The following is an 88,204-nucleotide window of genomic DNA, read 5'->3' on the forward strand; positions in this document are numbered from 1 at the left end:
TGATCCCCGGTTATCAGCCTAACCGCTTTCCCGAAGCCGAGGCGCTGGAACTGCCCTTTATGACCACCAAAAAAGGTGCCGAGGCGTCTGCCGCCGCATGGGATTTCACGCAAGAATTCCTGATGGATGATTTTGCCGATGTGCATCTGATCACGGCACATATGCACGGCCCCGGCATTGTGCATAAACGCGGCGATGCGGTCAGCACGGTCGAGGATTTCGCAGGTCTGAAACTGCGCGGTCCGTCCCGCCCTGCGACCCTGCTATTGGAAGAACTGGGCGCAACCCCAATCGGCATGCCCGTGCCGCAATTCCCCGAGGCCCTGTCAAAAGGCGTTGTCGATGGCGGCGTGATCACGTGGGAAATGTCGCCATCGCTCAAGCTGAACGAGCTGACCGACAGTCACACCGATGTGGCGGGGGATCGTGCACTTTATAACCTCTATTTCATCTGGGCGATGAACACCGATGTCTACAACGGCCTGCCCGATGACCTGCGGGCGGTGATCGACGCCAATTCCGGCAAGATGGCCGCGATCTGGGCAGGCGGCGCCCATGATACCGGCGACGTGGAAGGCCGTGACCTGATGTATGACGATGGAAACGAAATCGCCGTGATGTCAGAGGAAGAAACCGCACGGATCAAGGCGCTGGGTGACGTCGTGACCGCCAACTGGATCGCCGAAATGGACGCCAAGGGGTTCGACGGGGCCGCATTGGTCGCGGCAGCGCAAGAAGCGGTTGCTGCGAATATCGGTGCGGGCCAGTAGGCCCGCATTCAGAAAACAAGACCGCCACGCTCTCCCCTGTGGGGAGGGCGATTTTTTACGTAATCCGCGCGACCACATAATCGGCCAGGTCAACCAGCATGGCCTTGATCGGATGGTCGGGGATCACGTCCAGCGACGTCTTGGCCTTGTCCGCCCAGCCTATCGCATCAATCCGCGTGCTTTCCATCGTGCCATGCTTGGACAGTAGGCCCATCGCATGTTCCAGATCGCCCTCTTCCTGACGGCCCTTGGCGATCGCGCGTTCCCAAAATGCGCGTTCATCCGCATCAGCCGCTGCAACCGCCCGGATCACCGGCAGGGTCAGCTTGCGTTCGCGAAAATCATCGCCGGTGTTCTTGCCAATCGCTTTGGTGCCACCGTAATCCAGCAGGTCGTCCACGATCTGGAATGCAATACCCAGCGCGTCGCCGTAATCGAACAGCGCCTGAACGGTCGTATCGTCTTGCCCCGCGATCACACCGCCCACTTCCATCGCCGCCGAAAACAGCGCCGCCGTCTTGCCGCGCACGACCTTCAGATAGATGTCTTCCGTCGTGGCCAGATCGGCAGCGGCGGTCAGTTGCAGCACCTCGCCTTCGGCAATCGTGGCGGATGCATTGGCAAGGATATCCAGCACCCGCATCGAGCCGGTTTCGACCATCAACTGGAATGACCGGGCGAACAGATAGTCGCCGACAAGAACGCTGGATGTATTGTCCCACAACAGGTTCGCAGTGGGCCGCCCGCGCCGCTGTTTGCTTTCGTCCACCACATCATCATGCAGCAGGGTCGCAGTGTGAATAAATTCGACCGTTGCGGCCAGATGCACGTGATACGGCCCGTCATAGCCGCACATCCGTGCCGCAGCCAATGTCAGCATCGGTCGCAAACGCTTGCCGCCTGCCTCGATCAGATGTGCCGTTACCTCGGGAATGCGGGGGGCATGTTCTGACGCCATACGCGCGCGGATCATGTCGTTGACCGCGCTCAGGTCGTCGGCCAGTGCTGTGGCCAGCTGTTCATGCGGTTTGGTTGCGGCGGCATCAAGGCTCATGGTGTTTCCGTGTGAATGGACAAAGGCGACGCCCCGTCTTAGGTCTTGGATATGAAAGAGCTTTTGCGCACCAACGACCCGACCGTCATCGCCTTTGCAACCGCCCTGCTGGACAGCGAGGGTATAGACTGGTTCACCTTCGACGTAAACATGAGCGTCCTTGAAGGCAGCATAGGCATTATGCCGCGGCGACTGATGGTGCTGGACCGCGATCTGTTCATGGCCGAGGCCGTGATGCGCGATGGAAATATCGACCTTGGCCGTGACTGATGATGTAACTTGCGACGATTTTCTGGGCGGGCGTGTGCGCGTCTGGCAACCACGCCGGGGTTATCGGGCGGGGGTAGATCCGGTGGTGCTGGCGGCGGCTGTGATGGCAAGGCCTGGGCAATCCGTTCTGGAACTGGGCTGTGGAGTGGGCGTTGCGTCGTTGTGTCTGGCGGCGCGTGTACCGGAATTGACGCTGACCGGGGTGGAATTGCAGCCTGACTATGCCGATCTGGCACGGCGCAATGCGACCGAAAACGCAGCACTCTTTGATGTTGTGACAGCTGATTTGCGCGCCCTGCCCGCCGATTTGCGGCAGAAACGGTTTGATCATGTGATCATGAACCCACCCTATTTTGACCGCCGGACCGGCACCGCAGCCAGCGACCATGGGCGCGACACGGCATTGGGTGGTGACACACCGTTGACAGACTGGCTGGATATTGCGGCGCGACGGATTGGCCCAAGGGGCTATCTGACCCTGATTCAACGGATGGAACGGTTACCCGAGGTGTTGACGGCCTTGACCGGGCGGCTTGGGTCACTGGTGGTCTGCCCGATTGCGGGGCGCGCAAACCGCCCGCCAGAATTGTTCTTGCTGCAAGCGCGGCAAGAAGGCCGCGCCGCATTCCGTATGGTACCTGCGCAGGTCATGCACACCGGCGACGCGCATCAAGGCGACGTTGAAAGCTATACCCCCGCGATCGGAAAGGTTTTGCGAAACGGCGCATCTTTGGACATCTGGCCTTAACCATTTGGCAAGAATTTTCACCCAATCTGTTTTCACGATCATTTGCTGCCATGCAGCGTGACAGACGCGTGCGGATGTGTTGCAATACTTTTACAAACCAACCCCAGAGGAGGACGACCATGAGCTTGAGTTCGCATTTGCAGGAACTGAAGAAAAAGCACCAACACCTCTCTGAATCGGTCGAGATGATGCAGCGTAGTCCTGCAACAGACGACCTTGAAATCGCCAAGCTGAAAAAGAAAAAGCTTATGTTGAAAGAAGAAATCAACAAACTTAGCACGCACTGAGCGACCCTGGCACTGGTGGCGGCTGCAAATATTTTGTTGCGGCAGCCCCGTTGCTTAAGACAACACACCCTAAATGCCTGTCGGCACCAACCTTAATGCAACAGGGCCACGCTGATCCAGCGCGGCCCCTTTGTTTTGTCCGATCCTGACAGGGATCAAACCATATACTGCCCACCGTTGGCAGAGAGCGTGGACCCCGTGATAAAACCGGCATCATCGGATGCCAGAAACAGCACTGCACGCGCAATTTCTTCAGGCTCGCCCAGCCGCCCCACGGGGATCTGCGGCAGAATCACTTCGTTCATTACTTTTTCAGGGATCGTGCTCATCATCTCGGTGTTGATGTAACCGGGCGCCACGATGTTCACGGTAATACCCGCACGCGCACCTTCTTGGGCCAACGACTTGGTAAAGCCGATGTCGCCCGCCTTGGTCGCGGCATAGTTTGCCTGTGCAAACTGGCCTTTCTGGCCATTGATCGAACTGATCGTCACGATGCGGCCGAACTTGCGCTCGCGCATCCCGCCCCAGACGTTGTGCGTCATGTTGAAAACGCCGTTCAAGTTGGTATCGACAACCTCTTTCCACTGCTGCGGCGTCATCTTGTGGAAAGGTGCATCGCGAGTGATGCCGGCGTTATTCACCAACACCTCGACCGCGCCGAGCTCTGCCTCGATCTTGGCGATACCTTCCGCGCAGGCCTCATAGCTGCCCACATCCCATTTATAGGTCTTGATGCCGGTTTCAGCAGTAAATGTGGCAGCCTTTTCATCATTGCCGGCGTAGGTCGCGGCAACGGTATAGCCTGCATCCTTTAGCGCCTTTGAAATTGCTGCGCCAATTCCGCGCGAACCGCCCGTGACAAGTGCGACACGTCCCATGTAGTATCCTCCTCTTGAATTTATTTGGTTTTAGGCGGCGCAGTCACGCACCGCCTTGATCTGTATCAGGGGCGTTCAAGGCACATGGCAACGCCCATGCCACCGCCAATGCACAGCGTGGCCAGACCCTTTTTCGCGCCGCGCCGTTTCATTTCAAACAACAGCGTGTTCAGAACGCGCGCACCGGATGCACCGATCGGGTGACCAATCGCAATGGCACCACCGTTCACATTCACGATCGCCGGATCCCAGCCCATTTCCTTGTTCACCGCACAGGCTTGTGCGGCAAAGGCTTCGTTGGCTTCGACCAGATCAAGGTCGGCCACGCTCCATCCCGCCTTTTCCAGCGCCTTGCGACTGGCCATGACGGGGCCGACCCCCATGATCGACGGATCAAGGCCCGCTGTCGCATAGGATGCGATCCGCGCCAGCGGTTCGATCCCGCGCTTTTCCGCCTCATCCGCAGTCATCAGCAAGGCGCCAGCGGCACCGTCGTTCAGGCCCGATGCGTTCGCCGCCGTCACAGACCCATCCTTGCTAAAGGCAGGGCGCAATTTCTGCATCGCGTCCATTGTAGCGCCGTGGCGAATATATTCGTCCTGATCGACAACAATGTCACCCTTACGGGTTTTCACCGTAAAGGCCATGATTTCCTCGGCAAATTTGCCGGCCTTTTGCGCGGCTTCGGCCTTGTTCTGGCTGGCGACGGCGAATTCATCCTGTGTGTCGCGGGTGATCTGCCACTTGTCGGCCACGTTTTCAGCAGTCTGGCCCATGTGGTAATTGTTGAATGCATCCCACAGGCCATCACGGATCATCGTGTCGATATATTTCATATCGCCCATCTTGTGGCCGGCCCGCAGGTTGGCGGCATGGGGGCTGAGGGTCATGTTTTCCTGACCGCCCGCAGCGACGATGCTGGCATCGCCCAGTTGAATATGCTGGGCACCCAACGCCACGGCGCGCAAGCCAGAGCCACACACCTGATTGATACTCCAAGCCGCCGATTCAATCGGCAGGCCTGCGTTGATATGCGCCTGACGCGCCGGGTTCTGGCCCTGTGCCGCAGTCAAAACCTGTCCCAGGATCGTTTCACTGACATCCGCCTTGTCGATGCCTGCACGTGCAACCAGCTCCTCCAGAACAGCAGCCCCCAGATCATGGGCCGGGGTATTGGCAAAAGCGCCCCCAAAGCTGCCCACGGCAGTCCGGGCAGCAGATGCGATAACAACATTGGTCATGGATAGATCCCTTCAGGTTATTCCCTTGGCAGGACGAGGCCAGAAAACCCGATGGGTCCGCGCAGGCCCCCTGCCGCTCCATATGAATCCTATTGGGTTGGATGCCCTAGGGCAATGCGATTCCCCGCGCTTAGCTGGTGCTTTGACTTTAAAAATCGAATGTTGGCACACCGAAATGATAGCCTTGCAAACAATCTACACCGATCCCTCTCAGAAACGCGGCCTCTGCTGCGGTTTCCACCCCATCTGCGATAGCAAACATTTCAAACTGCTGCGCGACAGTGATCAATGCCTCTGCAAGCACCTGGTTGTCGGGGTCGGAATCGATCCCTCGCACAAAGCTTTTGTCGATCTTTACCAGATCGAAAAAGAAATCTTTCAGATGGCGGAACGCCGTGAACCCCGCCCCGAAACCATCCAGCGCAAAGGCCACCCCCTTGGGCTGCATTTCCGCCATGAACCGGATCACGATTTCAGGAAGCAACATCGCTGATATCTCGCTGATTTCGAAGATCAGCCGATCACCCAGTCCCGCCCTGTCCCGCAATCCACGATCCAGAATGCGCCGCCATTCCCCATCACCGATGGACCGCGCCGACAGGTTGACCGACAAACGTAACCCAGGTTTCTGTTTCAACAGCTTCAGCGCCAGTTCCAGCGTGACACAGTCGATCTGCCGGCCCATGCCGGTTTCTTCGACCAGCGGCATGAAATGCGCGGCCGGAATGATCCGCCCCGCGTCATCCATCAGGCGCACCAGCCCTTCGTAAAAGGCGACACGCGGCGGGTCATCCGCAGTGACAATCGGATGAAACGCCAGGCGCGCCCGTTCGGCCGCCAGCGCATCGCGTACCAGCGTCATCACATCGGCATCACGGCTGGCCATTGCGTAATGCAACGGATCCAAAAGGGCCTGTTCATCAATTTCGGCGCGGCTTAGCGTGGTGTTATGCATGGCACCTTTCCATACTGCCCCCGCAGATTGCCCCACGCGCTGCTAACAACAGATTAAGGAGACCCCAAATGATGGAACGTTGTGGTTGGGCCGGACCTGAACAGATATACATCGACTATCACGACACCGAATGGGGCGTGCCTGAATATGACAGCCGGGCCCTGTGGGAAAAGCTGATCCTTGATGGGTTTCAGGCAGGGTTAAGCTGGATCACCATCCTGAAAAAACGCGAGAACTTCCGCGCAGCCTTTGCCGGCTTCGATCCGCATGTCATCGCGGAATGGGGCGAAGATGACGTGCAGCGCCTGCTGGCCGATCCCGGCATCATCCGCCACAGGGGCAAGATAGAAGCGACGATCACAAATGCCCGCGCGTGGCATCAAATAGAAGCGGACCAAGGATTCGACCACTTTCTGTGGAATTATGTGGACGGCACACCCTTGCAGACCAACGCCAGCGACCGCGCCGATATTCCGACGCAATCACCGCTCAGCACGCAAATCTCGAAAGACCTGAAAAAGGCGGGGTTCAAATTCTGCGGCCCAACAATCGTCTATGCATTCATGGAGGCGACAGGCCTGTTCAACAACCACCTGACAAGTTGCCCCCGCCACGCGCCCTGCGCGGCACTGGGGCGATCACCAGCGGTTTAACGCATCTTCATCCGCATCCTTGGCCGCAACCCAATCGGCCCCCGTGTCGGTCACTTCCTTTTTCCAGAACGGCGCGCGGGATTTCAGGTAGTCCATCAGGAAATCCGCCGCCGCAAAGGCCGCCGCACGATGCGCGGCGGCGGTCGCCACCATCATGATCGGAGCACCAGGCTTCAACGGGCCATAGCGGTGGATCACCAAGGCATCGGCCAGATCCCAACGGCGCACCGCCTCTGCCACGATTGTTTCAATCGCGGATTGGGTCATGCCGGGGTAATGTTCAATTTGCATTTCCCGCAGGTCGCCCACCGTATCACGCACGACGCCGGTAAAGCTGACGACGGCCCCCACGTCCGTGCGGCCCTGGGCAAAACCGCTCAGCTCCGACCCCGCATCGAACGGCTCTGCCTGCACACGCACGCCCATATCAGCCACCCGTCATGGGCGGAAAAAACGCGATCTCGCGGACACCGGCAAGGGATGCGTCGAAATCCGACAACTCCTGATCAAGCGCAACGCGTAGCGCGCTGATATCAGCAAAAGCCGCGGCATAACGCTCTTCCCGGGCGGTCAGCTCCGCCACCAGATCGGCCACGGTGGCCGCATCGGTTTCGACGGTTTCCTGCGGAAGGCCGATCCGTTCACGGACCCAGGCGAAATACATCACATTCATCAGCGGGCGTCCTTCAGATAGGGCTGTGCCTTGCGGAAATAATCCCATCCGGTCACCAGAGTCAAAACCCCAGCCAGCCACAAAACGGTGATCCCGGCCCACCAGCTGATGATCATGCCCTGATATTTCCAGATCAGACCCAATTCATCGGGGATGCGGCGCGCCAGCACATCGGTCACGATCTGTTGGCTCATCCCGATGGATTGCATGCCAAAGTAATGTTCAAATGCGCCTGTCGCAAACAACAACGCAATCGCGACCATCTGCGCGGTTGTTTTCCACTTGGCTAGCGGGGTGACTTTCAGGGTGCCTGCCGTATCACCCAAAAATTCCCGCAATCCCGAAACGAATACCTCGCGGAACATGATCAGCGTGGCGGGCAGCAGGATCCACGGGTTCATGCCGGAAAAGCCGGTGATCACCAGCAGCGCAATCACCACCATCGCCTTGTCGGCAATCGGGTCCAGCATCGCGCCCAGCTTGCTTTCCTGTTTCCACGCCCGCGCCAGATAGCCATCCAGAAAATCCGTCAGCGCGGCGGTCACGAACAACACCAGTGCGAACCAGTCCGCCCAGGGACGGTTGAAATACAAAAACATGATCACCACGCCGGGCGCGGCCAACAGGCGCAAGATCGTCAGGATGTTCGGCAAATTCATATTCATGCCCTTGTCTACCCCGCTTGCAAGCGCCTGACCATATCCTGCTTCTTCCGAGTAAAAATATCCCCGCCGGAGGCAAGAATCTCTTAACCGTTTTCGTGAAAATAGTCATAGATTGTCTGGGCCATATTCCCCGACACGCCTTCCACCGCCCTCAGATCGGCAAGGTTGGCGCGCGCCACAGCCTTGGCCGACCCAAAGTGTGCAAGTAGCGCGCGTTTGCGCGCCGCCCCCACGCCGGGCACATCGTCCAGCGGGGTGGCGCCAATCGCCTTGGTGCGTTTTGCCCGATGGGTGCCGATGGCAAAGCGGTGCACTTCGTCGCGCATCCGCTGGATGAAATACAGCACCGGATCATTGTGTCGCAGCGCCATGACCGGTTTGCCGGTGCGATAAAACTCTTCCTTGCCCGCGTCGCGGTCCAGCCCCTTGGCGACACCCACCATGGGAATATCGGCCACACCCAATTCATCCATGATTTGCTGCACCGCACTGACCTGCCCCGCGCCGCCGTCGATCAGCAAAAGATCGGGCCAAGTGCCTTGGGTGCGGTCGGGGTCTTCCTTCAGCAGGCGTTGGAAACGGCGGGTCAGCACCTCTTTCATCATGCCGAAATCATCGCCGGGGGTCAGGTCGTCACCGCGGATGTTGAATTTGCGATACTGGTTCTTGTCGAAACCATCCGGCCCGGCCACCACCATCGCGCCGACCGCATGGGCACCCTGTATGTGGCTGTTGTCGTAAACCTCGATCCGCTGGGGCACGCGCGGCAGATCAAAGGCCTCGGCCAGCCCTTTTAACAAACGCCCCTGCGTCGCCGTTTCCGACATCTTGCGCGCAAGGCTTTCGCGGGCGTTGCGCAGCGCGTTCTGCACCAATTCGGCCTTTTCCCCCCGCTGGGGGATCACAATCTCGACCTTTCGCCCGGCCTTTTCCGCAAGCGCCTGCGCCATCAGGTCGTCATTGTCCACCCCATGAGACAGAATCAGCATGCGCGGCGGTTCGCGGGTGGCGTAGAATTGTCCGACAAAGGCCTCCATCACCTCGGAAGGGTCTTCGTCGCCGCTGACGCGCGGGTAATAATCGTGGTTGCCCCAGTTCTGGTTGGCGCGGATGAAAAATACCTGCACGCAGGCCTGTCCGCCGTCGGTATGCAGCGCGATCACATCCGCCTCGGCGGTGTTTTGCGGGTTGATGCCTTGGGCCGACTGCACCTGCGTCAACGCCTTGATCCGGTCGCGCAATGCCGCGGCGCGCTCAAATTCCATCGCTTCGCTGGCCGCCTGCATCTGTGCGGCAAGCGACTGTTGAATACCCTTTGTCCGGCCTTGCAGGAATTGTTCGGCATCGCGCACCGTGGCCGCGTAATCCTGTTCTGAAATCAAACCGCAGCACGGGCCGGAACAGCGCTTGATCTGGTATTGCAGACAGGGCCGCGTGCGGGTTTCAAAATCGCTGTCTGAACAGTTGCGCAGCAAAAACACGCGCTGCAACTGGTTCAGCGTGCGGTTGACCGCCCCTGCCCCCGCAAAGGGGCCATAATAATTGCCCTTTTGCTTTTTCGCGCCGCGATGTTTCTTGATCTGCGGATAGGCATGATCCTTTGTCACCAGAATGTTGGGAAAGGATTTGTCATCGCGCAGCAGCACGTTGTAGCGCGGTTTCAGCTGCTTGATCAGGTTCTGTTCCAGCAACAGCGCCTCGGTTTCCGTCCGCGTGGTCAGAAACATCATAGACGCGGTTTCGCTGATCATTCGGGCGATGCGCGGCGAATGGTGGCCGGGCCGGGCATAGTTGCTGACCCGCGCGCGCAGGTTCCGTGCCTTGCCGACATAAAGCACACGGCTATCCGCATCCAGCATCCGGTAAACGCCGGGCGACGCATCAAGCGTGCGCAAATATCCGTGAATCAAGTCGTATCCCGTCGCGGGTGAAGTGGTTGTCGGTTCAGTCATGTTCACGCGTCTGTGATTCTGTGCTGGCTGCAATGGTAACGCCGCAGGGACAAGAGGAAAGGCATCCACCGTTTCTGTGGATAAGTCGGTGGGTTAATCTGTGACACCCTGAAATTTTCGTTGTTTTCAGCAGGCTTCGTCAGTTTGCCTAAAAAAGAGGCGCAACAGCAATATGTTGAATTTGCTTGGTATTTTTATTTACATCACCTTAAAGCCTTGAAAAACCGTCAAATTGTAACGTCTGCGTGACGCTGGATTCAAAGGGGTGTACAACTTTTGCGCCGTATCACTCGACCCCCAGTACGTCGGGCGTTTCCCATGCAAGGTGCTGACCACCGTCAACGGCAAGCATTTGCCCGGTCAGCGCCGGTGCATCCAGAAAGTAGCCCAGCGCCGCTGTGATATCGGCGGGGTTGGCACCGCGTTTCAAAATCGTCGCCGCACGCTGGTTTTCAAAATGTGTTGTTGACTGCCGATGTCCCTGCAATGTCGGCCCCGGCCCAATCCCGTTTACGCGTATCTTGGGCGCCAACGCCTGCGCCGTTGTCCGCGTCATCGCCCAAAGCCCCATTTTGGCAATGGTATAGGTCATGAATTCGGGGGTCAGTTTGTGAATCCTCTGATCCAGCATGTTGATCACCAACGCCTGTGCCACCGGTTCACCATTCTCGTCCGTGACAGGATCAGGGGCCTGTGCCGCGAACGCTTGAGTCAGCACAAAAGGTGCGCGCAGGTTCGACCCGATATGCCTGTCCCAGCTTTCGCGACTGGCCGTTTCAACGTTGTCGTGTTCAAAGATGGACGCGTTGTTGATCAAACAGGTCAGCGGCCCGCCCAGCGCATCCACCGCACGCCCGACCAGCGCCTGTGCCGCGTCTTCGTCCAGCAGATCCGCCTGCAAGGCGCTGGCCTTGCGGCCCATCGTCTGCAATTGCGCAACAGTGTCGGCCGCCCCGGTCGCAGACCCGGCATAGTGCACCGCCACGTCATAGCCGCGCTGCCCCAGATACAGCGCCATCGCCTGTCCCAGCCGCGCACCGGCACCGGTCACCAACGCCTTCATGGGCGGCCCTTTTCACAGGCGCATGGGCCCTTGCCGATCCGGTATCGCTGGCATTTGGGGCATTTGGCATTCGCCAGCCGCTGCTGGCCGGGAAACCGCCATTTCCCGAAAATGCCCAGGACCGCGATAAAGGCCAGAAAAAGAAAGATGGATTTGATGATCACAGGCCGAACCTCGCGAATGCGGCGCGTTCTTCGGCTCCGCCGATCGCATCATCGACGATCCGCGCACCAAAGCGTGCCAGTAGCGGACGGCTTTGTTCATAGCGGCGGACTTTCACCTTGTCGCCGAAACGCTGTTTCATCACCGGAGCCAAATGGCCGATCCCGTCGGCCAGCCCCTGATCGATGCCCTTCTGGCCGATAAACACCTCGCCTGTGAACAGATCAGGATTATCCGCCAGTTTCGTGCCACGCCGCGATTTCACATAGTCAATGAAGGTTGCGTGCAGATCTTCCAGCCAGCCTGTCAGCTTCTTGATATCCGCAGGCTTTTCCGGCTTGAACGGGTCCAGCATGGATTTCGAGGTGCCAGATGTATGCACCCGGCGCTGCACGCCCAGTTTTTCAATCGCCTCATGTGCGCCGAAACCGGCGCTGATCACGCCGATCGACCCGGTGATCGAACAAGCGTCGATAAAAATTTCGTCCGCCGCACAAGCCAGCCAGTAACCGCCCGATGCCGCCACATCCTCGACAAAAGCGAAAACCGGGATTTTCTTTTCGTCAGCCAGCCTGCGAATACGCGCCGCAATCAGTGACGATTGCACCGGCGACCCGCCGGGGCAGTTGATTTCAAGCGCGACAGCTGCGGGTTTGCCCCGGCTGAACGCCTTTTCGATCACCGGCGCGAGGCCGGGGTTGTCCAGCCCCCGCGCGCCATTGGTGATCGCGCCCTGCAAGCGGATCACGGCGACGAAGGGATCGGATTTAACAAAAGGAATAAAGCGTTTCATTGTTCACCATCTAAGCTGCTTTGGACGCAGCGCAAGGTTATTGCCTGATCCGCCATCCCGTGCGGAAGATCCACCAGATCGCCGTCAGGCAGATCGCGGTGAAAAGTGCAATCGCCGCCAAAGATACCCCGATGCTGACATCCGCCGCGCCAAAGAACGACCAACGGAACCCGCTGATCAGGTAGACCACCGGGTTGAACAGGGTGATCGTCTGCCAGACGGGGGGCAACATGGTGATCGAATAGAAAGACCCGCCCAGAAAAACCAGCGGCGTGATGATCAACAGCGGGATCAGTTGCAATTGTTCGAAATTGCCCGCCCAGATCCCGATGATGAACCCCAGCAGGGAAAAGCTGATGCAGGTCAGCGTCAGAAACGCCAGCATCGCGATGGGGTGCGCGATATCGAGATCGACGAACAGATGTGCCGTGCCAAGGATGATCAGCCCGATGAACATGGCCTTGGTTGCCGCAGCACCCACATAGCCGGCCGTGATTTCAAGGAAATTCACAGGGGCCGACAGCAATTCATAGATCGTGCCGATGAATTTGGGGAAATAGATCCCGAAACTGGCGTTGGTCGTTGCCTGCGTCATGACCGACAGCATGATCAGCCCCGGCACGATGAACGCGCCATAGCCGACGCCTTCGACCTGATCGATCCGGCTGCCGATCGCCGCCCCGAACACCACGAAATAAAGCGAGGTGGACAAGACCGGCGACACGAGGCTTTGCATGATGGTGCGGAAAAACCGCGCCATTTCGAACATGTAGATGGATTTGACGGCGGTCAGGTTCATGCGTCTTCCTTTACGAGCCCGACAAAGATGTCCTCAAGGCTGCTTTGCCGAGTCTGGATGTCCTTGAACTTTAACCCTGCCTTCGCAAGGTCATTCAGTAATGTCGTGATGCCGGTCCGTTCGCCCCGCGTATCGTAAGTATAGGTCAGTGACAGCCCGTCATCGGACCGTTCCATCCCATAACCTGCCAACGCCGCCGGAATATCAGGCGTGGCTTCGGCCAGTTCGATCTGCAACTGCTTTTTGCCCATCTGGGCGACCATCTCGGCCTTATCCTGCAGCAACAGGATTTCACCCCTGTTGATGATACCGACACGGTCGGCAATCGCCTCGGCCTCTTCGATGTAGTGGGTCGTCAGGATGATCGTGACGCCCGATGCTTTCAGGTCGGCGACAACATCCCACATGTCCTTGCGCAGTTCCACATCGACGCCCGCGGTCGGTTCGTCCAGAAACAGCACGCGCGGTTCATGGCTCAGCGCCTTGGCGATCAGAACACGTCGCTTCATGCCGCCGGACAGTGTCATGATCTTGGCGTTCTTCTTGTCGCCCAGTGACAGCTGGTTCAGTATCTTCTCAATGTAGGCATCATTGCGCGGCTTACCGAACAGCCCGCGCGAAAACCGGACGGTGTTGAACACGGTCTCGAAAGGTTCAAGATTGATTTCCTGCGGCACCAGCCCGATCAGGTTGCGGGCGGCGCGAAAGTCGCTCTGGGTGTCGTGCCCCCCCACGAGCACATGCCCCGATGTCGGCACGGTGATCCCGCAGATCGTCGAAATCAAGGTGGTCTTGCCCGCGCCATTGGGGCCAAGCAGGGCAAGGATTTCACCCTCTTCAATCTCAAGGTTGACGCCTTTCAGCGCCTCAAAGCCACCGGCGTATGATTTGCGCAGGTTCTGGACAGATACGATCGCGGACATGACGTGGCCTGTTTGCTGGGTTCGGTCGGAACCTAGTGCGCGCAAAGCCAAAGGGAAAGAGCGCGTGACCCTTGGGCAGGATGCCGTTTCATTTACACATACGCCCTGCCACATCCAGCATCCGGCATGAAAACCCCCATTCGTTGTCATACCAGCCAAAAACCCGTACCAGACCGCCCGCTGTCACCCGGCATTCCGGCAGCGCGACGATCACGCTTTCCGGTCTGGCGCGCAGGTCCGACGACACAAGTGGTTTTTCCGTATGCCCGATGACGCCTTGTTGCTGGCGCAGCACATGGTGCAATTCCTCTGCCGTCGGCGTGTTGCGCAGGACCACGGTCAAATCAACCGCCGAGACAGAGGCAACGGGCACGCGCACAGCCGCCGCCTCGATCCGGCCGGCGATATCCGGCAGCACGGCCTCCAACAACCGCTGCGCCGATGTTGTGGTGGGCACCATCGACAGACCCGCAGCGCGGCTGCGCATCATGTCGCCGCGCGGTGCGTCGATTGTGGGCTGGCTGCCGGTGTAGCAGTGGATCGTGGTCATCCAGCCCGTTCGCAGCCCCCATGTCGTATCCAGCAGCCTCGCCAGTGGGGCGAGCGCGTTGGTTGTGCATGATGCGTTCGACACAATCGGCTGATCTGCCAGCAAGTCGTCATTCGCACCCAGAACGACGGTCAGGTCAGCCGCGTCGGATGGCCCGGAAATCAGCACTCTGCCGGCGCCGGCGCGCAGGCCGCGCATGGCGACATCCCGGCTGTCGGCCTTGCCGGTGCATTCCATCACAAGGTCGACGCCGGTCAGATCAAGTGTGTTGATATCATCCGTGCGGAACAGCGGGATCACCCTGCCATCAACAACAAGCGACCCATCTACCAGATCAGCGGTGCCGGGATAGGGGCCGAACACGCTGTCATAGGCAAAAAGATGCGCGCACAGATCGGGCGCTGCAATATCGTTGATTCCGACAATCTCCAACTCCGGCCAGCCGCCTTTGGCCCACGCGCGCAGCACCGTGCGCCCGATCCGTCCGAATCCGTTGATGAAGATACGCGCCATGCCTGCCCCCGGGTTTATTGATGCGATGCTGCACCGTTACGTGCCGGTGATACAAGATGGGGTTTCCGCCCGCGCCACAACCGCTTATCACCTGGATCAGGGTAAGAATCGGTTCACTGTTACCGCGAATATATCGGGGCTCGCGTGTGATTCTTTGTGTTATGTCCGCGAAACTATGATCTTTGCGGATCAGCAAAGCCTGTTTTGCAGATGCTTGATATCAGCATTGCGACATTCTGCATCACACACCACAGTTTTGTCACAAATGCAGCAGTTATCACTGGTAAACGTCTGGAATTCGCATTGCACTGTTTCAAATTCGGGGATCAATCTGACGAAATCATCCCGATTAACGGCCCGTAAACAACAAGTTGGCGTCACTTTTTGGCCCAAATTGAATGAGACTAAAAACTTAACGGTAGCCGGAATCTCCGTGCGACCTCTGCAAGTTGAAAGCTGGATTTGAGATGGGTAAAGCGCAGGCAAAAGATAACACGGACGACAAGGACAGCTTTGTCGACGAACTGAAGCCGGGCACAAAGCTGATGCACGGCCAGTACACGATCGAAAATTTCCTGAACGCAGGGGGTTTCGGGATCACCTATCTTGCGCGCGACAGCCTGGACCGCAAGATCGTGATCAAGGAATGCTTTCCCGGCGCGTTCTGCCGTCGCAGCCGCTATGTGGTGCAGGCGCGCTCGCGCGCCCATCAAAACGAGCTCAAGTCGATTGTCCGTCTTTTCGTCCAAGAGGCCCGAAGCCTTGCCAAACTGGATCACCCGAATATCGTCGGGGTGCATCAGGTTTTCGAAGACAACGAAACCGCCTACATGGCGCTTGATTTCATCGAAGGGCGCGATCTTCTCGACACGATCGATGATCCAAATCATGGCCTGACGCCTGCCCAGATCAAGGTCATCCTGAAAGAAGTGCTTGGCGCTGTCGGCTTTATCCACGAACAGGGCATCCTTCACCGTGATATTTCGCCCGACAACATTCTGATCAACTCCCAGTTTCATCCGGTGCTCATCGACTTTGGTGCCGCCCGCGAAGAGGCCACAAAGCAAAGCCGCGTTCTGTCGGCGTTGCGCGTGGTCAAGGACGGCTATTCCCCACAGGAATTTTATATTGCCGGCAGCGACCAAAGCCCCAGCAGCGACCTTTACGCGCTGGCCGCTTCATTTCACCACCTGATCGCCAAAGAAGTGCCCCCAAACAGCCAAGCCCGTCTTGCCGCCATCGCGTCCGGTGACCCGGACCCTTATGTGCGGCTGGCAGGGCGGCACCCGCAGTATGACGATGCCTTCCTTGCAGCAATCGACAAGGCGTTGGAGGTCCTGCCAAAGGATCGCCTGCAGTCGGCTAAGGAGTGGATCGACATGATGGAGGGCGCGCAGGGGAACGTGACGCCACTGAATGTCGCTACCGCACGCGATACCGCCCGCAGCCAGCAACCTGACACGGCCCCTCAAAAATCCAAGATGCCCCTGCTGCTGGGGTCGGCGGCGGTGCTGGCAATTATCGTTGGCGCCGGTGTCATGTTTATGTCCACCAGCGAAAATGCGCCCGCAACCACGACTTTCGCCGAACCTGTGCAGCAGGCCCCTGTCCAGATCGCAACGGCCCCGGCTGCGCCAGTGGTGGTGGAACGGCCAGCGACCACACCCAGACCTGCGGCGGATACCCCGGTTGCGGTTGTTGCACCCGCGCCGGTAGCCCCCCCTGCACCGCTTGAAACGCCTGCAACGCTCGCGCCCGCTCAATCTCCGGCCATCGCCGAAGAGGTGACCCCTGCTATCGTGCCGGAACAGGTGACACCGGTCATCGTCGAAGAAACCGCGACCGTCGCAACAGACACGGCCCCCGCGACAGCCCCCGCCGTCGTCGGTGGCCCGGTTATTGTCGGAGACGATAGCCCAACACCGGAAATCCGGCCTGCAACACGCCCTGAAAACCTCGAATTCGCGGCCCTGCCCGAAGTTGTCGAACCCCCGCTGCCAGAGCCTGTCGTCACACCGCGTCCTGCGAGCGCGGAACCGGTCACGACCGGCGCTTTCCCTGATCAGACAGCAAATCGGCCAACGACAGACTCCAGCACCGCCGATCTGATCTTTCCCGCCACTCCGGGTAGTATCGATGCGGTGGGAACAGGCCCCGCCGTCACGATTGACGCAATCACGCCGGGCAATGAATTGCCTCAGCCAGAAGTCACATCGACATGGTCGGTGCAGTTACCGTTCTCCGGTGCTGCGCCCGATTCCAATGTTGTTGGCGAAATCGGTGCGATCACACCGGTCTGGGTGCGTCCGGGGATTGAAATAACATCGGTCAACGGTACACCCATCAACAGCATCGCTGAAATCCCTGGAACGTTGCGCGCAGCGCAGCCATCGTCGCCCGGCGATACCGTGCAGGTGACATTCGGCATAAGTGACCCCACAACCGGCGAAAGTGCGGAACGTCCCTGGATCATGCCCGTCGTGCAGCAAACCGAACTGGGAAATGGAATCCGTTTTCAATCAGCCTTTGCCGGGTCGAACTGGCGCACTTCGGTGGTTAATGTGCCAGAAGGCGTCACCACAGACTTGCGGGCGGGGGATGTCGTGACATTGTTCATCCCAACGTCGGAAAACATTGGCGAACGGGACACGCTGGCGACAATAATCGAACGCGAACTGAACAGCGGGACAGAGCAATTCATGTTTGCCGTCCAGCGTGAAGGCAGCATGTGGGTCGCCTCCATGACCATTGATGAACAGAATTAATCCGCGTCAGGGTGCCCAATTGGCAGCACCCGGGCCGTAGACTGAAAGGTAGGTAAGATGAAATTCATTCGTGCACTCATCGGTAAAAAGCGGGACAGCGCGCACGCGCAGGATGGTGATGTCGACGCGCTTGAACAGTCATACCGCGATACAATCGGGGCAATGACGGAAGAGCAGAAATTGCTGCAACGGCGCGGCGCCGAAGAGGACATTGACGTGTCCGGCATGCTCACCAGCATCAACGCGAGGGTTTCGGCCCCGCAACCAGCATCGCCAGAGGCCGCACCTGCCCCCGCAGAGGTGCCCCCGGCGCCACAGATGAACATCTGGGACATGGAAGACGACGCGCCATCGACCGAACTGCCTGAATCAGCCCCCGAACAACCCGGCGCGTCACCTGCTGCAGCCTCTGCGGCGGCCGCCCGTTCGCCGGCACGCTCGCGCCGCACAAAGACCCGCTTGATCGGCTTTGAAAAGTCGGACGGCGACGTGGTCGATTTGTTCAATGATGCCCCCAAGGCCGCGCCGACACAGCGTGTGAAATACCCCGTCGGCTGGATTGTCGTCGCCAAAGGCCCCGGCCGCGGTGAAAGTTTTTCACTGATGGCGGGCATGTCGCAGATCGGTCGCGGCGAAGACCAGGCGGTGCAGCTTGATTTCGGTGACAACTCCATCTCGCGGACCAATCACGCAGCCATCGTGTATGACCCTGAAAGCAAGGAATTTCTGCTGGGCCATGGTGGGAAATCCAACATTGTGCGCTTGAACGACAAACCACTGATCAGCAATGAAACGCTGCAAACCGGCGACATCATTCGCATCGGTGAAACCGTGCTGCGCTTTGTCGCGCTGTGCGACAAGTCGTTCAACTGGTCCGACGGTGCTACCGGGGAGGACGAAGATGTGGCGATCGCCTGAACCTCGTTTTGACGTCGCTTCGGCGATTTGTCAGGGCGGACGAGATTACCAAGAAGACGCGATTGTCACCGATTTCCCGTTCGGTGCAGACAGCGGTGTCGTGGTTCTGGCCGACGGTATGGGCGGTCACGCTGCCGGTGACGTCGCCAGCAAGATTGTCGTCACCGAGGTTTTCAGCGAACTGAAATTCCAAAGTGCCAATTTTGCCGATTACGAAAGCGAAATACCGCATTTTCTGACGGCCGCAGCTGTGAACGCCAACAAGTGCGTTCGTGCGCATGTGCAAGAACACCCCGACACGCGCGGTATGGGCGCCACGCTTGTATCGCTTGTTTTGATCGAGAACCGGATGTTCTGGATGTCGATCGGGGATTCACCGCTGTATCACTTCCGCAGCGGCAAGATGAAGCAACTGAACGAAGACCATTCGATGGCGCCACAGATCGATTTCATGGTGAAATCCGGGCTGCTTGACCCCGAAGCCGGCAAGAACCATCCAGATCGCAACTGCCTGACCTCTGTCATTCTGGGTGATCGGGTGGCGAAATCAGATTGCCCCAAAACACCGTTCGAGCTTCAGGTGGGCGATATCGTGGTCGTGTCCAGCGATGGGCTGCAGTATCTGGAAGAAGCGCAAATCCAAAAAATCCTTCACCGGTATCGCCGCCGCAAGAGCGCCGAAATCGCAGGTTACCTGCTTGAAGCGATCGAAAATCTGGGCGATCCCGATCAGGACAACGTGTCGTTTTCAGTCATCAAACTGAACCATAACAAGCCCGTCATTCGCGCCATCCGCGCAAAACCCGTCGGTCATGTGGAAACACATGCCGCATCTATTACCCGCGTAGTCGAGCTTGACGATGTCGCCGCGACACAAAAAACACCCCCTACGCGACCGGATCCCACAGGTCCGACAAAGATCAAGGAAGTCAAACCGGTCAAACCTGTGAAGTCTCGCAACTCTTCAGACGCAGGGGAGGTTGAAGCGACGGCACCGCCAGCTAAGTTAGCTGCTGGAGGCCAATAATGTCGAATCAATCGCGCGGAAAGAAGGTGCAGGACGACCTGACGCTTGCCGTAGGTGCAGGAATTCTGCCAGCCGACGCGCAACTGCGCGCGGAAAAACTGCTGGACCGGCTGCAACAGCCGGTGCGGCTGGGCTTGATGGGGGTTCCGGGCGCGGGCAAGTCCACATTGCTGAACCTGCTTGTCGGCGCTGATGTGATCCCCCAGGGGGTGCGGCTGCCGACACTGCAATTATCATTCGGCCCGACCGCCCAAAGCGTTTGCACCTTGCCGGACGGCACCAAAAAGACGCTTTCCCATACAGATGCCGCGCAAATCGCAGAACTTGCGCCCGTTTTCGTTGAAATGCAGATGCCACTGCCCGCGCTGGGCAAGATTTCCGTTCTTGAAGTCGTCGCACCAGCCGATCCAACCGCGCTGCAGCGCGCAAGCGATTGGGCTGCCAAGCGATGCGACATTGCATTGTGGTGCACACAGGGCTTTGGCGAAGTCGAACAGACAATATGGGGCAGGATGCCGGACCTGATCAAGGATCACGCTTTCCTTATGGTGACCAAGGCAGATGCCTTGCGGGAAAATGGCCTGATGGATGCGACCATCGGCGCAGTGCGCAACGCAGCCAGGGATGAATTCAACCAGATCCTGCCGATCGCAACCACCGATGCCCTGGCGGCGCGCCAACCCGATGGCACCGTCGATAGGGACCGGATGCGCAGCAGTGGCGGGCTTGCGTTAATCTCGGCGGTTCTCAAGCAGGTGGAACAGGGGCGGCAATCCTTTGTGGACATGGCCGAGGTGTTGCTGTTGCAGCATCAGGACGCGCTGCAAGCGGCGACCAGCGTTGAAATACCCGAATCGCACGATCTGTCTGTCGAAACACATGAACCGGCTGTTCCCGATGTGGCAACATCCGCGCCGACGCCCGCGACCGAAAGCACGCCAGTGGAACAGCCCGCCCCTGCGGGATCACCTGAAAAAACTGTCACCTTGCATCCCGCGACGCGCGCGGCTTATGAACATGTGCTTGACTACATCATCGCCCAAAGCAGGGCACTGATTGATCTGGCCGAAAAGGTCGGCGATGCTGCGCCGGCACAGATCATGGCGAAAACTGTTGAACATGTGCAATGGCTTAGCGATTATCTGAACGAACATGGTGATGATACCGACCCTGCCTTGATCCGTGCGCGCGACACCGCGATGGATGCCGCAGATCTCGTGCAGTTGATGCAAATGGAAAAGCGTGACAGTGCCGCTGTCGAAGCGCTGAGCCTGATGATCCAGATCAAGCACGAATTACAGGCGGACTTGGCGGCATAACCCACGGCAACAGTGTTTATTTTCCTGGAAGGTGCGCCATATTTTTGCCGCGCTCATCTGTTTCCATTGAAGCAATAAAAGAGTGCATGCCTCGTTATTTGGCGAAGGGGCGAACAATTGCTAAAGGTGGTGCCAACACTTTGGATTGAGGACGGACAAGAATGAAGATGGAAGAGCTGACAAAAGGGGATGGATATAAGGTTCCGGCAGCCAACCTCCCTTTCATGCGGCTTGGTCTGGAAAAGCTCGAGGCGTTCCATGATGAAATCAGCGATCTTGAACAGACGCTGGAAGAGGTCGTGAAGCTGGGTGGCGCAGAAGTCGAGAAGAAATCTGCTAAACTTATCAAACAGCTACGCGCGTTTGAGCCGAGTGTAACGATGATCGGGCAGATCAAATCTGGCAAAACGTCCCTCGTGAATGCGATGGTGGGCCGGCCAGAGCTTTTGCCCGCAGACGTGAACCCATGGACATCTGTGGTGACGTCGCTGCATCTGAATGCGCCGTTGCCTGTTGATGCCCCCACTGCAACCTTTCAATTCTTCAGCCAGAACGAATGGGACCATCTGGTCGAAAACGGCGGGCGAATCGGTGAGCTTTCCAGTCGGGCGGGTGCCGACGACGAATTGGAGAAAGTGCGCGCACAGATCGCCGAAATGCGTGAAAAGACCAAGACGCGACTGGGCCGCAAGTTCGAGTTGCTGTTGGGGCAAAAGCACAATTACGCCGACATCAACGATGATCTTGTGCAGCGCTATGTCTGCATGGGCGATGATTTCGAAGATCTGGAAGAAGCAGACCAGCAGGGGCGATTTGCGGATATTACCAAATCAGCCGATCTTTACCTGAAGGCGGACGCAGTTCCGATGCCGCTGTGTCTGCGCGACACACCCGGCGTCAACGATACCTTCATGATGCGCGAGCAGATTACCATCAACGCCCTGCGCGACAGCCGGATTTGCGTTGTCGTCCTGTCGGCGCATCAGGCCTTGTCGTCAATGGACATGGGCCTGATTCGCCTGATCGCCAACGTCAAGGCGCGCGAGGTCGTGATTTTCGTGAACCGGATTGACGAATTGTCTGATCCCGCCAATCAGGTGCCCGAAATCCGTGACAGCATCTTGCAAACACTGGCCGACAACAACGGCCCCGAAGATCCGCAGCTGATCTTTGGCAGCGCCTATTGGGCGAACATGGCGCTGGCGGAAAACCTGGACGATATCGTCGCGGAAAGCGCGGATGCGATGTTCAACTGGGCCGAGGCATCTTTGAACGCGGAAACGGCCGCCATGGAAACCAATGAACTGGTGTGGCACCTGTCCGGTGTGCCCCAGCTATACAAGGCCCTGTCAGAGCGGATCGTGGAAGGCGCCGGTGCTGAAATCCTTGCCGCATCCCGCAAGCGCGCATTGAACCTTGTGGGTGGCGTGCGCGCCTCGAATTCGGTTGTGTCGATGCGGATGGATGGCGGCACATTCGAAGTCATGCCGCAAGCCGAGCTTGAGAGGCATCTGGCCAAACTTGAGACTGACAACCTGAAATTCCTCAACGATCGTCTGGATATCGTCTTTCAGCAGTTTGCATCGCGCGTCGATCAATCGCACAAGCGGTTCCTCGACCGTGCGTTGGAATCGCTGCTGCAACATCTGGAAACCAACGGCGAAGACGAGGTCTGGCAATACAGCCCTGACGGTCTGCGCATGTTGTTGCGCACCAGCTATCAGGTGATGCGCCGCAATGTGTCATCGACCTGCGAACAGGTGTTCGCGGCAACCGCCAACGATCTGGCCGATACCTACCGCAATGCCTTTGGCGTCGCGGTCGAGAATTTCTCGATCACGCCACCAGCCGCCCCTGAAATCCCCGCGCCTGTTTCGCTGGGCCAGACCATCGCGCTTGATCTGCAGACATCGTGGTGGAAAGGCTGGTGGAAACGCCGCAAGGGGTATCGCGCATTCGCCAGCGGGTTTTATGACCTGATCGAAGCGGAAACCGCCCCGATCGTCGATGAACTCAAGGTGCGGCAAGCGGCTGATATTCGCAACATGGCCGAAAACGAGCTGCGCGAATTTCTGGCGGAACAGCACAGCTTTCTGATGGATGTCAGCGAAAAGTCACATATCGGGATCGGCGATCTGGAAAATATCTTTGGCATTACAGCGCAACAGGAACGCGAGGAACTGTTCGACTTCATCTTTGAAGAACTGAGCGACGGAAACGTCGACGCCATAGAAGGAGCCGCATGATGTCTGCGACCCGCAAACCCCGTATTGCCCTGATGGGTGAATTCAGCGCGGGCAAAAGCACGCTGTCCAATCTGTTGTTGGGCGCACGTCCCTTGCCTGAAAAAGTGACGGCCACTCGGCTATCGCCTGTCTGGATGTCCTACGGCACAGATGTCCCCTACCGCGTTGATGTCGACGGCACGACCGAACCTGTGTCGCTGGACCAGCTTGAAACGATCCCGGTCGATGAAACCCGCGTGATCCGTCTTTTCATGGAAGCCGATATTCTGGAGGTCTGCGATCTGATCGACTTTCCGGGGATATCTGATCCGAACATGTCTTCCAGCGTCTGGGAACGGGTCCTGACCGAAGTGGATGCCGTGATCTGGTGCACACATGCCACGCAAGCCTGGCGCCAGTCCGAAGCCGCCGTCTGGGAGACGATCCCTGATATGGTGCGCGAAAATTCAATCCTGTTAATCACCCGCTATGACAAGCTGACCTCGGAAAATGACCGGCGCCGCGTCTTCAAGCGGGTCTTACGCGAAACCGATGGCATGTTTGGCGGGACATTCCCGATTTCGCTGATACAGGCACTACAGGCAGGCGACGATTATGACAAATGGGACGCCAGCGGTGCAGGCGCCTTCGTCAATCATCTGATCGACATGATCCAGAAAGTCACAGACCTAAGCGCGCGCACGCCTGAACCTCTTTATAATTTTGCCAATGGCACAAGCCTCCCTGCACCGGCCGCTGCTTCCGTTACGCCCCGCCGCGTGGCCCGTCCACTGGACACAGACCGCACCGCGCGGCAGCGGCCCGCACCCGATGGCGACCCCGGAACAGCCCCCGTCATCAGAACATCCTGAAAGGGTCGGGCTGTTTCACAGGCTTCCCACATCCCTTATTTTAACGTAGTGACATGAAAGGTGTAGTTACAGGCGGGCAGATATCATGGTTGTGGATGACTTGGACGCGTTACAGGATCAATTTGCCGGTTGCGAAACGATCGCTTTCGCCGACCTGTCGACCCAGATGGTGTTGGTCACGAATTCGCAAACCCAATTTCGACGGGAAACGCTGGATATGCTTTGCGCCGAGGCCGCACTTGCCTTGGGTCATACGGACAAGCCGACGCTTGGTGATCAGGCCGGAGATGCCGCTTTTGTTGCGACGAAAAGCCAGTTACGGATTTTTCTGCGCGCCCAAGCAGAACCGAGCGATGTGCTCTGCTGTGTTTGTGCCCCTGATATTGACGTACCGGGGTTTCTGTCTGCGGCGCTGCCCTGTCTGGAAAAGATCAGCAATGGTCCGTGATGTCTTGTTGTGGTCTGATTTGCCAAAAGGGGTCGTGTTGTGAGTGATCAATCAGCCATCGCCACGAAACTCGCCGTGCTGGCCGCACAGGGTGAACCGTTCAAGAACGGGCACCGTGTCATCTCACATGACCTGCCAGCCCTTGCCGCCATCTTGCGCGAGATCGACGATACAGTTCTGGAACGCACACTGGTGTTCGGCATCGGCGCAGCGACGGTTCATGCTGTCGTCGCCGGACGGCGGCTGCGCGGGATCGTTGAAATATCGACCGACCTATCGGGCGTGGATGCTGTCGTCGGGCAGGTCTTGTCACGCGAAGACACCGAAACACTGGCAGCGCTTGGCGCATTATTGAAACGGCTTTGTGCAACCGCACCCAACGTCACGGTGCACAGCGCACCGGCGCGCATGCTTGGGTCCAGCGCCGAGGCGGGGGTCTCGACAACGGTCATGGCCAGCACTTGGGATGTTGACCCGGACGCAAAGACTCAGTCGCCGATTGCGCGCTTTTTGGCGGCCAATGCGCCCCTTATCACGGCCAGCTTGCATGTTGTTGATGGTCAAGCGCCCCAGACAATGGGCGATGCCACTGCCTTGCAAACGGTTTGGGAAACGCAGGTCACATCATTTCGCAGACGTCACAAGACCCTGCTTGGCAAACAGGACGGGCCAATTCTGATCTGTCTGGAAAATGCATTACCGGATCAGGGCCTCGCGCTGGCCGTAGCAGACGGTGAACAGTGCCTGATCAGTTGCCCCCTGGACCGCATTGTCGAACTGGTTCCATCATGGAACGCAATCATCGGCGCTTGATCAGGATCGGGCAACACCTGCAAGATTGACGCAAACCCCCTTGATGAAGGCCCCCAATGCATCCTGCTGCCGCATCCGCCCCTGTTGCCCCAACGTTTTTTGACGGGTTCAAGGAACGTGTCTTTGATACTTCCGAAGGTCGCGTTTTTTGCCGTATCGGCGGTTCGGGCCAACCCGTAGTCTTGCTACACGGGTATCCGCAGACATCGGCAATGTGGCATGCGGTAGCCGCTGATCTGGCGCGCGATTATCAGGTAATCTGCCCCGATTTGCGCGGCTACGGCAGATCATTCAAACCGGCAACAGATGCAAACCACACCCCTTATTCCAAACGGGCGATGGCAAGCGATGTTCTGGCCGTGATGGATGCGCTGGGGCACGATCGGTTCCTTGTCGGCTCGCATGATCGCGGGTCGCGCGTGGCGCATCGGCTGGCGGCCGATCACCCGGGCCGCGTGCGCGCACTTGCCACGCTGGACATCGCCCCCACGCGCGAGATGTATCGCGACGCAGGCAGCAGCTTTGCCCATGCGTATTGGCATTGGTACTGGCTGACCCTGCCGCATCCCTTTCCCGAAACCCTGATCGCACCGGACCCCGCGTTTTTCTGGCTGTCCAAATGCGGGTCGGGCCTGGCCGGACTGACTCCCTTCGTGCAACAGGCGCTGGATGAATATCTAACCTGCTTTGCCGATCCGGCAGCGATCCATGGCGCATGCGAGGACTACCGCGCCGCCGCCAGCATCGACATCGCCCATGACGACGCGGACACCAGCAAATTGAGGATGCCCCTGCTTGCGCTTTGGGGCAGGGACGGCGTGATCGCTGCGCAGTTCGACTGCCTTGCGCTTTGGCAGGAACGGGCAGTCGATGTGCGCGGCTGGGCTTTGCCCGGCGGGCACTATCTGGCCGAAGAATGCCCGGAGCTGGTGATTGCCGCATGGCGCAGCTTTTTTGCGTCGATCACGGAACAGTGATTCCGCATCGCCCAATTTACGGGCATCCGCACTGTGAGCGGCGCAGAATATTGCATCTGACAGCGTTTGCCTGAATTTCGGGCGCGCGAGTTGAGACTCGCTGCGTTGCAGCGATTACCAAATGGACGTCCGATAAGGACAAGCAATGCCGCGCAGCGGGCTTTCCTGGCAGAAACCTCCCGCCGCGCGACGACAACATCACTGTTGCGGGCCCCTGTTAGCATCTGGGTTTGGCCAAAGATATGGCACCGCGGCGACGAAATGGGGATATTTTCGATGACTAACAAGAAATTATTAACAGCGTCTGCTCTTGCTGCCCTGCTGACGACAACCGGCATGGCAACCGCGCAGGATTGCGCCGATCCGATCAAGGTCGGCGTGCTGCACTCTTTGTCCGGCTCGATGGCGATTTCCGAAACCACGCTCAAAGACGCCATGCTGATGCTGATCGAACAGCAAAACGCGGCGGGCGGCCTTCTGGGCTGCGAGATAGAGGCCGTCGTGGTCGATCCGGCATCCGACTGGCCGCTGTTCGCTGAAAAGGCGCGCGAACTGCTGACCGTGTCGGAAGTGGACGTGATCTTTGGCAACTGGACGTCGGTGTCGCGCAAATCCGTGCTGCCCGTGATCGAGGAACTGAACGGACTGCTGTTTTATCCCGTTCAGTATGAGGGCGAGGAAAGCTCCAAGAATGTGTTCTACACAGGGGCCGCGCCAAACCAGCAGGCGATTCCCGCAGTCGATTATTTTCTGGAGGAACTCGGCGTCGAAAAATTCGCGCTGCTGGGAACCGACTATGTCTATCCGCGCACAACAAACAATATTCTTGAGCAATATCTGCAGGATAACGGCATCTCCGCCGATGATATCTTTGTCAACTACACCCCCTTTGGTCAGTCCGATTGGGCAACCATCGTGGCCGATGTCGTGGCCTTGGGCGCCGATGGCAAGCAGGTCGGCGTGATTTCCACCATCAATGGTGACGCCAATATCGGGTTTTACAAGGAACTGGCCTCTGCCGGTGTCTCTGCCGATGACATTCCCGTCGTCGCATTCTCGGTGGGCGAAGAAGAACTGTCGGGCCTGGATACGTCCAACCTTGTCGGTCACCTGGCCGCATGGAACTATTTCCAGTCCGCAGACACCCCCGCCAACGCCGAATTCATCGCAGCATGGAAGGCGTTCGCCGGTGCAGACCGCGTCACGAATGACCCGATGGAGGCCCATTACATCGGCTTCAACATGTGGGTTAACGCGGTAACGGATGCCGGCACAACCGATGTCGATGCCGTGCGTGACGCCATGTATGGTCAGGAATTCCCGAACCTGACAGGCGGCACCGCCGTCATGTTGCCGAACCATCACCTGGCCAAGCCAGTCTTGATTGGTGAAATTCAGGCAGACGGCCAGTTTGATATCATCAGCCAGACCGGCGAAGTGGCAGGTGACGCATGGACAGACTTCCTGCCTGAATCGGCGGTCCTCACCTCTGATTGGCAGACCCTTGGTTGCGGGATGTATAACACCGAAACCGAAACCTGCGTTCAGCTGACCTCAAACTACTAAGCAACGGTCGGGCGCAGGATCATCCTGTGCCCGCATCCCCGCAGACCGAAAGCACCCCATGCATCGCGTGTTTCTTATCCTTGCCCTGTGGCTTGGCCTTGCCCAACAGGGACATGCCCAAGACCTGCAATTCATCCTGCAAAGCCACGCGGATGAGGTCGCGGATCCTGGCCGCCAGACTGTCGGCGCGGTGCTGGATGATCTGGCGGCTGCAAGCCTTGCAGGCACCGCAGATTTTCTGGAAAGCTGGCAGGACAAATCCGTCTGGCAGCGCGCTGACGGTCTTTTCTTCATCGCCGAGGAACAGGGCGCCACGCTGATACTGACAGATCTGGTCAGCGGTGCGCAGAGCACCACCTCAAAGGATGGGTTTACCCAGATCAAGCCCAATGGTGGTGTGCGTCGGGTGATCGGGACCGCCCTTGTCCAGTTTCAACTGACCGATCCCGATGTGGACAGGCGGCGCATAGCTGTAGAATCGATCGCGCGTCGCCCGCAAGCGGACCAGCTTGGCCCTCTGCGCGCCTCTATCTCAGGTGAAACAGATGCAACGCTGCGCGCCCGCAAGACCCAACTGGCAAATTTCCTGTCGGCCAGCTTTGCTGAAAACAGCGCTGAGCGGATTGCCGCCATCGCCAGCCTGTCCACCGACACCAGCGTCGCCGCGCGTGCGGTGCTGAACCAGATATTGGCCACCGAGCCGGGACTTGCGAAAGACTTGCCCACTGATCGAAACATTGCAGCCGTGCTGATCCCCGGCCAGGATATGTCCACCGATGAGGCCTATGCGTTGCTGGTCGCGGTGGATCTGGCCGCACCGCGCACACCTGCTGCGGTGATCCGCGCCGCACTTGATGCAAATGTGGTCGACGGGCGGGTTGGGGGCATCCCTGTCGCGCAGTTGGATAGCGATGCCAACCGGGCACGTGCCTATGCCGCACTTGCCACCGCTGGTTCAGTGCCACCGCTGGTCACCACGACGGACCGCGATGCGGCCCTGGCAGAGTTTACCTTCTTTCAAACCTACATCGAGAGCGACACCGCCATCACAGATGCCGCGCGAGCCGCGCTGGCATCTGTAGAAACCCGCGTCGCGGCAGGTCAGACGGCGGACCTCGCACTGGATGCGCTTTCGCTGGCGTCCATCTATTTCCTTGCCGCGATCGGCCTTGCCATCACATTTGGCGTCATGGGGGTCATCAATATGGCGCATGGTGAATTCATCATGATGGGGGCCTACACCGGCTATGTCGTGCAGCTTTTCGTACCCGATTACACAGTCTCGATCATTGTTGCCCTGCCGCTGGCCTTTGCCATTACATTCGGCGCAGGCGTCGCAATGGAACGGCTGGTGATCAGGCATCTGTACCACCGGCCCCTGGAAACCCTGCTTGCGACCTTCGGCATTTCAATCGCGCTGCAACAATTGGCCAAGAACATCTTTGGCACCCAGGCCCGACCACTGACATCGCCGGAATGGCTGGACGGCGCACTCGTGTTCTCGGATGTGATCCAGATCAGCTATATCCGCATTGCCATCTTCGTGCTGGCACTGATTTTCCTCGGGCTGATCCTTTACGTCCTCAAACGCACACGTCTGGGGCTAGAGGTCCGCGCCGTCACCCAGAACCCCGGCATGGCGGCATCCATGGGGATCAACCCCGACCGGATCAACATGCTGACCTTCGGGCTGGGGTCCGGCATCGCCGGAATCGCCGGGGTGGCTATCGGGCTGTATGCCAAGGTCACATCTGAAATGGGGGCTGACTACATCGTGCAATCCTTCATGACCGTGGTCGTCGGCGGCGTCGGCAATGTCTGGGGTACACTTGCCGGCGCATCGCTCATTGGTTTCCTGCAAAAAGGCATCGAATGGCTCAACCCGTCCAACACGCTTGCCGCGCAAACGTATATGATCCTCTTCATCATCCTCTTCATACAATTCCGGCCCAAGGGCATCGTCGCTCTCAAGGGGCGGGCGGCAGCGGACTGACACCATGATCCTTCTTCTGTTCAAAAATACCTTGGGGAGGTCTGGAGGGGCAAAGCCCCTCCAGCGCGGCGACGCGCGCAGCGCGGCGCAAAACCCCCACCACAAAGGGGACCGCCCATGAACCGCAGCTTCATCGCGCAAAACCCCTCTGTCCTGTGGTTTCTTCTGGCGCTCGGTCTTTTCACAATCGGCGTGACCATCCTGTCAGACGCCGGGGTCGGGATCATCTCCACCTCTTTCGTGAAAACTCTGGGCAAGACACTTTGCCTGTGCCTTGTCGCTATCGCGATGGATCTCGTCTGGGGCTATTGCGGCATCCTCTCACTTGGGCATTTTGCCTTTTTCGGGATCGGCGGCTATGCCATCGGCATGTGGCTGATGTATGCCCGCACCGAAGGAATCGTGCTCGAAAGCCTTGCCAACCAGACGATCCCGCCCACCCCACAGGAAGTCAGCGATGCCATCGGCAACCAGATATTCGGGGTCGTGGGCAGTTCAGAATTCCCCGTGTTCTGGGCCTTTGCCGACAGTCTCAGCCTGCAATTACTGATGGTTGTGCTGATCCCGGGGTTGCTGGCGCTGGTCTTCGGCTGGCTGGCTTTCCGCAGCCGGGTCACCGGCGTTTACCTGTCAATCCTGACACAAGCGGGCACGCTGGCGCTGTCGCTCTATCTGTTCCAGAATGACAGCGGCCTACGTGGGAACAATGGCCTGTCCGGTTTGCAAAACATCCCCGGTTTCGAAACGACGCCGCAGTCGACCATCTCGCTTGCGTTCTTCTATGCTTCTGCACTTGCGCTCGCGCTGGGTTACTTGCTTTTCGCGTGGGTCGTGTCCGGCAAGATGGGCAGTGTCATCAAGGCGATCCGCGATGACGAGGCGCGCGTGCGCTTTCTTGGCTACCATGTGGAAAGCTATAAACTGTTCGTCTTTACGCTGACAGCCATCGTCGCGGGCATCGCGGGCGCGCTGTATTATCCACAGGCCGGTATCATCAACCCCGCCGAAATTGCACCAATCGCGTCTATCTACCTTGCCGTCTGGGTCGCCATCGGCGGGCGGGGGCGACTTTACGGGGCGGTCATCGGGGCGGGCTTCGTGTCGCTTCTGTCCAGCTGGTTTACCGGTGGCGGCGCGCCGGCCATCGACCTGGGTTTTTACACGATCCAATGGACCGACTGGTGGTTGGTTCTGCTGGGCCTCTCATTTGTCGCGGTGACCCTTTTCTTTCCCAAGGGCATCGGCGGCCTGTTCGATTATCTGGTCAGGAAACCGTCATGAGTACATTGCTGGAAGTGGACGGCGTCTCGGTCAGTTTCGACGGGTTCCGCGCTATCAACAACCTGTCGATCCAGATCGGCGAACCCGAATTGCGTGCCGTCATCGGCCCGAATGGCGCCGGCAAGACAACTTTCATGGACATCATAACGGGCAAGACCAAACCGGACGAAGGCCGCGTGATCTGGGGCGAGCGGAGCATTTCGCTGTTGGGCATGTCCGAAAGCGAAATCGCGATGGCGGGGATCGGGCGCAAGTTTCAGAAACCTACCATTTTCGAAAATCAGACCGTGCGTGAAAACCTCGCCATGGCGTTGAATAACCCGCGCGGGCCGTTTTCTGTCCTGTTTTACAAAAAGACCACGGCGGGTGCCGCCCGGATTGCAGAAATCGCAGAAGAGATCGGCCTGACCAAAAGCTTGCCCCGGCGCGCGGGCGACCTGAGCCATGGGCAAAAGCAATGGCTGGAAATCGGGATGTTGCTGGCACAGGATCCCCGTCTTCTTTTGGTGGATGAACCGGCCGCCGGGATGACCACGGCCGAACGCGAACACACCACCGACCTTTTGAAACGCGCGGCGAAAACCCGCGCTGTCGTCGTCGTGGAGCATGACATGGAATTTGTCCGGCGTCTGAACTGTAAGGTGACTGTTCTGCACGAAGGATCGGTTCTGGCAGAAGGCAGTCTGGACCATGTGACCGCCAACCAGACCGTGATTGATGTTTATCTGGGGCGCGGATGATGCTGACCGTTGAAAACCTGACCCTGCATTATGGACAAAGCCAGATCCTGCATGGCATCGACCTCGCCGCGAAGGTTGGCGAAGTTACCGCCGTCATGGGCACCAATGGTGTGGGCAAGACCAGCCTGCTCAAGGCGATATCGGGGCGGCACCCCTATTCAGGGGGGGCGCTGACCGTCGATGGACAATCACTAAACCATCCCTCGGCCTTTTGCGCGGCGCGCGCAGGCATCGCCTATGTCCCGCAGGGCCGCGAGATTTTCCCCCTCATGACCGTGCAGGAAAACCTTGAAACCGCATTCGCCTGCCTGCCCAAAGAGCATCGCGCAATCCCAGAAGAGATTTTTCGCCTGTTCCCTGTCCTGCTGGATATGAAGGCCCGGCGCGGTGGCGACTTGTCAGGCGGTCAGCAACAGCAACTCGCCATCGCCCGCGCCCTGATGACCCGTCCCAAGATCCTGCTTCTGGATGAACCGACCGAAGGCATCCAGCCCAATATCATCCAGCAGATTGGCCGCACGATCAGTCTGCTGCGCGAAAAAGGTGACATGGCCATCGTTCTGGTTGAACAGAATTTTGATTTCGCCTTTGGACTGGCCGACCGTTTCGTGGTGATCACACGCGGCGAAGTCAAGCATCGTGCAGCCAAGGCCGATGTGACAGCACAAGCCCTGCTCGCGGAACTCGCGCTTTAGGCAGGTCTGTTCGCCCCGTCCACACAGCATCTTTACGCCTGCGCAACCCCGTGTAACATCCCGGCCAACCGCCACGATATAAAAGCGAGGATCGCATGACGACATTCGATGAGGATCTGTTCAAAAAAGGGCTTGAACAGCGCAAGGCAACCTTGGGCGCTGAGTATGTCGAAAAGAACCTTGCCGCCGCCGATGATTTCAATCGCCCCTTTCAGGAAGCGATGACCGCTTGGTGCTGGGGATTTGGCTGGGGCGATGACGTGATCGACGCCAAGACCCGTTCCATGATGAACCTGTCGATGATCGGCGCGTTGGGCAAGATGCACGAATGGGAACTGCACTGCCGTGGTGCGCTTCGCAACGGTGTCACGGTGGATGAAATCCGGGCCATCATTCACGTCATCGGGATTTACTGTGGTGTGCCACAGGCGATCGAGTGTTTCCGGTCTGCCCGCAAGGTGCTGGAAGAAGAAGGATTGCTGTAATCTTGTCATCGCGCATGTATTATGGACCGCAATCGCATCGCGGGCCCTTTTGATCGTGGTCAATGCGTAGCTGCCCGGACATGTGACCCTGCCCTGACAAACACCGCAGGATCCGGGGACCAGTCAGGCCATGACGTTGGAAATCGCAATCGTTCTTGGACTTCTGATCGTGGCCATGGCCCTGTTTGCAACCGAATGGTTGTCAGTCGATGTCATCGCGCTTGGCATCGTTGCGACGCTGATCGCAACCGGCATCCTGACGCCCACGCAAGCGTTCGGTGGGTTCGGGGATGAAATCATCATTGTCCTGGCGGCAATCATGGTGCTTGCCGGGGCAATCGTGAAGGCTGGCGTGATGGATTGGCTGGGACAGGCTGCGCATCACATCGGCAAACGCAAAAAGCGCCGGTCGATCCTTGCGCTCTTGTGTGTCTCGGCAGGCAGTTCCGCCCTGCTCAGCAATACCAACACAACTGCGATCCTGATGCCGGCAGCCGTCGAAACGGCACGGAGGGCCCAGATCAGCGCAAGTGGCGTGCTGATGCCGGTGGCCTTTGCATCCATGCTCGGCGGGTCAAGCACGCTGATCGGCACTTCGGCAAACCTTGCGGGCAGCAGCATGGTGTCACGCCTTGGCCTGGCGCCTTTTTCGGTGTTCGAATTCATCTGGGTCGGTGCCATCATTACGGTCGTTGGCCTGCTCTGGCTTGTCGGGCCGGGCCTGCGCCTGTTGCCCGACCGACGCCCGGTGGAACCTGAAAAATCGACCGAGCCGCGCCGCTTTTTCACTGCACTTTGCCTGCCAGACAAGTCCACGGCCATCGATAGCGTCATCAGCGACGTTGACTTTGAAGGGCTGGACACTGATTTGCTGGCCGTCGTGCGGAACGGTGAGCGACTGAGCGCGCACCATTCCCGCAAGCTGCGCAAGGGCGACCAACTGATTGTCAGCGCAACGCAAGATGGGCTCTTGAAGCTCAAGAAATCGTCAGATTTCATGTTGGAACCGGATGTTCATTTTTCCGACCGATACCAGAACGAGGCGACACAGATCATGGTCGAGGCGGTGGTGACGCCGCAGTCACGACTGGTGGGTCAATCCCTGCGGCAGATCGGGTTCTTTGACCGGTATCGCAGTATCGTTCTGGCGGTTTACCGGCGCTATCGGACCCGCCCTGCCCGGATCGAAAACCTTTCGTTGCGCGCGGGCGATGTGTTGCTCTTGCAGGTGCCGGAACACGATGTCGCGGCCTTGCGCGGCAATTCCGATCTTCGCGTCCTAAGCCGGGTTGAAAGGGCCGTTGTGACACCCCGGCAAGGGTTTATGACACTGGGCATCATGGGACTGGCAGTTCTGACGAGCGCGATCGGCCTGATTCCCTTGTCGCTTGCCTTTTTGCTGGCTGTGCTTTGCATCGTTCTGATGGGAAATATCAGCATGGCCGAGGCTTACAGATTCATCGAATGGCGCCTTCTTGTGTTGATCGCTGGAATGTCCAGTTTTGGTTTGGCGATGCAACAAAGTGGCGCGGCAGATTTTCTGGCAGGACACATCGTGACGATCAGTGTCCCGTTTGGCCCGGTTGCGGCCATGGCCGGTTTCAGCATCATAACTGTCATCCTGACGCAGCCGATGTCGAATGCAGCCGCCGCCCTGACGGTGATCCCCGTCGCCGTGGCATCGGCCAACGGGCTGGGCCTTGACCCGCGCATGCTGGCAATTCTTGTGACGCTTTCAGCATCCATGTCATTCATCTCTCCGCTCGAACCCGCCTGCCTGCTGGTCTATGACGCTGGGCGGTATCGGTTCTTCGATTACGTGCGCGCCGGAACGCCGCTGACGATGATTTCGATTGGGCTGCTGTTGGTGCTGGTACCAATGATCTGGGGCTGATCCTAATCCTTGGTCTTGGTGACTGTGCGCCGCCCTGCGGTGACAACCCAAAGCTGCCCCAGCACCAGCGGCACAAAACTTGCCCCGGCCGCAAGCATGAGCCCCACATGACCGGGCGATTCCAGCCTCAAGAGCCCGGCAAGCGCTGGTAGCCAAAGGGCGGCCGCGACAAGACCAAGACAGATCGCAATCGCGCCCCAGACATACGGGTTTTGCGTGACGTCATTGCGCAGGACACCAGCGGCCGGATCGCGCAGATTGAACACATTCCAAAGCTGGCCCAGCGCAAGCGTCAAAAACGCGACGGTCACGGACGGCCCCACTTCAAGGCCCAGCCAGAATAGTGATAGACCAAACGCCGCCAGTGTCGCCACCGTGATCGCACTTCCCAGCACCGCAATCATGATCCAATGAGGCCGGTCCACGATAGATTCCCGTGGGTCGCGCGGCGGGGACTTCATCACATTCTGATCCCCCCGTCCCAGCCCGAGCGCAAATGCCGGAAACACATCGGTGACCAGGTTCAGATAAAGTATCTGAAGCGGCAGCAGCGGCGTAGGCAATCCGCCACCAACGGCAAGCCCGACGACCAGCACCTCGCTGACGTTGCAGGACATCAGGTAAACGACAAATTTGCGGATGTTTTCAAATATGACACGTCCCTGTCGCATGGCGGCGATGATCGTCGAAAAGGCATCGTCGCGCAGCACCATATGCGCGGCTTGCTTGGCCACTTCTGTGCCGCGTTGGCCCATTGCGATCCCGATGTCCGCCTTTTTCAGGGCGGGTGCATCGTTGACGCCGTCGCCCGTCATGGCGACGACATGGCCTGCCTGCTGATAGATCGCCACCAGCGTCAGCTTGGTTTCCGGTGCAACGCGGGCAAAAACATCTGCCTTGAGGATTCGGGCGCGCAGGTCATCATCAATGTCATCGACCGAAAGCTGCGCCAGTTCGCGTCCCTCAATCACCGTCAGGTCGCCATCGCCCAACCCTGCATCTTCTGCGATTGTGCGGGCAGTGTCGGCGTGATCACCGGTCAGCATGACCACCCGCACACCTGCCGTCTGACTGGCCGCGATAGCATCCGGCACATCCTTGCGGATCGGATCCAGAAGGCAGACCATCCCCAAAAGAACAAGGTCCTGATAAGGCTCGGCGCTTTCATCCCCAACCCGTTTTGTTGCCAGCGCCAACAGCCGCAAACCATCCTGCGCGGCGGTGGTGTTCCGTTCCATCCAGCGTTCCTTGGCGGCACTATCCAGTTCCGAAATATCACCGTTCCTGTCCATGACCCCGGTGCAAACCTCGATCACGGACTCGGGTGCACCTTTGACGGCAAACCGATAGCCGTCATCGTCACGATGAACAGTGGCCATCATCTTGCGATCAGGGTCGAATGCGTGTTCGCGGGTTTCAGGCAGATCCGTATCCAGCCGGTCGCGCCCAAAGCCCGCGCTTTCGGCCGCGCGCAAAAGCGCGACTTCCATCGGGTCGCCAACCTGACCTTGCCGGCTACCGTCACCCATTTCTGCGGTGTTGCACAGTGCCCCCACGCGAAGCGCCCATGCAAGCGGGTCATTATCATCAGGGGAAATTGACCCTTCATCGGCCTGAAAAGGCTGATCGGTATCGTTGCCATCCACTGCGACATCGGTCTCATCCAGCAAGTAACGCACAACTGTCATCCGGTTTTCGGTCAAAGTGCCGGTCTTGTCGGTCAGAATGATCGTTGTCGCCCCCAGCGTTTCCACAGACGACAGTTGCGTGATCAATGCATTACGCGCGCTCATCCGCCACATACCCCGCGCAAGGCTGAGCGTTGCAACAACCGGCAAACCCTCGGGAACAGCGGCCACGGCCAGCGCCACGCCCGTCTGGATCATTTCCGAAATCTCGTGCCCGCGCAGAACACCTGCGCCGATCGTCAGCGCGGCCAGAACAAGCGTCAGCAAAGCCAGCCGCTGTCCCAGCCGGTCCAACCGCTGTTCAAGCGGCGATGCTTCGCCTTCGGCGCTTTGCGCCAAGTGGCTGATCCGGCCGATTTCGGTGTCCATGCCGGTTGTGACGACAATACCGTCGGCGGACCCTTTGGTGATGGCTGTTCCCTTGAACGCCATACTTGTCCGATCCCCGACGCCTGCATCCTCGGCAACGGGGTCAACCGACTTGCTGACCGTAGTCGATTCACCGGTCAGGACGGATTCGTCAGCTTCCAGATTGGATGTCTTAATCAGCCTGATATCGGCGGTTACGATATCGCCGGATTCCAGCACGACGATATCCCCCGGCACAATTTCGTGGGCATCGATCATTTTTTCCGTGCCATTGCGGCGAACCCGCGTGCGCACATCTGCGATGCGCATCAGGGCCTCCATTGATCGGGCCGCCCGCAATTCGGTGAAAAAGCCGATGGCACCGTTGATCAACAATACGCAAATGATGGCGATCCCTTCGGCGCGATCCCCAAGGGCAAATGAGAACGCGGCCGCCACCGCAAGAAGCCAGACAATCACGCTTGCAAATTGGTGCCCAAGGATCGCAAAGATGCTTTTGCGTTCTTTCTCGCGCAATTTATTCGGCCCATGGCGTTCAAGCCGCTTTGCGACGGCGTCGTCGTCAAGACCGGATTGAGGGTCAGTTTTCAGCTGACGCGACACGTCTTCGGTGGGCATTGCGAAAGGGGCCTGCATTTCATCCATCGGCAACGATAACTTCCTCGACTTCCTACCGACAGATCACGATCTTTGACCCTGCCTTGACTGTCATCAAAAACCCGCCGCCATGCTGACGCATTAACCTTGGTAAAACGCTATGATGTCCGCGGCCAACGCGACAAGGGTCGAAATGGCGCGGCGGTGGAATTACAGCTGGAACACATATGTTCCGGGGGCGTCTTCAATCGGACGATAGGGGCCTTTGGCAGCACCCATCTTTGGTGGGGCAATTTCACCGCTGGACCGTTCGGACAACCATGCGACCAATGCGGGCCACCATGACCCTTCTTGTTGATCGGCAGTTGCCTGCCAGTCCTCGGGGGCAAGATAAGGTTGGTCCGCTCCGGTCGATTTTATCCGAAATTCACGGCCTTGATGGCCGGGCTCGCTAACGATCCCCGCATTATGTCCGCCATTCGTCAGCACAAAGGTGACCTGCGTATCGGCCAAGAGGTGGATCTTGTAGACCGACTGCCATGGCGCGACGTGATCCGAGAGCGTCGAAACACAAAAGATCGGCACGTCAATTTCGCCCACGGTAATGGGACTTCCGTAAAGAAGGTATTTGCCCTCGGCCAGTTCATTGCCCAGAAATATCTTGCGCAGATACTCGCTCTGCATACGATAGGGCATGCGCGTCGCATCGGCATTCCAGGCCATCAGATCGAACATCTCTTGCCGGCGGCCCATCAGATACTCGTGCACGTAACGGGACCAGATCAGGTCGGCGGACCGCAGCAACTGAAACGCGCTGGCCATCTGTTTGGTATCAAGATAGCCCTGATCCCACATCATATCCTCAAGAAAGGCGACTTCGCTTTCGCTGACAAACAACTGAAGCTCACCGGGGTCTTCGAAATCCGTTTGCGTGGCGAACAACGTCAGCGTGGCCAGCCGATCATCATCGTCTCGTGCCATTTGCGCCGCCTTGGCCGCCATCAGCGTGCCTCCCAGACAATACCCGATACCGTGTATTTTTTGGTCTGGCACGATTGCTGTGACGGCATCAATCGCCTCTGCCACGGCATCGAAATAATCGACCATGCCCTTGTCGCGGTCTTCGGCTGTCGGGTTTCGCCATGAAACCATGAAAACGGTAAATCCTTGCGCCACAAGATATTTCACCAGGGAATTATCGGGGCTGAGATCAAGGATATAGTACTTCATGATCCAGGCAGGGACGATCAGGATCGGTTCAGCTTTGACTTTCTTGGTTTGCGGGGCGTATTGGATCAGCTCCAGCAAGCGGTTGCGAAAGACGACCTTTCCGGGGGTCACTGCAACGGCCTGACCGGGCAGGTATTCTTCGGTGCCGACGGGCAATTCCCCCGAAATGGCGCGTTCCCAGTCCTCCAGAAAATTCTGGTACCCCCGTACCAGGTTTGCGCCCCCTTCGTGCATGGTGGTCGCCGCGACTTCGGGGTTTGTGAACACAAAATTGGAGGGCGAGATCAAATCCAATAATTGACGGCTAATAAAGGACACCACCTGCTCTTCACGATCGCTTAGCCCTTCGATGTCGCTGGCGGCATTATACCACCACTGCTGGGTCAGCAAGAAACCCTGATAGATCAGGTTATGGGGCCATTGATGCCAGTTTTCGTGCTCGAACCGATGATCATGAGGAAGCGGTTCAATACAAGGAGGTGCGTCGGGGTGGCGGGCCAGTTCACCGGCATGGACCGCAAGGCGCATCGCCTTGCGCGTGGCCTTTTCAACCAGCTGCAACTGTTTGCCCGGCGATCCGCTCAGATGGGTCCACCAGGTCACGCCGGTTGAAATCAGGCCGTAGGGCGAAACTCCCAACGTGAACCGGGCCAGATGCGCATTCGCCGCCCGGTCCATACTCTTGGTGCTGTAACGGTCAGGTGCCTCGATCGGCGACCGATGCAGAATTTCGGGTGGCTCTGCGTCCAATCCGCTACGCGCTTCCTCGGGGCTTGGTGCGGGTGGTTTATCGGCGTCGGTTTTTGTCTCTGGCATTGTGTTCCCCTTCGGGCACGCGGCATCGCTTGTCCGCCCATGTCGCGGCGGCGGGCCATTGGGTCACCCGTTCGGTCTAACGATCCCTGACTGCGGTTTGCGCGGCATTAACGCGGGTTAAGCACCCCGCCGCCCCTAGAACCAACCGGACAGATCCATCCCTGCCATACCCAGCAAGATCGCCGCACCGCTGGCTTCGGCCAGCACGGCGTGATGGCGTTTTGCATTGGCGCCAATCTTCAGGCCTAACCAGGTAAAACTGACCGAAAAGGCCATGATGACAGCAGCCATGACAATGGCCGGCGTGTCGCCCAAGCCAAGGCTGAACCCGATGATCAGGTTGTCAACGCTCAGCGAGGCCGACAACATGATCAGACCCCGCCAACTCGACAGCCATCGCTGCTTGATCCGCTTGTCGGGGGGACTGTGCAAAAGTTGGAAAATGATCCACAGCCCAAGCCCGGCCAGCAGCAACGGACGGAACCAGTCGGTTTGCATGACCACAAGAGCAGAGACATTGCGGCCCAGCCAAAGACCGATCAAGGGCACCCAAAATTCGAACAATCCGAACATCAGGATGATGCGCCAGCGCCTGATCTCATGACCAAGCGCGCCCAGTGTCAGCGCAGTCGCAAAGTTGTTTGCGCCAATCACGACACCCAAAAGGAATAATTGCATGATCATTTAGGGAATCCTAATTAAGGTCATCGCCTGCTGCCAGTAAATTGATCTTTGGTCTGGACCTGTGCCGCTTTCGCGACATTCTGATTAAGACCACTTCGCAAGAAATCACACGGCAAGGATACGCGCATTGACGCCGCGGTCGGTCAGCGACTTGACCTGCCCGACCGCATTCTCCAGAGATACTGCACGCTCCAACGGGAAAAATTAACCAATGGCGCATGACCATGCACACACGCCCCCCACCGATCTCGGCCCGGCTTTTCGCTGGGCCGTCGGGCTGAACACAGTTTACGTGATCATCGAGGTAATCTTTGGGCTTTTGACAGGGTCGCTTGCGCTGTTGGCTGATGCCGCGCACAATCTGACTGACGTGGCCGGGTTGCTGATCGCCTGGGGGGCGGCGGTGCTGAGCAGGCATCCAGGATCAGCAACTTACACCTTCGGCTATGGCCGCGCCACGATCCTTGCTGCAATGTTGAACGCAACTGCGATCCTGATCGGCGTCGTCATCGTGATCTGGGAAGCCGCGCACCGTTTTCAGACCGTCGTCGCGCTGCCAGGGCTGACAATCCTGCTGGTCGCGCTTGTGGGGATCGGCGTGAATACCGGCTCGGCGCTGTTGTTCATGAAATCGCAAAAGGACGATCTGAACGCCAAAGGCGCATTTCTGCACATGGCGGCCGATGCAGCGGTGTCGGGTGCGGTGGTGCTGGCGGCTGCGGGCATGATGGCGACCGGTTGGCACTGGCTTGATCCGGCGGTGGCGATTGCGGTCAGCATCCTGATTGCATGGACGGCCTGGGGCCTGTTGCGCGATTCACTGCGGCTGGAACTTGATGGCGTGCCCCATGCAATTGACCGGCAGGCCGTCATCGATTGGCTCGTGTCGCAGGACGGCGTGACAAATGTGCATGACCTGCATATTTGGGCGCTCTCGACGACGCGCACGGCGCTGGCGGTGCATCTGGTCTGGCGCGGCGACGACTCGGACGCCTTCCTGCGGCACGCTACAAACGCGCTGGAGCATGACTTTGGCATCGGTCACGTCACTGTCCAGTTGGAACACACGCCCTGCGAACGGTCAGGTGCCTGTCACGATATCTGAATGATGCGCCCCAGCCGGCGGCGCAGGGCATTTCCGGCGCGTAGGAACGGCCGCTTACCCGGTCTTTATGTCCGAGAGGATATGACCGGACGTGCTGCTTTGTGTGATCGCCCCGTCAGCATCGCGCAGCAGGAAAAGTGCATCAATGCCCTGTGCGCGGGCCAATGCGGTGCCCCGCGCGACGCCCAGCACCATCAGCGCGGTCGCCCAGGCGTCGGCCTCTGCACAGGTGCGGGCAACCACGGTGACCGACGCGGGCGTGGACCCGACCGGCGCACCGCGCAGGGGATCCATCGTGTGGCCCAGGCGCTGACTGCCAACATTGATCCAATGACGATAGTCCCCCGACGTGGCGACCGCGGCATCCTGCAAGGCCAGCACGGAATGTGGCGCGCGGCGATCGGGGTCTGGCATCTCAACCACAATGCCCCAGCCGTTTGCATCGGGTCGCAGGCCCATGGCGCGCATATCACCGTCGATGCCGACCAGCGCGTTGGCAATGCCAAACCCCGCCAGCACCGCAGCAAGCCTGTCCACGCCATAGCCTTTGGCGATCGCATTCAGGTCAAGCACCAAAGGTCCGCGTTTGCGCGCGCGCAGGCCGTCCAGCTCAAGCTGCGCGTGGGCCGGGCATCTTGCGGCCGACATGGCCGCCTGGATACGATCAGGCGCAGCACGGTCGGGGCCAAAGCCCCAGGCCGTGACAGCATCACCCATCCCGATATCAAAGGCCCCATCCGACGCTCGCCCGATTTCAAGCCCCAGCGCCAGAACCTCGGCCAGTTGCGCGGGCAGATCGACCCACGCACCCACCGGCGCGGCGTTCAGGCGCATCAGATCGCTGTCGTGTCGCCACGTCGACATCTGCGCGTCAACAATTGCCACCGCAGCCTGCAAGGCAGCCTGCACAGGGCCCGGATCGAAACCCGGCGCCGCATGGAACAGAGCCGACCAGCGGGTGCCCATTGTCGGGCCATTCAGCGCGTGGCGCACAAGATCAATAGACATCTTCGACATAGCGTCCTTCTGCTTTCAGGGCTTTGGGTGTCAGTCCCACAGGCACCAGTATGTCCTCGAGCGCCGCAGCGACGCCCGCCGCCATATCGCGGCCGCCGCAGACCATCACCCGCGCGCCATCCCGGATGGCCGCAGCCACCTGTGCGGCATCCGCGCGCAAGGCGTCCTGCACGTAATGTGGTTGCGCATCACGCGATGTCGCGGTGGACAAGATTGTCAAACGCCCCTCCGCCCCCCATTGGTGAAGTTCTTCTTGGTAAAGAAAGTCACTGTCAGCGTGACGCATGCCAAAGAAAAGGTGGATGCGGCGGTGCCGCGCGTTGGCGCGGATGAACCCCGCCAGCGGCCCCACGCCGGTGCCCGCGCCGATCAGGATCAGCGGTGCGCGTCCTGCGCCGGGCCTGAATGTGTGGTTGCGGCGCACAAAGGCGCGCACGCTCGCCCCCGGAACAAGCGACATCAACTGGCCGGAACACACACCTCCCGGCTGCTTGCGCACGACAATCTCGACAAAGCCATCCCGACGGGCAGAGGCCAGCGAATAGAACCGGGGCAGATCCGCGCCCTCGGGCAAGATGCCGATCAGGTCGCCTGCGGCGAACCCGCCGAACCCATGCCCCGCCAACCGTTGCCACAACGACAGACGTGGCAGCGCAAAGCGCAGGATCGCGGTCGGCGCCTGAACCTCGGCCCCGTAATCGCGACGCGACAGCAGGGTCAACGCGTGACTGGCAGGCCGGACCGGCCGGTGAACAAGCTCCAGCGTCACACCCATCGCCGCACCCAGACCGCGGCCCCAGCGGGCAAAGTCCTGCGGCGATTGACGGTCCACCGTCCCCCGAGGAAGAAGCTGCGCCCAGCCTGCCTGGTGCGCTGCGTGTTCGATCTCGCGGGCAAAGGCACAAAAGGCGGGAAAATTGCTGTCACCAAAACCCAGCACGGCCAGTGGCGCCTTCGGCGGGGTATCCAGCGCGGCGATCCGGTCAAGGAACCCGCGCGCCGAGGACGGTGCCGCACCATCGCCATAGGTGGCGGCCAGCACGAGGATGCGCGCGGCCTGACCGTACCGATCAGGTGCGAAGCCAGACATGGGGCCAACATGCACCGACTGACCCGCAGCAATCAGATCATGCGCAAGTGTTGCGGCAAACCCCCAGGTGCTGCCCCCCTCGCTGCCGACAAGAATAACGGTCGCAGCCTTGCCGGGCCTGACGCTGCCGCGGATGCGCGGCCGTCTGCGGTATCCGGCCCACCAGATCGCCACACCTGTCACCGCCATCGCCGGGGCTGCCAGCGCCATCAGGCCCAGCAACAGACCCAGCACAGCCGCCCCTTGTCCGGTATGCAGCATATAGATCGTTTCTGATATTTTTTGCCCCCGTGTCCCATCGGCCCAATCCAGCATCGTGCCGGTCACAGGGTCGATCTGGCCGACACCGCCGGCAGTTTCCACCTTTAGCGTATCACCAGGCCATGTGGGATCGGGGAATGTCAGGCTGCGCAGGCTGCTCACGGACATATCTGACAGCACGGCGATCCGGCCGACCGGCATCGGCGACCCGCTCTGATCTGCCGCGAAAGTGCCGGTTTCGGCCGTGTGCAGTGTGATAAGATCAAAGGTTTCGGCCGTCATCCACAGGCCCGTGACGGACGACAACACAAGGCCGACGACCGCCACCCGGGCAAGTTCGACATGTATTTGGCCGGTCAGCGCGCCTTTGATCGGCGCGAACCACCGGCGCCATCCGCCCACGCGCCGCGCCACCAGCACCGCACCCGACGCGGCCAGCAACAACATTGCCGCCGCCCCTGCCGCGACAGCCCAGCGCCCTGTATCTTCCAGGAAAAGCGACCGGTGCAAGTCCGTCACCCAGCGTTCCGTCGGTGACGGGTCTACACCTGCAACCGCTTGCCCGGTGGCAGGGTCTATCACGCCGGACCCATAGCTGCCATCTGCAACCCAATAAGCTGCAATCTTACCAGAGGGGCTGCGCCGGATTTCCTCTATCCCGGGATAGATCCGCTGGACGCGCGCGGCAAGGCTGGCAACATCCAACCCAGACGCCGCCTGTGGTGCGGTCAGACGATCAAGCGTCGGATATATCGAGAGTACCGCACCGCTCAGCGCGAGCACGAACACAACAATAGCCGCCAAAAGACCGGGCCAACGGTGAAGGATACGCATCATGGCCGCGCCTTTCTTCAGTAATCGAAGCGTGCAGAATTGATGTATCGCCCGCCCGGGACAGCGATACCGGAATTCTCGGCTGTCAGCGGCAGCATGATTTCACGCGGGCTATCGCGCTTGTCCTCAACCGAAGCGTCGATCTGCAACACATAGCCAGCGTCGAACAGCGCATCCCTGAGGTCGAGCGTAATCTCCAGGCTGCGACCTTGCCCCACGCTGGCACCGGTGATCCCGTCGATCTCTCGCTTGTTGCCGCTCGTGGCGCGATACCAGCCTTCTAGATGCTTGTAATACTTTGATTTCCTGCCGGCCACCCAGAGGCTGCCTGCATAGGCACCAGATGGATCGGTGAGGTAAAGCGCCAGATACGCCCCGTCACCGCCATAGCGCTTGAGATCGACAGAAAAGGTCACCGGCTTGGCCAAAGCAAGCGCGGGCGCGGTCAGGGCTGTGGTCAGCACAAGGAGGGCAAAGGTCTTTTTCATCACAGAATCTCCATATCAGGGTGATCCTGTTGTCGGGCATGTGCCTGAGCGTTTCCTGACGAATTACCGGTAAGAACGTCAGCTTGACGTCAGTTTGGCGGCCGCGGCACAGGCCGCCTGTTCACGGGGCCGACGCGACCCCGTGGTCGATAAAGGCATCCATGAAGACGCCGATCAATTCGCCCCGCGTATGCACGCCTGCCGCGCGGAAAATCGCGCTCAGATGCGCCTTGATCGTGCCTTCGGCCGATCCGCGCAGCTCTGCGATTTCGGATATACGTAACCCGCGCAGGCACAAAAGCGCGACATCACGCTGGGCTGGCGTCAAAGACCAGTCATCAAACTGCGCATGCAAGATGCGGTCGAAATCCCCCCGCAACGATTGCAGATCATGCGCCATGCGGTCACGCTGCACGGCAAGAAACCGCTGCGCCTGCCGCGCAATCGCGAAACCGATCAACAACAGGATCATGATCGCGGTTTCCGACAGAAGATGCATCAAGGCTTGTGGCGTGAGGTAGACCCATGTGCGGGGGTCGGGAAATTCCAGAACCAGATCGACGGCAAAGCCAAGGCCGCACACCAACTGAATCACCGCCATCGCAGTTGTCAATCGCTCGAGTCGGTCCTGTGTCAGCGCGGCTGCATTGCGCCCGGATGACCTCTCTGCCATCTGATAACCCCCGCGAAACCCCTAAACCAAAGTCTAATTAAGCGGTATTACGCTGTTTAGGCCAGAAGTTTATCGTTGCGTGAACGCTTGGCCACCGCCGACATTGTTTGTGGGAAGTTACTTTGCGCATTGTGTCTTTCGCGCGCAGCATCGGGCGTTCGTGTCCTGTCCCGGGAAAGACAACCAAGGGAAGGAGACAAGTATGACAATTTCGAAAACGTGGATCGGGGCCGCATTCGTCTTTACGCTCGCGCTGCAACCGTGGGGCGTTGCGGTGGCCGATGTATCAGAAGAACCGCAGGAACATGGCGCGCACCAACAGGATTTTGTCCATGGCGCACCCCAGGTTCAGTCGCTGGAATGGACCCTTGCGGCAGGCGGAAGGATTTATGACAACTGGTGGGAAGCCCTGGATCGGGATATGCCCGAAGGCACCAACCCGGCCTATCCGGCAACCGCCGAACAGGACGGGCCCGGCACGTGGCGCTGCAAGGAATGCCACGGCTGGGATTATGCAGGTGCGGACGGCGTCTATGGCAAGGGCAGCCATTTCACCGGAATCAAGGGGGTCTTTGGTGCGCGCGGGCGGCCGCCCGAATCCCTGCTGGCGACGCTGAGGGACGAAAACCACCCCTATACGGTCGAGATGATCAATGATGCAGAACTGCTGCGGGTGGCGACATTCCTGAGCCAGGGGCTAGTCGATATGCACAACTTTATCGACACTGAAACCCGGACGGTTATCCCCGGATCGGGCGACTTTGATCGCGGACGGGCCATTTTCCAGACGACCTGTGCCGCGTGCCACGGGTTTGATGGACGTGCGATGGATTGGGGCAGTGGTGACGAACACAACTTTGTCGGAACCGAGGCTGCCGCGCTCCCTGATGAGGTGTTCAACAAGATCTCGAATGCACATCCCGGTGTCGCGATGATCAATGTGCGTGCTTTTTCGGTGCAGGACCGGATCAGCCTGTTGAACTACATCGCGACATTGCCAACAGGCATCGACGATTGATCCATGCCCCCTGCCCATGATCCGTGGGCAGGGGGATATATCGCTACCGGGCGTCAGACGACATCGCCCGGTTCGGGTGTCCGCTTGTCCCCGGTGATCATCGCGCGGGCAAGGTTTTCACGGTGACGGACCGAGGCAAGGACGACGCCCGCCACATGCAGGGTAATCAGGATCAAAAGAAAATTCGCCAGCACTTCGTGCAATTCCTCGACAATTTCAGACCCCCCGCCCTCATCGCGGTCCCTGTCGTCATTGCCGTCGGCATAGGCGGGGGCGATGATCTGGGGCAGGTCCGGCATCTGCGCCAGACGCACGGGGTTTTCCAAAAGCCACCCGCTGAGCGCCGTGCCAACCAGCACCAGCAACAGCGCCACGATCATCGCAGCCCCGGCGGGGTTGTGGCCCAGATACCGACGCTCGCGCCGTGCAAGCACATCGCGCAGATAGGCCAGGACAGTGCCCGGCGCACGCAGGAATTGCGAAAAGCGCGCGTATTTGCCGCCCACGAGCCCCCACACCAGCCGCGCAGCGACAAGGCCGGCCACGACATAGCCAGCGATGACATGCAGATCGTCCCATTCGTCGCCCGTCAGCCACGCGACAGCGACAGCGGCCACGAGGCTCCAGTGAAAGATCCGTACAAAGATATCCCAAACGCGAATCATCACGCCACCTCAGTTCACATTGACTTGTGGTGCGCTGCCCGGGGTCATCAGCGGGTTGTCGGCTGGAACGCCGGGCGTCATGGGGGCAGGCCCGCGCGCGCCATCAAGGTAACGCGACGGATCCGCGCCGTCACGAAACGCGACTTCCAGGGCGCGCAGGACCAGCGTGTCGGGCTCCAGCTTGATCTCGACTTTGCTGCCATCGCTATCGCGACCGTCGATTTCGTAACAGCCATCATCAATCTTGATCTTGCGGACCCTGATACCGAGCGTCTCGGCATAGGCCGCGGCGGCTTCTTTCGGCTGCCATTCCGACATGGCGATGTCGCATTCATTGTCGTCGGCGGATGCCGCCCCGGCAGCGACCAGTGCGGCTGCGAAGACGACGCAGGCAAACGTGCGATGCATGATAAATCTCCTAGGTGTGTGATGCTCTTTTATCAATGCCGCACCTGACGGGAACATGAAGGCCGCAAAAATTCCGGTTCAGCTTCACTTCAGAAAAGAAGCAGATAAGACTGACAAGATACAAGGAAGGTGGACCACCCATGCGGATTCTATTGATTGAGGATGACACCACCCTTGGCGGGGCGATCCGCGATCAGATAGCGGGCGACGGGCATTCCCCTGATTGGGTCACCCGACTGGACGACGCGCAGGACGCGCTGCGCGGGGCCGGGTTTGACCTGATCCTGCTTGACCTGATGTTGCCCGACGGGCGCGGTGTCCCGTTTCTGAGCAGGCTGCGGGCAAGCGGCGACGTAACGCCTGTGATCATCCTCACCGCGCTTGATCAGGTGTCAGACCGCATTGCCGGGCTGAATGCCGGTGCCGACGACTATCTTGTCAAGCCCTTCGATCTGGCCGAACTGGGTGCGCGCATCGGATCGGTCGCACGGCGCTATTCCGGAAACCCCAACCCGCTGGTCGTTCTGGGCGATCTGGAAATCGACCTCGCGGCGCGGCGGGTAACCTGCGCGGGCCGCACGGTGGTCCTGACGGCGCGCGAATGGGCCCTGTTCGAAGCACTCCTGACGCGGCCAGGACAGCTTTTGTCCAAGCCGCAACTCGAAGAAAAACTGTATGCTTTCGATGCAGAAGTCGAAAGCAATACCATCGAGGTCCATGTCAGCCGCCTACGCAAGAAACTGGGTCGTGATGTGATCGTGACCGAGCGCGGCATGGGCTATCGGCTGGGCACACCATGAGATGGGCCGACAGCCTGCAGGCGCGTCTGGCGCTTTGGTTGGGTGTGGTGCTGACCACGCTTTGGCTTGCCGCCACAACCTGGACGATCACCGATCTGCGCCACGAAGTATCCGAGGTATTCGATTCTGGTTTAATGGAAACGACACAGCGCCTGTTGCCGCTGACCGTGACCGAAATCATCAACCGTGACCCCTCCGACGGGGTCCAGCACCTTGCCCCGATCAGTGAACACGCGGAATTCTTTACCTATATCGTGCGCGACGATACCGGCAAAATCCTGTTACAGTCGCACAGTGCCGATCCGGCCCTGTTCCCCGACTGGCAAGGTCCGGGGTTCGCACAAAACGCGACGCACCGTTTCTATAGCGAGGCCACGCTGCGCGGCACCATTCGCATGACCGTCGCCGAACCGCTGGAAGAACGCGACGAGACGATAGCAGAGATGACCGGCCGCCTTGTCCTTCCGGTGCTGCTTTTCTTGCCACTGACATTGCTCGCGGTCGTGGTGCTGGTGCGCCTTGGGCTATCAGGCCTGACCCGGTTTCGTGCGGGATTGGCTGACCGGGGTGCGCATGACCTGTCGCCTGTGCCCGTCGCCGACCTGCCCGCCGAATTGCGCCCGGTCGCCGAAACGATCAACGATGTGCTGAACCGGCTTTCAAATGCCTTTGAGGCAGAACGTGCGTTTGCCGCAAATGCCGCCCATGAATTGCGGACCCCCCTTGCTGGCGCGATCGCGCAGGCGCAGCGGCTCAGATCCGAGACGCGCGACGCTGCCACGGCCAGTCGGGCCGAGGCCATCGAAGCCACGCTCAAGCGGTTGACCCGCACGGCGGAACGGCTGATGCAGCTTGCCCGCGCCGAAGGTGGACGGCTCCGCACAGACACCCCTGCGGATCTGCGCCCTGTTCTGCGCATCATCACGGACGAAATTGCAGGGGCGCGCGACCGTCTTTCGCTTTGTTTGCCCGACACGCCCGTAATGTCCGATCTTGACGTGGACGCAGTTGCGATCATTGCCCGAAACCTGATCGACAATGCGCTGCGCCACGGGGCAAAAGACGCCCAGGTCGATATCGCCCTGTCGCCCGACGGGCAACTGAGCGTCGCCAACGATGGCCCGGTGGTGCCTGCCGACACGCTGGCAGGGCTGACAGACCGTTTCGCCCGGCATGGCACAGCCGAGGGCAGCGGCCTTGGCCTTGCCATCGTCGCCGCAATCGCCCGGCGTGTTGATGCGCCACTGCAACTGCGCTCGCCCCGACCGGGTTCCGACAGCGGGGTCGCCGCGACGATTCGTCTGCCGCTTGTCGAAACGTAACAATCCGATCCCTCGGCGCCCGTCCGGCCGCGTGATGGCCCGCCCCGACAGGCAGGCCGCCAAGCCAGACAGCACCCCTTGCTAACGCACAGGGCACATCTTGTTCCCATTCCCTAGCCTGACAGCAACCTGACACAACTTTTGCTGGTGCCGTAAGGTTCACGTCAGCGATGCCGCCCACAAGAGGGCAACGGCGACACGGACAGGTCGCATTGGCAATGAAAGGATACCAAGATGCAGTATTTCAAACGGATCAAATCTGAAATCGACACGGCCCCGTTTCTTGACGAAATCGCAGCGCACGATGATGCATGGGCACTGGTGACCGGTCGGCAAGACAAGATCGCGGTCCAGCGCGAGGCATTGGCCATCCCGCTGCGAGGTCTGCGCAAGTCGATGATCTTGGGACGCAAGCGGCGCGACGTGCATGAAAGCCGCTGGACCACGACCGCGAACGCCTATCCGCGCGCCCGCACATTCATCGAAGAAACCGCCCGGACACTGGGCTGTGACCTGAGCCGGGCCAAGATCGTCTGCTTGCCTGCGGGCAAGCGCGTTTATCCACATATCGATCGTGGGGAATATTACCGCCTGCGCGGGCGTTATCACTTTGTTCTCAAGTCTGCGGCAGGATCATGGCTCAAGGCTGGCGACGAAGAGGTGCGCATGCAGGAAGGCGAATTGTGGTGGTTCGACAATGACCAGATGCACGAGGCGTTCAACGACGGGGACGAGGATCGCATCCACATGATTTTCGATCTTCTGCCCCAAGCCAACCGCAGCCGGGCAGAAGCCGCACGCGTCGCAGCGCGGACGGCGCAGTCCGAAACACAACCAGCAGGGTCTGCGACATGAAGATCGCAACCGAATTTCGCAGCGGTATTTCCGGACGCGTCCCTGATGCGCTGATCCTGCACCCCAGTCAGTGCAGGCACGACCAACCCTTGGTGAGCGTGCATGGAATCGCACGGGATGTTCACGAAATGGCCCGCTGCCTTGCCCCGATGGCCGAGGCAACAGGCCGCATGGTCGTGCTGCCGATTTTCGACAGGGACCATTGGCCACAATACCAGCGTGCCGCCTGCCGCAATCGCGCCGACCAGGCATTTCTTGATCTGCTGACCGCGCTGGAATCCGAAGACAGGATCGCAAAGGGCCCCGTGGACCTGGCGGGTTTCTCGGGCGGCGCGCAGTTCGCGCATCGGTTCACCTGGCTTTACCCGCACCGGATCCGGCGGTTGACGGTATCGTCTGCCGGTTGGTGGACCTTCCCCGACGAAGCGGCCTTTCCCTATGGCATGGGTCCATCAAAGGAAGGGCCCAAGGCCGCATCGCTGTGGTTGCGCACGAATCTGCGCGCCTTCTTGGACCGCGATATCGTTATCCGCGTGGGCGCACAGGATTGCACCGTTGATGTCAACACACGCTCTGGCCCGCGCATTGACGCACAACAAGGCCACGATCGGCTGACCCGTGCCTACCGCTGGGCTGCAGCGTTGTCTGACGCGGCCAAGGATCACGGCCTGCCCGACCGGATCGACTTTGATGTGCTTGCCGGCTGCGGGCACGACTTTACCGCCTGTGCCACCGCAGGTCTGACCAAAATTTTTTTGCCGGGAGCATGCCTTCCGGAACGTGAAAGGAACGTCGCATGACTGTCACAAGAACAGCCCCGCCCACCCAACTTGACCGCGTCAAATGGTGCCATTCCACGCGCCGCGTCCGCGCGGACAGCGTCACCGGGCTCGACACCGATCCAAAGGACATCCGCTCTGGTGATCTGCTATTGGTAGAGGTGAAAAAGATTAGCCAGCACCGCCGCATCCAGCTCTGCGATGGCCGGTATTCGCGTCTGTTTCCAGGCGACCTTGTCGTGCTCGCAGCCGGTGACAGGTTCGCAACCGACCAATTCATCGGCCGGGCAGGGGTGCGCAAGGACCGGTCGCTTGATCTGCTTGCAGGGGGTGGCGTGGCCGGCCTCGAGGAAACCCGCCATGGCGCAATAAAGCCTGCCACCCGGCTGCGACTGCACGGGCGGCTTTTGGGCGCGGACAGCGCACCGCTGACGCTGGCGGATTTTGCCCTGCCACTTGGCGTGATCGGTCGCCCCAAAGCAGTGATCACCGTGTTGGGCAGTGGAATGAACGCGGGCAAGACCGACGCCGTCGCGGGCCTGGTGAACGGGTTGACGCGGCTGGGTTTGCGGGTTGGCGCGATCAAGGCGACGGGTACTGCGGCCTTTTGCGACACGCACTTGTATGCCGCTGCTGGTGCGGCACGCGTTCTGGACTTTACCGATACGGGCATGGCGGCCACTTTTCGCCAGCCGCTGGATCGGGTCGAGACGGCGCTGGAAAGACTTGTCGCTGAAACCGCAAACGCAGGCTGTGACGTCGCCGTTGTCGAAATAGCCGATGGGATCGGACAGGTCGAAACCGCCGAACTGCTGGCGCGTCCGACCTTGGGCCGCATCAGCGACGCAATGCTGCTGGCAGCGTCCGATCCATTGGCAGCCGAAGCCTGCTTGGCCCGGCTTGATGCGCTGCATTACCATCCCGTTGCGCTGACCGGTCTGATGACGCGCAGTTCCGCAGCCACATCGCAGTCACTGCCGGTTCTGGACCGCGATACTCTGGCCGATCCGGCAACGGCCTCGGCCATCTTGCAGATGTCGCGCCCAACGGCAGCGGCCGCATGACCCGACTGCCCGACATCGCTGGCGGGGACCGATGGTGGCCGTTTGTCTGGCTCGCCGCTGCCGCGCTTGGCCAAGGCGGCATGCTTGTCGTTTCTGCGATCGCAGTGCGCGATGCCATCGGCTCGGTCAGGCAAGGCGATGCGGCGATGCCCGTCGTTGCGCTGTTCATGCTGGCCGCCGCAGGCGTGGGTTTTGCAACCTTGCGCTATGCCGAGCGGGTGCTGGCCGAACGGGTCGGCCAAAGTTATGTCGCCGAAACCCGCGAAGCGCTGTTTCTGCGGCTGAGCAAGGCACCCGCATCCTGGCTGACCCAGCGGCGTGCAGGTGCCCTGTCGCTGCGCTATGTGGGGGATCTGACCGCACTGAAAAACTGGGTTGGTGTCGGGTTGGCCCGTGCGATTTCGGCGGCGGTCATGCTTCCGGTTTCTCTTTTGGTGCTGATATCAATAGATTTTCGGCTTGGGCTGGCCACCGCCTTGCCGCTGGCGCTCGCTTTTGCTGTCATGCTGCGGCTCGGCCCGCGGTTGCGCCTCGCACATGGCGCTCTGCGAAAGAACCGCGCGCGGCTGGCGGCATCAATGGCCGAAAGGCTGCAACAGGCCACCGCGCTGCGCCGTTCGGGCCGCCTTGGCATTGAAAAAAAGGTGCTGCGCGCACAGTCGGCCAAGATTATCGACGCGGCGATGACACGCGCACATCTGTCCGCAGCGATCCGGGCAATGCCCGATGCAGCATCGGGGCTGGCAGGCGCGCTGACTCTGTGGCTTTGCCTGCATTTCGGCATCCCGATCGGCGAAACCGTCGCGGCCCTGATGACCTTGTCGATGATCGTCCGCCCGATGCGGCACATCGCCGATATTCGTGACCGGCGCTACAGTTGGCTGATCGCGTCCGACAAGCTGGAAAAAGCGTTGGCAGCGCCACGCATCGACCGGCTGGGCAAACCCTTGCGTTCCGCCCGCACCGGACGCGCCGCGCTGGTCGTCCAGGGCGTTCCGCTTGATGGCGTACCTGTCGATCTGAAACTGGCGCGTGGCAAGGTGCGCCTACTACAAGGCCTGGAAACCGCATCGGCCAGTCGCCTGCTGATGCTTGCCGCAGGATTGGAAGACCGCGAGGCGGGCGAAATGCGGGTTCTCGGGCGGCAACCAACAGAGTTGGACCCACAGGAAATGATCTATCTTGGCGGTGCGTCACCGACCTTGCGCGGTTCGCTGCGCCGCGACGTGTTGTTGGGTACGGGACGCACACCACCGGACACCGAGATCTGCAATGTCCTGCACCAAATCGGCCTCGGGCCACTGCTGACGCGTGTTGGCGGGCTTGACGGGCGCATTGATGAAGGCCGGCGCAATCTCTCAGTCGCCGAAACGCGGGGGGTTCTGTTGGCGCGCGCGCTGTTGGCGCGCCCCGCCCTGGCGCTGATCGATGCTGACGAAATCGGCCTTGGTGCTGCGGACATAGCCGCGTTGGCGGCACATTTTCGCAGCATCGAAAGCGCGGCATTGTTTGCCACCACGCTGGCTGGTGGCGCGTTGAATGCCGAAAGAACGATCCATCCGACTCCGGCCGGGGAAATCGGCCCCGATGTGCCGCGTGGTCATCACACAACCCTCCCAAATCCAAAAACCTGAAAGGAAAAAACACATGAAACGACGGATATTTTTCACACTGCTTGCCAGCGCAGGCCTTCTTGCAGCCTGCGCAACCGTAGGTGATGAACTTGTGACCGAGGGCTACGTCCAGATGTCGGGTGCTGAAATCCGCACGGCGCTGGTCGGCAATTCGCTTGATGGCACGGACTCGGACGGTGACTATGTCATCTACTATCCCAGCAGCTCGATGATGCGCATTGTCTATCAGGGCCGGACAGAGGCCGGCGTGTGGCGGATCAGGGGTGACAAATATTGCCGCCGCTGGCAGACCTTTGGCAGTGGCAATGAACGTTGCGTCACGATGTATCGCAAGGGCAACCAGATCGATTGGGTGCAGGATAACGAGATCACTGACCGGTCCGTTCTTGTAGCTGGCAACCCCGCCCGGCTCTGACCGCCGGACAAACAGCATTATCAGGGGACCGCTGACAGGTGAAAGTCGGCGGTCCCGCTTTGGGTTAATGCCACATCCGCATTCCGGCGGTTCAACCGGCCTGCTTGCGCGCCTCTGCCTCTTCAAACGCGCGCTGCTGATCGCGGCCCCATGCGCTGACAGAATAGCGCTTCACGACCTCGCGCAGGGCCACCATGCGTTCGCGCCTTTCTTCGGCGGGCATGTGCAGTGCCTGCAATATCGCTGTATCCATGGACCGATAGGAAAAGGGGTTGGTGATTACTGCCGACCCCATCTCGACAGCGGCACCGGCAAATTCCGACAGCACAAGCACACCATCATTGTCGGTGCGCGCTGCGACATATTCCTTGCACACAAGGTTCATGCCATCCGCCAGCGGCGTGATCCACGCCACATCGGCGGCCAGATAGTATTTGATCAGTTCGTCAAAGGGGATCGCCCGCGAAATCAGCGCGATCGGCTGCCATTCCAGTGTGCCAAAGCGCCCGTTGATCCGGCCTGCAGCCTCTTCCAGCCCGGCTTGGGTATCTTCATAGGCCATCATGTTGCGGTTGGCGGAGACTGAGACGTGCATCAGGCGCACCTTGCCGCGCAGATCGGGGTTGGCTTCCAGCACACGTTCGAAACTTTCCAGCTGGGCCATCCCGCCCTTTGTGTAATCCGTCCGCCCGACAGAGATGATCAGCTTTGCATCGCCCATCTCTTCCTTGATCTTCCTGGCCTCGGCCTGCACATCAGAGTCGCTGGCGCGTTTTTCGATGAAATCAACCGACACACCCACGGCGGATGAACTGATTGCGATTTTCCGCCCTTCAAATTCGATCAGCGTCGGCGCACTGCGTTCACTCAGCGCGGTGCCTTCGGAAATGCGGGCGCGATCAACCGGGTGGCGCTCCAGCGTATTGACATCGAACAGGCTGCGCGCCACCGACAGGAAATTCGCCGCGTAGCGCGGAATGTGAAATCCGACCACATCGCAGGCCAGCAAGCTTTCCACGATTTCCTTGCGCCACGGCAGGACATTGAACATGTCTGCTGCGGGAAAAGGCGTATGGTGAAAGAATGAAATCGTTACATCAGGGCGCAACTGGCGCAGATAGCCAGGAACCAGCCACAGGTTATAGTCATGCACCCAGACCCGCGCGCCACGGCTTGCCTTGCGGGCGGCTGCCTCGGCAAAGGACCAGTTCACTTCGCGGAACGTGGGCCAGTCAACGGGATCGTAGTTATACTTTTCCTTGAAACTGTGCAGGATCGGCCAGAACGCCTCTTTGGATGACACATGGTAGAAACTGCTGACCTGTTCTTTGGTCAGGGGCAGGCGCGACACGGTATAGCGGCCATAGGCATCGTCGATTTCAACATCCGTATCGAACCCGGGGTTGGCGGGGTCATCGGCCAGTTTCCACGCAACCCACGCGCCGTGATCGGCGCTACCGAAAAAGCTTTTCAGCGTCGGCACGATCCCGTTGGGGCTGGAATTTTCACGAAAGACGGTTTTGCCGTTTTCCACCGCTTCTTCATAGGGTTGGCGGTGATAGACGATGACAAGATCAGAGGCCATATTCAGACCCTTTCCATGGCTGGATGCAGATCGAAATGCGCGATCGCTTCCATGATACCGCCGGCCCCGATAGCCGTGGCCCGGTGAATATGGGCTGCATCGGGCAGCGCGTCTAGCAGCGGTTCTTCCGCGCCGCCGACAGCCACAGCCGGGGTGCCAGCCACCAGCATCGACAGATCGTTCAATGTATCGCCCGCCGCCAGCACACTGGTTTGCGCCACGCCCAGATGATCGACCAGCCGCAACAGCGACGGCCCCTTGCTGATCCCGCGCGGCAGCACGTCAAAGAAACGATTGTCGGACATCAGCGCGTCCGCACCCAGATCATGCACAATTTGCAGTGCGCGGTCATCGAACGCATGCGCGTCCATGTCATAGCTGACGCGATAGCGGAATGCCGTGGGTTGCAGCGCAAGGCCCGGATGCCCGTCAAGCGCAGCGCGCACCCGCGCGCCACGGTCGGCCCATGTTTTCGCAATCTCTGCCTCGAGTGCTGCAATCGGCGAAACTTTGCGGTTCTTCATCTGGGCAATCGTCGTGCCCACATCGCCGACAACGAAATCGGGCCACGGCACACGGCCATCACTGCACAAGGTTTCGATGAATTCCGGATCACGTCCGCTGACGAACACCAGCCCGACCGTTGCGCGATGCTGTTCGATCCAGTCATAAAGTGCGTCTCGATCCGCGTCTGTGCCCCCCAGAAAGGTGCCGTCAAGGTCTGTGGCTAGCACCATGCGGCACCCGGCCATTTGTTCAATTGTCTTATGGGTCATATCAGTCTTTCGTCAGTCACAGGCGTGGCATCAACCACCACCGGATTGGCAAATGAAATACCAAGCGCGCGGGGCTCTGCCTCGATCGGGCGCGTCCAAAGGTCGCGGAACGCCTGCCGCAGTTCGGCGCGCCCGGTCAGTACCGCATCAACAGTTTCACAGATCGGCATCGACACGCCCACGCGCCGTGCAAGGTCGATGACGGATGCGGCGTTCGCCTCGCCCTCGACGACCACGGGTTTGCCATCAAAGCAATCGGCGCGCGCTGTCCCCTGCCCCAGTTGCACACCCAACGACATGTTGCGCGATGTCGTGCTGGAACAGGTCAGCGTCAGATCACCGGCACCCGACAGGCCAGTGACCGTTTCACGGCGACCGCCCAGCGCCTCGGCCAGAACCTTCATCTCGTCCATACCGCGCGTAATCAGCGCGGCACGCGTGTTTTCGGCAAAACCCGCGCCGGTCATCATTCCGCAAGCGATGGCAATCACGTTCTTGACCGCGCCACCAATTTCAACGCCGACCAAATCGTCGGAAATATAGGTGCGGAACGATTCCGTGCTCAGCGAATGTGCGAACCGGGCGGCGGTGCTTTCATGCGGGGCCAGGCGGTCCGGGTGGGTAAAGGGGAACGCCACGCTGGCGGCAGTCGGATGGCCAAGCGCGGTTTCGCGTGCGAACGTCGGTCCCGATACGGTGCCCAGCGGATGCGCGCCCAATTCCTGTTCGGCGACCTGCGTCATCAGCAGGCCGGTCACAGGTTCAATCCCCTTGGTGCAGATGGCGACCGGCACACCAGGCGCGATGTGTTCGGCCACTTCTGCCGCGACAGCACGGACCGCACCCGATGGAACCACCATCATCACCGCCTGTGCACCGTCGAGTGCGGCAGCCATATCTGTTACTGCGGTCAATGAGTGGGGCAGCGGCACATCGGGCAGGTATTTGGCGTTGACGTGTCCCGTGTTGATCGCTGCTGCGACCTGTTCGTCGCGGCTGTACAGGCGCACATCGCGACCTGCCACAGCCGCCACCGCAGCAAGAGCCGTGCCCCACGACCCCGCACCAATCACCGCCATACGATCGTAAGGCCGGCAATCCGGCCGGGGGGGGCTTGGTGTTGGTGTCATGTTCATCCATCCATACCTTTGCTTGCTTTCGGCGACCCCGGCCAGGATCCCCCGACTGATCACATACCGCCTGAGATGTAGTTAAGCGTGGCGATAGCAGCTTCAACAAGGATAGTCAAAAAACGACATTATTTCTGCCTACTCGCGTCGCATATGCCTATTTTTTGCGCATAATGGGTAAATTTTTTATCTCGCTCCAACTGTATACTCACAAGAAACAAACGGTATATACTAAGCTTTGGCAAGGTGCAAAAGGAACAAGTAATATTTAACATTCTGTTTTTAAAGTATTTTAGAAACACGCCGTTATGAAACGGCAGCAATTTTGACCTTCTCATCACCCCCTACAAGCCGATGCAGGTATAGCATGCACCAATGTCGTTTTTTGACATTCTCGCTTCAGTGCATAGGTTAGCGTTAATCGCTGCACTGCGGCACAACCAAATAAAGGAGTTTCGTGACATGTCCGAAGGTATCGTCAAGACAGCCATTTTTCCCGTCGCCGGACTGGGCACGCGGTTCTTGCCTGCGACAAAGGCCACCCCGAAAGAACTGCTGCCGGTCATCGACACGCCATTGATCCAATACGCCATCAACGAAGCCCGCGATGCCGGGGTCGAGCGGATGATCTTTGTCAGCCACCCTTCCAAATCCGCGATCGAACGTCACGTGCTGGACGATAAAGACCTGCGCGCCACTTTGCGTGAACGCGGCAAGGCCCGGCTTGCCCGCGAGTTGAAAGAAGCCGCTATCGACGAAGATCTGCACGACGTGATGTTCGTGATGCAGGACGAACCGCTGGGTCTGGGCCATGCGGTGCTGTGCGCACGCGACCATGTGCTGCCCGGCCCCGTTGCCGTGATCTTGCCCGATGATCTGATCCTTGGCCCAAAGGGGTGTCTGTCAGAAATGATCGCCGCCTACCCCACCTGCGATTCCGGCCATCTGGTGGCCGCAATGGATGTGCCCCGCGACGAAGTATCGAGCTATGGCGTGTTGTCCGTGCTGTCGCGCGCCGGGCGCATGATCAAGGCCAACGGCATGGTTGAAAAACCGAGCCCCGAAAAATCGCCGTCAACACTGGCTGTCGTCGGCCGATATATTCTGGATGGGTCGATCTTTGATGCGCTTGCGCGACAGGCGCCCGGCGTAGGCGGCGAAATTCAACTGACCGATGCGATTGCAGCAGGGATCGCTGAAAGCGGGCTGTCAGGGTTTGAATTTTCGGGGCAGCGGTTCGATTGTGGATCAAAGCAGGGAATGTTGGCCGCCGAGTTGCATCTTGCCGGTCAGGATCCGGCATTTGACGCGGTTCTGGACAGGTTTTTCAGAACCCAGTCTTCCCCGACAGCCGCCTGAACAGATGTTGCGCGGGGCCAATTGACCGCGCAACCCGTCACACCCACTCTCCGCACGCCCGTTGTCAGCGGGCGTCAGATCGCACTCAACAGGGCCCATCGCGCTATTTTCCTGAAAACCGCTTGACCTTTGCCCCCTTGACAGGTTGAACCACCCTCAGATTTTCATGTGGATATGGGCGGTTTCAGATGAACGACCAGAACAAGAACCTCATCCTGGCGACAGTGCTCAGCTTTCTGGTCATTATGGCCTGGTCAGTGCTGTTCCCCCCCGAGGATATACCGGTCGATCCCGCGACCCAGGCCGCAACCGAAACCGGCGAAGCACTGTTGCCCACGGCAGAGCAGGCCGCCGAGCCTGCGGCCACGGCACCTGCGCCAGAAACAGTGGCCATCGACGCCCCCCGCATCCCCATTGAAACACCCGAACTGAGCGGGTCACTCTCGCTTCAGGGGGGGCGGATTGATGATCTTGCCCTGAAACCCTATCGCGTATCCCTTGAGGAGGGGTCGGAAACCGTGCACCTGTTGCGCCCAGTCGGCGCGCCTGATGCCTATTTTGCCACCTTCGGCTGGACTGCGACCGATGGCATTGATGCCGCCGCAGTGCCCGGGCCTGATACCATCTGGTCACTGGAAAGCGGCGACACCCTGACCCCTGACAGCCCTGTGACCCTGGCATGGGACAACGGCGCGGGGCAAATCTTTCGCACTGAAATTTCGGTCGATGACAAGTTCATGTTCACCTTCGATCAAAGTGTTCAGAATACAGGCCCGGCCCCCGTGTCGGCCCGCCCCTATGGTCTGCTGCGGCGCCATGGCACGCCGTCCGATCTGAAAAACTTTTTCATCCTGCACGAAGGTCTCGTACGGATGAGCGATGGCGAGCTGGAAGAAACGAAATACAACAAGATCACCGATTATGCGGTGGATCCCCGCGAACGGACCCAAGCCGAGCGGGTCGAGGTCGGCAACGCCGGCTGGATCGGCTATACCGACCATTACTGGATGACCACGCTGATCCCCGATCAGACGACACCTTTCCGGTCGACCTCCAAGTATTTCGACAGCCGCGATCTGTTCCAGGCAGAGGCCGTGATGCAGCCAGAGACCATTGCCCCCGGCGAAACGGCAACCGTGACCACACGGCTGTTCGCCGGTGCCAAGGAATGGGAAACTATCCGCAACTACGAAGAACAGGGCGGCGTCAGCGGGTTTCTGGACAGCATCGACTGGGGCTGGTTCTTTTTTCTGACAAAGCCGATCTTTTGGCTGTTGCATACACTCAATGCCTACATCGGCAACATGGGGTGGTCGATCATCGCACTGACCTTTATCCTCAAGGCGCTGGTGCTGCCTCTGGCCTATAAATCCTATGTTTCCATGGCGCGGATGAAAGAGCTTCAGCCAGAGATGGAAAAGCTCAAGGAACGCGCCGGCGATGACCGGCAGGCGATGCAGCAAGGCATGATGAAGCTGTACAAGGACAACAAGGTGAACCCGGCGTCGGGGTGTCTGCCGATCCTGTTGCAAATCCCGATCTTTTTCTCGCTCTACAAGGTTATTTTTGTCACGATCGAATTGCGCCACGCCCCATGGTTCGGTTGGATCCGCGACCTGAGCGCGCCAGATCCGTCGTCGATCTTTAACCTCTTCGGTATTTTGCCATATACGATCCCCAACCTCGGTCCGTTCGAAATCATCTCGCTTGGCATCCTGCCGATCCTGCTGGGCATTTCGATGTGGCTGCAGCAGAAACTGAACCCAGCCCCAACCGACCCGACGCAAAAGATGATATTTGCATGGATGCCATGGATTTTCATGTTCATGCTGGGGTCGTTCGCAAGCGGGCTGGTGATTTACTGGATCGCGAACAACATCATCACCTTTTCCCAGCAGTACGCGATTATGCGCAGCCATGGGGCAAAACCGGATGTGTTCGGAAATATCAAATCCGGTATCCAGCGCAAGAAACAGGCTGAGTCGGACAAGAAGCAAGGCAAATAGACGCGGTGGGCGTCACTGCCCCCGCATCGCATCATAACCGCGAGGTGATCTGACATGGAACTGCGCTTTCCCGAGGTAGAGACCCCCGATGATGCATCGCTGGAAGCAGGGCGGCTGTTGTTCGCAGGCGCGACCGAGTTTGTCAAAGGCGTCGTCGCCATGGACGGGTTGCCCCCCGCAGACCGGGTCGAGGTCTGCTTTGCCGGGCGGTCGAACGTGGGCAAGTCATCCCTGATCAATGCGCTGACGGGCCGCAAAGGGCTTGCGCGGGCGTCTAATACGCCGGGGCGCACGCAGGAAATCAACTTTTTTACGGCAGGTGACATCTATGTCGTCGATCTGCCCGGCTATGGTTTTGCCAATGCGCCCGTCGCCGTGGTCGAAAAATGGCAACGGCTGTTGAAACAATACCTTTCCGGCCGCCAGACGCTGCGCCGAGTGTTCGTGCTGATCGATGCGCGCCACGGTGCCAAGGCCGTGGACGAGGAAATCATGTCGCTGCTGGATAAATCTGCCGTGACCTTTCAGGTGGTGATGACCAAGGTGGACAAGGTCAAAGGCGCCGCACTGGAGGAGGCGATGACCCGCACCCGCGCAGCACTGGCCAAACACCCCGCCGCATTCCCGGAATTGATCCTGACCAGTTCCGAAAAGGGCGAAGGCATCGCGACCCTGCGCGCCGTTATCGCGGGAATATCATGAAGAAAAGGACCGACGAGATGAACCGCGACTGGATCAACACCGCCCGCACCCTGTCCGAAGCGGTTCCCTACCTGCAACGCTATGCGGGTGCCGTGGTCGTCGTGAAATTTGGCGGTAACGCCATGGGCGACGCCGAGGCGATGGCCGAATTTGCCCGTGATATCGTGCTGATGAAACAGGTCGGCCTGAACCCTGTCGTGGTGCATGGCGGCGGCCCGATGATCAACCAGATGTTGGACAAGCTGGGGATCAAATCCGAATTCGTGCGCGGCAAACGTGTGACCGATCAGGCCACCGTCGAAGTTGTCGAAATGGTGCTGACCGGGCTGGTCAACAAACGCATCGTGCAGGCGATCATGGATCAGGGCGGGCGCGCTGTCGGTCTGTCAGGCAAGGATGACGACCTGATGGTGGCTGCGGCGGATGACCCGGAACTGGGTTTTGTCGGCCGCCCTGTGGAAATGAATGTGCAAGTTCTGCGCGATCTTTACAATGCGGGCATCATCCCCGTCGTGGCGCCGGTGGCAACAGGCATGGACGCCAATGAAACCTTCAACGTCAACGGCGACACTGCGGCCGGTGCCATTGCCGGCGCACTCAAGGCTGACCGGCTGTTGCTTCTCACCGATGTGCCCGGTGTCAAGGACGCAAGCGGCGAGGTCGTGACCCAACTGTCACCGGATCAGGTTCGCGCGATGATCGCCGAAGGGACAATCGCCGGCGGCATGATCCCAAAAACAGAAACGGCCCTTGATGCACTGGAAAAAGGCGTGCGCGCCGTCGTCATCCTCGATGGGCGGTTGCCCAATGCCAGCCTGTTGGAACTGTTCACCGAACACGGGGCCGGTTCAATCATCCGCGAACCGCGCTAAGGTGCAATTGCTGTATGCACAGCACCTGCCCGATGGGTGAGGGGCGGCGATTGCTGGCACAAGCTGCATTCCATATGAAGGCATTCCTATGACCCTGCGCCTGATCCTGATCCGCCACGCGAAATCCAGCTGGGGCGACCCCTTTGCCGACGATTACGCGCGGGCACTGAATGCGCGTGGGCAAGCCTCGGCCAGCGCGATTGGTGGCTGGATGGCAAAACATGGCTATCTGCCTGATTTGGTGCTGTGCTCCGACGCGCAGCGCACGCGGCAGACTGCGGACCTGATCCTGGCGGCACTGGACCCATCCCCGGCCCTGCGCCTGTCCCCGCGGCTGTATCATGCGGCACGCGATACGATCCTTGACCGGATCAAACAGGAACAAGCGCCGACAATCGCGGTGATCGGGCACAATCCGAGCATCGGCATCTTGGCAGGTGAATTGGTGCGGGATGCCCCAAACCATCCCCGTTTCGGCGACTATCCGACCTGCGCGACGACCGTCATCGACTTTGATGCCGCCGACTGGCCTGGTGTCGGGCGGCATCAGGGCAAATGTGTGGATTTCGTGGTGCCGCGTGACCTGATCGGCATGACCGGTCACGCGGGATAGCCTGTTTAGTGACCCAATATCTGGCTTAGGAACAACTGTGTCCGCTCTGACTGCGGGTTGAGGAAGAACTCCTCTGGCTCGTTCTGTTCGACGATCTGGCCCTGGTCCATGAAAATGACGCGGTTGGCGACCTGACGGGCAAAGCCCATTTCGTGCGTCACGCACAGCATGGTCATGCCTTCTTCGGCCAGTTCGATCATCGTATCAAGAACTTCCTTGATCATTTCAGGGTCAAGAGCAGATGTCGGTTCATCGAACAGCATGATACGGGGTTTCATGCACAGCGAACGGGCAATCGCCACACGCTGCTGCTGGCCGCCCGACAATTGGCCGGGGTATTTGTCGGCCTGTTCGGGGATTTTCACCTTTTCCAGAAAATGCATCGCAATTTCCTCGGCCTCTTTCTTGGGCGTCTTGCGCACCCAGATCGGGGCCAGCGTGCAGTTTTCCAAAATCGACAGATGCGGGAAAAGGTTGAAGTGCTGAAAGCACATGCCAACCTCTGACCGGATCTTGTCGATATTTTTCAGATCCGATGAGAGTTCTGTGCCGTCCACGATGATCTGACCGGCCTGATGTTCCTCTAGCCGGTTGATGCAGCGGATCAGCGTGGATTTACCCGACCCTGATGGCCCGCATATGACGATCCGTTCGCCACGTTGCACCGTCAGGTTGATGTCCCGCAGCACGTGAAATGTGCCATACCACTTGTTCATGTCATGGATCTCGATGGCGACCTCTTCCGAGACTTTCATCTGGCTGCGATCAACGGCGCGTTCTTGTGTTGTTTGTTCAACCATCTGTCGGTCTCCTTAGCGGTGTTCACGCTGGAGTTTCTTCTCCAGGTAAAGTGAGTAGCGGCCCATGCTGAAACAGAAGATGAAGAACATGACGCCGATGAACAGGAACAATTCCCAGTAAATGCCGTTCCATTCGGTAGAGGCACGGATCGCGCCGGCCAGACCAATGGGGTCGAACAGACCGATGAACACTACAAGCGTCGTGTCCTTGAACAGACCGATAAAAGTGTTCACGATCCCCGGGATCGAGATTTTTAGCGCCTGCGGCAGGATGATCAGCTGCATGGATTTCCAGTAATCAAGGCCAAGTGCATCCGCAGCCTCATACTGGCCCTTGGGCAGGGCAGCCAGACCGCCACGGACGACTTCGGCGATATAGGCGCTGGCAAACAGCGTCACCATGATGATGACCCGCAACATCAGGTCAAAATTCGTGCCCGGCGGCAAGAAATAGTTCAGCAGCAATGACGCGGTGAACAGCCACACGATCAGCGGGACGCCACGAATGACCTCGATGAACACCACAGCGGAATACTTGATGATCGGCAAGTCGGATTGCCGCGCCAGTGCCAGCAGGATGCCCAGCGGCAGAGACAGGATGATCGCCGCGATACCAATGACGACTGACAAGGTGAAGCCGCCGAAATCCTTGGACGGGATGAATTCAAGCCCGATGCTGGCAACGCTGTTCAACACGCCGATGATCGGTCCTGCCAGCAAAAACCAGAACAGGATCGGCACGACGATTGCACTGATGGTGGCAAGCAGAGCATTGACCGTAGCAAGTGCCCGAAAGGCCAATAACCCCGCGACAAAACCCAGCCCGACAACCAGCGGGCCCCAGATCGACCCGCCCCAAAGCAGCATGTACATCACGAATGGTGCCACCAGCGTGCCAAGCAGCATCTTGCGCGGCAGGCCGTCAAACAACACTGGTGCGATACCGACAAGGAAGACTGCCAACGCCAGGACCGGCCGCCAGTAAGCGTCACTTGGGTAGAATCCAAAGATCAACTGCGGCCAGCGTTCCGTGATCACAGCGAAACAGGCGGCAGATGCCCCTTCGCCCATGGTCGCGTTACGGATTTCGCGGCATTCGGTCAGCGAATTGGCATCCCAGATCCCGTTGACCAGCCACGGGCCGATATGGCTGACCACCCAATACACCACGTAGAGCGACAGCAAGGTCAGCACTGTGTTCAGCGGACCTGAAAACAGGTTTTCGCGGACCCATTTGATTGCGCCCACCTCGGTTAGCGGCGGGGCCTGTTCCGGCAGCATCGTCTCCCGGACGTAAGATACGGTTTGTGCGTGTGTTTCCGACATATTACCGCTCCTTCAACTGAGTGGATCGGTTGTAAAGGTTCATCGCCCCGGAAATCGCCAGCGACAGCAAAAGGTAGAAACCGCCCAACAGCAGCATCCCTTCCAGTTCCCGACCCGTCTGGTTGATAGTGATGCCGCCAAGCGTGGCGCGCACATCCATATACCCCACGGCAATCGCAAGGGACGAGTTCTTGGTCAGGTTCAGATACTGCGAAATCAGCGGTGGAATGATGACCCGCATCGCCTGCGGCAGGATCACAAGGTTCATCGTCCGGCTGGGTTGCAGACCAAGGGCGAATGCCGCCTCGGACTGGCCCTTGGAAATCGCCAGAATACCGGCCCGCACGATTTCAGCAATAAAGGCACCGGTATAAAGCGACAGCGCGAACCATAGTGCGATCAGCGAATTGCGCAGATGGATCCCTTCGGTAAAGTTGAAGCCGCGCAGATACGGCTGGACCACGGTCGCGCCCAGCGCGAACAACACGATGCCCACGGGCACAAACAGCAGGGCCAACTGCTGATACCATGTTGTCGGGCGAATGCCTGTCGCCTCTTGGATGCGATCGGCGCGGCGCCGCACAAAGCGGATCGCCAGAATACTCAGCCCCAGCACACCCAGGATCAGCACCCAATCAAGCGCACCGCTGGCAAGGGGAGTTGCCCCGTCTGTCGGCGCGACGGCCTCTTGGCCGCTGATCGAGTTGCTGAACCCGATGCGGGGTATCCAGATGCCACGGTTCGTGACCGCAACACTGTCCGCCAGAATCATGCTGGACGTCGCATCCTCGCCCCGAAAATCATTCGGCCGCGGCATGCTTTCGGTCATGATCGCAAAGATCAGGATGATCCAGAGCAGCAGGGGAACGTTGCGGAACCCTTCGACGTAAACCGCCATCAACTTGTTGACGACCCAGTTCTTCGAGAGGCGCAGCACACCCGCAATCACGCCAAGGATCGTCGCGGTGATGCACCCAAGAAAGGCAACCAGCAATGTGTTCAGAATACCCACCAGAGCCGCACGTCCGTGCGTCATCTGGTTATCGTATTCGATCAACATCTGGTTGATGTCGTAACCGGCCGCGTTGCTCAGGAAGCCAAAGTTGAAATCCTTGCCAAGCGCCTCGAGGTTTTCGACGGTGTTGTTGATCAGCCATGCAACCCCGGCAAGGATCAACACAAATGCCACGACCTGAATGGTGATGGAACGATAACGCGTGTCATAAATAAGCTGGCTAAGCCGAAACGAAGCGCTCGGCGGGTCGGTCAACGTCGACATATATATCTCCCCGTGGCCCTCGTTTTGTCGTGTGGCTGCCGGTTGATCCGGCTATTTCCACCCGCGAGATGCACTATTCTTATAGCTTGGTCGCTCGTAGACGAAGGGCCCGGCATTGCCGGGCCCTTGATCAATCGTTCTTAGCGGAAAGGCGGCGAGTACAGCAGACCACCTTCGGTCCACTGGGCGTTCAGGCCCCGTGCCAGTCCGATCGGTGTGCTTTCACCAATGTTCTTTTCGAACAGTTCAGCATAGTTGCCACCAGCGGAAATCGCCTTCACAGCCCAGTCTGCTTCCAGACCCAGTTGCGCGCCAAGCTCACCTTCGGTGCCCAGCAGACGGTTGATTTCCGGGCTGTTGGTCGGCGCTGCTGCAAGTTCAGCAACATTTGCAGACGTGACGCCCAGTTCTTCCGCAGCGATCAGCGCGTTCAGTGTCCAGCGTGCGATATCACCCCATTCGCTGTCACCATGGCGCACAAGCGGGCCAAGCGGTTCCTTGGAGATGATTTCGGGCAGAAGGACATGATCGGCGGGCGCTTCGAAAGTTGCACGTGTAGCGGCCAGGCCGGACGCATCCGTGGTATAAACGTCGCAAGCACCGGCAAGATACTGCTGCTGCGCTTCTGCGTTGGTTTCGATCGGCACAGGCTCGTAAGACATGTTGTTCTTACGGAAGTAATCCGCAAGGTTCAGCTCTGTTGTGGTGCCTGTCTGGATGCAGACGGTCGCACCGTCCAGTTCCTTTGCCGAAGAAACGCCCAACGCCTTCGGAACCATGAAACCCTGCCCGTCATAGTAGTTGATACCGACAAATTCAAATTTGAGGTCAACATCACGGCTGAAGGTCCAAGTGGTGTTCCGGGCCAGCAGATCAATCTCGCCAGAAGCGAGCGCAGTAAAGCGGGTCTGACCGGTTGTGGGCACGAATTCGACAGCTGTCGGATCACCAAAGATAGCTGATGCAACGGCGCGACACACGCCAACATCAAATCCCTGCCAGACGCCATTCGCGTCCGGCGCAGCAAAACCAACCAAGCCAGTCGTCACGCCGCAGTTCAGCGAGCCGCGCGCCTTGACGTCATCAAGTGTCGCGGCCGACGCCATGCCAGCCACAAGGCCAGCGACAGTCAGCGCGCCGAAGAATACGGTTTTTTTCATTTTTACCTCTTCCTGAGTTTCCGCCCCATTGCGGGGCAGCAAATTTTTTATCCAGCCCGCAGGCCGGTATTGGGTGATAGATCGGTCGCCCGATCACAGTGGACCAAGATTGTGCGAAAACCGTCAAAGAGGTCAAGGGCGGCAAACGCAAAAGAACGTGCAGATGCCAAATAAAAGGGCAAATCACCTTATAATCTGCTTAGAGTGGGCAGATTACCTTAGGTAATGACAAGTTTGTAAAATCGCACTGCGTCTAAAAAGGCAGCACGTTTGATCAATTCCGCAGCAACCGCCTCCTCGTCTTCGCCCCACTGGGAGGCTTGCCAGTGTTCATCTATCCGCGACTTGAGCCAGGCATCCTCGGGCGTCACGGCATCGCGAGTCACGGCGAGGGCCAGGATCAGCGACCCTGAAAGACTGATCAGGTCATGCGCAGCAGCCAGCGCGAAATCGTCGAATTCCTCCAACGCATCGCGCATGCGCGCCAGTGCCGCCGTAGCCTGCGGCACGTGCATCACGCCTTCGCCGACGTTCAGCCGGACACCGAGTGAACTGGCCGCCCAGTCAAGCACAGGGTCCCATGCCTGGGCTTGTTGCTCGACCAATCCCTGGGGGTCAGCCGCGCGATAGCACAACAGATCACTGTCGCCATATTCGGACAGCAGGTTGATCACCTCGGCGCGCTGGGTGCGCACCTTGTCGATGGCCGCATTCGCACCGCGTGTGATTGGCATGGTCCGCGGGTCGATCAATTTGCTTTGCGCGTCCCATTCCTGGGCAATCGCTGCGGCCATGGCCTGTGTCGGCACGATCAGGGCGGCCTTGGCGGGCGTCCGAACAGGGCGTGTATCCAGATGCACGGCATACCCCCCCTCGCAGGGAACGGCATTTGCCTGCTTCCAAAATCGCTTGGGTTTCCAGTCACTCATCTGTCTGGTCCTGTCAGTTGGTCAACGGCTGCGGGCAGTGCCGCAAAATCGTGGATCAGGATATCGGGGCGCAACGTCTCCGCCGCGTGATAACCCCAACTGACCCCGATCGTGCGCACCCCTGCGGCACGGCCCATATCCATATCAAAGGTCGTGTCGCCCAGCATCACCGCCTGGGGGGCGCTGACACCGGTCTCATTCAATGCGGTCAAAATCATCGACGGGTTTGGTTTGGACGGATGGTGATCCGCCACCTGTTCGCTATGGAACATGCCGCGCAGCCCGTGTTTTTCTAACATCTTGTCCAGCCCGCGCCGGGATTTCCCTGTGGCCACGGCCAGCAATGTGTGGTCCTGCCCCGCCAGCATGTCCAGCGCATCACGCGCGCCCGGGAAAAGCAAGCTGCGTTCGCCCTGCCCGTCTGCACCGCGCAGATCGACATATGCATCCTTGTAGGCCTGCACCAATGGTCGCCGGTCGGCCACATCGGGGCACAGCCGGGTAAACGCCTCGTCCAGCGACAGCCCCACGATGGAAAGCACCGCCGCCGGATCGGGTGCGCCCAGACCATTGGCGCCATACGCGACCGTCATCGCCGCCAGAATTTCCGTCTGGCTGTCCACCAACGTGCCGTCCACGTCAAATATCACGAGGCGCAGATCACTCATCTGGCATATTGAAGGGATCAACCGGCGCATGGCCCACAACCCACCCCACATAATCCCATGTATTCTGCATATGCTCTGGCAAGGGTGCTGTGATATGCAGGGTCGCGCCGGTCACGGGGTGTTCGATCGTCAGCGATCGCGCATGCAGGTGCAGCTTGCGGCTGATCTCGCCGCCCATGCTGGCACCCCAGCCATCGCCAAGGTTTTCCTGCCCCGACCCGCCATATTTGCCATCGCCGATGATCGGATGCCCGATTTCGGCCATGTGCGCGCGCAACTGATGGGTGCGGCCCGTGATCGGCACCAGCGCACACCATGCGGCGCGGTTGGCCAGCACATCCATCACTGCGTAATCGCTGATCGCGCGCTTTGCGCCTTCGGTGCTGTCTACATCACGCGGATGCACACAGCGCATCTTTTCATTCTCGCCACCCTTGCCGTGGCCCGGGGCCTTGACCAGCCCGTATTTGATCGTCCCGGCGCGCGGATGCGGCACGCCGGCAACGGCGGCCCAATAGATCTTGCGCGTCTCGCGATGTTTGAGGTTCTCGGTCAGTTGCTTGGCCATTATCCGGGTCCGGGCCAACAGCAGAACACCCGATGTGTCCTTGTCCAGACGATGCACCAACCGTGGCTTTTCGTCGTAGCCAAAGGTCAGCGCCTCGGCCATGCCGTCGACATGGCGGGTGGTTTTCGACCCGCCCTGCGTGGCCAGCCCGGGGGGTTTGTTGATCGCGATGATATGATCGTCGCGGTAGATGACGCAGGATTGGATCAGCTTGGCATCCGCCTTGGTCACGCCAGAGCGCAGCATGGAAGCCGCCGCTGCCGCCTCCTCCTCTGTTGGCAAAGGCGGGATGCGGATTTTCTGACCAACCTCAAGCCGGGTGGCGGTTTTTACGCGGCCCCCATCGACCCGCAATTCGCCTTTGCGGCACATCTTTTCGATGCGCCCCTGCGTCAGATGCGGGAACAGGCGGCGCAGGTAGCGGTCAAGCCGCTGGTCGCCATCGTCGGGACCAATGATGCGAGTTTGCACACCGCTCATGTGATTATTCCTTTTGCGACCCAAAGCCCGATGAAACAGGCCCCGAGTGATAAGATGACCGACGCCAGCACATAGCCGCCCGCCGCTGTGATGCGTTCAGCCTCGACCAGACGCAGTGCATCCAGCGTAAAGGCGGAAAATGTGGTGAACCCGCCCAAAAGCCCGGTCAGGATAAAGGGCGCCCATTGCTGCATGCCGCGCGCCGACAATATGACCCAAAGCAGGCCGATCAGGAACGACCCGATCACATTGACCGCAAGCGTACCAAACGGAAACGCCACGCTGAGCCCGACAAGATACCGCAGCACAGCGCCAAGCGCACCGCCCAAGGCGACAGAGATCACAGGTGTCATCATGCCTGTCCCTTGGCTGTTCGTTGCGTGGTTGTCAATTCTTGCCCCGTTTCGCACGCAGCCCGGCAAAGAAATCGACCCGTTTCTTCAACTCGCGCTCGAATCCGCGATCGACGGGAATGTAATAGACGCCGCGCTTCATGGTTTCGGGGAAATAGTTCTGGCCCGAAAACCCATCCTCTGCGTCATGGTCATAATCATAGCCCGCACCAAACCCCTGTTCCTTCATCAGTTTTGTGGGCGCATTCAGGATATGCGCCGGCGGCGGCTCTGACCCCGTCTTTTTCGCCGCCGCGACCGCCGCCTTGTAACCCACGTAGGCCGCATTGGATTTCGGCGCGAGAGCCAGATATGTCACCGCCTGGGCCAGTGCCAGTTCACCCTCGGGTGATCCTAACCGTTCGTAGGTTTCCCATGATTGCAGGCACACCGCCTGCGCCTGTGGGTCGGCCAGGCCAATATCCTCGACCGCCATTCGCGTGATGCGGCGTGCAAGGTATCGTGGGTCTTCGCCCCCTGCCAGCATGCGCGCGAACCAGTATAGGGCGGCATCCGGATCAGATCCGCGCACGGATTTATGCAATGCCGAAATCAGGTTGTAATGCTCATCCCCCGACTTGTCGTATTTCACAGCGCGCTTCATCAGCCGTTTGGTCAGATCATCGGTCGTCAACTTGCCGCCCGGTTTCCACGCCATGATCTGTTCGATCAGGTTCAGCAATGCCCGCCCGTCACCATCGGCCATCTCCAGCAGCGCATCACGCGCCGGGCCATCAAGCGGAAGGGTGCGGTCCAATTCCTTTTCGGCGCGCTGCGCCAATCGTTCCAGATCGGCCAGATCAAGGCGTTTCAGGACCAACACTTGCGACCGGCTCAGCACGGCGGCGTTCAATTCAAAGCTGGGGTTCTCAGTGGTGGCCCCCACCAGGAGGATTGTGCCATCCTCCATATACGGCAGGAACCCGTCCTGTTGCGCCTTGTTGAAACGGTGGATTTCATCGACGAACAACAGCGTCCCCTTGCCGTTCCGGCGGCGCATCTTGGCGGCCTCGAACACCTTGCGCAGTTCTGGCACGCCTGTGAATATCGCGCTGATCTGCATAAAATGCAGATCGGTTTCGTCGGCCAGCAGGCGGGCGATGGTCGTTTTGCCGACACCGGGCGGCCCCCAGAAAATCAGTGATGACAACGACCCGGACGCGAGCATCGCGCCCAAGGGCGCATCAGGGCCAAGCACCTGCTCCTGCCCAATCACATCGACCAGTTGAGCAGGCCGCAGACGGTCGGCCAGCGGGCGCGGGCCTGCCGGTGCATTGGGTGATGAGGTGTCGAACAGATCGGCCATTACAGAAACATATGCCTTGCGCAGAAAAGCGAAAGCCCCGCTGCATCAGCGGGGCTTTCAAAACCTTGCGGGCGATGCGCTTTAGTCTTCCAGCGCTTCGAATTCAGCCAGACGCGCCTTGTCGGCTGCACCCTTGGCATCGACGTCGCGATCAACAAATTCGATGATCGCCATCGGGGCCATGTCGCCATAACGGAAACCGGCCTTCATGATGCGGACATATCCGCCCTGACGGTCCTGATAGCGTGGGCCAAGAACGTCGAACAGCTTGGCCGTGTGCATTTCCTGCTTGAGCTGGGCATTGGCCTGACGGCGGGCGTGCAAATCGCCGCGCTTGCCGAGTGTGACCAGCTTTTCAACGATGCGGCGCAGTTCTTTGGCCTTCGGCAGCGTTGTCTTGATTTGTTCGTGTTCGATCAGGGAACCAGCCATGTTCGCGAACAGCGCCTTGCGGTGTTCGTGGGTCCGGTTCAGCTTGCGATAACCGCTTGCGTGACGCATTTTAAGTCTCCTAAAGGTTTATACTTTGTCCAACGGTCTGATGCGTGCCAGCCGTATTATTGGGGCGGAATTGCCCAGGGTCGTCATGGGAGGCGGGGTGTCCCCGCCCGCCCAAATCAAAACTGGTCTTCGAATTTCTTAGCCAGATCTTCGATGTTGTCCGGCGGCCAGTCCTCGACGTCCATGCCAAGATGCAGTCCCATGCCAGACAGCACTTCCTTGATCTCGTTCAAGGATTTGCGTCCAAAGTTTGGGGTGCGCAGCATTTCTGCCTCGGTTTTCTGGATAAGATCGCCGATATATACGATGTTGTCGTTCTTGAGGCAGTTTGCCGAACGCACGGACAGTTCCAGCTCGTCCACCTTTTTCAGCAGCAGCGGATTGAATTCGAGTCCGTCATCATCGGCACCGGCTGTCGCGCTTTCAGGTTCTTCGAAGTTAACGAAGATCGACAGTTGATCCTGCAGAATACGGGCGGCATAGGCCACTGCATCATCAGGTGTCAGTGACCCGTCGGTTTCGACCTTCATGGTCAGCTTGTCGTAGTCCAACACCTGACCTTCACGGGTAGGCTGTACGTCATAGCTGACTTTTTTGACCGGTGAATAGATCGCGTCGATCGACATCATGCCAATGGGCGCATCCTCGGGTTTGTTCTTGTCAGCCGAGACGTAACCCTTGCCGGTATTGACCGTCAGTTCCATGTACAGATCGGCACCTTCATCAAGGTGGCAGATCACGTGGTCCTTGTTCAGGATCTCGATGCCGGCAGTTTCCGAAATATCCGCAGCCGTCACGACACCGGGGCCTTTGGCCTGAACCGACAGACGCTTGGGGCCTTCGACTTCCATGCGGATCGCGACACCCTTGAGGTTCAGAACGATGTCGGTGACATCTTCACGCACGCCAGAAACGCTGGAAAATTCATGCAAGACGTTGTCAATCTGCACAGCCGTGATCGCGGCACCTTGCAGCGAAGACATCAGAATGCGCCGCAGCGCATTACCGAGCGTCAGGCCAAAGCCCCGCTCAAGTGGTTCGGCGACCACAGTCGCCTGACGCGCAGGGTCATTGCCCGGTTTCACGTCCAATTGTGTCGGCTTGATCAACTCAGCCCAATTCTTGTGGATCATGGTCCCTCCATTCCTGTTTGCCTTCATGTCCAAAAGACAAACGCCCGAGGTTAAAATGACGGATTGGGGCCGCGCAAAATTGCACGACCCCAAGACGTTTGGGTAAAAATCAGACGCGGCGACGCTTTGGCGGGCGGCAGCCGTTATGAGCCATCGGGGTCACGTCACGAATAGACGTGATGTTGAAACCGACAGCTGCCAAAGCACGCAGTGCACTTTCCCGACCGGAGCCGGGGCCCTGCACTTCGACTTCAATCGTCTTCACGCCGTGGTCTTGTGCCTTCTTGCCTGCGTCCTCTGCTGCCATCTGGGCAGCATAAGGTGTCGATTTACGCGACCCCTTGAAACCCATGGTGCCGGCAGACGACCATGCAATCGCGTTGCCCTGAACGTCGGAAATGAGAATTTTCGTGTTGTTGAAAGAAGAATTTACATGAGCAACGCCGGCGGCGATGTTCTTGGAGACCTTCTTTTTGGTGCGTTTTGGATCGCGAGCCATCTGTCAGTCTCCTTATTTCTTCTTGCCGGCAATGGCCTTTGCGGGGCCTTTGCGGGTGCGTGCGTTTGTGTGTGTCCGCTGACCGCGAACCGGCAGATTGCGGCGGTGACGCAGGCCACGATAGCAACCAAGGTCCATCAGGCGCTTGATGTTCATCTGCGTTTCACGACGCAAGTCGCCTTCGACGGTCAGATTCGCGTCGATATATTCGCGGATCGCCAGAACTTCCGCATCAGACAGTTGGTTCACACGGCGCGACATGTCGATCTTGACAGCTTCGCAGATTTCTTCGGCTTTGGCGTTGCCAATTCCGGTGATGTAGGTGAGGGCGATTGGAACCCGCTTTCCAGTGGGTATGTTTACGCCGGCAATACGTGCCACGTTTGCAATTCCTTTTCGTTGCGGGTCCGTCGTTCCAGACCCTTTTTTCACAACGCAAGCCCGAAACAAACTGTTCGGGCTCATGTCATCTGAAGGTGTTCAATGGTCTTGGGGGGGCGACCCCGCCACCAACGGTGATTCCCTTGCGGGATGGCGCTGTTTAGGGGGCATTGGCCGGATGGTCAAGCAAACCACTGCGCGGCGAAGAATTTTATCTCAAATGCTTCGCCGCGCAGAATTTTCGCGAAAATTCTTCTGCTTCAGTCCAGCGCCTTGGCGATGCTTGCCGCAACGTCTTCCATGCTGCCAAGCCCATCCACCGACACCAGATTGCCCTTGGCATAGTAATAGCCGATCAGCGGGCTGGTCTGCTTATAATAGGCCAAAAGGCGAGTGCGCAGGCTCTCTTCGTTATCGTCGGCCCGGCGCTGGAAATCGGATGCCCCACATTTGCTGCATTTGCCGTCAGAGGGGATCGGCTTGGTGATGTCATTATAGACCTCGCCGCAATTCGCGCATGTCGAACGGGCCGTGATCCTGGCAACCAACGCATCATCGTCGACCTGCATTTCGATCACACGATCAATGCTCTCGCCCATCTCATCCAGCAACCGGCCCAAGGCGTCTGCCTGAGCAAGTGTCCGGGGGAAGCCATCAAAGATGTATCCTCCAGGAGCCTTGTCACTTTCGAGCTGTTCCCGGATCAGGCCAATGACGATGTCATCGGTCACCAGATCGCCACGGTCCATCACTTCGGCGACGCGCTTGCCCATTTCAGTGCCGCTGGTCCGTGCGGCGCGCAGCATGTCACCGGTGCTCAGTTGCACCATGTTGCGGTCTTCCACCAGCTTGCGTGCCTGCGTTCCCTTGCCCGCCCCTGGCGGTCCCAGCAAAATAATATTCATCGACGCGATGGCCCCTTACGTTTTGCGCCACTCCGCTTGCCACGCAGCTGCGACTTTTCAATCAGACCCTCGTATTGATGCGCAACCAGATGCGACTGGATCTGCTGGATGGTATCCATACCCACAGACACGATGATCAGCACCGACGTCCCGCCAAAATAGAAAGGAATGGACAGTTCCGCCCGGATAATTTCCGGTAGCAAAGCCACCAGCGCCAGGTATCCAGAGCCGAGGACCAAGATACGGGTGACCACATAGTCAAGGTATTCCTGCGTCTTCTTGCCGGGGCGAATGCCGGGCACGAACCCGTTTTGATTCTTCAGGTTTTCGGCAACATCCTCCGTCTTGAAGGCAACTTCGCGTGTATAGAAATACGTGAAAAAGACGATCATGCTCCCAAAAAAGATCAGGTAAAGCGGCTGCCCGGGCCCAAAGAGCGCCAGGATCGTGGACATGAAAGGCCCGGATGTGCCCCCGCTGAACGTGCTGATCGTCGTAGGCAGCAGTAGCAGCGCAGAGGCAAAGATTGCAGGGATCACGCCAGCGGGGTTCACCTTGATCGGTAGGTGGCTCGTCGATCCATCATAGACCTTCATCCCGCGCTGCTGACGCGGATACTGGATATGGATCTTGCGCAGGCTGCGCTCCATGAACACGACGAACGTCAGCACGGCTGCGATCATGATCAGAATTCCGACCACCACCAGCGGGCTGATCGCCCCCGACCGGCCTTGTGACAAGAATTGAGCCATGGCGGCGGGGATCTCGGCGATGATGCCCACAAATATGATCAGCGAAATCCCGTTGCCGATCCCGCGCGCCGTAATCTGTTCGCCCAGCCACATCAGGAACATGGTGCCGCCAACAATGGTGATCACACAAGAGGCGCGGAAGAAGAAGCCGGGATCAGAGGCCAGACCGCCCGCCTCAAGGCTGACAGCCAGACCGTAAGCCTGCGCTGTGGCCAGCACCACGGTGCCATACCGGGTGTATTGGTTCAGCTTGCGGCGGCCTGCCTCGCCTTCTTTCTTGAGGTTTTTCAGCGGCTCCCACATGGCCCCCAACAACTGCATCACGATCGATGCAGAGATATACGGCATGATGCCCAGCGTAAAAATCGCCATCCGCGACAAGGCACCACCGGTAAACATCGACAGGATGCCACCGATCCCAGAGGCCGCTTCGTCCATGAATTGCTGCAAGGCAACGCCATCGATACCGGGCACGGGAATAAATGTGCCCAGCCGATAGATCATCAGAAGACCGATGGTGAATAGAATGCGCTGGCGCAATTCAGTTGCTTTGCCGAAGGCGCTCCAACTTACGTTGGCTGCCATTTGCTCTGCTGCAGAAGCCATAGGGGTCTCTTTTTATAAGAAACGCCGCCGAGCGGTTCCCCGATCAGCGGCGTTTGGGAAAACTTGAGTGGATATGTAAGCGACACATGCGCCGCTCACAAGGACTTACTCTGCCGCTGCCGGGGTCGCGACGTTTAGTGCGCCGCCTGCCTTGGCCACAGCCGCGACCGCACCTTTGGATGCGCCGGTCACTGTAATGTTGACTTTGGCGGTAAAATCACCCTTGGACAGCACACGAATGCCGTCTTTCTTGCGACGCACCAGACCGGACGCGATCAGTGCGTCCTCGGTGATGTCAGCCTTGGCGTCGATCTTGCCTTCGTCGATGAATTTCTGGATCAGGCCCAGGTTTACAACCGCGAAAGTCTTGCGGTTGATGTTGTTGAAGCCACGCTTTGGCAGACGTTGATACAGCGGCATCTGGCCACCTTCGTAACCCTTGATCGCCACGCCGGAACGGGATTTCTGGCCTTTGATACCACGGCCACCGGTCTTGCCCATGCCCGAACCCGGGCCGCGGCCGATACGCTTTTTGCGCTGGGTAGCACCGGGATTGTCGGAAAGTTCATTCAGTTTCATGTCGCTTCTCCTTTTGCCGGAATTGGCCCCCAGCGACGGGAGCGGCCAAACACGGCGTTACATCTGAGTCGGGGGGGAAACCCGGCCGACCAGCGGCGTATAGACGGGGCGCAGAAGATGGTCAAGAAAGCAAAGGCAATTGCGCGGCATGCTTTTGGCCCAGCCGCCCAAACACAAAAACGCCCCCAGTTTCCCGAGGGCGTCTGAATGCGTGAGCGAAGGTCCGGGTTAACCCCGACCCCGCCTTATTTACCCGCGCTCTTCGATGATCTCGACGAGGTGGGGGATGCTGCTGACCATGCCGCGCACGGAAGGTGTGTCTTCCAGCTCGCGGGTGCGGTGCATTTTGTTCAGACCCAGACCGATCAGCGTGGCACGCTGTTTTTCGGGGCGGCGGATGGGCGAACCAACCTGTTTGACGACGATCGTTTTTGCCATGGTTTAAGCCTCCTCGGCGACTTGTGCGGACGCTTCTGGTGCTTCGTCCCGCTTGGGCAGGATGTCAGCGACCTTCTTGCCGCGACGCTGGGCCACGTTGCGCGGTGACTGCTCTTTTTGCAGACCGTTCATTGTGGCGCGGATCATGTTGTATGGGTTCTGCGAGCCGATAGATTTGGAAACAACGTCCTGCACGCCCAGCATTTCGAAAACCGCACGCATTGGACCACCGGCGATGATACCGGTCCCGGCTGGCGCTGTGCGCATCACGACGCGGCCCGCACCATGGCGGCCTTCAATGTCGTGGTGAAGCGTCCGGCCGTCACGCAGGGCGACGCGGATCATCTGGCGCTTGGCTTGTTCAGTCGCCTTGCGGATCGCCTCGGGAACTTCCTTGGCTTTACCTTTGCCAAAGCCGACACGGCCTTTTTGGTCGCCAACAACGACGAGGGCAGCGAAGCCAAAGCGCTTACCACCCTTTACAGTTTTGGACACCCGGTTGATCGCGACCAGACGGTCAGCAAATTCGGGGGTCTGCTCTTCACGGTTGCGGCGTGGGCCGCGATTTTCACGTTCTGCCATGGATGGCGTCCTTTGTATTCGGCCCCTACGGGCGTTGTCCAATCGCGGTCGCACACGTAGCGCCGGATCATCGAAGCCGGGACAAAACCGGCCTACATGTGTCGTAGGGCGGGGTTTCCCCCGCCATACACTTAGATTTTCAAGCCACCTTCACGTGCAGCATCGGCCAAAGCCTTGATCTTGCCGTGAAAGAGGAAACCACCGCGGTCGAAGAAAGCAACCTCGACGCCGGCTTTCTTGGCGCGCTCTGCGATAGCAGCACCCACCTTGGTCGCGGCTTCGATGTTGTTCTTGCCAACCACACCCAGATCCTTTTCGAGCGACGAAGCGGATGCGATGGTCACACCGTTGACGTCGTCGATCAGCTGGACGCTGATGTTCTTGTTGGAGCGGTGAACCGACAAGCGCGCACGCCCTTGGTTGGCAGTTACGCCCCGCAGTTTGTTCCGAACGCGCATGCGGCGCTTCAGAAACAGTTGTCTCTTGCTGTTTGCCATGATCGCGTTCCTTACTTCTTCTTGCCTTCTTTGCGGAAGATGTATTCGCCTTTGTACTTGATACCCTTGCCTTTATAAGGCTCGGGCTTGCGCCATTCGCGGATATTTGCCGCGACCTGACCAACAAGTTGCTCGTCGATACCTTCCACAGTGATTTCGGTCTGCTTCGGTGACGTCACGGTGACGCCCTCTGGCACTTCGAAGTTCACATCATGGCTGTAACCCAGCGACAGCTTCAGGGTATTCCCCTGCATCTGCGCACGATAACCAACACCGGACAGTTCAAGTTCTTTCTTGAACCCTTCGGACACGCCATGCGCCAGGTTTGCGACCATTGTGCGGCTCATGCCCCACTGCTGGCGCGCGCGCTTGGATTTGCCGCGTGGCGTGACGGTGACAACGTTGCTGTCAACCGTGATGGTCACATCGTCGGTTGCTTTGAAGCTCCGGGTCCCTTTGGGGCCTTTCACTTCAACGGTTTGGCCCGACACGCTGGCAGTCACACCAGAGGGCAGCTCAACCGGTTTTTTCCCAATACGAGACATGATTTCTCCTTAGAATACAGTGCAGAGCACTTCGCCGCCAACATTGGCGCTACGTGCATTTGCATCCGACATCACACCCTTGGGGGTGGAGACAATCGACACACCCAGGCCCTGACGGACAGATGGGAGGTCATTAGCGGCCATATAGACGCGACGACCGGGTTTCGAGACCCGTTTCACTTCGCGAATGACAGGTGCGCCCTCGTAATATTTCAGTTCGATATTGAAAGCAGGGTGGCCGTCTTTGCCGTCCTTCTTCTCATAACCGCGAATGTAGCCTTCGTCAGCCAGCACATCCAGCACCCATGCACGCAGCTTGGACGCGGGTGTTTCCACCACGGCCTTGCCACGCATCTGGCCGTTGCGGATACGTGTCAGCATATCACCGATAGGATCGTTCATATCATATGCTCCTTACCAGCTCGACTTGACCATGCCGGGGATTTCGCCATTGGAACCAAGGTCCCGCAGCGCGATCCGGCTGATCTTGAGTTTACGGTAATAGGCGTGTGGACGCCCGGTGAGCTGGCAACGATTGTGCAGGCGTGTCGCGGAAGAGTTCCGCGGCAGTTCGGCCAGCTTCAAAGACGCCTTGAAGCGCTCTTCCACGGGCTTTTCCTTGTCGTTGATGATCGCCTTCAGTGCGGCACGCTTTTCAGCATACTGCGCCACCAGCTTTTCGCGCTTCTTTTCGCGCTCGATCATGGATTTCTTAGCCATATCTATCTCTCCCTGACGCTTAGCTGTTGAACGGCATGTTGAACGCTTTCAACAATGCCTTTGCTTCAGCGTCGGTTTTCGCTGTGGTGCAGATAACGATGTCCATGCCCCAGTTCTCATCGATCTTGTCGAAGTTGATCTCGGGGAACACCAGATGTTCCTTCAGGCCGGTGGCATAGTTGCCGCGACCATCAAAGGATTTGCCCGATACGCCGCGAAAATCGCGGATACGAGGCATAGCAACGGTGATCAGACGGTCCAGGAATTCATACATCCGGTCGCCGCGCAGAGTCACCTTTGCACCCAGAGGCATGTCTTCACGAACGCGGAAACCAGCGATGGATTTCTTTGCCTTCGTCGTCATTGCCTTCTGACCGGCGATTGTGGACAGATCTTCCTGGGCTGACTTGGCTTTCTTGCTGTCACGGACAGCCTCTGCGCCGCAGCCGATGTTCAGGACGATCTTGTCCAGCTTCGGGATCTGCATTTCGTTCTTGTAGCCGAATTCCTCTTTCAGGGCAGCACGGATGCTGTCCTTGTAAGCGGCCTTCAGACGGGGGGTATAGTTTGCAGCATCAAGCATCAGATCGCATCCCCTGTTGTCTTGGCGAAACGCACCTTGTTGTCGCCATCCACGCGGAAGCCGACACGGGTTGCCTTGCCGTTTGCATCAACAATGGCCAGGTTCGACAGTTGGATCGGCATCGCTTTTGGCGTGCGGCCCCCCTGGCTGGACTGGGATTGCTTTTCATGACGGATCGCGATGTTCACGCCGTCCACGATGGCCTTGCCGGACTTCGGATCAACCGAGGAGATTTCCCCGGTCTTGCCCTTGTCCTTGCCAGCCAGAACGATGACCTTGTCACCTTTGCGGAGTTTGGCAGCCATAGTTACAGCACCTCCGGAGCAAGCGAGATGATTTTCATGAAGTTCTTTGCGCGCAGCTCACGAACAACTGGCCCGAATATACGGGTGCCGATCGGCTCGTTGTTGTTGTTGAGGATCACGGCAGCGTTGCGATCAAAGCGGATCGCGGTGCCATCTTCACGGAATACTTCTTTGGCGGTGCGTACGACGACGGCCTTGCGGACGTCACCTTTCTTTACGCGACCACGTGGAATGGCTTCCTTCACCGATACGACGATAATGTCACCGACACTCGCGTAACGACGATGAGAGCCACCCAGAACCTTGATGCACTGAACACGGCGTGCGCCGCTGTTGTCAGCAACATCCAGATTGGTCTGCATCTGGATCATTTGGTTTCCTTCCGACCTTTGGGGAGTTTCCGATTTCCGACCGGAGCCCCAGGGTTTCGTTGATCAGGTTGTTCCCGCCTTAAGAGGCGATCACTTCCCAGCGTTTGGTTTTCGACTTCGGCGCACATTCCTGAATACGGACCTGGTCACCGACGTTGAAAGTGTTGTTTTCGTCGTGCGCACGATATTTCTTGGACTTACGCACTGTTTTCTGAAGCAGAGGGTGCTTGAAACGACGTTCGACCGACACGGTGACGGTCTGGGCGTTCTGGTTGCTTGTGACAACCCCGGCAAGGATACGCTTAGGCATAGGTTAAGCCTCCGATGCCGCAGCAGCGGCCTTTTCGTTCAGGATTGTCTTCACCTTGGCGGCGTTCCGGCGGGCGGCGCGCATCGCGGCAGTGTTTTCAAGCTGGCCGGTAGCCTGCTGAAAACGCAGGTTGAAGGCTTCTTTTTTGAGGTTCACCAGCTCTTCACGAAGCTGGTCGGGTGTCTTGTCCCGCAGTTCTTTGGCGTTCATGCCATTTTCCTTTTTCAACATCACCGGCAGGCCGCACAAAGGCGTGACCCGATTCCCGGTGGAGTGGGTGTAGAAGTGCGCCGTTTAGACCCCCTCGCGATACAAAGCAACCCCTTGTGAGGCAATGAATAGCGGTATTCAGATGTTCCGCTCGGCTGGCAGGCCGGCCAGCGCCCGGTCCTCCCAAGGGCTGAACGCGACCCTCTGCACTATACCTCTCCCGTCGGGCGGGATATGTAGACCCCATGACCCAGATCAAATCCCTCTTCGCGACCCGCCTTTATCATGCCAAGCTGTCTGAGCAGGGCCCCGTCGACCCGGCCGAGCTGGAAAACTCCTGTCTTGTAATCGCCGACGATGACGAGGCCGGACAGGACTGGTGCGAGGCGCAGGGCTATCCCGGATACACCTCTTATGCGTCCCTGACAGACCTGCCCTGGCGGTTCCCGATCTTTGCCGATCTGGTCCGCGTGTTGGACGCCCATGTCGCCGCCTTCGCCAAAGATCTGGAATTTGATCTGGGCGACAAGGCGTTAAAACTGGAAGACATCTGGATCAACATCCTGCCCCCCGGCGGCATCCACACCAGCCACATCCACCCCCATTCGGTGATCAGCGGCACGACTTATGTCGCCATGCCCGAAGGGGCGAGTGCGTTGAAACTGGAAGACCCCCGCCTGCCCATGATGATGGCCGCCCCCACGCGGGTCAAAGACGCACGCGAGGAATTGCGGCAGTTCATCTATGTGAAACCTGAAGTCGGAGACGTCCTATTGTGGGAAAGCTGGCTGCGCCACGAGGTCCCCATGAACATGGCCGAAGAGGACGAGCGGATCAGTGTGAGCTTTAATTATAGTTGGGGATAAAGCGCCGTAGGATGGGTGATGTCACCCATCCGCAGAATAACTCATTATTTTCTGATATATAATAGAAAAGCCCCCGCCGATCACTCAGCGGGGGCTTTTTTGTCTCTACCGGGTCGGGCCGCAATTGGCTGCGCCAATCGCTTACCCCTCCTCAGAGAAGATTTACCAATCTTCTCTGACGACGGTCCGTGTCTTGATCGGCAGCTTCATCGCGGCAAGGCGCAGGGCCTCGCGGGCGATGTCTTCGTTGACGCCGTCGATTTCGAACATCACGCGACCGGGCTTGACCTTGCAGGCCCAGAAGTCGATCGAACCCTTACCTTTACCCATACGTACTTCGACGGGCTTGGAGGTGACAGGCGTATCCGGGAAAATCCGGATCCAGACGCGGCCTTGACGCTTCATGTGCCGCGTCATGGCACGACGTGCGGCTTCGATCTGGCGTGCGGTGATCCGCTCTGGCTCGATCGCTTTCAGGCCGTAAGTGCCAAAGTTCAGGTCAGACCCGCCCTTGGCTTCGCCCCGAATGCGGCCTTTGTGCAGCTTGCGGTGTTTTGTGCGCTTTGGTTGTAGCATCTATCCCGCCCCTTATCTACGGCCAGCGCCGCGAGGGATGGAACCCTCTTGCAGCTCGGCATGTTTACGGTCGTGCGCTGATGGGTCATGCTCCATGATCTCACCTTTGTAGATGAAGACCTTGATGCCGATGATCCCATAGGGTGTCATCGCCTCGTATAGCGCATAGTCGATGTCGGCCCGCAGCGTATGCAGCGGCACGCGGCCTTCGCGGTACCATTCAGTCCGTGCGATTTCAGCACCGCCCAGACGACCGGCAAGGTTGACCCGGATCCCCAGGGCACCCATGCGCATCGCATTCTGAACAGAGCGCTTCATCGCGCGGCGGAAAGATACCCGACGCTCAAGCTGCTGACCAATGGATTCAGCAACCAGTGCTGCGTCCAGTTCGGGCTTGCGAACCTCAACGATGTTCAGGTGCAGTTCCGATTTGGTCAGGTTCGCAAGCTTCTTGCGCAGGGTTTCGATGTCTGCGCCTTTCTTGCCGATGATGACACCGGGGCGGGCTGCGTGGATCGTGACGCGGCACTTTTTGTGCGGACGTTCGATGATCACGCGGCTGATGCCGGCTTGCTTGGCTTCTTCGCGGATAAAGGCCTTGATCTTGAGGTCTTCCAACAGCAGATCGCCATAGTCCTTGGTATTCGCGAACCAACGGCTGTCCCAGGTGCGGTTGACCTGAAGACGCATCCCGATAGGGTTTACTTTGTTACCCATTATGATTGCTCCTCAACTTGACGCACCTTGATGGTCAGTTCCGAAAACGGCTTGACGATCTTGCCAAAACGGCCACGGGCCCGGGGGCGTCCGCGTTTCATGATCAGGTTCTTGCCGACATAAGCCTCGGCGACGACCAGTTCATCGACGTCAAGGTTGTGGTTGTTTTCCGCGTTGGCAATGGCCGACTGCAGGCATTTCTTCACATCGTCCGAAATACGCTTTTTGCTGAAGGTCAGGTCTGTCAGGGCCTTTTCCACCTTTTTGCCACGGATCATCGCGGCAACCAGGTTCAGCTTTTGCGGGGACGTGCGCAGCATGCGCAGTTTTGCCATCGCTTCGTTGTCAGCCACGCGGCGGGGATTTTTATCCTTGCTCATGACTTATTTCCGCTTCGCTTTTTTATCTGCTGCATGACCATAATAGGTGCGGGTCGGCGAATATTCACCAAACTTCTGACCGATCATGTCTTCAGAGATGTTGACGGGGATATGCTTCTTGCCGTTGTAGACCCCAAAGGTCAGGCCAACGAACTGAGGCAGGATTGTTGAACGGCGCGACCAGATCTTGATCACTTCGTTGCGGCCGCTTTCGCGCGACGCTTCTGCCTTTTTCAAGACATAGGCATCCACGAATGGGCCTTTCCATACGGAACGAGCCATAATTAACGACCCTTCTTCTTGGCATGACGCGAACGGACGATAAGCCGCTGCGATGCTTTGTTCTTGTTACGTGTCCGCTTGCCCTTGGTATCTTTACCCCAAGGTGTCACGGGCGTCCGACCACCGGATGTCCGGCCTTCACCACCACCGTGGGGGTGGTCGATCGGGTTCATCGCGACACCACGGACCGACGGGCGTACGCCGTAATGGCGCATCCGGCCAGCCTTGCCGAGGTTCTGGTTGGAATTGTCGGGGTTCGACACGGCACCGACGGTGGCCATGCATTCCTGACGGACCAGACGCAGTTCACCGGATGACAGGCGCACCTGCGCGTAGCCACCATCACGACCGACGAACTGGGCGTAGGTGCCGGCAGCGCGGGCGATCTGGCCGCCCTTGCCTGGCTTCAGCTCGATGTTGTGAACGATGGTACCGATGGGCATGCCGCTGAACGGCATTGCGTTGCCCGGCTTGATGTCAGCCTTGGCCGACGCGATGATCTTGTCACCGATGGCCAGACGCTGTGGCGCCAGGATGTAGGTTTGTGTGCCGTCTTCGTACTGGATCAGCGCGATGAATGCGGTGCGGTTCGGGTCATATTCGATACGCGCGACAACAGCGGACATGTCCAGCTTGTTGCGCTTGAAATCGACGATGCGGTAAAGACGCTTTGCGCCCCCACCAATACGACGCATGGTGATCCGTCCGGTGTTGTTCCGTCCGCCCGACTTGGTCAAACCCTCTGTGAGGGCCTTGACAGGGCGTCCTTTCCAAAGCTCCGAACGGTCGATCAGCACCAGCCCACGCTGGCCCGGCGTCGTCGGTTTGTACGACTTGAGTGCCATGTTAGCTTCTTCCGTTTGCTTGGCGGGTTCTTGCGAACCCTGATGTTAAAGGCCCCCGAAGGTGCCCGATGGTATAAAGCACAGCACCCCGGACGAATCCGGGGTGGGTGTGAATGGTGGGCGTATAGCGGGGGATGGGTGGGGTGTCTAGGGGCTGGAGGTGGATTCCACTGGTCAAGTCCGCACGTTGATCTACTGAGACTAGTGGCCCAGTATCAATTTAAGGTCATCAGCGACACATCCATCTGTTTCAAAACGAAATAGCTCCTGAGGTGATCTTCCGTATACTTCATGTACCAATGACTTCAGTTGCTTCAATAGTTTCTTGCCTTTGATGGAACCAGCATAGTGGTAGTCCAACTCATCTTTTGCGGCTTCGTGAGTGGGCGTTCCTGAGCCGCCACCGTAAAACTTCTCATTCTTGTTTAATTGTGATCGTTTCGCTTGAAAAGTCTTGGAATCATAAGTTTTTTTCCATGCCTCCGATAAGAGATCTTCAGCTTGTTCTTCTGTCAGCGAGAGGCACTGGCGCAGATGGTCTCGGTCACACAAGTAACCCTCTAGGTCTGAAGGGGCCGTGATCCACAGTTCGCATTCGCTCCCCAGGAACTTGCTCCTGAGCTTCTCCCTTTCAGCCTCAATCATGAAATCGGCATCTCGATGAACAATCAGCTTCGAAATCCCAAGCATCGCCTTCAGCGCCTTCGCTCCATCGGCGGTCGGCAGGTTTTCGTTACCAAATACTGGCCAGATGGCTGTCTTTTTGCCATGCTCAGGCCATTGATCTACTAGTGACTGCAGAAGTGGGGTGTTTTGATCCTCAGTTATTATGAGAACGGATTTGTCGAGCAAGCCCCATCCCATCTTTGCTCGGATGGCCTTCTCATCGGTGGCTACACCACCATCGGACAGCCACGCCAAGTTAACGCTTTGGGAAGCAGTTCGTATCACGTGAGGGCTATGAGTGGTAAGGATAACTTGTGTTTCATAAACAGAGGCAGCGTCCTCAATCGTTCGAATTAGCTTTTCCTGCCTATCGGGATGCAAATGTGCATCTGGTTCATCAATTAGCAGGATAGATGGCCTAAAAAGAAACAGATAGGAGAATATTTGGATTACCTGCAATACGCCGGTACCTGCCAACTCAAGCGGAGCCCAACAGTCATCTCCCATTTTTTCAGTTTTGATCAACGCCTGAATATCAAAATGATCGCCTTCTTCGAAGGTGATATCCAGTTTTGTTGGGCCGAGAACCTTCGACACCCAAGCCTCTAATAAGCGAAGGTCTTCATTGGCTGCACTTTGGATGAGCAGCAATATATTCCTCAGAACGCTATTCGCGTCGCCACTAGCAGCACTTCGAAAAACGGGTTGCCTACTCTTCTTTTCTTCACTCGACGGAATGCCCGCAAGGCCTGGAATGTAGGCAGTGAATGGCTTCTTTCGGTTAGAGAGTTCAGAATACAACTTTGAGGGAAGTTTGTTTTCCTGCCTGAGGTCAATCTGGATGGCGTCATTTCTACCGCGTTTTATGGGGATTACACCGGTGCGGATTTTTTCGTCGTCATCATCGGCCTCTGTCTCAAGTGTTACAAAGACAGATATGTTTTCTTGATCACCTCTTCCTTCGCGTAGTTCCTTATTGTGACCAACCACCTTCGCATCAAGTGTCGGAAAATAGTCAAGTGATTGGACAGCAACACTTCGTGCCTGGTTATTTTGTATTTTGCTGTCAGCAATACAACGACAGGCCCAGTGTAATGCCTGCAAAAACGATGACTTTCCAGAACTATTCTGGCCAACAAGTATGGTCACGTTTGCCAGTTCGACTCGAGCTTTTTCAATAGCCTTGAGATTTTCCACTGTGACAGCGTGAAGTCTCAAGCAA

94 protein-coding genes are annotated in these 88,204 nt (G+C 58.8%); 36 read left to right on the forward strand and 58 right to left on the reverse strand.

Annotation, left to right across the window (positions count from 1 at the left end; genetic code table 11):
* Positions 1-770, forward strand: a 770-nt coding sequence (locus ACTG4B_RS03825; protein WP_439154363.1) for a TRAP transporter substrate-binding protein, incomplete at its 5' end; no start/stop codon positions are given.
* Between the two features lie 55 nt (positions 771-825).
* Here the strand turns inward: ACTG4B_RS03825 and ACTG4B_RS03830 are convergent.
* The gene (locus tag ACTG4B_RS03830) at positions 826-1,824 is read right to left on the reverse strand and encodes a polyprenyl synthetase family protein (RefSeq protein ID WP_439154364.1); all 999 of its coding nucleotides are present in this window, start codon (positions 1,822-1,824) and stop codon (positions 826-828) included.
* A gap of 51 nt (positions 1,825-1,875) precedes the next feature.
* On the opposite strand from ACTG4B_RS03830, the gene ACTG4B_RS03835 reads away from it, so the two are divergent.
* The 3 genes from ACTG4B_RS03835 to ACTG4B_RS03845 all read left to right on the forward strand — a co-directional run bounded on the left by ACTG4B_RS03835 (position 1,876) and on the right by ACTG4B_RS03845 (position 3,129).
* Entirely contained in the window at positions 1,876-2,094 is a 219-nt protein-coding gene (locus tag ACTG4B_RS03835; RefSeq protein WP_296371739.1) for a putative signal transducing protein, read from the forward strand.
* Positions 2,066-2,842, forward strand: a complete 777-nt coding sequence (locus tag ACTG4B_RS03840) for a tRNA1(Val) (adenine(37)-N6)-methyltransferase (RefSeq protein ID WP_439154365.1) — start codon at positions 2,066-2,068, stop codon at positions 2,840-2,842. Before ACTG4B_RS03835 ends, ACTG4B_RS03840 begins: the two co-directional genes overlap by 29 nt.
* Before the next feature lie 119 nt (positions 2,843-2,961).
* Positions 2,962-3,129, forward strand: a complete 168-nt coding sequence (locus ACTG4B_RS03845) for a YdcH family protein (RefSeq protein WP_439154366.1) — start codon at positions 2,962-2,964, stop codon at positions 3,127-3,129.
* Positions 3,130-3,284: 155 nt separating this feature from the next.
* Here the strand turns inward: ACTG4B_RS03845 and phbB are convergent, their stop codons facing one another.
* From phbB to ACTG4B_RS03860, 3 genes are all read right to left on the reverse strand, one after another.
* Positions 3,285-4,010, reverse strand: a complete 726-nt coding sequence (gene phbB, locus ACTG4B_RS03850; protein WP_439154367.1) for an acetoacetyl-CoA reductase — start codon at positions 4,008-4,010, stop codon at positions 3,285-3,287.
* Positions 4,011-4,075: 65 nt separating this feature from the next.
* Positions 4,076-5,251 (reverse strand): acetyl-CoA C-acetyltransferase, encoded by a 1,176-nt coding sequence (locus ACTG4B_RS03855; RefSeq protein ID WP_439154368.1) that lies wholly within the window; start codon positions 5,249-5,251, stop codon positions 4,076-4,078.
* 148 nt (positions 5,252-5,399) lie between these two features.
* Complete coding sequence (locus tag ACTG4B_RS03860; RefSeq protein WP_439154369.1) at positions 5,400-6,206, reverse strand: EAL domain-containing protein; 807 nt, start codon at positions 6,204-6,206, stop codon at positions 5,400-5,402.
* 71 nt (positions 6,207-6,277) lie between these two features.
* Between ACTG4B_RS03860 and ACTG4B_RS03865 the strand changes: the two genes are divergently transcribed.
* Positions 6,278-6,859, forward strand: coding sequence for a DNA-3-methyladenine glycosylase I (locus ACTG4B_RS03865; RefSeq protein ID WP_439154451.1), 582 nt, complete (start codon positions 6,278-6,280; stop codon positions 6,857-6,859).
* Here ACTG4B_RS03865 and ACTG4B_RS03870 read toward each other — a convergent pair.
* The 9 genes from ACTG4B_RS03870 to ACTG4B_RS03910 all read right to left on the reverse strand — a co-directional run bounded on the left by ACTG4B_RS03870 (position 6,845) and on the right by ACTG4B_RS03910 (position 14,952).
* Positions 6,845-7,285, reverse strand: coding sequence for a molybdenum cofactor biosynthesis protein MoaE (locus ACTG4B_RS03870; RefSeq protein ID WP_439154370.1), 441 nt, complete (start codon positions 7,283-7,285; stop codon positions 6,845-6,847). The two genes, ACTG4B_RS03865 and ACTG4B_RS03870, sit on opposite strands and share 15 nt — an antisense overlap.
* 1 nt (position 7,286) lies before the next feature.
* Positions 7,287-7,532: a molybdopterin converting factor subunit 1 gene (gene moaD / locus ACTG4B_RS03875; RefSeq protein ID WP_439154371.1), complete on the reverse strand. Its 246-nt coding sequence runs from the start codon at positions 7,530-7,532 to the stop codon at positions 7,287-7,289.
* The gene (gene pgsA, locus ACTG4B_RS03880; RefSeq protein ID WP_439154372.1) at positions 7,532-8,197 is read right to left on the reverse strand and encodes a CDP-diacylglycerol--glycerol-3-phosphate 3-phosphatidyltransferase; all 666 of its coding nucleotides are present in this window, start codon (positions 8,195-8,197) and stop codon (positions 7,532-7,534) included. Before pgsA ends, moaD begins: the two co-directional genes overlap by 1 nt.
* A gap of 83 nt (positions 8,198-8,280) precedes the next feature.
* Entirely contained in the window at positions 8,281-10,149 is a 1,869-nt protein-coding gene (uvrC, locus tag ACTG4B_RS03885) for an excinuclease ABC subunit UvrC (RefSeq protein WP_439154373.1), read from the reverse strand.
* Positions 10,150-10,435: 286 nt separating this feature from the next.
* Positions 10,436-11,212 (reverse strand): SDR family oxidoreductase, encoded by a 777-nt coding sequence (locus ACTG4B_RS03890; protein WP_439154374.1) that lies wholly within the window; start codon positions 11,210-11,212, stop codon positions 10,436-10,438.
* 160 nt (positions 11,213-11,372) lie between these two features.
* Complete coding sequence (locus ACTG4B_RS03895; RefSeq protein WP_439154375.1) at positions 11,373-12,167, reverse strand: S49 family peptidase; 795 nt, start codon at positions 12,165-12,167, stop codon at positions 11,373-11,375.
* Positions 12,168-12,204: 37 nt separating this feature from the next.
* Positions 12,205-12,966 carry an ABC transporter permease gene (locus ACTG4B_RS03900; protein ID WP_439154376.1) on the reverse strand — a complete coding sequence of 254 codons (762 nt, stop codon included), beginning with the start codon at positions 12,964-12,966 and terminating at the stop codon, positions 12,205-12,207.
* Positions 12,963-13,889 (reverse strand): ABC transporter ATP-binding protein, encoded by a 927-nt coding sequence (locus tag ACTG4B_RS03905; protein ID WP_439154377.1) that lies wholly within the window; start codon positions 13,887-13,889, stop codon positions 12,963-12,965. Before ACTG4B_RS03905 ends, ACTG4B_RS03900 begins: the two co-directional genes overlap by 4 nt.
* Before the next feature lie 88 nt (positions 13,890-13,977).
* Positions 13,978-14,952 (reverse strand): type I glyceraldehyde-3-phosphate dehydrogenase, encoded by a 975-nt coding sequence (locus ACTG4B_RS03910; protein WP_439154378.1) that lies wholly within the window; start codon positions 14,950-14,952, stop codon positions 13,978-13,980.
* 467 nt (positions 14,953-15,419) lie between these two features.
* Here ACTG4B_RS03910 and ACTG4B_RS03915 point away from each other — a divergent pair, with 467 nt between their 5' ends.
* From ACTG4B_RS03915 to ACTG4B_RS03990, 16 genes are all read left to right on the forward strand, one after another.
* On the forward strand, positions 15,420-17,717 hold the full coding sequence (locus tag ACTG4B_RS03915; protein WP_439154379.1) for a serine/threonine protein kinase: 2,298 nt from the start codon (positions 15,420-15,422) through the stop codon (positions 17,715-17,717).
* A gap of 57 nt (positions 17,718-17,774) precedes the next feature.
* Positions 17,775-18,635 (forward strand): FHA domain-containing protein, encoded by an 861-nt coding sequence (locus tag ACTG4B_RS03920; RefSeq protein ID WP_439154380.1) that lies wholly within the window; start codon positions 17,775-17,777, stop codon positions 18,633-18,635.
* A complete protein-coding gene (locus ACTG4B_RS03925; protein ID WP_439154381.1) occupies positions 18,619-19,662 on the forward strand; it encodes a PP2C family protein-serine/threonine phosphatase in 1,044 nt (347 codons plus the stop codon). The genes ACTG4B_RS03920 and ACTG4B_RS03925 overlap by 17 nt, the downstream gene beginning before the upstream one ends.
* Positions 19,662-20,981, forward strand: a complete 1,320-nt coding sequence (locus tag ACTG4B_RS03930; RefSeq protein ID WP_439154382.1) for a hypothetical protein — start codon at positions 19,662-19,664, stop codon at positions 20,979-20,981. The genes ACTG4B_RS03925 and ACTG4B_RS03930 overlap by 1 nt, the downstream gene beginning before the upstream one ends.
* Positions 20,982-21,142: 161 nt before the next feature.
* The gene (locus tag ACTG4B_RS03935) at positions 21,143-23,227 is read left to right on the forward strand and encodes a dynamin family protein (RefSeq protein ID WP_439154383.1); all 2,085 of its coding nucleotides are present in this window, start codon (positions 21,143-21,145) and stop codon (positions 23,225-23,227) included.
* Positions 23,227-24,078, forward strand: a complete 852-nt coding sequence (locus ACTG4B_RS03940; RefSeq protein ID WP_439154384.1) for a dynamin family protein — start codon at positions 23,227-23,229, stop codon at positions 24,076-24,078. Before ACTG4B_RS03935 ends, ACTG4B_RS03940 begins: the two co-directional genes overlap by 1 nt.
* A gap of 85 nt (positions 24,079-24,163) precedes the next feature.
* On the forward strand, positions 24,164-24,526 hold the full coding sequence (locus ACTG4B_RS03945) for a hypothetical protein (RefSeq protein ID WP_439154385.1): 363 nt from the start codon (positions 24,164-24,166) through the stop codon (positions 24,524-24,526).
* 39 nt (positions 24,527-24,565) lie between these two features.
* The gene (locus ACTG4B_RS03950; RefSeq protein WP_439154386.1) at positions 24,566-25,339 is read left to right on the forward strand and encodes a hypothetical protein; all 774 of its coding nucleotides are present in this window, start codon (positions 24,566-24,568) and stop codon (positions 25,337-25,339) included.
* Between the two features lie 56 nt (positions 25,340-25,395).
* A complete protein-coding gene (locus tag ACTG4B_RS03955; RefSeq protein ID WP_439154387.1) occupies positions 25,396-26,316 on the forward strand; it encodes an alpha/beta fold hydrolase in 921 nt (306 codons plus the stop codon).
* Between the two features lie 276 nt (positions 26,317-26,592).
* Positions 26,593-27,882, forward strand: coding sequence for an urea ABC transporter substrate-binding protein (urtA, locus tag ACTG4B_RS03960; protein ID WP_439154388.1), 1,290 nt, complete (start codon positions 26,593-26,595; stop codon positions 27,880-27,882).
* Between the two features lie 58 nt (positions 27,883-27,940).
* Positions 27,941-29,875 carry an urea ABC transporter permease subunit UrtB gene (gene urtB / locus ACTG4B_RS03965; protein ID WP_439154389.1) on the forward strand — a complete coding sequence of 645 codons (1,935 nt, stop codon included), beginning with the start codon at positions 27,941-27,943 and terminating at the stop codon, positions 29,873-29,875.
* Between the two features lie 117 nt (positions 29,876-29,992).
* Positions 29,993-31,156, forward strand: a complete 1,164-nt coding sequence (gene urtC, locus ACTG4B_RS03970; protein WP_439154390.1) for an urea ABC transporter permease subunit UrtC — start codon at positions 29,993-29,995, stop codon at positions 31,154-31,156.
* Positions 31,153-31,896, forward strand: coding sequence for an urea ABC transporter ATP-binding protein UrtD (gene urtD / locus ACTG4B_RS03975; protein WP_439154391.1), 744 nt, complete (start codon positions 31,153-31,155; stop codon positions 31,894-31,896). The genes urtC and urtD overlap by 4 nt, the downstream gene beginning before the upstream one ends.
* Positions 31,896-32,591, forward strand: coding sequence for an urea ABC transporter ATP-binding subunit UrtE (gene urtE / locus ACTG4B_RS03980; RefSeq protein ID WP_439154452.1), 696 nt, complete (start codon positions 31,896-31,898; stop codon positions 32,589-32,591). The genes urtD and urtE overlap by 1 nt, the downstream gene beginning before the upstream one ends.
* Before the next feature lie 95 nt (positions 32,592-32,686).
* Positions 32,687-33,076, forward strand: coding sequence for a carboxymuconolactone decarboxylase family protein (locus ACTG4B_RS03985; RefSeq protein WP_439154392.1), 390 nt, complete (start codon positions 32,687-32,689; stop codon positions 33,074-33,076).
* Positions 33,077-33,206: 130 nt separating this feature from the next.
* Positions 33,207-34,970, forward strand: coding sequence for an SLC13 family permease (locus ACTG4B_RS03990; RefSeq protein WP_439154393.1), 1,764 nt, complete (start codon positions 33,207-33,209; stop codon positions 34,968-34,970).
* 2 nt (positions 34,971-34,972) lie between these two features.
* Here ACTG4B_RS03990 and ACTG4B_RS03995 read toward each other — a convergent pair whose 3' ends face one another.
* The 3 genes from ACTG4B_RS03995 to ACTG4B_RS04005 form a co-directional block, all read right to left on the reverse strand.
* Positions 34,973-37,672 (reverse strand): cation-translocating P-type ATPase, encoded by a 2,700-nt coding sequence (locus ACTG4B_RS03995; protein ID WP_439154453.1) that lies wholly within the window; start codon positions 37,670-37,672, stop codon positions 34,973-34,975.
* A 162-nt stretch (positions 37,673-37,834) separates the two neighbouring features.
* On the reverse strand, positions 37,835-39,670 hold the full coding sequence (locus tag ACTG4B_RS04000; protein ID WP_439154394.1) for a PHA/PHB synthase family protein: 1,836 nt from the start codon (positions 39,668-39,670) through the stop codon (positions 37,835-37,837).
* Positions 39,671-39,805: 135 nt separating this feature from the next.
* Positions 39,806-40,354 (reverse strand): manganese efflux pump MntP, encoded by a 549-nt coding sequence (locus ACTG4B_RS04005; protein WP_439154395.1) that lies wholly within the window; start codon positions 40,352-40,354, stop codon positions 39,806-39,808.
* A gap of 211 nt (positions 40,355-40,565) precedes the next feature.
* Here ACTG4B_RS04005 and ACTG4B_RS04010 point away from each other — a divergent pair, with 211 nt between their 5' ends.
* Positions 40,566-41,459 carry a cation diffusion facilitator family transporter gene (locus ACTG4B_RS04010; RefSeq protein WP_439154396.1) on the forward strand — a complete coding sequence of 298 codons (894 nt, stop codon included), beginning with the start codon at positions 40,566-40,568 and terminating at the stop codon, positions 41,457-41,459.
* A 54-nt stretch (positions 41,460-41,513) separates the two neighbouring features.
* On the opposite strand, the gene ACTG4B_RS04015 is transcribed toward ACTG4B_RS04010, so the two are convergent.
* The 4 genes from ACTG4B_RS04015 to ACTG4B_RS04030 all read right to left on the reverse strand — a co-directional run bounded on the left by ACTG4B_RS04015 (position 41,514) and on the right by ACTG4B_RS04030 (position 45,822).
* On the reverse strand, positions 41,514-42,476 hold the full coding sequence (locus ACTG4B_RS04015) for an FAD:protein FMN transferase (RefSeq protein ID WP_439154397.1): 963 nt from the start codon (positions 42,474-42,476) through the stop codon (positions 41,514-41,516).
* Positions 42,457-44,664: a PepSY domain-containing protein gene (locus ACTG4B_RS04020; protein WP_439154398.1), complete on the reverse strand. Its 2,208-nt coding sequence runs from the start codon at positions 44,662-44,664 to the stop codon at positions 42,457-42,459. The genes ACTG4B_RS04015 and ACTG4B_RS04020 overlap by 20 nt, the downstream gene beginning before the upstream one ends.
* A gap of 14 nt (positions 44,665-44,678) precedes the next feature.
* Positions 44,679-45,149: a DUF2271 domain-containing protein gene (locus ACTG4B_RS04025; RefSeq protein WP_439154399.1), complete on the reverse strand. Its 471-nt coding sequence runs from the start codon at positions 45,147-45,149 to the stop codon at positions 44,679-44,681.
* Between the two features lie 121 nt (positions 45,150-45,270).
* Positions 45,271-45,822 carry a helix-turn-helix transcriptional regulator gene (locus ACTG4B_RS04030; RefSeq protein WP_439154400.1) on the reverse strand — a complete coding sequence of 184 codons (552 nt, stop codon included), beginning with the start codon at positions 45,820-45,822 and terminating at the stop codon, positions 45,271-45,273.
* 202 nt (positions 45,823-46,024) lie between these two features.
* On the opposite strand from ACTG4B_RS04030, the gene ACTG4B_RS04035 reads away from it, so the two are divergent.
* Positions 46,025-46,840, forward strand: a complete 816-nt coding sequence (locus tag ACTG4B_RS04035) for a c-type cytochrome (protein WP_439154401.1) — start codon at positions 46,025-46,027, stop codon at positions 46,838-46,840.
* 53 nt (positions 46,841-46,893) lie between these two features.
* Here ACTG4B_RS04035 and ACTG4B_RS04040 read toward each other — a convergent pair whose 3' ends face one another.
* Both ACTG4B_RS04040 and ACTG4B_RS04045 read right to left on the reverse strand, forming a co-directional pair.
* Positions 46,894-47,505, reverse strand: a complete 612-nt coding sequence (locus ACTG4B_RS04040) for a cytochrome b/b6 domain-containing protein (RefSeq protein WP_439154402.1) — start codon at positions 47,503-47,505, stop codon at positions 46,894-46,896.
* Positions 47,506-47,514: 9 nt separating this feature from the next.
* Entirely contained in the window at positions 47,515-47,913 is a 399-nt protein-coding gene (locus ACTG4B_RS04045) for a PepSY domain-containing protein (RefSeq protein ID WP_439154403.1), read from the reverse strand.
* Between the two features lie 140 nt (positions 47,914-48,053).
* Here ACTG4B_RS04045 and ACTG4B_RS04050 point away from each other — a divergent pair, with 140 nt between their 5' ends.
* The 7 genes from ACTG4B_RS04050 to ACTG4B_RS04080 all read left to right on the forward strand — a co-directional run bounded on the left by ACTG4B_RS04050 (position 48,054) and on the right by ACTG4B_RS04080 (position 54,782).
* Entirely contained in the window at positions 48,054-48,713 is a 660-nt protein-coding gene (locus tag ACTG4B_RS04050; protein WP_439154404.1) for a response regulator transcription factor, read from the forward strand.
* Positions 48,710-50,035: a sensor histidine kinase gene (locus ACTG4B_RS04055; RefSeq protein WP_439154405.1), complete on the forward strand. Its 1,326-nt coding sequence runs from the start codon at positions 48,710-48,712 to the stop codon at positions 50,033-50,035. The genes ACTG4B_RS04050 and ACTG4B_RS04055 overlap by 4 nt, the downstream gene beginning before the upstream one ends.
* A gap of 234 nt (positions 50,036-50,269) precedes the next feature.
* The gene (locus ACTG4B_RS04060; RefSeq protein WP_439154406.1) at positions 50,270-50,890 is read left to right on the forward strand and encodes an aspartyl/asparaginyl beta-hydroxylase domain-containing protein; all 621 of its coding nucleotides are present in this window, start codon (positions 50,270-50,272) and stop codon (positions 50,888-50,890) included.
* Positions 50,887-51,690 (forward strand): hypothetical protein, encoded by an 804-nt coding sequence (locus ACTG4B_RS04065; RefSeq protein WP_439154407.1) that lies wholly within the window; start codon positions 50,887-50,889, stop codon positions 51,688-51,690. Before ACTG4B_RS04060 ends, ACTG4B_RS04065 begins: the two co-directional genes overlap by 4 nt.
* The gene (locus ACTG4B_RS04070; RefSeq protein ID WP_439154408.1) at positions 51,687-52,733 is read left to right on the forward strand and encodes a hypothetical protein; all 1,047 of its coding nucleotides are present in this window, start codon (positions 51,687-51,689) and stop codon (positions 52,731-52,733) included. The genes ACTG4B_RS04065 and ACTG4B_RS04070 overlap by 4 nt, the downstream gene beginning before the upstream one ends.
* On the forward strand, positions 52,730-54,367 hold the full coding sequence (locus tag ACTG4B_RS04075) for an ABC transporter transmembrane domain-containing protein (protein WP_439154409.1): 1,638 nt from the start codon (positions 52,730-52,732) through the stop codon (positions 54,365-54,367). Before ACTG4B_RS04070 ends, ACTG4B_RS04075 begins: the two co-directional genes overlap by 4 nt.
* A 13-nt stretch (positions 54,368-54,380) precedes the next feature.
* A complete protein-coding gene (locus ACTG4B_RS04080) occupies positions 54,381-54,782 on the forward strand; it encodes a hypothetical protein (protein ID WP_439154410.1) in 402 nt (133 codons plus the stop codon).
* Positions 54,783-54,873: 91 nt separating this feature from the next.
* Here the strand turns inward: ACTG4B_RS04080 and ggpS are convergent, their stop codons facing one another.
* From ggpS to ACTG4B_RS04095, 3 genes are read right to left on the reverse strand one after another with little or no spacing between them, the layout of a single operon-like run.
* Positions 54,874-56,367 carry a glucosylglycerol-phosphate synthase gene (gene ggpS, locus ACTG4B_RS04085; RefSeq protein ID WP_439154411.1) on the reverse strand — a complete coding sequence of 498 codons (1,494 nt, stop codon included), beginning with the start codon at positions 56,365-56,367 and terminating at the stop codon, positions 54,874-54,876.
* Positions 56,368-56,369: 2 nt separating this feature from the next.
* On the reverse strand, positions 56,370-57,143 hold the full coding sequence (locus ACTG4B_RS04090; RefSeq protein WP_439154412.1) for an HAD-IIB family hydrolase: 774 nt from the start codon (positions 57,141-57,143) through the stop codon (positions 56,370-56,372).
* Complete coding sequence (locus tag ACTG4B_RS04095) at positions 57,140-58,273, reverse strand: NAD(P)H-dependent glycerol-3-phosphate dehydrogenase (RefSeq protein WP_439154413.1); 1,134 nt, start codon at positions 58,271-58,273, stop codon at positions 57,140-57,142. Before ACTG4B_RS04095 ends, ACTG4B_RS04090 begins: the two co-directional genes overlap by 4 nt.
* 462 nt (positions 58,274-58,735) lie before the next feature.
* Here ACTG4B_RS04095 and ACTG4B_RS04100 point away from each other — a divergent pair, with 462 nt between their 5' ends.
* The 5 genes from ACTG4B_RS04100 (at position 58,736) to ACTG4B_RS04120 (ending at position 63,825) form a co-directional block, all read left to right on the forward strand.
* Positions 58,736-59,632, forward strand: coding sequence for a UTP--glucose-1-phosphate uridylyltransferase (locus ACTG4B_RS04100; RefSeq protein ID WP_439154414.1), 897 nt, complete (start codon positions 58,736-58,738; stop codon positions 59,630-59,632).
* Positions 59,633-59,820: 188 nt separating this feature from the next.
* On the forward strand, positions 59,821-61,638 hold the full coding sequence (gene yidC, locus ACTG4B_RS04105) for a membrane protein insertase YidC (RefSeq protein ID WP_439154415.1): 1,818 nt from the start codon (positions 59,821-59,823) through the stop codon (positions 61,636-61,638).
* 54 nt (positions 61,639-61,692) lie between these two features.
* A complete protein-coding gene (gene yihA / locus ACTG4B_RS04110) occupies positions 61,693-62,340 on the forward strand; it encodes a ribosome biogenesis GTP-binding protein YihA/YsxC (protein ID WP_439154416.1) in 648 nt (215 codons plus the stop codon).
* Positions 62,337-63,212 carry an acetylglutamate kinase gene (gene argB, locus ACTG4B_RS04115; RefSeq protein ID WP_439154417.1) on the forward strand — a complete coding sequence of 292 codons (876 nt, stop codon included), beginning with the start codon at positions 62,337-62,339 and terminating at the stop codon, positions 63,210-63,212. Before yihA ends, argB begins: the two co-directional genes overlap by 4 nt.
* A gap of 88 nt (positions 63,213-63,300) precedes the next feature.
* Complete coding sequence (locus ACTG4B_RS04120) at positions 63,301-63,825, forward strand: SixA phosphatase family protein (protein ID WP_439154418.1); 525 nt, start codon at positions 63,301-63,303, stop codon at positions 63,823-63,825.
* Between the two features lie 5 nt (positions 63,826-63,830).
* Here the strand turns inward: ACTG4B_RS04120 and ACTG4B_RS04125 are convergent, their stop codons facing one another.
* From ACTG4B_RS04125 to rpmC, 27 genes are all read right to left on the reverse strand, one after another.
* Positions 63,831-64,625, reverse strand: coding sequence for an amino acid ABC transporter ATP-binding protein (locus ACTG4B_RS04125; RefSeq protein ID WP_439154419.1), 795 nt, complete (start codon positions 64,623-64,625; stop codon positions 63,831-63,833).
* A gap of 12 nt (positions 64,626-64,637) precedes the next feature.
* The gene (locus ACTG4B_RS04130; protein ID WP_439154420.1) at positions 64,638-65,951 is read right to left on the reverse strand and encodes an amino acid ABC transporter permease; all 1,314 of its coding nucleotides are present in this window, start codon (positions 65,949-65,951) and stop codon (positions 64,638-64,640) included.
* Between the two features lies 1 nt (position 65,952).
* On the reverse strand, positions 65,953-67,230 hold the full coding sequence (locus tag ACTG4B_RS04135) for an amino acid ABC transporter permease (RefSeq protein ID WP_439154421.1): 1,278 nt from the start codon (positions 67,228-67,230) through the stop codon (positions 65,953-65,955).
* Positions 67,231-67,370: 140 nt separating this feature from the next.
* Positions 67,371-68,390 carry an amino acid ABC transporter substrate-binding protein gene (locus tag ACTG4B_RS04140; protein ID WP_439154422.1) on the reverse strand — a complete coding sequence of 340 codons (1,020 nt, stop codon included), beginning with the start codon at positions 68,388-68,390 and terminating at the stop codon, positions 67,371-67,373.
* Positions 68,391-68,608: 218 nt separating this feature from the next.
* Complete coding sequence (locus ACTG4B_RS04145; protein ID WP_439154423.1) at positions 68,609-69,319, reverse strand: ATP12 family chaperone protein; 711 nt, start codon at positions 69,317-69,319, stop codon at positions 68,609-68,611.
* Entirely contained in the window at positions 69,316-69,987 is a 672-nt protein-coding gene (locus ACTG4B_RS04150) for an HAD-IA family hydrolase (RefSeq protein ID WP_439154424.1), read from the reverse strand. Before ACTG4B_RS04150 ends, ACTG4B_RS04145 begins: the two co-directional genes overlap by 4 nt.
* Positions 69,980-71,035: an RluA family pseudouridine synthase gene (locus tag ACTG4B_RS04155; RefSeq protein WP_439154425.1), complete on the reverse strand. Its 1,056-nt coding sequence runs from the start codon at positions 71,033-71,035 to the stop codon at positions 69,980-69,982. The genes ACTG4B_RS04150 and ACTG4B_RS04155 overlap by 8 nt, the downstream gene beginning before the upstream one ends.
* Positions 71,032-71,391, reverse strand: coding sequence for a fluoride efflux transporter FluC (locus ACTG4B_RS04160; protein WP_439154426.1), 360 nt, complete (start codon positions 71,389-71,391; stop codon positions 71,032-71,034). Before ACTG4B_RS04160 ends, ACTG4B_RS04155 begins: the two co-directional genes overlap by 4 nt.
* A 31-nt stretch (positions 71,392-71,422) precedes the next feature.
* Positions 71,423-72,733, reverse strand: coding sequence for a replication-associated recombination protein A (locus ACTG4B_RS04165; RefSeq protein ID WP_439154427.1), 1,311 nt, complete (start codon positions 72,731-72,733; stop codon positions 71,423-71,425).
* Between the two features lie 81 nt (positions 72,734-72,814).
* Positions 72,815-73,234 carry a 50S ribosomal protein L17 gene (gene rplQ / locus ACTG4B_RS04170; protein ID WP_439154428.1) on the reverse strand — a complete coding sequence of 140 codons (420 nt, stop codon included), beginning with the start codon at positions 73,232-73,234 and terminating at the stop codon, positions 72,815-72,817.
* Positions 73,235-73,350: 116 nt separating this feature from the next.
* On the reverse strand, positions 73,351-74,367 hold the full coding sequence (locus ACTG4B_RS04175) for a DNA-directed RNA polymerase subunit alpha (protein ID WP_439154429.1): 1,017 nt from the start codon (positions 74,365-74,367) through the stop codon (positions 73,351-73,353).
* 109 nt (positions 74,368-74,476) lie between these two features.
* Positions 74,477-74,866, reverse strand: a complete 390-nt coding sequence (gene rpsK / locus ACTG4B_RS04180) for a 30S ribosomal protein S11 (RefSeq protein ID WP_439154430.1) — start codon at positions 74,864-74,866, stop codon at positions 74,477-74,479.
* Positions 74,867-74,878: 12 nt separating this feature from the next.
* Entirely contained in the window at positions 74,879-75,247 is a 369-nt protein-coding gene (gene rpsM / locus ACTG4B_RS04185) for a 30S ribosomal protein S13 (protein WP_439154431.1), read from the reverse strand.
* 260 nt (positions 75,248-75,507) lie between these two features.
* On the reverse strand, positions 75,508-76,152 hold the full coding sequence (locus ACTG4B_RS04190; protein WP_439154432.1) for an adenylate kinase: 645 nt from the start codon (positions 76,150-76,152) through the stop codon (positions 75,508-75,510).
* Positions 76,149-77,489 (reverse strand): preprotein translocase subunit SecY, encoded by a 1,341-nt coding sequence (gene secY / locus ACTG4B_RS04195; protein ID WP_439154433.1) that lies wholly within the window; start codon positions 77,487-77,489, stop codon positions 76,149-76,151. The genes ACTG4B_RS04190 and secY overlap by 4 nt, the downstream gene beginning before the upstream one ends.
* A gap of 126 nt (positions 77,490-77,615) precedes the next feature.
* Positions 77,616-78,089, reverse strand: a complete 474-nt coding sequence (rplO, locus tag ACTG4B_RS04200; protein ID WP_439154434.1) for a 50S ribosomal protein L15 — start codon at positions 78,087-78,089, stop codon at positions 77,616-77,618.
* Positions 78,090-78,338: 249 nt separating this feature from the next.
* Positions 78,339-78,527: a 50S ribosomal protein L30 gene (rpmD, locus tag ACTG4B_RS04205; protein ID WP_439154435.1), complete on the reverse strand. Its 189-nt coding sequence runs from the start codon at positions 78,525-78,527 to the stop codon at positions 78,339-78,341.
* 3 nt (positions 78,528-78,530) lie between these two features.
* The gene (rpsE, locus tag ACTG4B_RS04210) at positions 78,531-79,109 is read right to left on the reverse strand and encodes a 30S ribosomal protein S5 (RefSeq protein WP_439154436.1); all 579 of its coding nucleotides are present in this window, start codon (positions 79,107-79,109) and stop codon (positions 78,531-78,533) included.
* Between the two features lie 131 nt (positions 79,110-79,240).
* Complete coding sequence (rplR, locus tag ACTG4B_RS04215) at positions 79,241-79,606, reverse strand: 50S ribosomal protein L18 (RefSeq protein WP_439154437.1); 366 nt, start codon at positions 79,604-79,606, stop codon at positions 79,241-79,243.
* An 11-nt stretch (positions 79,607-79,617) separates the two neighbouring features.
* The gene (gene rplF / locus ACTG4B_RS04220; protein ID WP_439154438.1) at positions 79,618-80,151 is read right to left on the reverse strand and encodes a 50S ribosomal protein L6; all 534 of its coding nucleotides are present in this window, start codon (positions 80,149-80,151) and stop codon (positions 79,618-79,620) included.
* Positions 80,152-80,160: 9 nt separating this feature from the next.
* Complete coding sequence (gene rpsH / locus ACTG4B_RS04225) at positions 80,161-80,553, reverse strand: 30S ribosomal protein S8 (RefSeq protein ID WP_439154439.1); 393 nt, start codon at positions 80,551-80,553, stop codon at positions 80,161-80,163.
* 12 nt (positions 80,554-80,565) lie between these two features.
* On the reverse strand, positions 80,566-80,871 hold the full coding sequence (rpsN, locus tag ACTG4B_RS04230) for a 30S ribosomal protein S14 (protein WP_439154440.1): 306 nt from the start codon (positions 80,869-80,871) through the stop codon (positions 80,566-80,568).
* Positions 80,872-80,890: 19 nt separating this feature from the next.
* Positions 80,891-81,454: a 50S ribosomal protein L5 gene (gene rplE / locus ACTG4B_RS04235; RefSeq protein WP_439154441.1), complete on the reverse strand. Its 564-nt coding sequence runs from the start codon at positions 81,452-81,454 to the stop codon at positions 80,891-80,893.
* Entirely contained in the window at positions 81,454-81,759 is a 306-nt protein-coding gene (gene rplX / locus ACTG4B_RS04240) for a 50S ribosomal protein L24 (RefSeq protein WP_439154442.1), read from the reverse strand. The genes rplE and rplX overlap by 1 nt, the downstream gene beginning before the upstream one ends.
* A 2-nt stretch (positions 81,760-81,761) precedes the next feature.
* On the reverse strand, positions 81,762-82,130 hold the full coding sequence (rplN, locus tag ACTG4B_RS04245; RefSeq protein ID WP_439154443.1) for a 50S ribosomal protein L14: 369 nt from the start codon (positions 82,128-82,130) through the stop codon (positions 81,762-81,764).
* 79 nt (positions 82,131-82,209) lie between these two features.
* On the reverse strand, positions 82,210-82,440 hold the full coding sequence (gene rpsQ, locus ACTG4B_RS04250) for a 30S ribosomal protein S17 (RefSeq protein WP_439154444.1): 231 nt from the start codon (positions 82,438-82,440) through the stop codon (positions 82,210-82,212).
* Positions 82,441-82,443: 3 nt separating this feature from the next.
* Positions 82,444-82,650 carry a 50S ribosomal protein L29 gene (rpmC, locus tag ACTG4B_RS04255; RefSeq protein ID WP_439154445.1) on the reverse strand — a complete coding sequence of 69 codons (207 nt, stop codon included), beginning with the start codon at positions 82,648-82,650 and terminating at the stop codon, positions 82,444-82,446.
* A 245-nt stretch (positions 82,651-82,895) separates the two neighbouring features.
* Between rpmC and ACTG4B_RS04260 the strand changes: the two genes are divergently transcribed.
* Positions 82,896-83,516 (forward strand): TIGR02466 family protein, encoded by a 621-nt coding sequence (locus tag ACTG4B_RS04260; protein ID WP_439154446.1) that lies wholly within the window; start codon positions 82,896-82,898, stop codon positions 83,514-83,516.
* Positions 83,517-83,678: 162 nt separating this feature from the next.
* On the opposite strand, the gene rplP is transcribed toward ACTG4B_RS04260, so the two are convergent.
* The 6 genes from rplP to ACTG4B_RS04290 form a co-directional block, all read right to left on the reverse strand.
* Positions 83,679-84,092, reverse strand: a complete 414-nt coding sequence (gene rplP / locus ACTG4B_RS04265) for a 50S ribosomal protein L16 (protein ID WP_106358387.1) — start codon at positions 84,090-84,092, stop codon at positions 83,679-83,681.
* Between the two features lie 12 nt (positions 84,093-84,104).
* Positions 84,105-84,809, reverse strand: a complete 705-nt coding sequence (rpsC, locus tag ACTG4B_RS04270) for a 30S ribosomal protein S3 (protein ID WP_439154447.1) — start codon at positions 84,807-84,809, stop codon at positions 84,105-84,107.
* A complete protein-coding gene (gene rplV, locus ACTG4B_RS04275; RefSeq protein WP_296376880.1) occupies positions 84,809-85,189 on the reverse strand; it encodes a 50S ribosomal protein L22 in 381 nt (126 codons plus the stop codon). The genes rpsC and rplV overlap by 1 nt, the downstream gene beginning before the upstream one ends.
* A gap of 3 nt (positions 85,190-85,192) precedes the next feature.
* Entirely contained in the window at positions 85,193-85,471 is a 279-nt protein-coding gene (rpsS, locus tag ACTG4B_RS04280) for a 30S ribosomal protein S19 (protein WP_439154448.1), read from the reverse strand.
* 2 nt (positions 85,472-85,473) lie between these two features.
* Complete coding sequence (gene rplB / locus ACTG4B_RS04285; RefSeq protein ID WP_439154449.1) at positions 85,474-86,316, reverse strand: 50S ribosomal protein L2; 843 nt, start codon at positions 86,314-86,316, stop codon at positions 85,474-85,476.
* A gap of 201 nt (positions 86,317-86,517) precedes the next feature.
* Positions 86,518-88,204, reverse strand: a 1,687-nt coding sequence (locus tag ACTG4B_RS04290) for an AAA family ATPase (protein ID WP_439154450.1), incomplete at its 5' end; no start/stop codon positions are given.

Origin of the sequence: Yoonia sp. (genome assembly GCF_965660735.1) — a bacterium.
GTDB lineage: Bacteria > Pseudomonadota > Alphaproteobacteria > Rhodobacterales > Rhodobacteraceae > Yoonia.

Coding starts and splice junctions, on each gene's coding strand:
- ACTG4B_RS03830 (WP_439154364.1), bottom strand. CDS start 1,824: ATGAGCCTTGATGCCGCCGCAACCAAACCGCATGAACAGCTGGCCACA.
- ACTG4B_RS03835 (WP_296371739.1), top strand. CDS start 1,876: ATGAAAGAGCTTTTGCGCACCAACGACCCGACCGTCATCGCCTTTGCA.
- ACTG4B_RS03840 (WP_439154365.1), top strand. CDS start 2,066: ATGGAAATATCGACCTTGGCCGTGACTGATGATGTAACTTGCGACGAT.
- ACTG4B_RS03845 (WP_439154366.1), top strand. CDS start 2,962: ATGAGCTTGAGTTCGCATTTGCAGGAACTGAAGAAAAAGCACCAACAC.
- phbB (WP_439154367.1), bottom strand. CDS start 4,010: ATGGGACGTGTCGCACTTGTCACGGGCGGTTCGCGCGGAATTGGCGCA.
- ACTG4B_RS03855 (WP_439154368.1), bottom strand. CDS start 5,251: ATGACCAATGTTGTTATCGCATCTGCTGCCCGGACTGCCGTGGGCAGC.
- ACTG4B_RS03860 (WP_439154369.1), bottom strand. CDS start 6,206: ATGCATAACACCACGCTAAGCCGCGCCGAAATTGATGAACAGGCCCTT.
- ACTG4B_RS03865 (WP_439154451.1), top strand. CDS start 6,278: ATGGAACGTTGTGGTTGGGCCGGACCTGAACAGATATACATCGACTAT.
- ACTG4B_RS03870 (WP_439154370.1), bottom strand. CDS start 7,285: ATGGGCGTGCGTGTGCAGGCAGAGCCGTTCGATGCGGGGTCGGAGCTG.
- moaD (WP_439154371.1), bottom strand. CDS start 7,532: ATGAATGTGATGTATTTCGCCTGGGTCCGTGAACGGATCGGCCTTCCG.
- pgsA (WP_439154372.1), bottom strand. CDS start 8,197: ATGAATATGAATTTGCCGAACATCCTGACGATCTTGCGCCTGTTGGCC.
- uvrC (WP_439154373.1), bottom strand. CDS start 10,149: ATGACTGAACCGACAACCACTTCACCCGCGACGGGATACGACTTGATT.
- ACTG4B_RS03890 (WP_439154374.1), bottom strand. CDS start 11,212: ATGAAGGCGTTGGTGACCGGTGCCGGTGCGCGGCTGGGACAGGCGATG.
- ACTG4B_RS03895 (WP_439154375.1), bottom strand. CDS start 12,167: ATGAAACGCTTTATTCCTTTTGTTAAATCCGATCCCTTCGTCGCCGTG.
- ACTG4B_RS03900 (WP_439154376.1), bottom strand. CDS start 12,966: ATGAACCTGACCGCCGTCAAATCCATCTACATGTTCGAAATGGCGCGG.
- ACTG4B_RS03905 (WP_439154377.1), bottom strand. CDS start 13,889: ATGTCCGCGATCGTATCTGTCCAGAACCTGCGCAAATCATACGCCGGT.
- ACTG4B_RS03910 (WP_439154378.1), bottom strand. CDS start 14,952: ATGGCGCGTATCTTCATCAACGGATTCGGACGGATCGGGCGCACGGTG.
- ACTG4B_RS03915 (WP_439154379.1), top strand. CDS start 15,420: ATGGGTAAAGCGCAGGCAAAAGATAACACGGACGACAAGGACAGCTTT.
- ACTG4B_RS03920 (WP_439154380.1), top strand. CDS start 17,775: ATGAAATTCATTCGTGCACTCATCGGTAAAAAGCGGGACAGCGCGCAC.
- ACTG4B_RS03925 (WP_439154381.1), top strand. CDS start 18,619: ATGTGGCGATCGCCTGAACCTCGTTTTGACGTCGCTTCGGCGATTTGT.
- ACTG4B_RS03930 (WP_439154382.1), top strand. CDS start 19,662: ATGTCGAATCAATCGCGCGGAAAGAAGGTGCAGGACGACCTGACGCTT.
- ACTG4B_RS03935 (WP_439154383.1), top strand. CDS start 21,143: ATGAAGATGGAAGAGCTGACAAAAGGGGATGGATATAAGGTTCCGGCA.
- ACTG4B_RS03940 (WP_439154384.1), top strand. CDS start 23,227: ATGTCTGCGACCCGCAAACCCCGTATTGCCCTGATGGGTGAATTCAGC.
- ACTG4B_RS03945 (WP_439154385.1), top strand. CDS start 24,164: ATGGTTGTGGATGACTTGGACGCGTTACAGGATCAATTTGCCGGTTGC.
- ACTG4B_RS03955 (WP_439154387.1), top strand. CDS start 25,396: ATGCATCCTGCTGCCGCATCCGCCCCTGTTGCCCCAACGTTTTTTGAC.
- urtA (WP_439154388.1), top strand. CDS start 26,593: ATGACTAACAAGAAATTATTAACAGCGTCTGCTCTTGCTGCCCTGCTG.
- urtB (WP_439154389.1), top strand. CDS start 27,941: ATGCATCGCGTGTTTCTTATCCTTGCCCTGTGGCTTGGCCTTGCCCAA.
- urtC (WP_439154390.1), top strand. CDS start 29,993: ATGAACCGCAGCTTCATCGCGCAAAACCCCTCTGTCCTGTGGTTTCTT.
- urtD (WP_439154391.1), top strand. CDS start 31,153: ATGAGTACATTGCTGGAAGTGGACGGCGTCTCGGTCAGTTTCGACGGG.
- urtE (WP_439154452.1), top strand. CDS start 31,896: ATGCTGACCGTTGAAAACCTGACCCTGCATTATGGACAAAGCCAGATC.
- ACTG4B_RS03985 (WP_439154392.1), top strand. CDS start 32,687: ATGACGACATTCGATGAGGATCTGTTCAAAAAAGGGCTTGAACAGCGC.
- ACTG4B_RS03990 (WP_439154393.1), top strand. CDS start 33,207: ATGACGTTGGAAATCGCAATCGTTCTTGGACTTCTGATCGTGGCCATG.
- ACTG4B_RS03995 (WP_439154453.1), bottom strand. CDS start 37,672: ATGGATGAAATGCAGGCCCCTTTCGCAATGCCCACCGAAGACGTGTCG.
- ACTG4B_RS04000 (WP_439154394.1), bottom strand. CDS start 39,670: ATGCCAGAGACAAAAACCGACGCCGATAAACCACCCGCACCAAGCCCC.
- ACTG4B_RS04005 (WP_439154395.1), bottom strand. CDS start 40,354: ATGATCATGCAATTATTCCTTTTGGGTGTCGTGATTGGCGCAAACAAC.
- ACTG4B_RS04010 (WP_439154396.1), top strand. CDS start 40,566: ATGGCGCATGACCATGCACACACGCCCCCCACCGATCTCGGCCCGGCT.
- ACTG4B_RS04015 (WP_439154397.1), bottom strand. CDS start 42,476: ATGTCGAAGATGTCTATTGATCTTGTGCGCCACGCGCTGAATGGCCCG.
- ACTG4B_RS04020 (WP_439154398.1), bottom strand. CDS start 44,664: ATGATGCGTATCCTTCACCGTTGGCCCGGTCTTTTGGCGGCTATTGTT.
- ACTG4B_RS04025 (WP_439154399.1), bottom strand. CDS start 45,149: ATGAAAAAGACCTTTGCCCTCCTTGTGCTGACCACAGCCCTGACCGCG.
- ACTG4B_RS04030 (WP_439154400.1), bottom strand. CDS start 45,822: ATGGCAGAGAGGTCATCCGGGCGCAATGCAGCCGCGCTGACACAGGAC.
- ACTG4B_RS04035 (WP_439154401.1), top strand. CDS start 46,025: ATGACAATTTCGAAAACGTGGATCGGGGCCGCATTCGTCTTTACGCTC.
- ACTG4B_RS04040 (WP_439154402.1), bottom strand. CDS start 47,505: ATGATTCGCGTTTGGGATATCTTTGTACGGATCTTTCACTGGAGCCTC.
- ACTG4B_RS04045 (WP_439154403.1), bottom strand. CDS start 47,913: ATGCATCGCACGTTTGCCTGCGTCGTCTTCGCAGCCGCACTGGTCGCT.
- ACTG4B_RS04050 (WP_439154404.1), top strand. CDS start 48,054: ATGCGGATTCTATTGATTGAGGATGACACCACCCTTGGCGGGGCGATC.
- ACTG4B_RS04055 (WP_439154405.1), top strand. CDS start 48,710: ATGAGATGGGCCGACAGCCTGCAGGCGCGTCTGGCGCTTTGGTTGGGT.
- ACTG4B_RS04060 (WP_439154406.1), top strand. CDS start 50,270: ATGCAGTATTTCAAACGGATCAAATCTGAAATCGACACGGCCCCGTTT.
- ACTG4B_RS04065 (WP_439154407.1), top strand. CDS start 50,887: ATGAAGATCGCAACCGAATTTCGCAGCGGTATTTCCGGACGCGTCCCT.
- ACTG4B_RS04070 (WP_439154408.1), top strand. CDS start 51,687: ATGACTGTCACAAGAACAGCCCCGCCCACCCAACTTGACCGCGTCAAA.
- ACTG4B_RS04075 (WP_439154409.1), top strand. CDS start 52,730: ATGACCCGACTGCCCGACATCGCTGGCGGGGACCGATGGTGGCCGTTT.
- ACTG4B_RS04080 (WP_439154410.1), top strand. CDS start 54,381: ATGAAACGACGGATATTTTTCACACTGCTTGCCAGCGCAGGCCTTCTT.
- ggpS (WP_439154411.1), bottom strand. CDS start 56,367: ATGGCCTCTGATCTTGTCATCGTCTATCACCGCCAACCCTATGAAGAA.
- ACTG4B_RS04090 (WP_439154412.1), bottom strand. CDS start 57,143: ATGACCCATAAGACAATTGAACAAATGGCCGGGTGCCGCATGGTGCTA.
- ACTG4B_RS04095 (WP_439154413.1), bottom strand. CDS start 58,273: ATGACACCAACACCAAGCCCCCCCCGGCCGGATTGCCGGCCTTACGAT.
- ACTG4B_RS04100 (WP_439154414.1), top strand. CDS start 58,736: ATGTCCGAAGGTATCGTCAAGACAGCCATTTTTCCCGTCGCCGGACTG.
- yidC (WP_439154415.1), top strand. CDS start 59,821: ATGAACGACCAGAACAAGAACCTCATCCTGGCGACAGTGCTCAGCTTT.
- yihA (WP_439154416.1), top strand. CDS start 61,693: ATGGAACTGCGCTTTCCCGAGGTAGAGACCCCCGATGATGCATCGCTG.
- argB (WP_439154417.1), top strand. CDS start 62,337: ATGAAGAAAAGGACCGACGAGATGAACCGCGACTGGATCAACACCGCC.
- ACTG4B_RS04120 (WP_439154418.1), top strand. CDS start 63,301: ATGACCCTGCGCCTGATCCTGATCCGCCACGCGAAATCCAGCTGGGGC.
- ACTG4B_RS04125 (WP_439154419.1), bottom strand. CDS start 64,625: ATGGTTGAACAAACAACACAAGAACGCGCCGTTGATCGCAGCCAGATG.
- ACTG4B_RS04130 (WP_439154420.1), bottom strand. CDS start 65,951: ATGTCGGAAACACACGCACAAACCGTATCTTACGTCCGGGAGACGATG.
- ACTG4B_RS04135 (WP_439154421.1), bottom strand. CDS start 67,230: ATGTCGACGTTGACCGACCCGCCGAGCGCTTCGTTTCGGCTTAGCCAG.
- ACTG4B_RS04140 (WP_439154422.1), bottom strand. CDS start 68,390: ATGAAAAAAACCGTATTCTTCGGCGCGCTGACTGTCGCTGGCCTTGTG.
- ACTG4B_RS04145 (WP_439154423.1), bottom strand. CDS start 69,319: ATGAGTGACTGGAAACCCAAGCGATTTTGGAAGCAGGCAAATGCCGTT.
- ACTG4B_RS04150 (WP_439154424.1), bottom strand. CDS start 69,987: ATGAGTGATCTGCGCCTCGTGATATTTGACGTGGACGGCACGTTGGTG.
- ACTG4B_RS04155 (WP_439154425.1), bottom strand. CDS start 71,035: ATGAGCGGTGTGCAAACTCGCATCATTGGTCCCGACGATGGCGACCAG.
- ACTG4B_RS04160 (WP_439154426.1), bottom strand. CDS start 71,391: ATGATGACACCTGTGATCTCTGTCGCCTTGGGCGGTGCGCTTGGCGCT.
- ACTG4B_RS04165 (WP_439154427.1), bottom strand. CDS start 72,733: ATGGCCGATCTGTTCGACACCTCATCACCCAATGCACCGGCAGGCCCG.
- rplQ (WP_439154428.1), bottom strand. CDS start 73,234: ATGCGTCACGCAAGCGGTTATCGCAAGCTGAACCGGACCCACGAACAC.
- ACTG4B_RS04175 (WP_439154429.1), bottom strand. CDS start 74,367: ATGATCCACAAGAATTGGGCTGAGTTGATCAAGCCGACACAATTGGAC.
- rpsK (WP_439154430.1), bottom strand. CDS start 74,866: ATGGCTCGCGATCCAAAACGCACCAAAAAGAAGGTCTCCAAGAACATC.
- ACTG4B_RS04190 (WP_439154432.1), bottom strand. CDS start 76,152: ATGAATATTATTTTGCTGGGACCGCCAGGGGCGGGCAAGGGAACGCAG.
- secY (WP_439154433.1), bottom strand. CDS start 77,489: ATGGCAGCCAACGTAAGTTGGAGCGCCTTCGGCAAAGCAACTGAATTG.
- rplO (WP_439154434.1), bottom strand. CDS start 78,089: ATGAAACTGAATGAACTTTCCGACAATCCCGGTGCTACCCAGCGCAAA.
- rpmD (WP_439154435.1), bottom strand. CDS start 78,527: ATGGCAAAAACGATCGTCGTCAAACAGGTTGGTTCGCCCATCCGCCGC.
- rpsE (WP_439154436.1), bottom strand. CDS start 79,109: ATGGCAGAACGTGAAAATCGCGGCCCACGCCGCAACCGTGAAGAGCAG.
- rplR (WP_439154437.1), bottom strand. CDS start 79,606: ATGGCAAACAGCAAGAGACAACTGTTTCTGAAGCGCCGCATGCGCGTT.
- rplF (WP_439154438.1), bottom strand. CDS start 80,151: ATGTCTCGTATTGGGAAAAAACCGGTTGAGCTGCCCTCTGGTGTGACT.
- rpsH (WP_439154439.1), bottom strand. CDS start 80,553: ATGAACGATCCTATCGGTGATATGCTGACACGTATCCGCAACGGCCAG.
- rpsN (WP_439154440.1), bottom strand. CDS start 80,871: ATGGCTAAGAAATCCATGATCGAGCGCGAAAAGAAGCGCGAAAAGCTG.
- rplE (WP_439154441.1), bottom strand. CDS start 81,454: ATGCTTGATGCTGCAAACTATACCCCCCGTCTGAAGGCCGCTTACAAG.
- rplX (WP_439154442.1), bottom strand. CDS start 81,759: ATGGCTGCCAAACTCCGCAAAGGTGACAAGGTCATCGTTCTGGCTGGC.
- rplN (WP_439154443.1), bottom strand. CDS start 82,130: ATGATCCAGATGCAGACCAATCTGGATGTTGCTGACAACAGCGGCGCA.
- rpsQ (WP_439154444.1), bottom strand. CDS start 82,440: ATGCCTAAGCGTATCCTTGCCGGGGTTGTCACAAGCAACCAGAACGCC.
- rpmC (WP_439154445.1), bottom strand. CDS start 82,650: ATGAACGCCAAAGAACTGCGGGACAAGACACCCGACCAGCTTCGTGAA.
- ACTG4B_RS04260 (WP_439154446.1), top strand. CDS start 82,896: ATGACCCAGATCAAATCCCTCTTCGCGACCCGCCTTTATCATGCCAAG.
- rplP (WP_106358387.1), bottom strand. CDS start 84,092: ATGCTACAACCAAAGCGCACAAAACACCGCAAGCTGCACAAAGGCCGC.
- rpsC (WP_439154447.1), bottom strand. CDS start 84,809: ATGGGTAACAAAGTAAACCCTATCGGGATGCGTCTTCAGGTCAACCGC.
- rplV (WP_296376880.1), bottom strand. CDS start 85,189: ATGAGCAAGGATAAAAATCCCCGCCGCGTGGCTGACAACGAAGCGATG.
- rpsS (WP_439154448.1), bottom strand. CDS start 85,471: ATGGCTCGTTCCGTATGGAAAGGCCCATTCGTGGATGCCTATGTCTTG.
- rplB (WP_439154449.1), bottom strand. CDS start 86,316: ATGGCACTCAAGTCGTACAAACCGACGACGCCGGGCCAGCGTGGGCTG.